Genomic DNA, 109,034 nt, shown 5'->3' on the forward strand with positions numbered 1-109,034 from the left:
GCACCTCGGAGTACGGCCGCCTCTCGGTGAGCACCCAGCACTACGGCGAGGTCGAGGTCTGCGAGCACGTCCCCCGCGAGGCGTTCGACCCCAAGCCGGCGGTCCAGAGCGTCGTCGTCCGCATCACGCCGCGCGACCCGGAGTACGAGGTCGAAGACGAGGCGTTCTTCCTCGACTTCGTGAAGGCGCTGTTTACCCAGCGACGGAAGACCATCAGAAACGGCATCCGAAACACGGCGCACATCTCCGGGCTGTCGGACCCCGAAGCGGTCGTCGAGGCGGCCGACGAGGACGTGCTCCGAAAGCGCGCCGGCAACATGGCTCCCGCGGAGTTCGCCGAACTCGCGGAACTCGCCGCGTCGGTCGGCCGGTAACCTAACTCCATGATACGCCCCGCGCTCGCCGTGACCCTCTCTCGTCTCGCCTCCACCGGCACGCCCCTCCAGAGCGACACGGTTCTCGACATCGCGTCGCTGTTCCCGACGTTCGAGCTTCGCGTCGCCGCGAGCCTCCTCGTGACCGTCGCCGTCGTCGCCGTCTGGCGACTCGGCGCGCGACTCCACGACAAGGAGGTCGACGCCGTCTCGATGCCGGTGTGGCACCTCTCGGTGACGGTGCTCCGACTCGTCGTCGTCGCCGGCGGCGGGGCGTTCGTCTTCGCGGTCTGGTCGCTGTCGGGCGACATCGGCACGATTTCGGCGCAGTACGACCTCAACAGGCAGACGTTCGTCCGCATCGCGCTGTCGGCGGCGTTCGTCGTCGGCGCGTACGTCCTGACGAGCGTCCTCGGTCGGTTCATCGGCGAGATTGCGAGCACGCGACCGGAGATTTCCGACCACCAGCGCGAAATCATCTACCGCATCGCGCAGGTGACGACCTACCTCGCGACGCTCGCGGTCATCCTCGGTATCTGGCGGGCCGACCTCGGCGGCTTCCTCGTCGGCGCTGGCTTCCTCGGCATCGTGGTCGGGATGGCGGCGAGACAGACCCTCGGCGCGCTCATCGCGGGCTTCGTCATCATGTTCTCCCGGCCGTTCGAAATCGGCGACTGGGTCGAAGTCGGCGACCACGAGGGTATCGTCACCGAAATCACGGTCGTGAACACGCGCATCCAGACGTTCGACGGCGAATTCGTGATGATTCCGAACGACGTGGTGAGCTCGGAGAGCCTCGTCAACCGGAGCCGAAAGGGTCGACTCCGCCTCGACGTCGAGGTCGGCGTCGACTACGAGACCGACATCGACCACGCCGCGGACGTGGCGCAGGCGGCTGTCGAAGACCTCGACGAGGTGCTCTCGGTGCCGAAGCCGCAGGTCGTCGCCAAGCGGTTCGACGACTCCGCGGTCGTCCTCGGGGTTCGCCCGTGGATAGACCGCCCGAGCGCCCGCCGGTGGTGGCGCGCCCGCACGGCGACCATCTCGGCCGTCCGCGAGACGTTCGCCGAGGAGGACATCACCATCCCGTTCCCGCAGCGCGCGCTGTCCGAGCGCGACCCCTCGGGGCCGATTCCGCTCACCGATACGAGGCCCGAGGCGAGCCCCGAAGCCGACGGCGGCGTCGAGGGCGGTGAGGCCGATGGCGACGCCTCGACTGGTTCCACGGAGGCCGACGAATGACCGACCTCGCCGAGCGCCGCGGGATGAACACCTCCGTCTACCAGCCCGCGGAGGACTCCGGACTGCTCGCGCAGGCCGCGGTCGGGCGCGTCTCGGGACGCGTCCTCGAAGTCGGCACCGGCTCGGGCTGGGTCGCAGAGCAACTCGCGACGAAGACCGACGCCGACGTGGTCGCGAGCGACCTCAATCCACACGCCTGCCGGCAGGCGGCCGAGCGGGCCGCAGCCATCCGCGCCGAGGGCGGCCGCGGCTTCGAGGTCGTTCGCGGGAGCCTCGTCGAGCCGTTCCGCGACGACGCCTTCGACGCGGTGGCGTTCAATCCGCCGTACCTCCCCGAGGACCTCGAAGCCGCGCGCGACGACTGGATGGAAGTCGCGCTCACCGGCGGCGAGGACGGCCGCGAAATCATCGACCCGTTCCTCGACACGGTCGGCCGCGTCCTCAAGCCCGGCGGGACCGTCTTCCTCCTCGTGAGTAGCTTCACGGGCTACGACGAGGTGCTCGCCCGCGCCGAGGCGAACGGCTTCGGCCACGAGGTCGTCGTCCAGGAGTCGTACCCCTACGAGACCCTCACGGTGCTCGCGTTGGAATAACCAATGCGCATATGTTGATACAGGAAATATTATAGGCCGTCATTTCTTAGCCAGGAGTGATGACTGAACTCGTCTCGACGACACCGGGACTGTATCCCCTCCCGGATTGGGCGAAACAGGAGCTTTCCGACCTCAAGGGTCACCAGAAACACGACCTCATCTCCGGTAACGAGGGCGCGGACATCGTGAGCGCGTACGACCGCGCCCGCGAGGAAGTCGTCTCCGAACAGACTGACGCCGGTCTCGACCGCGTCGTCGAGGCGCAACTCCGCTGGGACGACATGCTCGCGCACCCGCTGACGGTCCACGAGAACGTCGAGACCGGCGGTATCGTCCGCTACTACGACAACAACAACTTCTACCGCGACCCGCAGGTCCGCGGCGAACTCACCTTCTCCGGCGACGTCGCGGCCGAACTCGACGCTACCGCCGACCTCCTCGGCGACGAGTCGCTGCAGGCGGTCCTCCCCGGCCCGTACTCGCTTTCGGACCTCGCGACCGACGAGCACTACGGCGACGAGGCCGACTTCCTCGGCGCAGTCAGCGAGTTCCTCGCCGGCGAGGTCGACGCCTTCCCCGACCACGAGACGCTGTTCCTCCTCGAACCCTCGCTCGTGTTCTCGCCGCCGGGCGAGGACGTCGACGAGCGCGTCGCCGAGGCCATCTCCGCCGTCTCCGACGCGACCGACGCCGACGTGGTCGTCCACACCTACTGGGGCGCGCTCGACGAGAAGGTCTACGCGCACCTCATGGACGCCGACGTCGAGGCCATCGGCTTCGACTTCGTCGCCGGTGACCGCGACCAGACGCTCTACAACATCAACGAGTACGGCACGAAAGACGACATCGCCCTGGGCCTCGTCGACGGCCAGAACACGCTGGTCGAAGACCCCGACACGGTCCGCGAGCGCGTCGAGTGGACCCTCGACAACGTCCAGAGCCAGACGTTCGACACCGCCTACGTGACCTCCAACACCGAACTGTTCTACCTGCCGGAGAACCGCGCGACGGAGAAACTCGCCGCCCTCGCGGCCGCCACCGAGGACGAACTGGAGGTGGAAGCATGAGCCGCGACGCCGAGAACCGCGAGCAGTTCCGCCCTGAAGGCCACGAAAACGAGCACTTCCTGCTCACCACCGTCGTCGGCTCCTACCCGAAGCCCAAGTGGCTCAACCGCGCCAACGACCTCGCGGAGGACCCCGACTCCAAGTTCACCCAGGAGCACCTCCACGAGGCCCACGACGACGCCTGTCGCGTCATCACCCGCGAGCACGAGCGCTCCGGCCTCGACACCGTCGTCGACGGCGAGATGCGCCGCGAGGAGATGGTCGAGTACTTCGCCCACCGCATCCCCGGCTACGAGTTCAACGGCCCGGTGAAGGTGTGGGGCCACAACTACTTCGACAAGCCCTCGGTCGTCGGCGAGGTCGAGTACGACGAGCCGTGGCTGGTCGACGAGTTCGAGTTCACGAGCGACGTGGCCTCCAAGCCCGTCAAGGTCCCCATCACGGGCCCGTACACGCTGGCTAGCTGGTCGTTCAACGAGCACTACGACTCCGAGGCCGACCTCGCGTACGCGCTGGCCGACCTCGTCAACGAGGAAATCGAGAAGCTCGTCGAGGCGGGCGCGACCTACATCCAGATCGACGAGCCCGCGCTGGCGACGACGCCGGACGACCACGCCATCGTCGGCGAGTGTCTCGAACGCATCGTCGCGGGCATCTCCGACGAGGTCCGCATCGGCCTCCACGTCTGTTACGGCGATTACTCCCGCATCTACCCCGAACTCAACGACTACCCAATCGACGAGTTCGACGTGGAACTCTGCAACGGCGGCTACGAGCAGATTGACGTGTTCACCGACCCCGAGTTCGAGCCGGACCTCGCGCTCGGCGTCCTCGACGTGCACACCACCGAAGTCGAGACCGTCGAGGAGATAAAGGAGAACATCAAGCAGGGTCTGAAGGTCGTCCCGCCGGAGAAGCTCACCGTCTCGCCCGACTGCGGCGTGAAGCTCCTCCCCCGCGAAGTCGCCTACCAGAAGACGGAGAACATGGTCAAAGCCGCCCGCGAGGTCGAAGCCGAACTCGACGCCGGCGAAATCGACCTCGACGCGCCCGTCCCGCAGGCCGACTGAGCGGCTGAGTGTCCGAGCGCCCGAACAACTCCCCGTTCGTCTTTCTTGTCCGTATCGAACCCAGAGTCGCAGACTCCCATCGCGTTCTCGCCGCCGCGAGTGTCTCCCCGTCCTGCACGTGAAATAAATGTTAACATACCACATAGCGTATCGCTCGGTATGGGCACCGAATCAGTCGCACCGGAACGGACGAACGTCGAACTGTGCCGCCGATACGTCGAGGAGTTCGTCAACGAGGGGGACGCGGCGGCGGCCGAGGAGTTGGTCCGCGAGGACGTCGTCACTCACCAGTTGGGCGTCGACGTCGACAGAGTGGGGAGAGACGCGCTGGTCGACCAGATACTCGGCTTCCGGGGGGCGGTTCCGGACTGGACCCTCGCTGTCGAAGACGCGGTCGGCGAGGGCGACCGGGTGATGATGCGGCTCACGGCGCGGGGGACGCCGCAGGAGCCGTGGGGGAACCTCGTCCCGACCGGGAAGTCGTTCGAGCAACCGGCGTTCTTCGTCTTCCGACTCGAAGACGGCCGCATCGTCGAGCAGTGGAACCTGGTGAACCTGATGGGAATCGCGCGCCAACTCGGGTTGCTTCCGCCGGGGCCGCGGGTCGTCGCCAAACTGGCGGCCCGGCGCATTCGGTCGCGCCTCGGCGGCGGCCGGTGACGCGGTCGAGCCGACAGACCGAGTTAGACGCGCTCGGTCTCGAACGAGCGTTCTCGGGTCGCGTCGTCTCCGCCGTCGGCACCACCGAGCCCGCGATTGCCCTCACACCCGATTCGCCACCCGCCGTCGGCACCGCGGACTAACGGAAGCTCCGTCCCGACGGCGTCTGAAATCTCTTCGGGTGGCACGTCGCACGCCGCGGCGATGCGTTCGAACCGCGAGCCGCCGGTCAGCGCCTCGGGAACCGGCACCCAGACCGTCGCGGTCCGGTCGTCGGGCGTCGCGAGCGCGAGGTCGAGTCGCACGCCGTCCCGGCGAGAGAACCGGGCGAGGCCGCTCGCACCCCGTCGTCGCTCGGGGACCACGTTCGTGACGACGCCCGAATCGACGTGGTCGAGCGCGCGCAGGCCGGCCACGCGGAGTTCGACGTCGCGGATGTCGGTCGGCCCGAGGACGACCGGACGCACGAGCGTCGAGAGCGTCGCCGCCAGTCGCGCGGTCGTCCACGCCGCCACCGCGGTCGCGCCGAGCATCGCCACCGCGCCGACGACGAACAGCGCCGCGAGCGCGAGGAGTACGAGTTCAACTTCGACCATGTGACACGTTTCGCCGGGCGACGAGAAAACCGTTGTTCGCCGCGCGGTGGACGGTCAGGTCGCGGTGACGGTCGTCGCCGGCAGTCCTGGTGTGACTGATGATAGTCTTTCGCACACTCCATTGTCGACGGGAGCGTCCCCGTCGGCTGGAGCGCGGACGAGAGGGGAGACGTGGCCGCCGCTCCTCTCGGCAGAAAACGTGAGAACCGCGAGACGAGACTTACTCGTAGAGCCAGGTCTCGTCGATGCGCTCGTAGTCGACGAGTTCGTCCTCGTCGAAGAAGAGCGCGATTTCGCGCTCGTTCGCGCCCTCGTCCTCGTGGTCGGAGCCGTGGATGACGTTCCGGCCGAGGTCGAGACCGTAGTCGCCGCGGATGGTGCCGGGAGCGGACTCTGCGGGGTCCGTCTCGCCCATCATGCCGCGGACCTGTCGCGTCGCGTCCTGTCCTTCCCAGACCATCGCGAAGACGGGACCGGACGTGATGAAGTCGACGAGACCCTCGAAGAAGGGCTTGCCCTCGTGCTCACCGTAGTGGTCGTGAGCGAGCTCCTCGTCGATCTGCATGAACTTGCCGCCGACCATCTTCAGACCGCGGTCCTCGAAGCGGGAGACGATGTCTCCGATGAGGCCGCGCTGGACGCCGTCGGGCTTGACCATCACGAAGGTGCGCTCTGCGTCGGACATCAGTTGTCCTCCGACTTGCCGCTCGCGCGGCGGCCGGCCTCCGTCCACTCGAGGTCGCGGGCCTCGCGGCCGAGGAAGTAGTTCTTCTCGGCCTTCGAGTCCTTGAAGTGGAGGATGGTACCGTCGGTCTTGACGTACATCGTGCCCGTGCCGGGCTCGATTTCCTCACCGCTGTAGTCGCACGTGCGCTTTTCGACCATTGTTACTGCCCTCCGATGGAGTCGGCGTCACGCTGAGTCTCGCGGAGCTGGAGGATGTCGCCCTCGCGGACGGGACCCAGCACGTTTCGCGTGATGATACGGCCCTGGTTGGAGCCTTCGCGGATGCGGCACTTGACCTGCATGGCCTCGCCGTGCATCCCAGTCTTTCCAACGACTTCGATGACTTCGGCAGGCGTCGAGTCGCTGGCTTGTTCGTCCGCGCTCATAGTCGGTTATCGAAGGTCCTCGACCTTAGTCGCGATGTCCTCGACATCGTCGGACGCGTCGCCGGCGTCGACGATGGCGGCCGCGGCACTGCCGACTTCGAGGCCGGCGGCGTGGCCGATGTCGTCCTGCGTCTCGACGAAGATGAACGGAATGCCCTTCTCGTCGGCGAGTTCGGGCAGGTGCATGACGATCTCCTCGGGGGAGACGTCTTCCGCGATGAGGACGAGCTGGGCGTTGCCCCGCTCGATGGACTTGGTCGTTTCGTTGGTTCCTTTCTTCACGATACCAGTATCTCGGGCGACCTCGAGCGCCTCGACGGCGCTGTCAGCGAGGTCGGCCGGTACGTCGAAGTCTACGTAGACAGCCATTGTTGTTCACCTATATCCTGCTCGCGGGCTCGACTCCCTCGCCGGTATCACACCGGTCGGTCGGTCGCGACCGGTCAACGATTTCCCTACGGCGAGGAGGTTCATCAACCCCGGACAGGCTGTAACCACTCTTTGCTTCGGCCCCCATAAAAGCGCTTTCAAAATCGTACCGCCGTGCGACGCGTCCGCACGACCCGCGAAACACCCGATTTCTCGCCGACCGAAGCGCCACGGATTCGCGTGTCGATTGCTCACACGAAACGCTCGTGGCGGGGCGTGACACGCCACCGAAACCGCCGGCTGAACCGACTGGGAGACGAGCGCGCTCGCACCCGACCGAAGGATGTGAATAGTCGCGCCGGCGTATCGCCCCCATGACCGAACTCGGCGACGACCCCGACGTCGAGGCGCTCGCCGCCGCCCGTCGCGAGGAGGCGCTGGCGACGAACCAGCGACGCCTCCTCGTCCTCGCCGGCGACCGGGACGCCGGCATCGACGCCGCCTTCGACGCGGTCCGCGGGGCCGACGTGCCCGACGACGAGGTGACGTTCGTCACCGCGCGGGAAGGATTTCGCTTCCACCGCGTCGAACCGAAGCGCGCCTCGTCGCTCCTCGGGACGACCCGGACGCTCGTCGTCCTCGACGCCCACGAGGACTTCTCGGCGAACGCGCTCGGCCGCGTCGCCGGCGCGGTCGACGGCGGCGGCCTGCTCGTCCTGCTCACGCCACCCCTCGACGAGTGGCCGACCCGCTGCGACGCCTTCGACGAGCGATTGGCGGTCCCGCCGTTCTCCGTCGCGGACGTGACCGGCCGCTTCCGCGGCCGACTCGTCTCGACGCTCCGGGACCACCCCGGCGTCGCCCTCGTCGACCTCGATTCGGGGACCGTCGAGCGCGACGGCGCGTACCGACAGGGAATCAGTTTCGACGCCGCCCCGCCGCGGATACCGAGAGAGAAGAACCGAAGGTTCCCGCGGCGCGCCTACGAGGACTGCCTCACCGCCGACCAGTCCGCCGCGCTCGCCGCGCTCGAAGCGCTGGCCGAACCGGACACCGCCGTCGTCGTGGAGGCCGACCGCGGCCGCGGGAAGTCGAGCGCGGCGGGCCTCGCCGCCGGGAGTCTCGCCGCGGAGGGCGCGGACGTGGTCGTGACCGCGCCCGGAAAGCGAAACGCCGCCGAGGTGTTCGCCCGCGCGGAGCGACTCCTCTCCGAACTCGGCGCGCTCCGAGGCGGCGGCGCGGACGATTTCGACCTCGCGGCCGAGAGCGGCGGTCGCGTCCGCTACGTCCCACCGACGGAAGCCGGCGCGGCGGCGGCCGACGCCGACGCGCTCGTCGTGGACGAGGCGGCCGCCCTGCCCGTCAGGCTCCTCGAATCGTTCCTCGCCGCGCCCGCGGTCGCCTTCTGTACGACCGTCCGGGGCTACGAGGGCGCGGGCCGCGGCTTCGCCGTCCGCTTCCGCGACCGCCTCGACGACGCGGACCGCGAGGTGACCGACGCGCGCCTCGACGACCCGATTCGCTACGCCGCCGGCGACCCCGTCGAGTCGTGGACGTTCCGCGCGCTCCTCCTCGACGCCCGGCCGCCGGTCGACCAACTCGTCGCTGACGCGACGCCCGATACCGTCTCCTACCGGGCGTTTTCGCCCGACGACCTGCTGGCCGACGAACACCTGCTCCGCGAGGCGTTCGGCCTGCTCGTCCTCGCGCACTACCGGACCGAACCGGACGACCTCGCGCGACTTCTCGACGCACCGAACCTGACGCTCCGGGCGCTCACCCACGGGGGGCGAGTCGTCTCGGTCGCGCTCCTCGCCCGCGAGGGCGGCCTCGACGCCGACACCCGCCGGCACATGTACGACGGCGGCCGCATCCGCGGGAACATGCTCCCCGACGTGTTCACGAGCCAACTCCGGGACGAAGCGGCGGGCGTCCCCGTCGGCTACCGCGTGATGCGCATCGCCACCCACCACGCGGTCCGGTCGTCCGGCCTCGGCTCGCGGCTCCTCTCGGAGGTACGCGACGAGTTCGCGGGCGACGCGGACTACCTCGGCGTCGGCTTCGGCGCGACGCCCGAACTCCTCTCGTTCTGGCGCGACAACGGCTACGGCACGGTCCACATCTCGACCACCAGAAACGACACCAGCGGCGAGTACTCGGCGCTCATGATGCGCCCCCTGTCGCCCGCCGGCCGCGACCTCCGGGACCGCCACGCCGAGTGGTTCCTCGGCCGCGTCGGCGACGTGCTCGGCGACGCCCTCTCGGACCTCGACGCCGACGTGGCGCGGGCCGCGCTCGCCGCCGTCGACGCCGGTGCCGACCCAAGCGCCGACGCCGCGTTCTCGCCCGGCCTCTCCGAGTACGAGTGGCGCGTCGTCGTGGGCGCGTCCTACGGACCGGGGCTCTACACGACCGCCCCCGGCGCGTTCCGGCGAATCGGCCTCGCGCATCTCACGAACCCGGACCGGGCCTCGTTGACGCCTCGGGAGGAGCGACTGCTGGTCCGCAAGGTCTTCCAGATGCGACCGTGGGACGCCGTCGCGGACGAACTCGACTTCCACTCGACCGCGGGGGCCATGCGCGCGCTCGGCGACGCCTACGAACCGCTCGTGGACGAGTACGGCACCGACGCGGCCCGCGAGGAACGCGAGCGATTCCGGTGAGCGCGCGGTGAGCGCGAGCCGTGCCGCGGGCGAGGGGGCGGCGAGCCGACCGTCTCGCTCGCCGACACACCGATAGTCGTCGGAACCGACGCTCCTCGTATGGCCGAGTGTAGCGAACCCGACTGCGAGAACGTCGCGGCGGTCAGGCTCTACGTTCCGTGGGACGCCGACAGAGACGTCTGTACGGCCCACGCGAGGGCGCTCGTCCAGCAGGACGGCGTCGTCGCCGAACCCCTCGACGGGGCCGAAGACGACTGGTCGTAGCGCCGCCGGTCGCGAGCGGGGGCGGCCGCACCCCGACGCGTCGCTGGCCGGAGAAGACAGTGCGCAGAAATTCAGGGTCGGAGACGGGGCCGGTCAGCGCTCACCGGAGCGTGACGGCCATCATCACTTCGTCGACGTAGTCGCCGTCTATCTTGTAGTGGGCGTCGCGGACGGCTTCGGTCTCCCAGCCGTGGCCTTCGAGGAACGCGATTGCCTCCTCGTTAGTCGCCGGAACGCTGTTGTAGAGCTTCTCGAAGCCGCGCTCCCGAGCCCAGTCGACGCCGCGGTCGAGGAGCTTGCTCCCGATGCCGTGGCCGCGGAACTCCGGTCGAGTGCCGACCGTCAGGACGGCGGTGTGGCTCAGCTTCTCCGCCTCGGGCAGGTCGAGGTGGACCCAGCCGGCGAGTTCGTCGCCGACGGTGGCGACGAACACCATCCGGGAGTTGACGTCGTTGTGCCGGAGGACGACCTCCTCGTGGTCCAGCAGGTCGGCGACCGTCTCGGCCTCGATGTACCGGCCCTCGTCGGCGACCTCGTGGATGGCGTCGACGAGGCTCTCCAAGTCGACGTTCTGGGCCATCCGAATCGTCACGTCGAGGTCGCCGAGTTCGACCGTCTCCTCCTCGCCGGGCGCGTAGGCCACCTCTACGTAGTTGCCGACCTTTCGGATGTAGCCGTCCCGTCGCAGAACGGTCAGGTGCGCCCCCAGCGCCGCTGGCTCGAAGTTGAGCGCCCGCCGCACCTCGTCCTCGCGGACGGTCCCGTGGCGCTCGATGTACTCGTAGATGTCCTTGCGGTCTTTGTGTCCGAAGTTGAGACTGTCAGTTACTTCCATGGTACACAATCACACTCATGATTTATAATTGTTGTTCGTGCCGGACCCGACGACAGTCGGTGGAGCCGACGGGTGAATCGGGGTCCGTGCGCCGCCCTCAGCGCCTCTCGGGGACGCAGGTCAGCAGTTGGGCGGTGTCGAGCACGTCGTGGGTCCGCAGCAGGACCTCGGCTGCCTCGCGGACCGTGAAGTCCGCGTCGAGGTCGACCCCGTAGCACCGGGCGTACATGTCGAGCCAGTCGTTCATCGCCCGGTGGAGGAGTTCGAACTCCTCGCCGGTGAAGGAGACCTGCCGGTCGCCCGTCCGCGCGCTGACGTAGAGCGAGACCGCCGGGCCGACGCCGTCGCGGGCGCATTCGAGCGCGCGCTGGTCCGCGGCGGACGGCGGCGGCGGGTCGAACGACTCCCGCGCCTCTCGCGCCTCGGCGGCGAGGGCTCTGGCGCGCTCCCCGAACCGAACGTCTTCGGGATGTCGCTCCTCGGCACCGCGACCGTCGGCGACGGCGCGGGACTCCGAGTGGGTCGCCTCGCGGCTCATGGTCTCACCTCCGTCACCCCCACTTGAACTCGACGCCCTTGTCGCCGCGCGGGTGGGTCCACTCCGTGTCGGCGACGACGGCGCAGGTGCCGCACTCGACGCAGGGCTGGGTGTCGAGGCTGACGACGCGCTCTTCCGAGCCGTTGGTCCGGACGACTTCCTCGCGGTAACAGCCGCCGCCGAAGTCGACCGCCGAGACGGGACAGGCCGCAACCGCGGCCCCGCTGGCCTCGTAGGACTCGTCGCGGAGCGTGATGTGCGGGTTGCCGATGTCGGTGTCGTAGGTCAACCCGCCGATGCGGGCTTCGAGGTCCGGCGGCGTCACCGAGCTCTGGTCGCGGACCCGCGTCCCCAACTCCTCGGCGATGACCGTCGGGAGCGTGACGTAGGGCGTCCGCGTGTCCGGCATCAGCGCCGACAGCGTCGGGACGTTGTAGAGCCGTTCGAGCCGCCCCGAGAGCGCGCGGATGCCGGCGCGCCCGACCGGCGAGGTGAGCACGGTGTCGACCACGTCGGTCACGCCGTCGTCTTCGGCCACGCCGCGGAGCAGTTCGTAGCCGCGGGGCCGGAGCTTCTTCATCACGCCCTCGCTCCGGAGCTTGCGGGCGTAGCGAGTCCCCGCTTTTTCGGGCTCGTTGCGCGATTTGGCCTGCGCGTACGCCTCCGCCGCGAGTGCGCCCGCCGTGACGGCGTGGTTCATACCCTTGATTATCGGTCCCTGCGCCTGCATCTGACCGGCCGCGTCGCCGACGAGGAGCAGGCGGCCGAAGTGCGGTTCGCGCAGGGCGACCTTCTTCGAGTCGGGCACGAGCTTCGCGCTGTACTCCAGTTCGGTGTAGTCGTCGCCGAGCCACTGCGCGAGAAGCGGGTGGGTCAGGAGAGCGTCGAGGAGCTGGTGTGGTTCGGCCTCCTCCGCGACGAGGCTGTCGAGGTGGAACACCGTCCCGAGCGACAGCGTGTCGCGGTTCGTGTAGAGGAAACCGCCGCCCCGGACGCCCTCGAAGAGGTCGCCAGAGAACAGGTGCGCCGCGCCCTCGTCTTCCGCCACGTCGAACCGGTCGGCGATGGCGTCCTCCGGCATGTCGACGACGGCCTTGACGCCCTGGAACCACTCGTCGGGCTCGTCCCAGTCCATCAGGCCGGCGTCGCGGGCGAGTTCGGAGTTCACCCCGTCGGCCGCGACGATGATGTCGGCGGTTATCGGGTCGAGTTCGTCCAGCGTGACGCCGACGATGCGGCCCTCCTCGCGGAGCAGGCCGTTGACGTGGACGCCCGTCAGGAGGCCGCCGCCGGTCTCGCGGGTCCGTTCGTGGACGCGGTCTTCGAGCCACGAGTCCATCTTTCGCCGGAGGACGGAGTCGGACCACTCGGTGTCGTGTTCGTGGAGGTCCGTGAGGTCGAACGACTCGACCTTGTCGCCGGCGATGTTGTGGATGCGGTACTTCGTGATGGGCCGCTCGGCGGCCGCCTCCCGGAACCCCGGAAAGAGGTCGTCGATGGTGTACGGCGCGGACTCCTCGGCGTAGATGAGCCCGCCCGAGACGTTCTTCGACCCGGCCTCGACGCCGCGTTCGAGGACGAGCGTCTCGATGCCGTAGTTGGCGAACGTCGCGGCCGCCGCCGCGCCGCCGGGTCCGGCCCCGACGACGAGCGCTTCGTAGTGTTCGTAGTCGCTCATCGTGACTCACCTCGGTCGTCTTCGGCCGCGCCATCGTCCGGCGTTCCGGTCGGCGCGGTACCCCCGTCGCTCGCCACCGCCGCCTCGAACCGACCCTCCTTGAGCGCCGTCGTCAGCCGCGGCAGCACCTCGAACAGGTCGCCCTCGATGAAGTAGTCCGAGAAGTCGCGGATGCGGGCGTCGGGGTCGGTGTTGACGGCGACGATGGTGTCGGACTCGTCCATGCCGACCTTGTGTTGGACCGCGCCGGAGATGCCCGCCGCGACGTAGAGCTTCGGCGCGACGACCTGTCCGGTCTCGCCTATCTGTCTGTCCTCGTGGGTGTACTGCTCGACGTGGCCGTCGAAGTTGAACGACCCCGTGACGATGCCGCGGGTGACGCCGACCTCGGCGTCCTCGAACTGACCGGCGAGGTCCAAGGCGAGTTCGATGCCCTTCGTCGGGTCGTCGCCGATGCCGCGGCCGACCGCGACGATGACGTCGTGGCCGGTCAGGTCGATACCCTCGTCGAGCTGGTCGAAGTCGGTGACGGTGACGCGGAACCAGTCGTCGTCGAGCGGGGCGTCGTGTTCGACCACGAGGCCCTCGCGCTCGGCGTCGGGTTCGGGCAGGTCGAAGCTCCCCGGGATGACCGACGCGCCCTGCGGGTGGAACTCCCGCGTCGGGTTGTCGATACAGAGGATGGTCGAGTACTCGAAGCCGGAGAAGTCCGGGCGCTTCATGTGCAGGACGCGCTGGAACTCCTTTTTTTCGCCGGCGACGCCGGTCTTGACGGGGTTCGAGATGACCTCCTCCGTGATGTAGAGCCCCGAGCAGTCGCTGGCGAGACCGGAGTCGAGTTCGGCCTGCACGAGCGCCGAGAGGTCCCGGCCGTTGTTCGTCGCCGGGAACAGCACGTACCGCGGCTTGTCGTAGTCGCGCCACGGCTCGTCGCGGCCGCCTCGGACCTCGAAGTTCTCGTGGGTCGCCCCCGCGCGGGCCATGTCGCAGAATATCTCGGTGTACGGTTTGTGCTGGAAGCGTTCGAGCCGGGCGTCCTCGCGGACGACGACCACGTCCGCGCCGTAGGCGATGACGTCCTCGACGTGCTTCGACACGTCGGAGCCGATGAGGACCGCGACGACCCGCTCGTCGGTCGTGTAGTCGTCGTTGTAGGTGTCCATCAGGTCGCGGGCCTTGCCGAGCATCTCCTTGGACACGTCCACGAGTTCGCCCGCCTGCGTCTCGCAGTAGACCCACATGTCGCGGTAGGTCCCCCCGTGGAGCGACCGGACGTGCCGCTTGTCCCGGGTCGGGTGGTCGAGGTCCGGGTGGCGCTCCTCGGGCGGCCGGTCGTCCACCTCGATTTCCGTGTCCTCCTCGTCGCTTCCCTTCACGGAGTCGATGCGGCTTCTGATGAGCCGCTTCACCGAGTCGCGGTCCTCGCCGGCCTCCTCGCGTTCGAGGAGGGATTCGAGGTCCGAGACCTCCTCGACGCTCTGGAGGGCGTTTCCGACCTCCGCGGTGCTCATCGACGCGAGGTCCATCTCGTCGGCGTCGGCCGGTTCGTCGTCGTCCTCGGAGAACTTCTCGATGCGGCTCTCGATGAGGGCGATGGCCGGCGCGCGGTTCTGTCCGCGGTGTTCCGCCTGTAGAATCTCCTCTAACTCGCCGAGGTCGTCGATGTCCTTGATGGCCGGGCCGAGCTCCGAAATCTCGTAGTCGCCGGGGTCGAAGTCGGTCACGCTCAGTCACCCCCCGCGGCCGCGGCGTCGCCGGCGTCGTCGCCGACCGCCGACTGCATCGCCCCCAGCACGTCCTGCATGGCACCCGTATCCTCCGGGTCGACCATCGTCGCCTCCCGCTCCGCCGGGGCCTTCGGGATCGGGTCGACCGACGAGACGATGGTCGGCGAGCCGTCGAGGCCGATGTAGTCCGGGTCGACGTTGATGTCGGCGTGGTCCCGCACCGTCAGGTGCTCCTCGTAGTTCTCGGCGCGCGCTCGGGTCTCCTCGCGCAGGTCCTTCAGCGTCAGGCGCTCGCCCGCCGTCCGATACGACGGCTCGAACTCGGGGTCCGCGACGACGAACGCCGGAAGCTCCGTCTCGACGGTCTCTATCTCCTCGATGTCGCCTTCGACCAGTCGCTTGGCGCGCAGCGTCCCCTCCGCTTCGTCGATGTCGAGGGAGATGACGTGCGTGACGAGCGGCATGTCGAGACACCAGTTCGTCTGCGGACCGGTGTGGCCCGTCTCCCCGTCCGCGGTCTTGAACCCGGCGAACACCACGTCCGGCTCGCCGAGCGTTTCGATGCCCGCGCTGAGCGTGATGGCCGTCGCCCACGTGTCGGCGGCCGCCATCTCGCGGTCCGAGACGAGGTGGAGGTCGTCGGCGTACACCGTCTCCATCGCCTCGCGTAACACCTCCTTGTACCCCGGCGGCCCCATGCTCATCACGCTCACTCGCCCGCCGTGTCGAACCCGCGTCTGCAGCGCCGCCTCCAGCGCGAAGCGGTCGTTCGGATTCATCACTGTGGGCGTCTTCCCCCGTTCGAGGTGCCCGTCCTCGTCGAACGATACCTGGCCCTCCCGGAAGTCGGGCACGCCTTTGGTAAGTACCACCATGTGCATTGAGAACACTCTCCAGTTAATGCTAGCTCATATTCATAATAATCTTTTGTACTAGGTGGGCGGAATGTCCGCGCCGCTCATCGGCGTCTTCTTCGGCGGTCACGCCCGCAAAAAATCGGGGTTTCTTCCCTCAGATGCGTCCCGCTCGCCCGGGGTCGACGTCGATGGCGTCGACCGGGCAGACGTCGACACAGAGCATGCAGTCGATGCACTGGTCTTCGTGGGTCGGTTCGGCCTTGATGTCGGACTCCGGGTGTCCCGGCGTGTCGACCCACGTGAACACGTCCACGGGGCAGTCCTCCAGACACGCTCCGTCGGCGAGGCAGATGTCGAAATCCACCGCGACGTGCGTGCCGTGGATGCCGTGTTTCTCCGGCGGGTCGACCGGTCCCCAGACGGCCACGCCGTTTTCCTCTCCGACCTTCTCCCTGTTTGTCTCGAACTGCGGGTCGATAGCCATGACTCTTAGTGACATATTTCGGTAGAGGCAATAAACTATCCCCCGAACGGGGGGAAACCGGACGACGCGGCGCGCGAGTGAGAACCCGGTCACACCCGCCGTCCTCCCGCCGCGGCCTCGACGCGCCCACTCGGTGGGGTGAATAGCCCCCGGCCCGAACCACCCCGGTATGGACGTGTTCCTCTGGGTCGCGCTCGCCCTCCTGGTCCTCGGCGTCGTCGGGAGCGTACTTCCGCTGCTCCCCGGCGCGCTCCTCTCCGTGCTCGGCGTGGTCGTCTACTGGGTATCGACCGGCTTTTCGGACCCCGGACCCATCGCGTTCGTCGGTCTCACCCTCGTCGGCCTCGTCGCGCTCGTCACCGACTACGCCGGCGGGATGGTCGCCGCGCGGTTCGGCGGCGCGTCGACCCGAACGTCGATTGTCGCCGGAGTCGCCGGCTTCCTGCTCATGTTCCTCATCGGCCCGCTCGGCATCTTCGTCGGCGTCGCGGGCACGGTCTTCGCCCTCGAATACCTCGAACACCAAGACGCGGAAGAGAGCGGTCGGCGAGCCCTCGTCGCCACGGTCGGCGTCCTCGCCACCGCGGCGGTGCAGGCGCTGTTGACGTTCTCGATGCTCGTCGGCTTCGTCCTCGTCGTGGTGCTCTAACGCCGGCCGACTCCGCTTCGCTCCCGAGTTACCGCTCGTCTCGACGCCGAATCAGCCCCGTCTCCGCGTCGGCGACGACCCGAGCGGGCGCGCCGTCGGCGTCCACGCGCAGCGGCATGACGTACAGGTCGAACGTCCGGTCGGTCGGGAGCGCGTCCAACCCGCGGAGGTTCTCGACGACGAGCAGTCCCGCCCCGAGAATCGCGTGGTGCGCCGGGACGCCGTCGCCGCCGGTCGGGTCCGGGCTGAGCGCGTCGACGCCGACCGAGAGCCCCCGTTCTGCACAGGCCCGTGCCGTCTCGGGCGCGAGCGCCGGGTGGTCGGGCATGTGCTCCGTCCCCCACTCGTCCTCCCAGCCGGTTCGGAACACGAGGAAATCCACGCGGGGTTCGAGGTGTTCGGGAATCGCGTCCGGCCCGATTCGACCGCGGGGGCCCGCGTCTCGGCAGTCGGCGACCCGAGCGGTGAACCGGAGTTCCTCGACCGGGAAGTCGTCGAGCGTCGCGCCGTCCGGTTCGGTGTGTGCGGGCGCATCGACGTGCGTTCCGGCGTGCGTCCCGAGTTCGAGCCGCGAGACGCGGTAGCCGTCGGCCTCGAAGTCGGCGTGCGACTCGACGGCGACGGGCGGGTCGCCGGGGTACGTCGGCATCCCGGTCTCGACGCGTCGGGTGAGGTCGAGGAGGGTCATACCGTCCCTTAGGCGGGGGTGGGTAAAACGAGTGTTCGTGTCGAGAGCGACTGTCCGTCGCTCAGTTCACTTGTGCGCGAAGTAGACGACGGTCTCGTCGTCGCCGCGGTCGTCCACGCGGACGAAGCCGACGCGCTCGAACTGGACGAGTTCGTTCTCGGGCACGTCGCCGAAGTCGGGTTCAGCGACGCCCGTCACGTCGCCGTCCATGGTGCGCATGCGGACCGGGACGCCGTCGGTCGGTGCCCAGTGAATCACGGCCACGTCGCCCTCGCGGACCACGTCGAGGTCGTCGCCGGTGGCGACGAGCGAGTCGCCCTCGCGGCGGACCGCGCCGAAGCCCTTCAGCCAGACGCGCTCGCCCTCGGCGGGCACGTCGCCCGATTCGAGGAGGACGCTGTCGCCGACCGGGATGTCGCGGGTGCCGCGCTCCTCGAAACTCGGGTGGAGCGGCGGGTGGGCGCTGTCGGGGCCGCCCTCGACGGCGAACTCCTCCCCGTCCCGAACGAGGAAGTAGCGGTCCGTCTCGTCGTCGACGAGGTCGCGGTTGTTCGCGTAGACCGTGGACATCGAGAGGTCGACGTTCGACGTGGAGGTGCCGAGGCCGACCATCGCGTCCACGATGGCCTGTCCGCGGATGCCGCGGCGGCGGAGGCTCTTGATGGTCGGCACGCGCGGGTCGTCCCAGCCTTCGACCTCGCCCGCGTCGATGAGCTCCTTGATGCTCGACGTGGACATCTTCACGTCGTAGGCGTCGACCTGCACGTGGCCCCAGTGGACGACCTCGGGGTAGTCCCAGCCGAAGTAGTCGTAGACGAACTGCTGGCGCTTCGCGGAGTCCTGCAGGTCGATGCCGCGGATGATGTGGGTGACGCCCGTGAGGTGGTCGTCGACGCCGGACTGGAAGTCGAGCATCGGCCACGCGCGGTAGTCGGCCGCCTCCTCGCGGGGGTGCGGCGTGTCTATCATGCGGAAGGCGACCCAGTCGCGCAGCGCGGGGTTCTTGTGTTCGATGTCGGTCTTGACGCGGAGGACCATCTCGCCCGAACTGTACTCGCCTTCGACCATGTCCTCGAACTCCTCGCGGGTCGTCTCGGGGTCCTTGTCGCGGTGGGGACACGGCTTCCCGTCGTTCTTCAGGTTCGAGAACGCCTCGCCCGAACACGAGCAGGTGTACGCGCCGCCCATCTCGATGAGTTCGCGGGCGTAGTCGTAGTACGTCTCCACCCGGTCGGAGGCGCGAATCACGTCGTCGGGCTCGAACCCGAGGTAGTCGATGTCGTCGAGGATGGCGTCGTACGCCGTCAGGTCCGGCCGCTTCGTCTCCGGGTCGGTGTCGTCGAACCGGACGATGAAGGAGCCGTCGTACATCTCCTTGTACGTCCCGATGACCGCGGGCATGCGGGCGTGGCCGAGGTGCCACGGGCCGTTGGGGTTCGGCGCGGCGCGCATGCGGACCTCGTCGTACTCCTCGACGTTGGGGAGGTCGGGGAGAAGCGACTCGTCCGCTTCCTCCTCGGCTTCCATCTCGGCGAGTTCCTCGGGCGCGAGGTCTTCGAGTCGGTCGCGCTTTTCACCCGCCGACAGCCGGTTGACCTCGGCGACGACGGGACCGATGAGTCCCGGAATCTCGCCGCCGTGCTGTCGGAAGTCGGGGTTTTCGCCCATCAGCGGGCCCATAATCGCGCCCACGTCGGCGTCGCTGTCGTGTTTGACCGCGTTGAGAAGCGCGTGCTTTTCGGCCTCTCGCTCGATGCGCTCTCGAAGCTCGTCGTCCATTACCGTTGGCTTCCGCGGCGCGCCTAAAAACAGGCCCGGATTGCGGGGAAGGGTCCTCGCGCGGGCAGGGGTACGTGGGATGTTAGCACTTCAGAGCAAATATGCGTTACGGCGGCGGGGCTCGGGAGGCGGACGGACCGAAGAGAAATCCTCGTGGCCGCGGTTCGCGGGCGCGTCGCGCTCTCAGTAGCCGCGGGTGATGAGGTAGTCCGCGATGTCGCAGAGCAGCTCGCGGGCCTCGTTGTCCGGGAGGACGTCGAGCCGCGACTTGGCCTGTTCGGTGAGGTCTTCGGCCATCTCGCGGGCGTAGTCGATGCTGCCCGCCTCGTTCAGTTCGGCGACGGCGGCCTCGACGGCGTCCTCGGTGAGCTCCTCGGCCGTCTCGGCGTCGACGAGGTCGTCCACGTCGATGCCCTGCTGGCGCGCGTGGAGCGAGATGATGGTCTCTTTGTTCTCCACGAGGTCCGAGCCGCGCTGTTTGCCGAGCTGCTCCGACGGCACCGTCAGGTCGAGCACGTCGTCCTGAATCTGGAACGCGCTGCCGGACTCGATGCCGTACTGGTAGAGTGCCTCGACGACGTCGTCGTCCGCGCCCATGACGACCGCCGGAACGGCGGCCGCGGTCCCGTAGAGGACCGCCGTCTTCAGTTCGACCATCTGGAGGTACTCGTCGGGGAGCACCTCGGTGCGGCGCTCGAACTCGATGTCGAGCGCCTGCCCCTCGCAGATCTGCGTGCAGGTGGTCGCGAGTCGGCGGACGGCTTCGAGACCGTCGGCGGGGTCAGCGCCAGTCTTCGTCAGGAGTTCGAACGCCTTGGCGTACAGCGTGTCGCCGGCGAGGATGGCGGTCGAGTTGTCGTACTCCTTGTGGACCGCCGGAACGCCGCGACGGAGGTCGTCGTCGTCCATGATGTCGTCGTGGATGAGCGTGAACGACTGGATGACCTCGATGCTCACGGCCGCGACCATCACGTCGATGGGGTCGCCCGCGAGCGTCGGGAACGCCCGGTAGTCCTCCGACATCGGTTCGACGTCCGCGAGGGACTCCGCGGTCAGGAGTGAGACGGTCGGCCGGAGGCGCTTGCCGCCGGCTTTCAGGAGGTACCGGGAGGCCTCGTAGAGCCGTTCGGGCTCGGCCATCGGCACGTCCTCGTCGAGCGCGTCGTTGACGAGTTCGCGCCGCTCGCGAATCGCCTCGAGCACCCGCTTTTCCGTCGCGTCGGGAGTCATCACTCCACCAGCTGAATCATGTTTCCGTTCCGCGTGACGTGGACGTCGCGACCGAGGGCGTAGCCCTGACTCTCGGCGAGGTCCACGTACGGAGCGAAGCCTTTCAGGTTCTGGTGAGCCGGGATGACGTGCTGGGGCTGGAGCGCCTGCAGCATCTCGTAGTGCCCCTCCTCGCGGAGGTGGCCCGAGACGTGAATCTCGTCGTAGATGCGCGCGCCCTGCATGCGCAGGAGGCGCTCGGACTGGTAGCGCTGGCCCTCGTTCGTCGGCTCCGGGATGACCCGCGCCGAGAAGATGACCTTGTCGCCGTCGTCGATCTCGTACGGCGTCTCGCCGCGGCCCATGCGGGTGAGCATCGCGCGCGGCTCGCCCTGGTGGCCCGTGACGATGGGCAGGTAGTTCTCCTTGCCCTCCTTCATGATTCGCTTGAAGGTGCGGTCGACGGACTTGCGGTGGCCGTACATCCCGAGGTCGTCGGGGAGGTCGACGAAGCCGAGGCGCTCGGCGGTGCCGGAGTACTTCTCCATCGAGCGACCGAGGAGGACCGGCTGGCGGCCGATGTCCTTGGCGAACTCGACGAGCGAGGAGACCCGGGAGATATGCGACGAGAACGTCGTCGCCACGATGCCGCCGTCGTAGTCCTCGACGGAGGTCATCACGTCTTTGAGGTGGCGGCGCGCGACGGACTCGGAGGGCGTGCGGCCCTTCCGGCCGGCGTTCGTACAGTCTTCGATGTACGCGAGCACGCCGTTGCCCTCGCGACCGATTTCGCGGAAGCGCTTCATGTCGATGGGGTCTTCGAGGACCGGCGAGTGGTCCATGCGCTTGTCGAGACCGTAGACGACGGCGCCCTCGGGCGTGTGGACGACCGGGTTGATGGCGTCGATGATGGAGTGGGTGACGTGGACGAATTCGAGTTCCACGTTGCCGGAGTCGCCGATGGACATCGTCTCGCCGGCTTCCATCTTGACGAGGTCGTTGTTGACGTTGAACTTGTTCTCGCCTTCGATCTGCTGTTTCACCAGTTCGATGGTGAAGGGCGTCGCCACGACGGGGGCGTCGTAGCGGTGGGCGAGCTTGGAGATGGCACCGATGTGGTCGAGGTGGCCGTGCGTGGGGACGATGGCCTGCACGTCTCCTTCGAGGTCGCTCATGACCCGGTCGTCCGGGATAGCGCCCATGTCGATGAGGTCGAGGCTGTGCATCTTTTCGGTCTCGACGTTGTCGTGGATGAGGACCTGCGACAGGTTGAGACCCATGTCGAAGACGACGACGTCGTCTCCGGCACGGACGGCCGTCATCTGACGGCCGACTTCTTCGTATCCGCCTATGGTTGCGATTTCGATTTCCATGGTTTGTGTCTCGATATTCCGAGCATCGAAAGCCACGATGTGGCGAAGGTGCTCACGGAAAGACGGGTGTCTGGGGGCCACCGGCCCCGGCGTCTTGCAGCTCGTCGGTCGAATGACCCCGCGTACGAGACGGCCCGAACCGGTCGAACTGGGCGCGCCCGCACTTACCCGCGGGTTTCTGGTACTGAGTTCTACTCACGGGGGTACTAAAAACTACGTGGGTTCACCGCGCCCGCACGCCCGGGCTCGTGAGAGAACGTCTCACGTGACCCGGGTTTTCCTCCGTTCGACGACGATTTCGACCCGGACGGTCGGACTCGACGGCCATCTCGCACTGTCGGTCCGGCACATTTAAGATAACTACGAGACGGGTTTGATGCATGAGCGGCCGACCCCTCGACGTCCTCGAAGCGTCACTCGACGAGCCGGTGACGGTTCTCCTCAAGGACGGAAACGCGTACTTCGGCGTCCTCGCTGGTTACGACCAGCACATGAACGTCGTACTCGAAGAAGCGCTGGACGAAGACACCGTGCCCGGGGATATCGAACTCGAGCAAGTCCAAGACACAACCATTATACGCGGCGATAACGTCGTCACCATCAAAGCATGACGGGTGCAGGAACCCCTAGCCAAGGAAAGAAGAACAAGACGACGCACGTCAAGTGCCGTCGCTGCGGCGAGAAGTCCTACCACGTGAAGAAGAAGGTCTGCTCGTCTTGCGGCTTCGGTAAGTCGAAGAAGCGTCGGAGCTACGCCTGGCAGTCGAAGTCCGGCGACAACTAACGACTCTCGACGGTCTCAGACCGTCTCTGTCTTCTCTCTCGCCGTCTGCGGCGAGAACGAACCCGCGTTCCTGACTCCCGGTTTGTCCCCGCGCCCGTGACACTCGCTAGCACCGAGTACGGCGTCGCTCTCCGCCCGTCACGCCCGAGTTCCTTCCTCGTGTGCTCCGGTTCCCCGAACTGTCACTTCATCTCGTCACCGCCCTCGACTGGTTCGGTTTACCTCCGTTCTCAGCCCTCGCCGTCCGTGCGCCGCATCGTCCGACTCCTCGTCGAATCCCCGCCCCACCGAGCGGTCACCACCGCGCACGAGATATGCACTTATATGCATATTTGACGGTTACTGAACCCGTCGTTACTGCATAAGGACGGGTTTTTTACCCCCTCGACTCTCTATCGTCTTCCATGGTAACTGGGCGGGACGACTCCCACCACCACATCGGCGGACCGACCGAGAAGTGCGGTGTCGTCGGCGTCGCACTCGGCGGTCGAGACGCCGCACGACCCCTGTACTACTCGCTGTACGCCCTCCAGCATCGGGGCCAAGAGTCCGCAGGCATCGTCACCCACGACGGGTTCCAACAGCACAGTCACGTCCAGATGGGTCTCGTCGGCGACGCGTTCGGTGCCGACGACCTCGACGGCCTGAAGGGCGAGGCGGGCATCGGCCACGTCCGCTACCCCACCGCCGGCGACGTGTCGAAGTCGTGCGCCCAGCCGTTCGCCGTCTCGTTCAAGTCGGGGTCGCTCGGGCTCGCGCACAACGGTAACCTCGTCAACGCCAACGAACTCCGCGACGAACTGGAGAACTTCGGTCACGCCTTCACCTCGACGGGCGACACCGAGGTCATCGCCCACGACCTCGCGCGCAATCTCCTCGAAGAGGACCTCGTCCGCGCCGTCAAGCGGACTATGGAGCGCATCCACGGCTCGTACGCGCTCACCATCATGCACGACGAGACGGTCCTCGGCGTGCGTGACCCCGAAGGGAACCGTCCGCTCTGTATCGGCAAACTCGACGACGGCTACGTGCTCGCCTCCGAGTCGGCCGCCATCGACACGCTCGACGGCGAACTCGTCCGCGACGTGAAACCGGGCGAACTCGTCGTCCTCGACCCCGACGGAAGCGGCTTCGACTCGTATCAACTGGTCGAACGCGACAACACGGCCCACTGCTTTTTCGAACACATCTACTTCGCCCGCCCGGACTCCGTGATGAACGACACGCTCGTCTACGAGGTCCGCCGCGGGCTCGGCCGGAAGCTCTGGGAGGAAAACGGCGTCGACACCGACGTGGTCATGCCCGTTCCCGACTCGGGCCGCGCGTTCGCCTCCGGCTACGCGGAGGCCGCCCAAGAGGACGACGCGACCGTCGAGTTCGCCGAGGGACTGATGAAGAACCGCTACGTCGGCCGGACGTTCATCATGCCGACTCAGGACGAGCGCGAGCGCGCCGTCCGCCTCAAGCTCAACCCCATCAAGAGCACCGTCGAGGGCAAGTCCGTGACGCTCATCGACGACAGCATCGTCCGCGGGACGACCTCGAATCAGCTCGTCCAACTGCTGTACGACGCCGGCGCGACCGAGGTCCACATGCGCATCGGCGCGCCGCCCATCGTCGCGCCCTGTTACATGGGCATCAACATGGCCACCCGCGAGGAACTCATCGCCTCGGACAAGTCGGTCGAGGAGGTCCGCGACACCATCGACGCCGACAGTCTCGGCTACCTCTCTATCGACGCCGTCGCCGAAGTGCTCGAAAAGTCCCGCGCCGACCTCTGTCTCGGCTGTGTCACCGGCGAGTACCCGTACGACATCGACGGCGAGGAGACCGACCGCGACGTGAGCCGGCCCGTCGTCGGTGCCGAAGCGCCGCTGAGCGACTGAGTTCCGGTTCCGGACCCCGCCGGTTCCGCTCCCGTTCGTCCCCCCACGCCCAACCTGTCGCTCCGTCTGACAGTCACCGGGAGCCTCGATAGCATAATCAACGCGGTCTTTCTTGTCTCTCGCACCCGTTGTTCGAACCGTACTCCGACTCGCCGAGGACCGGGTTGCGAGCGGAGTACGGAGTGCGAATCGACGGGGTGGTGGAGCGCCGCGGGAGGGCCCGCACATCCCGTCTCTGTGACCTGCCGGTCGCACCACGTACTACCGCCCGTCCGAATCGGCGGCCCTCGGGCCGCGCGCCCCGCCGCGGGCGTCGGACGGGTACTCCCTTTGAACGCCCGAGCGACGGCGCTCTCCGAACGCGCCTCAGTAGACGACGTAGAGGAGGACGTAGACGACGTTTCCGAGGACGAACGAGACGAGCCACAGCGAGGCCGCGACGCGGCCGAACCGGGCGTGTTCCGTCCCGAAGACCTCGGTTATCGGTCGCGTCAGCGCCAACAGCAGCGCGTAGTAGACGACGGGGACACAGACGACGGCCAAGAGGATGTGAACCGCCAGCGTCGGGAGGTAGACGAACTGGTAGACCGCGTCGGGGCCGGGGAACTCCGCGGTTCCCTGGACGACGACCTTGTAGAGATAGAGGACGAGAAACGTCGCAAAGAGGAGGAACGAGGCGAGCATCATGCGCCGGTGGCGCTCGATTTCGCCGCGGCGGACGAACCGGACGCCGGCGAGGATGGTGACGATGGCGACGGTGCTGATGACCGCGTTCACGTGCGGAATCGCGTTCAGCACGGCCTCGGGAGCAGTCGGAATCGCGGCGCGGGGAATCGCGCCGAGCGCCGCGCCGAAGACGAGCGCGAGCGACAGCACCGAGAGAATCGCAGTCAGTCCGCGGACGTGGTCGCGTGCTCGGAACTCCATAGCCGTATCCCGGTGCCGCGAGGCCAAAATCGTTCTGTCGCCCGCCCGCGGCACGGCGCCTGCAAACGCCCGACATTGCCGAGGCGAAAGGAAAGTCATTTAAATTACCGCGGGGTAAACGAGAGTGCAGCAAGACACAGCGAGCGTGGGTAGCCAAGCCAGGCCAACGGCGCAGCGTTGAGGGCGCTGTCCTGTAGAGGTCCGCCGGTTCAAATCCGGTCCCACGCATCGCAAGATGCAGGTGACGTCCCTACACGGACATCACCCACGCACAATCCTTCCACGAAACTACACCCCGGAGAGGTTCGCCTCTCTCGGGTTCTCCGAACTATTCTTCGACAGCAAGGGCGCTGTCCTGTAGAGGTCCGCCGGTGAGAATCCGGCTCGCCGGATTCGAACGTCGAGACGAGCGGAGTGAGTCTCGGAAGTTCAAATCCGGTCCCACGCATCGCATGTGCGGACTCACAGTCCGCAATGAGGCGGCGTAGCCGCCGAATGATGCAGGTGACGTCCCTACACGGACATCACCCACGCACAATCCTTCCACGAAACTACACCCCTGAGAGGTACTCCTCTCTGGGTTTCTCTGCACTGCTCCTCGTTGAGGGACACCTCTCCGAACGTCTCGTTATTCACCGGCCAGCGCCCGTGCCGCCCCCGACTTCGACTACCGACCGCCGTCCCGTGCCGCGAGTTTAAAAGGGTCGAACGAGTAACACGCGGCATGGCCAAGTACTCGACGAACCGGGGCGGTGGCGGCGGCGACGGCGACAGTTGCGAACTCTGCGGTCGCAGCACCGCGAAGCTCCGGCGCGCGAACGTGGCCGGCGCGGACCTGTTGGTCTGTCCGGACTGCGCGCCGCACGGCGAGAACCGCCACGCGGACCGAAAAAACGAGTCGACCGACGCCTCGCGCGACGGCTCCGAGCGGAACCGCAAGAAGCGCGCCGCCCAGCGCACCGCCAAGATGTACGACAGCGCGAAGGGCGACTCCAAACACTGGGAGGAAAAGGGGACGAACTACGAGAAAGACCGGCTCCCCTATCTCGTCTCCGGCTACGGCGGCGTCGTCGAGTCCGCCCGGCAGGACGCCGGCCTCCAGCTCGCCGACCTCGCCGACGAACTCGAACTCGACGAGAAGCAACTGCTCGCCATCGAGCAGGGCCGGGCCACGCGGGCGAACGTCGGCGGCTCGGCCATCCGCGCGCTCGAAGAGCGTCTCGACGTGACCCTCGTCGACGAGTAGCACGATTTTTCTCGGTCGGGCGTCTCGACGCGCATATGTCCGACTCACTCGCACCCGAGTCCCCGACGGTCCGGGCGTTCGACGCGACGGTGGCGCGCGTCGATGGCCGGTCGGTCGTCCTCGACGAGACGTACTTCTACCCCGAAGGCGGCGGTCAGCCCGCCGACCGCGGTGTTCTCGGCGGCGTCGACGTCGAACACGTCCGAAGCGAAGCCGACGGAACGGTCGTCCACGACCTCGCGGCCGACCCCGACTTCGGCGTCGGCGACGAGGTGACCGGCGTCGTCGACGACGACTTCCGGACGTACTGCATGCGGGCGCACACCGCGAGTCACGTGCTCTACGGCGCGGGTCGCCGCATCTTCGACGACCTCGGCTACGGCGGCTTCGACATCTCCGCGGAGAAGGTGCGCGTCGACTTCGAGACCTCGACCGAGGTCGACGACGGCGCGCTCGTCGAACTGGAGCGTCTCGTCAATCGGGCGGTGTGGGACAGCCGCGAGGTGTCGTGGGAGGAGATTCCCGTCTCGGAGGCCCGCGAGCGCGGGGAAATCGCGTTCAACGTCAAGACCGAGGAGGGCGTCTTCTCCGAGTCCGACACCGTTCGGGTCGTCTCCATCGACGGCTGGGACTGGGCGGCCTGCGGCGGGACGCACGTCTCGAACACCGTCGAAATCGGGCCGGTCGAGGTACTCGGCCGGTCGAACCCCGGCGAGGGACTCACCCGCGTCGAGTTCGCGGTCGGCGCCTCGGCCATCGACCGCCGCGCCGCAGTTCGAACGTCCGCCTACGAGGCCGCCCGAGCGCTCGGAACGAACCTCGACGGTCTCGGGGAGTCGGCCGCCACCGTCGCGGCCGCGCGCGAAGAACTGGAATCCGAACTCGCAGACCTGAAGTCCGAGGTGCTGCGCGCTCGCCTCGACGACTTCGAGACGGTCGAGCGCGACGGACTGACGTGGCGGGTCGGTGCGGTCTCCGGCTTCGACGCGAACGAGGTCGGCGACGCGGCCAAGGAGGCCCGCGACGGTGCGGACGTGCTCGTCGCCGTCGGCGAGTCCGACGCACCGTTCGTCGTCGTCGCCAGCGCCGGCGACGCGGCCGCCGGCGACGTCGTCGCCGAGGTGACAGACGAGTTCGGCGGCGGCGGCGGCGGGGGACCGACCTTCGCGCAGGGCGGCGGTCTCGGCGCGCCGGCCGACGAGGTGCTGGCGTACTTACGCGACTGAGTTAGCTCCGGCGACCGAGACTGTGACGTGCTGACGCCCGACGGACGACCGGCGGTTCAATCATCTTTTTCAATGATGGTCCGTACTCATCACCATGGAAACCGTAGGGTCTGCCACGGGTCTGACCGACGAGCAGCGGGCCATCCGAGACGTCGTCCACGAGTTCGCCGTCGAGGAGATTCGCCCGACCGCGCGCGAGGCCGACGAGACGGAGACGTTCCCGGAAGACGTGTGGGACGGCCTCGCCGAACTCGACCTGACCGGCCTGACCGTCCCCGAGGAGTACGGCGGGTTCGGTGCCGACCGCGCCACCTACGCCGTCGTCAACGAGGAGGTCGCCTACGGCCAACTCGCCGTCGCGACCGCGCTCTCCGTGCACTGTCTCGCGACCGAGTGTATCGCGGAGTTCGCCACCGACGAACAGAAAGAGACGTGGCTCCCCGAGATGGCTCGCGGCCGACCGGTCGGCATGTTCGGTCTCTCCGAACCGGACGCCGGGTCGAACCCCGCGGAGATGTCGACAGTCGCCCGACGAGACGGCGACGAGTACGTCATCAACGGCAAAAAGCAGTGGATAACGAACGGCCAGCGCGGCGGCGTCTGCATCCTCTTCGCAAAGACTGACCCCGACGACCCCTCGTCGGTCACGCAGTTCCTCGTCCCGAAGGAGGCCGGCTACGAGGTCGGCAAGAAAGAGGAGAAACTCGGCCTCCGCGCCTCCGACACGACGGCGCTCCTCTTCGACGACGTTCGCATCCCCGCGGAAAACCGACTTACTGAGGAGGGAAAGGGCCTCTCCGCCGCCTTCCGCATCCTGACCGGCGGCCGAATCGGCATCGCCTCGCAGGCCGTGGGACTCGCGCAGGCCGCGCTCGACGACGCCATCGACTACGCCAACGAGCGCGAGCAGTTCGACAAACCCATCTCGAAGATTCAGGCGATTCGCCACAAAATCGCCGACATGGGCACGCAGGTCCACGCCTCGCGGATGCTCGTCCGCGAGGCCGCCCGCGTCGCCGACGCCGGCGACGACCCGCGGACCGCGGCGTCCATCGCGAAGTACTTCGCCAGCGAGGCCGCGGTCGACGTGACGAACGAGGCCGTGCAGGTCCACGGCGGCTACGGCTACACCACCGATTTCGACGTGGAACGCTACTACCGCGACTCGAAGATCACGACCATCTACGAGGGGACCAGCGAGATTCAAAAGGAGATTATCGCGCGGTCGCTCCTCGACTGAGCGGTCGGGCCAGCCCGCTTTTTCACTCGGCCGCGTCGCTCACGGACTACGGGCGAGCGTCGGCAGCCCTCGCTCGCGGACCACGTCAGCGGCGGCGACACCCGCGAGAAGCATACACCCGACGAGCGTCACCCACGCGCCGACAGCCGAGACGAACGTCTCGTCCCACAGTTGGATGAACCGCAGGACTGCGACGGTCCCGACGACGCCGACGACCAGTTCCGCGCGGCGGGACCGCCGTCCGGCGAGCGCGGCGAGAGAGAGCAGGACGACTGTCGGGAAGAGGACGATGCCGTGGACGAGCTCCAGACCGTTTCCCATGCCGCCGTAGTAAACGGAGATAACCGGTCCTTCGTGGGCCGGGTCGACCTGTATCCACGGGAGGAAGACGCCGACCGCGACGACGAGCGACGGGAGGACCGGAGCGAGGCGTTCGCGGAGCGGGGATGCCATACCGGAGGCGACGCCGGTTTTCCGTATAGGCCTTCTCCCGAAGCGCCTTTTCCCCGCGGTTCCCTACTGCGGGCAATGACGCTCCCCGACCTCTCGGCGTTCGACGCCGTCGTCTACGACCTCGACGGTACGCTCGTCAACCTCCGCGTCGACTGGGACGACGCCGCCAGCGACGCCGCGGCCGTCCTGCGCGACGCCGGCGTCGACGCCGACTCGCTGGACCTCTGGAAGATGCTCGACGCGGCCGACGCGGCCGGCGTCCGCGACGAACTGGAGCGAGAGCTCGCGGCGCACGAGCGAGAGGGCGCGTGGGTCTCCGACCGCCTCCCGCTCGCGGACCACCTCGCCGCCGACGGCGTTCCCTCCGGCGTCTGCTCGCTCAACGCCGAGGACGCCTGCCGGGTCGCGCTCGACGTGCACGACCTCGCGGACCACGTCGACGCCGTCGTCGGCCGCGACACCGTGGCGACCCGCAAGCCGGACCCGGAGCCGCTGCTCGCGACGCTCGAACGGATGGCGGTCGACCCCGACTCGGCCGTGTTCGTCGGCGATTCCGCCCGCGACGAGGTGACCGCCGACCGCGCGGGCGTCGCCTTCAGATACGTCGACGGCGGCCCGTCGGGCGTCTGAGACGAGGCTCTGAGGAAGCAGAAATCGAGAGACGCAGGGCGAACAGGCGGCACGTCCGCTTCGCCGGACGGCGTGCCGCGCTCCCGCGTCTCGCCCGGCGGCGATGCTCAACGCACGGGGGCGCTGGCCGCGGAATCGGTGATAAACCTCCGCTCCGGCGCGGCCGTTAAGCCCGCCGAGTCCTACGGTCACGCATGGGATTTCCGGTCTCGTACTACTGTCCGCACTGCGGCGCGGTCGTCGAACTCGAACGCGACGGCTACCTGGCCGACAAGTCGGTGACGCCGTACCCGCTCGAAGGCTGGTCGTACGCCGACCCGACCGACGACTTCGAAGACGCCGAGGGCGTCCGGTTCGCCTGCGGCGAGAGCGACGCCCCCGGCCTGTCGTGGACCGGTGACGTGGTCGACGCCGACGACGTGGAGAACCCCACGCTGGCGTCGCCGTGCGGCCGCGAGTTCTACCTCTCGTTCGTCAGATACGAGGACGGCCGCGAGGTCGAAGCCGTCCCCGAGAGCGACTACGTCGTCATCGGCGGGGGAGGCCCGTCCGGTCCGTCGGGCCCGCGAGGTCCGGACGCGGGGCCGCGCGGTCCCGACGGGTTCTGAGTCTTCGGGGGCCTCCGCGCCCGCGACGGACGTCCGCGTCGTGCGAACGCGCGTCACTCCGTATTCAATAGCTCGCGCGTCGACTATCTATCATGGTTCCCATTCAGTCCACGTTCGGTCTCGGTGACGCGCTGTTCTTCGTCCCGTTCGTCGTCATCGCCGTCGTCATCTTCGCGTTCGCCGGCGCGGTGGTCTACCTCGAACACAGAAAGGAGATGGCGCTCATCGAGAGCGGCCACTACGACGAGGTCGGCCGCGACTCGCGGGCGTGGATTCTCGGCGGCGGCCTGCTCGTCCTCGCGCTCGGCCTCGGAAGCGTCGTCTCGGCGCTCCTCTCCGGCGGCGCGGTCGGCGACGGCGTGACCGCGGTGTTCGTCGGTCTCGCGGCGCTCGCGTACTACTTCTACAAGCGCCGCGCGGTCGGAACGACCGCCGCCTGAGCCGCGAAAAGCGGTCGGGAACTCAGCCCTTGATGTTGCAGACGGGGAACGTCCGCGCGACCTTGTCGCCGATGCCCAGTTCGTCCGAGACGCGGACGACCTCGTCCACGTCCTTGTAGACGCCGGGCGCTTCTTCGGCAACCGTCGCGCCCGACTGGGCCTTCACGTATATCTTCTCCTGCTCGCGGAGTTCGTCCTGCACCGTCTCGCCCCAGTACTCCTGTTTCGCCTTGGTTCGGCTCATGAGTCGGCCCGCGCCGTGGGCCGTCGAGCCGAAGGTGAGGTCGAGCGACTGGTCGCCGCCACGGAGGACGTAGCTCCCCGCGCCCATGCTGCCGGGGATGATGACCGGCTGGCCCACGTCGGCGTAGGCGGGCGGGAGTTCGGGTCGCCCCGCGGGGAACGCCCGCGTCGCCCCCTTCCGGTGGACGTAGAGTTCGCGCTCCTCGCCGTCAACTTCGTGAACCTCTTTCTTGGCGATGTTGTGCGCGACGTCGTACAACAGTCGCATCTCCATGTCGCGCCAGTCGCGGTCGAACACGTCGGCGAACACCTCGCGCGTTCGGTGCATGATGAGCTGTCGGTTCACCCACGCGAAGTTGATGGCGGCGCACATCGCGCCGTAGTACTCTTCTGCGAGCGCGGAGCCGGCGGGCGCGGCCGCGAGCTCCTTGTCCGGCAGCTCGTCGAGCAGGTCCTTGTGTTCCTTCTCGATGCGTCGGAGGTAGTCGGTGCAGGTCTGGTGGCCGAGGCCGCGGGAGCCGCAGTGGATGAGCACGACGATTTGGTCGGCTTCGAGCCCGAACGACTCGGCCACGTCCTCGCGGTAGACGTCCGTGACGCGCTGGACTTCGAGGAAGTGGTTCCCGGAGCCGAGACTGCCGATTTGGTTGCGGCCGCGGTCTTTCGCCTTCTGCGAGACGAACTCCGGTCGGGCGTCGTCGCGGAAGCCCTCGTCCTCGCAGTGGGCGAGGTCGTCGTCCGTGGCGTAGCCGGCGTCGACCGCCCAGCGCATCCCGCGGGCGAGGATGTCCTCGATGGTCTCGGCGTCGCCCTTGACGACGCCGCCGCCGCCGAGGCCCGAGGGAACCGCCTCGAACAGGGCGTCGACGAGTTCCTCCTCGTGTCCCTGGAGGTCCTCGTAGGTGAGGTTCGTCGTCATCATGCGGACGCCGCAGTTGATGTCGTAGCCGACCGCGCCGGGCGAGAGACAGCCGTCCGTGGCGTCGGTCGCGCCGACGCCGCCGACTGGGAACCCGTAGCCCTGGTGGCCGTCGGGCATGCAGATTGCGTGCTTGGTGATTCCCGGCAGGTGCGTCGCGTTCCGTAGCTGTTCGAGCGTCTTGTCGTCGCCGATGTGGTCGAGCAGCGCCTCGGAGGCCAACACCCGCGCGGGGGCGTTCATCTCGCCCTCCCGCGGAATCTCCCAGACGTGCTCGCGAACCCGTCGCAGTTCGATGTCGCCGAACTCGCGCGTTTCCATACCGGGACAATCGACGCGGCGACTCAATAGGATTCCGTCACGCGCCCGCGGACCGCCCGGACGCGTCGCCGCCGCTCTCGGCGTCGCCCGCGCCGCGGTCGGAGAGCGCGCGGTCGACGGACAGCGGCCCGCCGCCGGTCACGAGCAGCGCCGACACGAGACCGAAAAGCGAGATGTGCGCCAGCACGGGGTCGTCCGGCAGGCCGAACAGCGTCGTCGTGAACAGCAGGAAGGCGACGGCGGAGGCCGCTCGGGTGAACGCGCCGGCGACGAGCAGGACGCCGACGAGCGCCTCGGTCAGCCCCGCGCCGACGACCCACAGTTCCGGTGCGACCGGGACGACCGCGGTGAGGTCGTACTTGGCGACGACCGCGAGCGCGTCGCCGGGTTCCATGAGCTTCTGGGCGACGCCGAGGTAGACGAACGTGAGGCCGAGGCCGACCCGGAGAACCGCGGGCACGTAGGCTTCGAGGTGGCGAGTCCGCTCGACGAACGGGAGGGCGACCCGTCGGTAGAACGGGTCGACCCGGGAGTAGAACGTCCGGTCGTCGGCCGCCATCGAGGCGACGGCGTGGTCGGCGCTGGGGCGACCGCCGCCGACGAGTGCGATTGCGAGGAAGCCGGGAACGTACTCGAACGCCAGCACGAGCGCCGGTTCGACCGCGAGTCCGACGAGGTAGCCCGCGAGGCCGACCGCGGCGACGAGGCGCGTCCCGAACCCGAACAGCAGGAGGAACCCGACCGTGATGCCGAACAGTCTGACGAAGACGGGCGACGAGGACTGGACGGCGGGCGAGAAGAAGTAGCCCGAAAAGCCCGCCCCGACGAGCGGGAGCCCAACCGCGAGGCGGAGGAGCCACGGGAGAAGCGACTCGTAGGACGCCATCGTTCGGCGGAACGCCCGAACGTCGTTCGGGAGCGGTCGGAACCGCAGGTAGGCCGCACCGGCGACCGCGACGCCGACGCCGCCCGCGCCGAGGACGGCGAGGTTGAACGGGTCGGTCAGCGCCGCCAACAGAAACGCCGCCACTTCGACGGGGTCGCTCCCCGGCGTCACGTACTTGACGTGCGCGCTCGCGTTCCCCGCTCCCGCCGCGAGGAGCGCGACGAGGCCGGCGAGTCGGGTCGCCCCGCGGACGTGCTGTGTCATGTCTCGGGTTACGACCGACCGACCATAACGGCGCGGGATGAATACAGCCGAAAACGGGCGAGAGAAGGTATGAAACGATTGAATCGGAACGTCACACGTCGAAGACGACGTACGCCTCCCAGCCGGCGTCGGTCTCCGCCAGTCGCATCTCGGAGTAGGTGACGGCCTTCACGTCGCGGGCGTCCACGTCGGCGAAGGGGACGCCGAGCGCGGACGCCTCGACGACCCACTCGTCGCCCTCCCGCCGGACGGTCGCCTCGTGGGCCGCCGGGAGGACGCCACGCACGTCGCGCTCGTAGATGAGTTGGTCGAGGTAGTCGAACAACAGCGCCTCGCGGCCCTCAGCGCGGACGGCGACCGAAAAGCGGTCGCCCGTCTCGGCGGGGTCGTCGCACATCGCGGCGGTGAGCCCGTCGGCGACGGCGGCGAAGACGGCACCGAGGCTCTCGCCGTCGGCCTCGACGGCCACGTCGGCGGTGTGGTCGCGGAGCGTGAATCCCATACCGGAGGGAGGGACGCCGCCGACCCTCGTCCTTTCGGTCGGCGAGGGGTGCGCGTCCCGACTCCCGCGTTGGTGCGCCGCTCGTGTCGGTGAGCTATCCTGTTTGCCGACGGCGGCTTCGGTCGGACCTGCAAACGGACGGTGGAGTTATATTCTCGCTCCGGCTACGACGGGACGTGAGCGTCAACGTGGAGATGCGGGTCGACGCCCCCGGCCAGCGCGAGTACGCCGAGGAGGCGTGGGACCTGAAAGAGCGGATTCGGGTCGATGAGGGGCTCCTGAAACAGCGCCGGGGCTTCTTCATGGACGCCTACCGCCGGTCGAACACGTATCTCCTCTACGAGAACGACGCGCTCGTCGCGTTCGCCTCCACGCGGCGCGACGGCTACATCCTCTTTCTCGCGGTCTCGCCCGACGCCCGCGGCGAGGGCTACGGCAAGCGACTCGTCGCCGAGGTCGCGAGGGAGCATCCGGTCGTGACCTGTCACGCCCGGACGACGAACACGAACGCCCTCGACTTCTACGAGCGGATGGGCTTCGAGGTCCGCCGCCGCATCGACAACTACTACGAGGACGGCGGGGCCGCCTTCTACCTCCGACTCGGGGAGGAAGCCGGCCTCAGAGAGAAGCTCTCGGAGTTCCTCCGCCGGTAATCCACTGACGGAACCGCATTCGACGCAGATTCGGAGAGCCGCCGCGCCGCCGTCGACCCGGTTGCGTGTATCCTTAATTTTTATTCACTTCCTAGTATATGTGGTTGATATGTACATCGGAGTGCTCACCGTCCCGCTCGGAGACGAACCCCTCGACGACGCGCTCGACTACCTGTCCGGTATCGGCGTCGACGGCGTCGAACTCGCCGTCGGCGGCTGGCCCGGCGAGGACCACGTCGACCGAAGCGCCGTCCTCGCGGACGACGACGCGCAGGCCGACCTCCTCGATTCGGTCGAGAGCCGAGACCTACAAATCAGCGCGCTCGCGACGCACAACAACCCGCTTCACCCCGTCGAGGAGACGGCCGCCGAGGCCGACACCGAACTCCGCGAGGCCATCGAACTCGCGGACGCCCTCGACGTGAACACCGTCACCTGTTTCTCGGGACTCCCCGCCGGCGGCCCGAACGACGAGGTCCCGAACTGGATTACCGCGCCGTGGCCGACCGAGCACGCCGACGCCCACGACTACCAGTGGGAGGTCGCCGTCGACTACTGGTCGGACCTCGCCGCGTTCGCCGACGACCACGGCGTCGACATCGCCATCGAGATGCACCCGAACATGCTCGTCTACGAGCCCACGGGCATGCTGAAGCTCCGCGAGGCGACGAACGAGCGCATCGGCGCGAACTTCGACCCCTCGCACCTCTACTGGCAGGACATCTCCATCACCGACGCGATTCGGTTCCTCGGCGAGGAGGACGCCATCCACCACTTCCACGCGAAGGACACGAAGGTCTACGAGTCCGAGGCGCGCATCAAGGGCGTCCTCGACACGACCTCCTACGCGGACACCGCCGACCGCTCGTGGCTCTTCCGCTCTATCGGCTACGGCCACGACGAGGGCCACTGGAAGGACGTGGTCTCGACGCTCCGGATGGTCGGCTACGAGGGCGCGCTCTCCATCGAACACGAGGACGCGCTCACGTCGTCCAAGGAGGGGCTCGAAAAGGCCGTCGACGTGCTCTCGCGGGCCGTCTTCGAGACGCAACCCGGCGAAGCCTACTGGGCGGAGTAATCCATGTCTGAACCGCTCTCAGTCGGCGTCCTCGGCTACCGCTTCAGGCCCACCTTTTTGCGGTTCGGGGCCGCTTCGCGACCCGCTCACCCCAAAAATCTGGACCAAAAAGTGCCGCGAGACTCGGCCTCCGGCCTCGCCCGCGGTACCGCATCGGGCACGGAGGTGGCGCAATGACTGAACCGCTCTCAGTCGGCGTCCTCGGCTACCGCTTCATGGGGAAGGCGCACTCCAACGCGCTCGCCCGCCTGCCGATGTTCTTCCCCGACGCGCCCGACGTGGAGCGCTCCGTCATCGTCGGCCGCAACGAGGAGGCGCTCGCCGACGCCGCCGACCGGTTCGGCTTCGAATCGACCGCGACCGACTGGCGCGACGTGGTCGACGACGTGGACGTGTTCTACAACCTCGGCCCGAACCACCTCCACGCCGAACCCTCCGTCGCCGCGCTCGAAGCCGGTGCCAGCGTCTTCTGCGAGAAGCCGCTCGCGCCGACGCTCGACGAGGCCGAGGCGATGCGCGACGCCGCCCGCGCGGCCGACGGCGTCGCCGGCTGCGCGTTCAACTACCGCTTCGTCCCCGCCATCCAGTACGCGAAAGGACTCATCGAGAACGGCGAACTCGGCGAGATTCGGCACGTCCGCGGGCGCTATCTCCAGGACTGGCTCGTCGACCCCGAAGCGCCGTGGTCGTGGCGAAACGACGCGGAACTCGCCGGCTCCGGCGCGCTCGGCGACCTCGGCGCGCACACGGTCGACCTCGCGCGCTTCCTCGTCCGCGACGCCGCGGGCGACATCGAACGCATCTCCGGCCACCTCCAGACGTTCGTCGACGAGCGGCCCGTGCCCGGCGCGGACGAGTACAAGCCCGTGACCGTCGACGACGCCTACACCGCGCAGGCGGAGTTCGGAAACGGCGCGGTCGGGAACTTCGAGGCCTCGCGGTTCGCCGACGGGCACAAGAACGACCACACCATCGAGGTTCACGGCTCCGAGGGGAGCCTGCAGTTCTCGCTCGAACGCCTCAACGAACTGGAGGTGAAGACCGGCGACGCCCGCGGCTACGAGACGGTGCTCGTCACCGACGAGGACGACCCCTACCTCGACCACTGGTGGCCCCCGGGCCACGTCCTCGGCTGGGAACACACCTTCGTCCACGAGAACTACGAGTTCCTGTCGGCGGTCGCCGAGGGCGGCGAGTTCTCCCCCTCGTTCGAGGACGCCTACGAGGTCCAGACAGTGCTCGACGCCATCGAGCGCTCCGACGAGACCGGCGAGTGGGTCAGCCTCGGGTGACGGCGTCGAACTGAGCGAAAAGGAACGAACCGCGGGCGAGTCGCCGCCCGCTCAGAACTCGATGACGCCCTCGTCGGTGATGACCTCGTCGATGAGGTCGACCGGCGTGGCGTCGTAGGCGGGGTTCTCCAGTTCGATGCCCTCGACGGGTTCGAGCATGACCTCGCTGGGCGAGCGAATCTCGTTTTCGAAGCGGAAGCCGCCGTCGACGACCTTCGCGCTGGAGCCGACGACCGTGACCGGCACGCCGACCTCGTTGGCGGCGGCGACGAGCGGGAACGTCCCGATGCGGTTGTAGAGCGTCTCCTCGACGATGCAGTCCATGCCGATGATGACGCGGTCGCACTTGGGGAGGAACATCCCCGACGCGCCGTCGACCATCAGGTGCGGTTCGACGTCGTCGATGGCGGCGAGTTCGCGCGCGAACTTCCGGCCGAGGAAGCGCGGGCGGGCCTCGGTCACGTAGGCGGTGAGTTCCGCGCCGTCGGCGACGGCGAGTTCGACGGCCTCCATGACCGTCGAGGAGTAGTCGTGAGTGAGGAACGTCTGGCCGTCCTCGATGGTCGCGGCCGCCTGTTGGGCCGCGCGGCGCTTGCCCGTCTCGACGGTCTCAACCACGCGGTCGATTGTCGCCAAGGTGAGTTCCCGCGCTTCGTCGAGGTCGTCGACCTCGCCTTGGATGCTGTGCAGCACGTCCTGTAAGGCGTTGTACAAAGACGCGTGCGACGGGTTCGCCCGCTTGAGCGCGCCGACGTTTCGCTCGAGGTCGCGTTCGAACTCCTCGACGGTCGCGTAGTCGCGCTCCGTCAGCTCCGCGAGCGCCCGCGTAGCCTTGACGGCGACGACCGAGGAGCTGTGCGTCTGCATCTCGCGAATCTCCTCGATGGTCTCGTCTATCATACGAGAACGTCGCCGTATCGTGTGAAAGAGTTTCCGGGAGCGAGCGCCGCCGCGGGCGCGGACGCGGACCTCGGGCGGGGCTCGGTTCGGCTCAGTTCTCCGCGTCGATGTCGGTGTCCAACTCCGCTTCGGGGGGCGTCCCGCCGTCGCCCGCGTTGGTCCGCTTGGCGTAGACGAACAGGGCGACGGCGGTCACGAACCAGATGACCGCGCCGACGCGAATCGCGAACTCGGCGCGCGCGCCCCACGTCTGGAGCCCCGCGTTCACGGAGAGGACCGCGACGATGGGCGACCCGACGAGAATCGTCGTGACGAAGGTCATCTGCATGACCCACCCGTAATCGACGCCGTCCGGATTCGAGCGCTCGACTGGTTGCACGGGTAGCAGTATCACGGCGACGGCTAATGCGTGCCGGTTCGCGTTCGCGACCCGCGTCCCGACGGTCCGGTGTGCCCCTGCCTCAGCAGGCGGCGCTTTTGGAGGTCGGTTCGGTCGGAACCTCGTAGTCGACGAGGATGCTCGACGACCCGTCCTCGTGTTCGATGACGACCCGGTAGCGCTGGCCCGCCTCGCAGACGGGGTTCAGCGCGCCGTCGGAACCGGCACCGTCGATGTGGGCGTACTCGCCCGCGGGGCCGACCGTCTCGCCGCCGGTCCACACGTCTTCCCACGCGATGCGGTTGTTGGCGTCGTCGACGACGAACACCCGGCTGCCGTCTTCGAGACTGCCGAACTCGTGGGTGATGTTGATGTACGCGCCGTTCGCCCCGTTATCCGGGCCGTCGGGGTGGTAGTCCACGTCGAACGACACCTGCGGTTGTGGCTCGGAGAGCACGTCCTCGAACCCCATCACCATCACGCCGACCGTGGCGGCGAGGAGGACGACGATGACGACGAGGAGCGAGACGCCGACGACCGGCGAGAGGCCGCGGGCGGAGCGGTCGTTGGAGGGCGACGAGGCGGGCATGCGTCGTTCGTACAGGCGCGTTCCGCCGAGTAAAGTGTTCCCTCGGCCGCAGGTTCGGGTGAGCGGGCGCAACGAGCGAACCTCGCGCGGCGCGCTGGGGGTGGCTGATAAGGCTGATAACCCGGACGCGCGAACGGCACGCATGGTCACGGTACGGTCCATTCGAGCGAAGGCTGGTAGCGAGCCCATCACGATGCTCACGGCGTACGACGCGCCGACCGCGAGCGTCGTCGACGAGGCGGGAATCGACATCATCCTCGTCGGCGACAGCATGGGCAACACGGCGCTCGGTTACGACTCGACGCTGCCGGTGACCGTCGAGGACGTGGCGAGCCGGACCGCCGCGGTGGCGCGCGCGGCCGACGACGCCCTCGTCGTCGCCGACATGCCATTCCTCTCGTTCGGCGTGGACGAGGCGTCGAGCGTCGAACACTGCGGTCGGATGCTCAAGGAGGCCGACGCCGACGCGGTCAAACTGGAGTGCGGCCCCCACACCGTCGAGCTGACAGAACACCTCGTCCGGCTCGGTATCCCCGTGATGGCCCACCTCGGTTTGACCCCCCAGCGCGTCAAGGAAGTCGGCTACGGCAGGCAGGGGACGGACCGCGACGACGCACAGGTAATTCTCGACCTCGCGAAGGCCCACGCCGACGCGGGCGCGTTCTCGCTCGTCCTCGAACACGTCCCGGCGAACCTCGCGAAACAGGTCACGGCGGCCATCGACATCCCGACTATCGGCATCGGGGCGGGCCCCGACTGCGACGGGCAGGTGCTCGTCGTCGACGACGTGGTCGGGATGAGCGACCGCACGCCGCCGTTTGCGGCCCAGTTCGGCGACGTGAAATCGGAGATGGAGAAGGCGGTCGGCGCGTACAGGGACGCCGTCGAGGCCGGCGAGTTCCCGGCCGACGAACACAGCCACGTCGAAGACGACCTCGACGAACTGTACTGAGGGGGCTCGCGTCCGCGCGGCTTCAACTCACGCGACGCGGCTGTCGAGGAACGCTTTCACGGCCTCGTTGAACGCCGCCGGCTGTTCGAGCATCGCCAGGTGCGCGGCGTCTTCGATTGTCCCGAGTTCGCAGTCGGGCATCGTCTCGGCGAGGTACTCGTGGTACGACGGCGGCGTCAGTCGGTCGTACTCGCCGACGAGCGCGAGCGTCGGAACCGAAATCCCCTCGATTTCGTCGCGCACGTCGAAGGTGTGACACGACCGGAAGTCGCGGCGGGTGACGGCCTGTCCCGCGTCGTACATCGCTTCTTTGGAGCCCTCGACGAGTCGCTCGTCGTCGGTGTGGAACAGTTTGTCCTCGCCGTGGAGAAAGGAGACGGCGCGGTCGAAGTCGTCGTCGAGCCAGTTCAGCAGGTCCGAGAGCACGGCGAGTTTCGCGCCCGTGCCGGCGAGGACCAGCGCGTCGAGGTCGAGGTCGCGTTCGAGCGCGAGCGTCAGGACGACCGCGCCGCCGAGCGAGTTGCCGACGAGGACGCTCGCGTCGGTCTCCTCGGCCACGGCGACCACGTCGTCGACGTAGGCCGAGAGCGTCTCGTAGCCGACGTCGGCGTTCACGTCGTCGCTGTCGCCGTGGCCGCTCAGGTCCAGCGCGGCGACCGGGTAGTCGCTCGCGAGGCGGAACTGACCGCGCCAGACGCCGTGTGCGCCGCCGCTCCCGTGGACACAGAGGACCGTCGGTCCCTCTCCGCCCGCGTCGCGGTATCGATAGGCTGTCTCCCGTCCGTGGTGGTCCGCCGAGGCCGTCTCCATACCTCGAAACTGGTCGCCGCGAACCAATAAACCCCCACGCCGGCACCGAGTTTCGGGGGTGGTCGTCCCCTCTCGACCGTGTGGGCGACTGCCGTGGCCACTAGTTTGACGTTACTCCGCCGCGAATAGCACGGTGAGGCGTGACGACTGTGAACCGCAATTCAACCGAAATGCGGCATATCGGTGTCGTCACCCGATTCGTCGGAGAAAGATTTATATATTCAAAACGCTAACCTTGGGTTAGACTTACCATGAGCATGCAACAGTTCGCCGGCGGGAACGAGCGGTTCATTCGCCGGTACGAATACGAAGACTGCTGGGTCATCGCGGCCGACGTGGGCCTCTCGGAAGACGAGGTCGACGTGGACATCGTCGGGTCGACGGCCATCGTCGTGGCCGACACCGGCGACCGCGTGACCGAGACGGAGTTCGAACTCCCCGCCGGCGGCGACGCCGACGTGGCGGTTCGAAACGGCGTGCTCACCATCACCCTCACCAAGTAAATGAAACTCATCGTCAAACCCCTCAAACAGAAGGACGCCGGTCGCGGACTCGCCGCTATCGACCGAGCCGCGGCCGCGGAACTCGACCTCGAAGGCGGAGATTTCATCCGCATCGACGGTCCGAACGACGGGACCGCCATCGCCCGCGTCTGGCCCGGTTACCCCGAAGACCAGGGAACCGGTATCATCCGCATCGACGGTCGTCTCCGCCAGCAGGCCGGCGTCGGCATCGACGAGCGCGTGGACGTGGAGAAAGCCGACGTGAAGCCCGCAAAGCGCGTCACTATCGCGCTCCCGCAGAACCTCCGCATCGGCGGTAACATCGGGACCTACATCCGCGACAAGCTCTCCGGCCAGCCGGTCGCGCAGGGCCAGAGCGTCCAGCTTCCGCTCGGCTTCGGCTTCATGAGTGCGTCGAACCAGTCGGTCCCCATCAAAATCGCGTCGACCGACCCGGACGGCACCGTCGTCGTCACCGACAACACCGAGTTCCAGGTGAGCCAGAAGCCCGCCGAGCAGATTAAGGACTCCGCGCCGGGCGACGACGGCGGCCCCTCCGTCACCTACGAGGACATCGGCGGCCTCGACAAGGAACTCGAACAGGTCCGGGAGATGATCGAACTCCCGATGCGCCACCCCGAGCTGTTCAAGCGCCTCGGCATCGAGCCGCCGAAGGGCGTTCTCCTGCACGGCCCGCCGGGGACGGGGAAGACCCTCATCGCGAAGGCCGTCGCCAACGAAATCGACGCCTCGTTCCACACCATCTCCGGCCCGGAGATCATGTCGAAGTACTACGGGGAGTCCGAAGAGCAGCTCCGCGAAATCTTCGAGGAGGCCACGGAGAACTCGCCCGCCATCGTCTTCATCGACGAGATAGACTCCATCGCGCCCAAGCGCAGCGAGGCCGGCGGTGACGTGGAACGCCGCGTCGTCGCCCAACTGCTGTCGCTCATGGACGGCCTCGACGAGCGCGGCGAGGTCGTCGTCATCGGCGCGACCAACCGCGTGGACGCCATCGACAACGCGCTCCGCCGCGGCGGGCGCTTCGACCGCGAAATCGAAATCGGCGTGCCGGACCGCGACGGTCGCAAGGAGATCATGCAGGTCCACACGCGGAACATGCCGCTGACCGACGACGTGGACCTCGACGCCTACGCCGACAGCACGCACGGCTTCGTCGGGGCGGACCTCGAATCGCTGGCCAAGGAGTCGGCGATGCACGCCCTGCGGCGCATTCGGCCGCAACTCGACCTCGACGCCGAGGAGATAGACGCCGAGGTGCTCGAAGGCCTCAAAGTCACGGAAGACGACTTCAGACAGGCGCTCAAGAGCATCGAGCCCTCGGCGCTCCGCGAGGTGTTCGTCGAGGTACCCGACGTCACGTGGGAGGACGTGGGCGGACTCGAATCCACCAAGGAACGCCTCCGCGAGACCATCCAGTGGCCCCTCGAATACCCCGAGGTGTTCCAGCAGATGGACATGGACGCCGCCAAGGGCGTTCTGATGTACGGCCCGCCGGGCACCGGGAAGACCCTGCTGGCGAAGGCCGTCGCCAACGAGGCGGAGTCGAACTTCATCTCCATCAAGGGCCCCGAACTCCTGAACAAGTTCGTCGGCGAGTCCGAAAAGGGCGTCCGCGAGGTGTTCAAGAAGGCCCGCGAGAACGCTCCGACGGTGGTGTTCTTCGACGAAATCGACTCCATCGCGACCGAGCGCGGCCGCGACTCGTCGAGTTCGGGCGTCACCGAGCGCGTCGTCTCCCAACTGCTCACCGAACTCGACGGCCTCGAAGCGCTCGAAGACGTGGTCGTCATCGCGACGACCAACCGGCCGGACCTCATCGACTCGGCGCTCCTGCGCCCCGGCCGCCTCGACCGCCACGTCCACGTGCCCGTGCCCGACGAGGACGCCCGCCGCGCCATCCTCGACGTGCACACCCGCGAAAAGCCGCTGGCCGACGACGTCGACCTCGATAAAATCGCGTCGAAGACCGACGGCTACGTCGGTGCCGACCTCGAAGCGCTCGCCCGCGAGGCGTCGATGAACGCCTCCCGCGAGTTCATCCGGAGCGTCGAGAAGGAGGACATCGGCGAGAGCGTCGGTAACGTCCGCGTGACGATGGAACACTTCGAGAACGCCCTCGACGAAATCGGCGCGAGCGTCACCGACGACGTGCGCCGCCGCTACGAGGAGATCGAAGAGCGCTTCCAGAAGAGCGAGGTCGAACGCGACCGCGAGACCGAAGTCGGCCGCACCTTCCAGTAAGCGCCTCGTAACGCCCCTTCAGACGTATTTTTCGAACGCGTCCCAGCCACCGAGCGACGGCGACTGTTCGCCTACCATCCGCCCGACTCAGAGGCGCGACCGTCACGTTCATATCACTCCCGTCTGCTACGTAGTGGTACGCGGTTCTCGGGATACGCAATAATCAACGAGTTCTACGTTTATTTCACCGGAAATGCGGTGTGTCTCCCGTCGTTTGTAAAGAATGTACTCGGTCAGTAGTTGTCGGTTCGGCGCGAGACGGAGACCGGGCGGTCCGGCGGGGCGGGGCAGTCGCCCGGTCGAGGTGGTCTCCCCGTTCAGCCGTCCAGTTCGTCGAGGTCGGCGAGGATTTCGTCGGCGTGGCCGTCGGGCGAGACGCCCTCGTAGACCCGCTCGACGGTCCCGTCGGGGCCGACGAGATACGAGTTGCGGAAGACGCCGTCGAACGTCTTGCCGAACATGTTCTTTTCGCCGTACGAGCCGTACGCCGAGGAGACGCTGCCGTCTTCGTCCGACAGGAGCGTGAAGGGGAGGTCGTACTTCTCGGCGAACGAGTCGAGGTCCGAGACGGGGTCGTCGCTGATGCCGAGAACCGTCGCGTCGCGCTCCTCGAACTCGTCCCACGAGTCGCGGAAGCCGCAGGCCTCGGTGGTACAGCCCGGCGTGTCGGCGCGCGGGTAGAAGTAGACCACGACGTGCTCGCCGCGGAAGTCGGAAAGCGAGACGAGGTCGCCGCGCTGGTCGGGCAGTTCGAAGTCGGGGGCGTCGTCGCCAATGTCGAGCATAGCCACCAGTTCCGGCGGCGGGAAGAAGGGTCTTTCTCAGTCGAGTTTCTCGGCCGCGCCGCGCTCGACCAGCGGGTCGGCGTTGGCCGACGGGAGCGTCACCACGTCCTCGGTGGCGAGGTCGTACTCGCGCTCGTCGACGCCGAGGATGGTCCCCACGTCGGCGGTGATGCGGACCGTCTCGCGCTCGTCGGCGAGGCCGGAAAGCGGGTCGTCGGCGGAGGGTTCCACCGTGTCGGCTTCGCCCGCTGACGGGGCCGCGGTCTCCGGGTTTGGTTCGTCCGGCGGAACCGCGGGACCGGAGTCCGCGGGGGCGGAATCGGTCGACGCCGCGGCGGCCTCGGTGGCCGGTCGGTCGGTCCCCGACTCCGCGTTCGATACGTCGTCGCCGGTCCCGCCGCCCATCGCGTCCGCGAGCACGTCGCCCGCGGCCGAGTCGCCGGTGGGGGCCTCGGAGCCGTCGGTGGCCGTCCCGGAGCCGTCGGCGTCGGTGCCGATGCCGGTCGGCGCGGTCTCTGGGTCGGGTTCGTCCGGCGGAATCGCGGGTCCGGAATCGCCGGGCGCGCCCGGTTCCGCGGTCGTCACGTCGGTCGCCGAAACGGCGTCCTTCGGGGAGTCGGCGGCAGACACGTCTTCGAGCGCGGAGAGCACCGTGCCGCGGTTCTCCTCGATGCGGTCGACGAGGTCGTCGAACAGCCGCTTTTCCTCGTGGGTCAGCCCGTCCGTCTCGGAGGACATCCCCGCGGCCGCGAAGCTCGCGGCCTTGACGACCTTGCCGACGCGGCGCTCGTAGATGGAGGTGACGACCTCCTCCGCGGTCTCGATTTCGTCCGTGAGCCGCCGAATCTCCGGCGAGTAGTGGGTGCCGAGCTGTTCGGCCTTCTCCTCGCGTTTCGCCTTCTGCTCGGCGATGAACTCCGCGACGTCCTCGTAGAACGACTCGCGGAGGTGCTGTAGGCTGTCTTTCTGTCGCTCCGTCCGAAGCACGCTCCTGAGGTCGTCTACGTTCATTCTGTCACCTTCTCGGCTCGACCGCGGGTCATGAGAAACACGCCGAGGCTCTCGTCTACCGACTGCACGCCCGAGTCGAGTGTAAAGCTATCGCCGTCGAACTCGACCTCGCCGGGGTCGGTCACTTTGACGGCGATGTCGCGGCCGCGGAAGCGGTCCGGGACCGCGTCGGAGAGGGGGTCGAAATCGTCGATTTCGTCGCGGTCGAGCGGTTCGACGACGAGTCCCGACCCGCCGTGGAGGCTCTTCGGGAGGCGAATTAGCCGTTTCGTGTCGGTCGTCACGGGTTCGTCTATCGGCGAGGTCTCGTCCTCGACGGTCTCGTGGGCGAGCGCCTCGACCAGGGTCCGGACGCCCGGGCCGCCGGCCTCGACGTTGCCCTCGCGGACGGCGTCGGGGTTGTTCCGGAACGCGCCGAGAATCGTCTTCGCGCGCCCGTCGCCGATGCCGTCGAGTTCCTTCAACCGCGAGAGCGCGGCGTCTTCTTCCATCTCCAACAGCGCGTCCACGAACGCGAGGAGTCGCCGGTGGGTCCGCCGGCCCCACCCGCCCTCGGTTCGGAGGACGCGCTGGGTCGTCGTCCCGTGCTGTCGCGTCTCGACGAGCGCGTCGAAGTCGAGGTCGATGGCGCGGATGTAATCGACCACCTCGCGGCGGGCCTCGCTGTCGAGGCCGCGGACCGACTCGTCGCGCACGTGGACGTGGTAGCCGCGGCCGCCGGAGAACACGGCCTGCATCTCCTCGAACGCGAAGTCGTCTTTGAGGAGGTTCAGCAGGTCCAACAGGGCCTCCTTCCCGGCGTCGAGCATGTCGGCGTACCCCGTCGTCTCGGGGTCGACGCCGGGGAGGTGGTCCGCGTCGATGTCGAAGACGAGGTCGGCCTCGCGCCAGTCCTTGTCGTCCATCGAGGCCGCGCCGGGGTCCGAAAACCGGGCCGACGAGAAGTAGACGTGCCGGGGCGCGCTCCGGGCGAGGTAGTCCGAGAGGTCGCCGAGGTCGAGAAGCGACTGGTGGCGGTGCATCCGCGTGCCGCCGGCCGACCACGGGATGACCCCCCACTCCCGTTCGCCCGGCGCGGGCGGGAGCGGAACGTCGGTGCTCCGGTAGTAGTCACCGAAGCGACCTTCGAGGTACTCGCGAGTGCGCCCGTCCATACACCTCGGGTTCCGGAGGCGCGGGTAAAGCCATTACGTCTCCCCACGGCCGTGGTCGTTTCTCTCACGTCCGTGATGTGCGTATGCTTATCATTGTCGTTCGTGTATGAGGCGGTGTGACCGACATGGAGTACACTTACCTCGGCGACACCGGCCTCGAAGTCTCGCGGCTCTGTCTGGGCTGTATGAACTTCGGTTCCAGCGCGGAGTGGATGATGAACGACAGGCAGGCGAGTCTCGACCTCCTCGAGGGCGCGCTCGACGCCGGCATCAACTTCCTCGACACGGCGAACGCCTACTCCCGCGGGGAGTCGGAGGAGATCGTCGGCGAGGCCATCGCCGAGCGCGACCGCGAGGAACTCGCCATCGCGACGAAGGTCTACTTCCCGATGGGCGACGGGCCGAACAAGTCCGGGCTCTCGCGCAAGCACATCATCGACCAGGCGCACGCGAGCCTCGACCGCCTCGGCACCGACTACATCGACCTCTATCAGATTCACCGCTGGGACGACGGGGTCCCCATCGAGGAGACGCTCTCGGCGCTCGACTACCTCGTCGAGGAGGGGCTCGTCCGCTACGTCGGCGCGAGCACGATGTCTTCGTACCAGTTCACGAGGGCGCTGTACACCGCCGACGTGGAGAACTTCGAACGCTTCGCCTGCATGCAACCGGAGTACAACGCGGTCGACCGCCACGAGGAGGCGAACCTGCTTCCGGTCTGCGAGGGCGAGGGCATCGGCGTCATCCCGTGGTCGCCGCTCGCGGGCGGCTTCCTCACGGGCAAGTACGAGCGCGACGCCGAGGTCCCGGCGGACACGCGCGCGGAGTCGGACGAGTACACGTCGAACCGCTTCACCGACGAGAACTGGGCCGTCATCGACGCGATTCGCTCGCTCGCCGAGGAGAAAGGGGCGACGCCCGCGCAGGTGTCGCTCGCGTGGCTCCTCCACAAACCCGTCGTGGACGCGCCCATCATCGGGCCGCGCCGACTCGACCACCTCGAAGAGAACGTCGGCGCGCTCGACGTGGACCTGAGCGAAAGCGATATCGAGCGAATCGAAGCCCCGAAGACGCCGCGGTGGCCCGCGCCGGGTAAAGACTAAGCGTCAACGGCGATATATTTTATAAACAATCGTTACAAATACTCTATTGATTGAATTTCGGACTGCCGAGACTATTGACAAGTAATTTACTACAACACCGGTAGTGGCCAGCACCAAAACTATAAATAATCACTAATTGTAGAATACAGACTGTAATGGTTGATGCTGACTCACGCAAGGGCAAGCGTACTGGCGTCTCTCGACGCAATTTTGTGAAGGCGGCCGGCGCATCGGGCGTCGCCGTCGGACTGGCCGGGTGCATTAGCACCGGCGGCGGAGACGGGAACGGCGGCGGAAACGGTGGCACCGACACCGACACCGACACGCCGATTAACACCGAAGAGACCACCGACGACATCACGCTTCAGTGGGCCGCCGACACCCGCGTCGCGGAGTCGGAAGAGGAAGTCGTGCAGGCGCTCCGGGACGCCGGCCTCCCGGAGAACATCGATATAGACATCCTCGCCGGGTCGCAGGTGACGGACAACCGGCAGGCGCAGTACCAGCAGTGGCTCTCCGGCGGTCGCTCGGAGCCGACGCTGCTCATGATGGACAGTGGGTGGACGATTCCGTTCATCGCGCGGAACCAACTGCAGAACCTCTCGCAGTCGCTCCCGGAGGAGCTGACAAGCACCATCGAAGAGGAGTACTTCGAGGCCAGCGTCTCGACGGCGAAGGGGTCGAACGGCGACCTCTACGGCCAGCCGCTGTTCCCCGACTTCCCGACGGTCCAGTACCGAAAGGACCTGCTCCGAAACGCGGGTTACACCGACGACGACTTCTCGACGTGGGCAACCGAGTCGATGTCGTGGGAAGACTTCTCGCGCGTCACGAAGGAGGCGCTCGACGCCAACCCCGACATCGAGAACGGGTTTACCTTCCAGGCGAACGTCTACGAGGGGCTGTCGTGCTGTGACTTCAACGAGTTCATGACCTCGTACGGCGGCGCGTACTTCGGCGGCCGAGAGAACCTGTTCGGCCCCATCGGCGACCGACCCATCACGGTCGAAGAAGAGCCGGTTATCAACGCGATTCGGATGGTCCGGACGCTCATCCACGGCGAGGACGACGAGTACGCCCTCGACGGCATCACGGGCGGCATCTCGCCCGAGGCGGTCCTCCAGTGGACCGAGGACCCGTCCCGACAGCCGTTCACGACGGGCAACGCGGTCATGCACCGCAACTGGCCGTACTCCATCGTCATCAACGGCGCGGAGCCGTCGGAGGAGAACGACCAGACCGGCTTCGGCGAGGACCTCGGCGTCATGCCGATTCCGTACGGCGTCACCGCCGACGAGGCCCAGTACGAGGGCACGGGCGGCCCCGTCGCCGCCCTCGGCGGCTGGCACATGACGATGAACCCGAACTCCTCGGACGAACAGAAGCAGGCCGCGGTGCAGGTGCTTCGGACGATGCAAACCGAGCAGTTCCAGCTCGATATGTTCCGCATCATCGGCTGGATTCCGCCGCGCCCGTCGCTGCTCGAATCCGACCAGGCCGCCGAGGTGCCCATCATCGGGCGCTACCTCGACGCCCTGAAGGTCGCCGGCGAGAACGCGATTCCGCGCCCGGTCACCGTCGTCTGGCCGCAGCAGTCCGGTCGCATCTCACAGGAGGTCAACGCCGCGTTCGCCCAGGAGAAATCCCCCGAACAGGCGATGTCCGACCTCGCATCACAGCTCGAACAGATCGAGCAGAACGCGTAGAGCAACGTCTTTACCGAGACGTAACCAACATACACGTTATCATTTGACATGGCTACAGAACAACAATCAGGGGAGGCACTTTCCGACACCCGGCGGAGCGGCCCGTACGCGTCGGCCGTCAACTGGATGGAGTCGCTCTCCGAGACGCAGTTCGCGTACCTGCTTCTGACGCCCGCGCTCGTTCTCTTGGGGGTAATCGCCGTCTACCCGCTGGTCTCGACGTTCAGCATGTCGCTGTTCGCCGACCAGTTGACGGGGAGCGCGCGACTCGGCGAGTTCGTCGGATTGCAGAACTACGTCGACCTGTTCACCGGCGCGCGCAACTACGCGCTCCCGTCGCAGTTCCTCCCGACGTTCAGCTCAGAGTTCCCGTTCGTCACGAACATCTACTCCAGCGCGCTCGCGGTGACGCTCATCTTCACCGTCTTCAGCGTGCTGTTCGAAACGCTCATCGGCTTCGGTCAGGCGCTCATCCTCGACCAGGACTTCCGCGGTCGGCGCTGGGTCCGCGTCGCCATCATCATCCCGTGGGCCGTTCCCATCGTCATCCAGGGGATGATCTGGTACCTGATGTTCCAGCCGAACATCGGATTCCTCGTCGGCACGTCAGAGAACCCGGCGCTGTTGAACCAGCTCGGTCTCATCGGCACGACGCCGCTTCGGAACACCGCGGACGCGCTGTTCCTCATCATCGTGGCCGACGTGTGGAAGACCTCGGCGTTCATGGCGCTTCTCATCCTCGCGGGGATGCAGAGCATCGACCGCTCGCTGTACGACGTGGCGAAGGTCGCCGGCGCGTCGCGCTGGCAGCAGTTCAAGCTCATCACCTTCCCGCTCATCCTGCCGACGGTGCTCGTCGCGATGCTGTTCCGCACCATCGACGCGATGCGCGTCTACGGTATCATCCAGACCATGGCCGGCTGTCAGACGGTCCCGTCGCTGTCGTGTCTCGTCGTCACGACGTTCAACACGCCGCTGTACGGGACCTCGGCGACCGTGGCGTTCGTCACCGCGGGCATCATCGCCGTCGTGGTCTCGGTGTACATCGTGAACTTCGCCAGCGAGGGTCTCTAAGATGTCCAGCGAAACTTCGGGAGCCGGCATCGGCTCCGACGACGCCGACATGGAACAGGGGCCGCTCGGCCGCTGGGTCGACTCGGCCATCAAGAACCCCGACAGGGTCTACCGCGCGATGTTCTACGTCGCGATGCTGTTCTTCCTGGTGACGACCCTGTTCCCGTTCTACTGGCTGCTCGTGCTCGCGCTCACGCCGAACAACCTCATCGCCAACATGGGACTCGTACCGAAGGGATTCAACCCCGAGGTGTTCATCGCGATGTTCGAACGGGTGCCGTTCCACCTCTACATGTTCAACAGCTTCGTGCTGGGCATCACGACCACCGTGCTCGTGTTGCTCATCGCCAGCCTCGCGGGGTACGTCTTCGGCCGCCTCCGGTTCCCCGGCAAGGGCGTGCTGATGCTCGGCATCCTCGCCATCAGCTACTTCCCGCCGGCGGCGTTCCTCATCCCGCTGTTCGAGCTGTTCACGGGGAACACCTCGCTCAGCATCGGGATGGTGACGATATCGACGCCGGACCTGTTCAACACGCCGGCACCGATGGTGTTCCCGTTCAGCGCGCTGTTCCTGCCGCTGTCGATATTCATCCTCACGACCTTCTACGGGCAGATTCCCGACGGGTTGGAGGACGCCGCGCGGGTGGAGGGAACGACCAGACTGGGCGCGCTGTTCCGCGTCATCGTGCCGCTTTCGGCACCCGGCGTGGCGACCGCGGGCGTCCTCACGTTCATCAGCGTCTACAACGAGTTCTTTTTCTCGTTCCTGATGAACAACGGTGAGGCCGACTCGTGGGCGCCCATCGTCGCGGGGATCCTGAAGTATCAGGGACAGTTCGACACCCCGTACAACCTGATGGCCGCCGCCTCCATCGTGGGAGTCTTACCCGTGGCCATCCTTGTCATCATCGCACAGGAACGCATCGTGAGTGGACTGACTGCAGGAGCGCTGAAGGAGTAACCATGGGAGACGTAACACTCGAACACGTAAGCAAGCACTACGACGACGTAACGGCGGTCGACGACATGAACCTCGACATCGAAGACGGAGAATTCATCTGTCTCGTCGGTCCGTCGGGGTGCGGGAAGTCGACGACCATGGAGATGATTGCGGGCCTCACCATCCCCTCCGAGGGGAAGGTGTTCATCGGTGACCGCGAGGTGACGAACCTCCCACCGAAGGACCGCGGGGTCGCGATGGTGTTCCAGAACATCGCGCTGTTCCCCCACATGGACGTCTACGACAACATCTCCTTCGGGCTCCGCCTCCGCAACTACGACAAGGAGGAAATCGAGCGCCGCGTCGAGCGCGCCGCCGAAATCGTCCAGCTGCAGGGCATGCTCGAACGCATGCCCGACGAGATGTCCGGCGGCCAGCGACAACGCGTCGCCATCGCCCGCGCCATCGTCCGCAACCCCGGCGTCTTCCTGATGGACGAGCCGCTGGCGAACCTCGACGCGAAGCTCCGGGTCCACATGCGGACCGAGCTCCAGCGCCTCCACAAGGAACTGGACACGACCATCATCTACGTCACCCACGACCAGGCGGAGGCGATGACGATGTCCGACCGCATCGCGGTCATCGACTCCGGACAACTCCAGCAGATCGACCCGCCGCTCGTCTGTTACAACGAACCCTCGAACCTGTTCGTCGCCGGCTTCATCGGCTCGCCCTCGATGAACTTCCTCGACGGCGAGGTCACGGAAAACGGGTTCGTCTCGACCAACATCGACGTGGAGTTCGACCCCGCGAACCTCGGCATCGAGGTGGGGACCGACGTCACGATGGGTATCCGCCCCGAGGACGTGTACCTCGTCGGCGACGAGGCGCTCGTCTCGAACCCCAGCCACCGCATCGAGGCCGTGACCGACGTGCTCGAACCGATGGGCGACGAGATATTCGTCTACCTGAAGCTCTCGGAGTCGGCCGAGACGGACCTCGAAGACACGAGCGGCGTCGCCAACGACCAACTGCTGATGAGCGTCGCACCCGACACCGACATCGAGGAGGACGAGGACGTGACGGTCGTCCTCGACCGCTCGCGCGTTCACCTCTTCGACACGGAGACGGGCGAGGCCATCAGCCACGGCATCGAGACGCCCGTCCAGACGAGCGGCGCGCCCGGCACAGAAGCGGAAAGCGACGACTGACGCGCCCGTAACACGGCCCGCGTCGGTTCGTCCTCGACCCCGCACGCGACTCGCACAGCCCGCACAACGCTTATCGGAGCCACACCACATCACACATCCATGGTCAACGAACTCGGTCTGTTCTACCTCGGCGGGATGACGGTCCTGTTTTTCTTCTGGGCCTACGGCATCGTCTCGTTCCTCCTCGACCTGAAGAACAAGTTCATCCCGAAGGGCAAGCAGTACCTCCGCGGGCGACGCCGACTCAAGGAGGAAAAGCGTCGCGAGGAAGAGCGCAAAGAGCGCGAAGAACAGCTCTACTGACGCCCAGTCTCGACCCGTGCCAGTCGCCTCGTCCCGCCTCGTCGTTCGCCTCACCTCGCGTCCCGAACGCCGTCTGACCGGGCGCTCGCGGTCGATTCTGGCAATTCAGGCCAAAGAACGTGAAACTTAACACCACCTGTAGTTAATCATCGAATCATGAGTACGGAATCATCGGTCCGAGTCGGTATCGTCGGACTCGGAAACATCGGACACCACCACGCAGACCGCCTCGTCGACCTCGGCGCGACCCTCGTCGGCGGCCTCGACATCCAGGCGGACGCCCGTCGTCGCTTCGCCGAGAAGTACGACGTGAACACCTACGAGGAGAAGTCGGAACTGTTCGGGGAGGTCGACGCGGTCATCATCACCACGCCGAACCGCTTCCACGAGGAGTACGCCGTCGCCGCGCTCGACGCGGGCCTCGACGTGCTGCTCGAAAAGCCGCTCGCGCACTCGCTCGAATCGGCCGAGCGAATCGCCGAGGCGGCCGAGGAGGCCGACGGCTTCTGCATGGTCGGCTTCAACAACCGCTTCGCCAACCCCGTCGAGGTCGTCCGCCACCACTACGAGGAAGGTCGCTTCGGCGACGTCACCCACGTCGAGGCCAACTACGTCCGCCGCCGCGGCATCCCCGGCCGCGGGTCGTGGTTCACCTCCAAGAAAGTCGCCGGCGGTGGCTCGCTCATCGACATCGGCGTCCACGCAATCGACCTCGCGCTCTACTTCCTCGACTTCCCCGAGGTCGTCGAGGTCTCCGGCGTCACCCGCTCGGAGTTCGGCGACCGCGACGACTACACCTTCGTCGAGATGTGGGGCGACGACGTCGGGCCGGAGGCCTTCGACGTGGACGACTCCGCGAGCGCCTTCATCCGCACCGAGGAGGGGACGACCATCTCCCTCGAAGTCGCGTGGGCGACGAACCGCCCGACCAACGACGAGTTCTTCCTCCGCGGCACGGAGGGCGGCGTGCGCTTCGACCGCGCGAGCCACGACCTCCAGTTCTACGAGGACGGCGTCGGCGGCGGCAACCACCTCTCGACGGCCGACGTAGAGACGCAGGACAACGACACCCACAAGACCGAACAGGAGGCGTTCCTCGCGGCCGTCGCCGAGGGCGAACACCCCGGCCGCAACACGGTCGAACAGGGCCTCGCCGTCCAGCGCGTCATCGACGCCATCTACCGCTCGTCGGAGACCGGGAAAGCGGTCCGCCTCGACGCGGTCGAGACCGAGACGCCCCCGGCGAACTGACCACCGCGAACGCGAACACTTCACAGCCCCACTTTTCACACCATGTCCGTCATCGACTCACTCAAGCGCCCGGAACACACCGGCGAGAACCGCTGTCTGCCGTGTACCGCCGTCAACGTCGCGCTGGTCGTCCTCGTCGGCCTCGCGGTCAGCGTGCTCTCGCCGCTGGTCGGCTTCGTCGTCCTCGTCGGCGGCGCGCTCGCCGTGTACCTGCGGGGCTACGTCGTCCCCGGCACGCCCTCGTTCGCGCCCCGGGTCGTCTCTGCGCTCGGCCTCGCCGGCGTCTTCGACCACGGCGACGCGGACTCGTCTCCCGACCGCCGGTCGGAGTCGCTCGACGCCAACGTCGACCCCGACGTGATGCTCTCGACGCTCCTGAACGCCGGGGTGCTCGTCGAGGAGGAAGACGGCCTCTTTCTCGCCGACGACGCCCGCGAGGAGTGGGAGTCGACGATGGCGACGCTCCGGAAGACCACTGACGAGGAACTCGCCGAGGCCGTCGCCAACGCGGTCCCGTTCGACGCGACGGTCGACGCCGAGTTCGGCGGTATCTCGCTGGACGGTCCCTCGATGTCCGTGTGGATTTCCCGGCCGCAGGCCATCGCGGACGTGGCGACGCTCTACACGGTCGTCGAGCGCGGCGTCGACCCGATGGTCGCGCTCGCGGCCACGGAGCCGATGCGGATGTTCACCGAGGTCTGTCCGGACTGCGGCGGCGCGGTCGAGGAGACGACGACGCGCAACTGCTGCGGCGGCACCGCGGGGCTGTACGACTCGCCGGAGCACGAGGTTCTCGGCTGTGCGGACTGCGGCGCGGTCGTCTACGAGTTCCCCGACGAGTAGCCGTTGCTGGCGGGGAATGGCCGAGCAGAAAAGACGCGAGCGGAACCTGACGACGCGGCTTCAGACGATTTCGTCGCGGTTCGGAACCTCGTCGCGGCCGAGCAGAATCTCCTGTCCTTCCACGTCTTCGAGCGCGGCGACCAGCCCGCCGACCTCGACGACGCCCTCTTCGGTCTCGATGTGGAGCGACGCGACCTCCTCCGTGTCCTCGAAGGCCGTCTCGATGACGCGCCCTTCGACCACGATGGGGTCGCCGGTCTCGATGTCGCGGCCGGAGACGGAGGCGTAGAAGTCGCCTTCTATCTCGCGGATGTCTTTGACGGCCCGGCGGATGGAGGCGTAGCGGCGCGGGAACGGCCGGCGCTTGCCGTTGGCGACGATGGTCTCGGCGGTGCTCCAGAGGACGGTCCCGAAGAAGCCGCTCACGAGGAAGCCGAGCGCGGAGCGGTTGAAGATGACGCCGTAGCGGTCGCGGTCGTCGCGGAGGGCGTCTTGGGTCGCGTAGATGGAGTACTCGCCGTCGGCGACCGCGAGGACGGGCGAGGTGATGCCGCGGCGGGCGCGCGCGATAGTCGCCACGTCGAGGTAGTTGAACTCGTCCGGGTCGGGCGCGCGGGAGGCGGGCGTCACGAGCAGGTCGATGCTGACGCCGCTGTCGATGGCCGCCGCGAGGTCGTCGCGGAAGCGACGGAGCAGGTCGGGCGTCAACGAGAGCACGAGTTCGTACTCCGCGGCCTCGATAATCTCCTCGATGTAGCGGAGGATGGTCGACCGCGACTTGACGAGCGAGACGGCCTCGGTGTCGCGTGCCGGGGCGGTGTAGCGCGCCTCAAGCTCCTCGATGAGCTCCTCCAGCGAGGTCTTGACGTTCGCGAAGGCGTCGTCGGGGTCGACCGCGACGATTTTCATCGGCCGCGACTCACGGAGCTCGACGAGGCCGCGGTCCGACAGGCTCCGGACCGTGTCGTACACCCGCGGCTGGGGGATGCTGGTTCGGTCGGCGATTTCGCTCGCCGTCAACTGTCCGTGTTCGAGGACGGCCAGATACGCGTCTATCTCGTACTCGCCGAGGTTGAAGCGCTCACCGACTCGCTCCATGGTGAGCCGCAGTTCGTCAGCCATGGTCGTGACGTGTACGGCATCACCTAAATCATTTACTGAAATCCGAGTAGCACAAAATTCCGAAAACAAGTGGCACAAACGGTAGCAGACCGGCTGTCGGTCGCTGTTTGACGGGGGGCGGGCCGCCGCTCACATGTACATCCGGTCGTCGGGGAGGTCCGCCTCGCTGTCGCGGAGTCGCTCGGCGAGTTCGGCGTAGTACTGCTGGACCTCGGCCGCGAACGACTCCAGCGGCGAGGAGTCGACGCCGAGGTCGTACACGTCGTCTGCGGCCTCGACGAGTCGAATCGCCGCCTCCACGTCGGGCGCTTGGGCGTGGACGGGCGTGACGTAGACGCCGACGCCGAGGGGCGACCCGATGCCGCGCTCGACGAGCGCCGCGTTGGTGCCGTCGAAGAACCCTCGGCCCATCGGGTGGATGCCGCTGTCGGCGAGTCGCGCCTCGCGGTAGTCGTCGGTGGCGATGTAGAACACGCGGTGTTCGTCGGGGCCGTGGGCCATCGGAATCCCCGAGAGGACGGCCAGCTCCTCGACTTGGTTGCGCTCTGTCCACTCGAGGATGGCGTTACCGAACTGGGTGCCGTGGACGGCCGGGACGAACAGCTCGCCGACGAGGACGGTCACGTCGAGGTCCTCGCGGGAGAATAGCCGGGTGTGATGCCGGGGGCGGCCGTTTTCGAAGGGAGTCACCGCCGGGAGACCCTCGACGGTGAGGTGGCCGGTCTGTTCGAGGTCGAGGTGGTCGACGATGAAGTCGACGGCCGTGAGGCCGGCGAGTCCGAACGACGAGAAGCCGCAGAGGAGCGCTCGGCTGGGCGGCGTCTCGTGGGTGATGCGGAAGTCGGGGCGGGCGCTCGTCGCGTTGACCATGCAGATACTGCGACGCCCCGACACTTAGCCGTTCACCGCGACCGAACCCTCGGAGTAACAACCCTTTTTTCACCGCTCTCCGTTGCGGTTTCCATGGACGGAGTCGAGGGGGTTGCCGACGTGTCGGGCGCGGTCGGCGGGACGCTGACGGCGGGGAGCCACGTCGCGGTCGCCCCGCTCCAGTCGACGGCAATCGAGCCGCCGGCGTTCGTGCCGGACTACCTCCTGTTTCCGGGGTGGCGCATCGCCGTCGCTCTCGTTATCGTCGCCCTGGCGGTCGGGCTCTCGAAGTACATCGTCCGCCTGCTCGGACGACCGGTCGCCCGGCAGTTCCGGCGGCAGAGCGTCGCCCAGACGGTCCTCCGAATCGTCCGGCTCGCTATCGTCCTCCTCGGCGTCGGTCTCGGGGCGAACGTCCTCGGCCTCGAACTCGGCGACATCGTCCTCTCGGTGACGGTGTTCTCGGCGGTGCTGGGTATCGTCCTCGCGCCCATCGTCGGGAGCATCATCAACGGGGTGTTCGTCCTCTCGGACCAGCCGTTCGAAATCGGCGACATGATAGAACTCGACGACGGCACGAAGGGCTTCATCGACGAGATAACCCTGAGCTACACGAAGATATTCACCCTCGACAACACGTTTCTGGTGATGTCGAACTCGAACATCCGCGACCGCGACGTCATCAACTACTCCGCGGAGGACGAGCGGACCCGCCTGTCGCTCGACGTGCTCGTCACCTACGAGTCCGACATCGACGCCGCCCGCGACCTCGTCGAGCGCGCCGCCCGCGACTGCGACTCGGTGGTCGAAGGCGGTCCGGACATCCGCATCGGGAGCGCCCGCTACCCGGCGAAGCCGACCGCCTACATCAACTCCTACGCCGACAACGGCGTCCTCCTGCGCCTCCGCTACTGGGCGCTGAAACCGTACAAAATCGGTCGCATCCAGTCGGAGGTCCAGACGCGGCTCTGGACGCTCGTCGAGGAGTCCGAGGCGACCGTGGAGTTCGCCTACCCGCACACCCACCTCGTCTTCGACGAGACCAGCGGGAGCCTCCACGTCACCAGCGACGAGGCCGCGAACCAGCGTCACGCCACCGCGTCGCCGGCGCCGGGAGCGCCCGTCCAGCCGGTCTCTGACGGCGAGGGTGTCGACGCCCCGGAAACCCCAACTGACGCGACCGACGCCACGGAGCCGACGGACGTCGAGTCAGCGGATGCCGAGTCAGCGGACGCCGAGCCGACGGACGCCGAGTCGACGGACACCACCGACGACTGACGAGGAACGGCGGACACAGTCGGAACTGGGAACCGCATCGGAACCGGGAAAACGGGAAATCGAATCTGAACCCGAACCCGAGAGCCGCCGGCTCAGTCGTCCGCGCGGACGGTGATGACCGTGCAGTCGAGCTTTTCGCGGAGGAACACGTCGATGTCGGGGTCGTCGAGGAACCGGCGGAGCATCCGTCGCCAGCGGCTCGCCTGTTTCGACCCGATGACGACGATGTCGGCCTCCTCGGCGGCGACCTCTTCGAGAATCGTCTCCTCGACGAGGAAGCCTCGGCGGACCACGTAGCGCGCGCGGACGAGCGGGCCGAACTCGGCTTCGACCGCCCGCTTGAGTTCGGTCCGCGTGACGCCGCGGTTCGACTGGTAGAGGTCGACGTGGAGGACCGTCAGCTCGGCGTCGCGCTCGCGCGCGACGCGGACGGCCTCTTCGAGCGTCGCCCGGGAGTGTTTCGAGAGGGGGTACCGAACCGGGACCACGACCCGTGTCATACTCCGAAGCCACTCGCCGGGCGTGCGTGAACCTTTCCCTCTCGGTCGGCTTGGCCGGCGGACGCGCGCCCGTTTCCGACCCCTCGACCGCGCTCAGTCGTCGGCGCGGGTGGCCGACCGGCGCTCGATGCGCCCTTCGACCGCGGCGTCGAAGCCGACCTCGCGGGCGTACCGCGCCAGCGCGTCGTGCTGTATCTCGAACTCGCCGACGCGGTGGGCCTGCGTGATGGCCGGGAACTCCTGTGTGCTGTGGAGCAGGTAGTCGCTCGTGGCGACGGTGTAACGCGCCTCGGGGTCGACCGGCTCGCCGCCGACGAACGCCTCGACGACCTCGTCACGGTCGTCGTCCCAGACGATGCGCGCGCCGCTGACGTGGGCGTGCCACCAGTCCGGTTCGCCGAAGCCCATCTCGGTCCCGCGGGCGGCCCCGAACGCCGCCAGTAGCTCCGTACCGGTCACCTCGGCGACGACGAGGTGCTCCTCGAAGGGGACGAGGCTCACGAGGTCGGCGTGGGTCACGTCGGGGCCGACGGGCGGGCCGGAGCGGATGCCGCCGCTGTTCTGCAGCCCCACGTCCGCGCCGGTCGCCCAGCGGTAGGCGTCGGCGATGGCGTTGCCGACGCGGCACTCGCCGGCCGCGACGGTCTCCTCGGCGCGGTCCATCGGGCGGTCGATTCGACAGAGCACCTCGTCGAGGCCGGCGGCGTCGACGCGGCCCGCCAGCGCCGCGACCAGCCCCTCGTCGGCCCGGTACTCGGCGGTCCGGTGGCGGACCGTCTCGATTCTGTCGGCGGCGACGCGGACCTCCCAGACGACGTGGCCGTTCGCCCCGGGGCGGACGATTGGTACGCCGTCGACCACGTCGTCGCGCTCGGCGTGGACGTGGCCCCCGAGGACGAGGTCCACGTCGCACCGGGCGACGAGTTCGTCGTCGCCGCTACCGAGGTGCGAGAGCGCGACGACGAGGTCCGCGCCGTCGTCTCTGAGCGCGGCGGCCGCGTCGGCGGCGGCCGCGTAAGGGTCGGAGAAGCCGACGTCGGCCGCCTCCGGGTTGATAGTGCCGGTCGCGGGGTCGGTGACGCCGAAGAAGCCGAGGGTCAGCCCGTCCACCTCGCGGGTCGTTCGCGGGACGGTTCCCTCGTCGGCGGCGAACCGGCCGCCGTCCTCGCCGTGGACGTTGCTCGTGACCCACGTCGGTCGGCTCGCGGCGACGAGTTCGCGGGTCCGGCTCGGCCCGTAGTCGAAGTCGTGGTTGCCGAACGTTTCGAGGTCGGCGTCCACGGCGTCGTAGAAGTCGAGCGCCTGTCCGCCGCGCTCGACGAGCGAGAGGACGCCCGGCGCGGTGTTGTCGCCGGTGCCGACCACGAGCGTGTCGTCGCCGTCGAGGGCGCTGACGCAACCCGCGAGGCGGCCGGCGCGCTCGGTGTCGTCGAAGACGTTCTCGATGTCGGAGTAGTGGAGGAGCCGAGGCATTCGCTTCTCGAATGTGGCGGTGCGGGCGGATAAGAAGCCGTCGGGACGGCCCGCGCCGTCGACGTGGGCCAACCCGAGTCGGACCGACGCGGGCCGGTCTCGACCGGGTGAGCGTCGTCTCTACTCGCCGTCTTTCCCTTCGAGTTCGAACGCGACTTCGACCTCGGCTTGGTACTCTCGGGTCTCGACGGACGCGAGTTCGACGCCGAGTTCCTTTACTTCGACCCAGTGGACGCCCGCGAGCGTCTCCTCGGCGCGGTTAATCGCGTCGTCGACGGCGGCGTCGAAACTCTCTGCACTCCGACCGACAAGGGTGATTTTCTTGAACACCATCTCGTCGGACCCTTCGTCTTACTATCACAAATAATCGTCCCCGATTCGGCGGCGACGGCGGGACGAGCCGAAGGGGCGGGCGGCGGTACGTGGCGGAAGGGTGCGCGGCTCACTCGTCGGGCCGATACGGACGCGCCGTCTCGGCTCGCGCCGCGACGCGCGTTCGCCCCCACGACACGGCCGCGGAGTCGTAACTCACGACCAGCGCCTCCGGCCCGCCCATGTGGTCGTAGACGACGAGCGTGACCGACGCCGTCGTCGGTCGGTCCACGACCACGACGCCGTACGGCGGGTCGCCTTCGACCGCGGACACGCGGACGCCGGCGTCGACCATGGCGTCGAGCCCGTCGGGGTACCGGTTCGAGAGCCAGTCGAGGGACTCCGCCGAGAGAACGAGCGTGGCGCTGTCACCGAGCCGCGCGAGTTGCTCGTGCGCTTCGGGCCAGATGCTGAACAGGAACGGGCCGTTGAACCCGGAGATACTCGTCGATTCGCCGAGGTCGAACTCGAGCGGGGAGCACTCTTCCATCGCCGCGAGGTCGCCGGTGCAGACGACCGCGTCGCGGAACAGCGAAGGTGGCGGGTTAACCGATTCCGGGAGGCGGTCGAGCACCGGTTTCGCGTCGAGCACGTTCGCCATCGACCGGAGCGCCTCGTCGTGCGTCTCCAAGGCGACGCGACCCGCGCTCGTGGCGACGAAGCCGCCGTTCGACCGCTCGACGAGTCCGAGTTGAACGAGGCGCTCGACGCCGCGGTCGACGGTGGACCGAGAGACCGAGAGCGCGCGGACGAGGTCGGCCTTCGAAAGCGACTCCGACGAGAGCGCCTGGAGAAGCCGACGGCGGCGGCCGACCGCCTCGAACGCGTCGGCCGCGTCCCCGCCCTCGTCTTCGTCCTCGTCACCAATCCAACTCGACATCGGTGTGAACATCTCAGGGCCTACACAAATGTATATCGGGACTCCGGATATTCGCCCGCAATCGGGGGGCTCGGGCGGACCGGCGGCCGCCTCAACGTGTCAACGAGATGTTGATTCGAGCCGTTTCTGCAACGCGCCGACGACGTCGGAGAGGTGTGCGGTCCCCCAGATGGCGACGATGACCCCACCGACGGCGTCGAACACGAGGTCGAGGAGCGTGTCGTCGAGGCCGTACTGCGTCAGCACCGACGCGGTGCCGGCGAGCGAGGCAACCCCCGAGATGGCGAACTCGATGACTTCCCAGAAGACCCCGAACGCGAGCACGAAAAGCAGGATGAAGACGAACATGAACCGCGGCGGCAGGTAGATGTCCGCCGTGTGCTCGTCGACCGCGCGGACGGTCGCGTAGCCGGCGGCCGCCACGACCGACGACGACAGCGCGTGCGTGAGGTGGTCCCACCACCAGACGCCCGCGTAGAAACTGGTCTCCGAACCGGGGAAACCGACCGTACCCAGCGCGTGGAGGAACGCCGCCGTCGATATCCAGAGCGTCAGTCCGGCGTCCATCGGGATGCGGTAGTCGCGTTCGAGTAGCGCCGGGAGGTAGGTCACGCCGAGGCCGACGAGCGCGTTGACGACGATGCCGAGGTTCCCGCGGTCGAGGCCGATGAAGACGAGACCGACGAGGACGACCTGCATCGCCCGCGAGAGCTGGCGCTGGCGTCGCGCGTCGATGTGGAGGTGCGAGCGAATCTTCACGACGACTCACCGCCCTCTCTCGTGGCGTCGTCGTCAGTTCCCGCTGGACTCACGTCCTCGGCGACGTCCGCCACCTCCTCGGGGAGCCGCTCGCGCGAGCCGGCCCGGCGGCGGAAGTAGTACTCGAACAGCAACCCGGCCCCGAGTCCGGCGACGGTGGCGGCGACGAAGTCCCACATCAGCCCCGCCTCGACGACGTGTTCGGGTCGGCCGTTCAACAGCAGGCGCGTCCCGAGATAGAGGTCCGAGAGCCACTGGACGACCGCCCAGACGCCGGCGGCGGCCATCGTGGCGATGACGACGAAGAAGACGGCGAACGAGTGGTTCATCCGGACCGGCGTGAACACGTCGAGTTCGACGGCGACGATGAGCGCGATGGCGGCCACCGCGAGGTACGTCGAGACGCGTCCGGTGAACGTCACGCCGCCGATGGTCTGGCCCCGAACGAGGACGCGAGCGACGAGCGGGAGCGACGCGAGCGCGACGACCTCCCACGGCAGCATCGCTCTCGGTTCGCGGAAGGCGACCGCCGGAACGACGGTGACCGCGGCGACGACGGCCGCGAACCCGCCCCAGACGAGGTCGCCGCCGGTGACGACGCTCCCGACGGCGACGGCGACGAGGAACCCCACGAACAGCCACGCGAGTACCGCGTTGAGCCGTCTACTCCGGACGAATTGCGCCAGCTCCGTCTGTGCGGCCTGCGACATGCTCGTCCGTTAGCGACGGGCTGAGAAAACGTTTGGGCGAAGACGCCCCGTTTCGATTACGTGTTCGTTCCGTGAACGACCTCGTAGTCGTTCCCACCACCGTTCGACACGCCGATGATTGCCCACTCGTATGGAAGGTCGATACCGCGAAGCCGCTCTCGAAGCGCGCTGATGTGGTCGTCCCACGTCACGAAGCAGCGGAACCGATACGGTGTCTCGGTTCCGCCGTCTGCGAGCACCGGACGGCATTCGGTCGCTTCTCGCGAACTCAGTGCGGTCACGTGGACCGTACGCCACTTGCGTTCGGCCAGCATATCGGTTCCGTCGCCCGAGACGGAGTAGCCGAGCCGGCCGAATATCGACCGAGCCTCCTGGACGGGAGGCATCGAAGCCTGGGCCATGCACGTCTACGTACACCCGCACCCCTGATAAAGATTGCCACGGTATGACATACCAATAGTTGACGAACGGTCGCGCCGGGCGCTCGACTACTCGTGAGCGGCGTCCCACTCCTCGGGCTTTCTGACGTTTCCGCAGTTGTTGCACTCGATGCGGGCCATCGTGTCCATCGCGGTGTCGAACGAGTCGCAGTTACCGCAGAGGTACCCCCATCGGCTCTCGGCGTCCTCGGTCGAGTACACCACGTAGAACGGTCCCTTCGAGCCGCGCTCGGCCTCGTCAGTGGCGACGAAGACAGTCTTGCCGCTCGATACGGTCTGGGTCTGGAGTTCGGCCATGCCACCGATTCGCGCGGGGGTGGCTTAAGAAATTGGTCCCTACGTCCGGAACGACTCGCCGCAGCCGCAACTGCTCTCGGCGTTCGGGTTGTTGACGTGGAAGCCCGCACCCTGCAGGCCGCCCTCGAAGTCGAGGGTGGAGCCGCCGATGTAGTTCATGCTCGCGGGGTCGACGAACACACGGAGGCCGTGCTGTTCGACGACCGTGTCGTCGTCTTCCGGTTCGTTGTCGAAGCGCATCCCGTAGGACAGCCCGGCGCAACCGCCCTGCTGAACGAACAGCCGGAGGCCCGCCACGTCGGTGTCCATCGACTCTCCTTCGAGGAGGGAGACGGCTTCGTCCGCGGCCGCGGGCGTGACCGTGACCGCCACATCGCCGCCGCCACTCGCGGATTCCGTGCTCATACGCCCCACTATACTGTGGGAACGGTTAACTGTGGCGCAGGCGGAACCCGGTGCCGGCTCGGTAGGATGTGGCTACCGGCCGCAAGTCAGAGGAAAACGAGTCGAACGAGCCGCGTTCGCCTACTCTTCGAACCGCTCGCGGACGCTCTGAGCGTGGGCGTCGAGTCCTTCGGCCTCGGCGAGCGTCGTAATCGTCTCCGAGAGCTCCGACAGTCCCTCGCGGTCGAGGCGCTGGACCGTCGTCGAGCGGACGAAGTGGTCCACGGAGAGCCCGCCCTGTCGCTTCGCGCCGCCGCCCGTCGGGAGGACGTGGTTCGTCCCGGAGGCGTAGTCGCCGGCCGCGACGGGCGTGTACGGGCCGAGGAAGACGCTCCCCGCGGAGTCGATGCGGTCCAACAGCGCCTCGTCGTCGTCGGCCTGAATCGTCAGGTGCTCGGCGGCGTACTCCTCGGCGAACAGCACCGCCTCGGACATCGACCGCGCGAGGAGGACGCCCGACGCGTCGCCTTCGAGCGCCGCCTCGATGGTCTCGGTCCGCTCGCGCTCGCCCGCCTGTCGTTCGACCTCCGCGACGACTTCCTCGGCGAGGTCGGCGTCGTCCGTGACGGCGACGACCGACGCGTTCGGGTCGTGTTCGGCCTGCGCGACGAGGTCGGCGGCGACGAACCGCGCCTCGGCGGTCTCGTCGGCGACGACGAGCACCTCGGAGGGGCCGGCGAGGAAGTCGATGTCCACGTCGCCGCGGACCTCGGCCTTCGCCGCCGTGACCCACTTGTTGCCCGGCCCGACGACCTTCTGGACGGCCTTCACCGTCTCCGTGCCGTAGGCGAGCGCGGCGATGCCCTGCGCGCCGCCGACCGAGTACACCGCGTCCGCGCCCGCGACGTGCATCGCGGCGAGCGTGACGGGGTTCATCTGGTCCGCGGGCGGCGTGGTGACCGCGACGTGTTCGACCCCCGCGACCTTCGCGGGGATGACGCCCATCAGGACGCTCGACGGGTAGGCGGCGGTGCCGCCGGGTGCGTAGACGCCGACTCGGTCCAGCGGGCGGTAGCGACGCCCGAGCTCGCGGCTGCCGGCGTCGCCGAACTCCTCGCGCCAGTCCGCGGGGACCTGTTTTTCGTGGAACTCGCGGACGTTCGCCGCGGCGGCCTCGATGGCCTCGCGCACGTCGTCGTCGATTTCGTCGTAGGCGCGCTCGGCGGCGTCGGTCACGTCGATGTTACCGACCTGAACGCCGTCGAACTCGCTTGAGAACTCACGGACCGCCGCGTCGCCCTCGCGGCGGACGCGCTCGACGATGTCGCGCACGTCGGAGCGAACCTCGCCGACGCCGGCGTCCCGCTCGAAGAAGGCGCGGCGGGCGTCGGTGCCGAGGTCGGCCAGTTCGCGAACCTCGATGTTCATACCCCGGCTTTGCGGCCGGCGCGAAAAGTCGTTGCGGAAGCGGTGGGCGGCGCTCGCGTCCCGCGCCGCGGCCTCGCGCGACCTACGCCACGTCGCGCTGTTCCGTGTACGTCAGCGTCCGGTCGTCGGTCTCGATGGTCGTCTGGACCGTAATCCAGCCGTCGGCCTGTCGGACCGCGAACGCCTCGGAGTACGAGAGTTTGACGCGCTTCGTCGTCGTGTAGGACTCGCCGGCCGCGAGGTCGCCGACCGCTTGGGACCCGCGCCAGACCTCGTCGTCCGGGTCGGTGCTGTTGCCGACGAAGATGCGGCTGTAGACAGTGACGCCGGAACTGTCGGCGTCCTGTTGGTTGGTTATCGTGCTCGTCACGTCGCGGCACGTCTGGCCGCACTTCTCGATGTTGTCGACGACGACGCCGAACGGCGGCACCGATTCGCTCTCGGACGCGTCGCCGTCTCCGTCGCCGCTACTGCTGTCTCCGCTCTCGCTGTCACTACTTCCGCTGTCGCTGCTACCGCTGTCGCCGCTGTCGCCGTCGTCGGGCGGCGCGGTCGTCTGCGTGGGGAACGGTTCGTCTGAGTCGCCGGCGTCGTCGGAGAACGGTCCGATTCCGGTCACGAACGCGGCCGAGACGCCGGCCGTGAGGAGGACCAGAACTGTCGCGGCGACGAGGAGTGTTCGTCTCATAACTGAATTGAAACTTCGTCTTGGACGGCTGTCGTTCAGCTCAGTTGCCGGCTACCTTCGGGTCGCACTTAGTTACGCACCCGAAAAGTCGGTGGCGAGGTCGCTTAGCGAGTCCCCAAGCGACCCGTCGAGGGCCTCGTTCAGGAAGTCGCTAACGAGGTCGTGGATGTCCGAGACGAACTCCGGGACCGGGCCGGGGAGTTCGCCGGGCGGCCCCTGCTGGCCGGCCTCGGGGCCCGATTGCTGTGCGTTCTCGCTCGGTGCGGCGGCGGCGACGCCCGCGGTCGCGACGAGAGCCGCGAGCGCGACGCCGACGAGGGTGAGTCTGCGTCGGTTCATGGTGAATCGCTTCGGTCGCCACTCGCGGAGCGACGCTCATGAATACGGGACACCGTGGCGGGCGTTTTGCGCCGGTTTCGCCGAGTTTCGCCGCGGTTCGCGTCGAATTGCCGCCGGTTCGGGGGCGCTACTGACCCAACTGCTCGCGCATGGCGGCGAACCCGGCTTCGGGGTCCACGTCCGCGCCCTGCGCCTCCAGCGCCTCGCCGAGGGCGGTCAGGAGGAACGAGACGTTCTCCGGCCGCGCCGAGTGGCCCATACAGCCGACGCGGAAGATGTCGCCCGCGAGCGCGCCGAGGCCGCCGGCGATTTCGAGGTCGTAGTGGTCGAGCACGTAATCGATGGCCGCGCCCGCGTCGACGCCGTCGGGGACGAGCACCGCGTTGAGGCTGGGGAGCCAGTACTCGTCTTCGGGGTTGAGTCCGAGGCCCATCGCCTCGACGCCGGCTTTCAGCGCGCCCGCGACCCGGCGGTGGCGCGCCCACCGCTCCTCGATGCCCTCCTCGGCGACCAGTCGGAGCGCCTCGCGGATGGCGTAGACGTTGGTGATTGGCGCGGTGTGGTGGTACGATCGGTCGTCGCCCCAGTAGCCCTCAAGCAGCGACAGGTCGAGGTACCACGAACGAGGCGGCTCCTCCCGCGAGAGCACCTTGTCCATCGCGCGGTCGTTGAGCGTCAGCGGGCTCGCGCCCGGCGGGCACGACAGGCACTTCTGCGGCCCGGAGTAGGCCACGTCGATGCCCCAGTCGTCGACTTCGAGTTCGACCCCGCCCAGCGAGGTGACGGTGTCGGCGACGACGAGCGCGTCGTGGTCGTGGGCGATGCTCGTCAGTTCGGGGACGCCCGGCTGTTTCACGCCCGTCGAGGTCTCGGCGTGGACGAACCCGAACACGTCCGGCTGGTGCTCGTCGAAGGCGTCCTGCACGTCAGCGGGGTCGAGCGGCTCGCCCCACGGCGCGTCCACGTGGACGACCTCGCCGCCGGCGCGCTCGGCCATCGACTCCATGCGCCCGCCGAAGTAGCCGTTCGTCGGGACGAGCATCGTGTCACCCGGTTCGACGAGGTTGCCGATGGCGGCCTCCATCGACGCCGACCCGGTCCCCGAGACCGGAATCGTCCACTTGTTGTCGGTGCGGAACGTGTAACGCATGAGCTCCTGCACCTCGTTCATGATGTCGATAAACGACGGGTCGAGGTGACCGACGAGCGGCGTGGACATCGCGCGGAGCACGCGCGGGTGGACGTCGCTCGGGCCGGGGCCCATCAGCGTGCGATTCGGCGGGGTGAGTTCGCCGACATCGGGTGCATCGGACATGGTCTGACTGCACGTGCCACGCAAACGGGCAAAAGGGATGTGATTGCGGAACGCTGTGAAAAGGACTCGGCGGGCGACCCCGACCCGTTGGAGGCCAGCCGAGTGCTTCGAGTAGCCCGCTCAGCCCGACAGCGCCTGCGCGACCTTCTCTATCGGGTGCGGCGGTCGCCGCGCCGCGTCGTCCCTGTCTTCCAGTTGCGTCCGGCACGACGCGCCGGGAGCGACCACTTCGTCGCCCCGGCTCTCGTCGACCTGTTCGAACAGGATGTCTCCCATGGCCTTCGAGAGGTCGTAGTGTTCGGCCTCGTAGCCGAAGCTCCCAGCCATGCCGCAACAGCTCGAATCGAGCGGGTCGACCTCGTAGCCGACCCGCCGGAGGACGCCCACCGCGTGGTGGTCCTTGTTCAGCGCCTTCTGGTTGCAGTGGCCGTGGTAGGTGAGGGAGCCGAGCGCGCCGCCGTCGGCGACCGCGGAGGCGACGGGCCCGGCCGCGCCGTCACCGTCGGGCGAGCGCCCGCGAATCGGGAGAGTCTCGTCCAGTCGGTGGGTGTCGAGGAACTCCATGACGCCGTAGGCGGCCGCGGCGACCGGCGCGACCGCGTCGTCCGGCAGGAGGTCGGCGTACTCGTCTTGGAACATCACCGCGTCCGAGGGCTCGACGAAGACGACCGACCAGCCGTCTTCGACCGACGGGCGGAGCGTCTCGACGTTGTGTCCCGCGCGCCGCCGCGCGAGGTCGAGGAAGCCGCCGGAGTAGGCGGCGCGACCGCTCGGCTCGACGCCCTCCGCGAGTCGGACGTGGACGCCGGCGGCCTCCAGCACCCGCACCGCCGCCTTCCCGATTTCGGGCGTGACGTAGTTCGTGTAGGTGTCGGGAAACAGGAGGACGCGGTGGTCGGCCTCCGCCGCCGGCACGCGGGGTCGTCGCGCGTCCATCCACGATTCGAGCGTGTCGCGGGTGAACGAGGGGAGCGACCGGTCCGGGGCGATGCCCGCGAGTCGCTCCATCGCGGCCCGCGCACCCGGAATCTCGGCCGCCCAGTTCGAGACGGGCGCGAGGGCGCTTCCGACGCCCGCCAGCCGGTCGATGTTGGCGAACAGGCGCTCGCGGAGCGACGCGCCCGCCTCGGCGTGGTAGGCGTGTTTCACCTCGGCTTTGAGCTTCGCCAAATCGACGCCGGTCGGGCAGTCGTTCTGACAGCCCTTACAGCCGACGCAGAGCCCGAGGACCTCCTCTTGGAACCGGTCTGAGTGAATCTCGTCCTCCGGGAGGTCGCCGCTGATGGCTGCGCGGAGCATGTTGGCCCGCCCGCGGGTCGTCTCGGCCTCGTCCTTCGAGGCGCGGTAGGTCGGACACATCGTCTCCGACCCGGTCTGCCGACAGGTGCCGCAGCCGTTGCAGAGTTCGACGAGGTGCGAAAAGCCGCTCTCGTCCGAGAAGTCCAGCGTCGTCGCGGGCTCGATGGACTGGTAGGCCGCGCCGTACCGGAGGTTCTCGCGCATGTCCGCGCCGACGCCGCGGTCGCCGTCCGGCCCCGGGTCGGAGGGGCCGTCCCGGTAGACGACGTTCCCGGGGTTCATGCGCCAGTCGGGGTCGAACGCCGTTTTCAGCTCCTTGAACGCGCCCCAGAGTTCGGGGCCGTACATCTTGGGATTCCACTCGGTTCGGGCCATCCCGTCGCCGTGCTCGCCCGAGAACGCCCCGCGATGATCCAACACGAGGTCGGTCACGTCGTCGGTGATGGCGCGCATCGTCTCGATGCCCGCGCCGTCCTTCAGGTTCAGAATCGGGCGGATGTGGAGCGTCCCCGCGCCGGCGTGGGCGAAGTACGCGGCCGAGGTGCCGTGTTCTTCCAGCACCGCCTCGAACGACTGGACGTACTCCGCCAACTCCTCGGGGGGGACGCTCGCGTCCTCGATGAACGGGTAGGGCTTCGGGTCGCCCGGCAGCGACATGAGGAGCGGAATCGCCGCCTTGCGGAGCTTCCAGAGGTCCGCCTGCGCCGCGGGCGTGTACGCCTCGATGGCCTCGAACGCGCCGCCGTCGGCGTCGCCACCGGCGTCGCCGTCTCGCAGGAAGTGCTCGTTCGCCTCGCGAATCACCGCCTCGAAGTCGTCGTGCAGTTCGGAGTCGAACTCCAGCATCAGGGTCGCGGCCGTCCCGTCGGGAATTTCCTCGACGTACTGGGCGTACTCGCTGGACTCGGCGGCCATCCGCAGCACCTCGTCGTCCATGAGTTCGACCGCGCTGGCGTCGAAGTCGAGCGCGTCGGGGACCGCCGCCATCGCCTCCACGAGGTCGTCGTAGGCGTAGAGGACGAGCGCCGTCTCCTCGGGGACCGTCACGAGAGACACGGTGGCCTCGACGACGACGCCGAGGGTGCCCTCCGCGCCGACGAACAGTTTGGAGAGGTTGATAACCGTCTCGCCGCCGTCGGTCTCGGAGACGACCTTGTGGAGGTTGTAGCCCGACACCGACCGCTTGAGGCTCGGATACCGCCGCTCGATTTCGTCTTCGTGTTCCTCGACGAGGCCGAGGACGGTCCGGTAGAGGTGGGCCTCGCGGTCGTCCTTCCCGACGATGCGGTCCCACTCGTCGCTCCCGACGACCACGTCGCGGGTGTGGACGACCGACCCGTCGGCGAGGACGACCCGCAGCTCTTCGGTGTAGGCGTCGGTGATGCCGTAGCGGACCGAGTGCGCGCCCGTGGAGTTGTTGCCGATGCCGCCGCCGACGGTCGCCCGGTTCGAGGAGGCGGGGTCCGGCGCGAACTTCAGTCCGTGGTCGGCGAGGCGGTCGTCGAGGTCGTCCTGCACCACGCCGGGTTGGACCCGCGCCCGCCGCGCGTCGGGGTCCACGCAGACGATTTCGTCCATGTACTTCGAGCAGTCGATGACGACGCAACCGGGGCCGACGGTCTGTCCCGCCAGCGACGACCCCGCCCCGCGCGGGAGGACGGGAACGTCGTGCTCGGCCGCCGTCCGCACCGCGGCGCGCACGTCGTCCTCGTCGCGGGGGACGACCACGCCCGCCGGGCGCGCCCGGTAAATCGAGCCGTCGGTCGCGTACAGCACCTGCGCGTACTCGTCGAAGCGCACCTCGCCGGAGACGACTTCCCGGAGGTCGGCGGCGAGGTCGGCGTGCTCGGCTACGTCGACCACGTCGTAGTCGCGCGACTCCTGAAACCGCCGGAAGTCGCCTCGTTCTTCGCCGTCCGTCTCCGCCGCGATTCGGGTCGCCCGCGAAGGGCCGTCGCCAGACATTATCACGTATAATCGTGCAGGATAGCAAAAACCTGTGTGTGACTCGCCATGTTTGCCAGAAGCGGTAGTCGTTCGCGGCGGACCGGCTTCGTCGCGCGCGGGCCGAGTGTGCCGAGTTGGGTGAGAACCCGTCTACTGCGGCGGGTTCCGGGGGTAGTTCCCGACGCCGGTCCGCAGTTCGCCGTCGGCGACAACCCAGCCCTGGCGGTCCGCCGGGAGGTCGTAGGCGGCGACGTGGTCGACGTACTCGTTGTAGTTCCAGCCGCCGACCCACCACGAGTTCGCGCCGCGGAGTTCGACGCTCACCGAGACGTTCGTCGTCTCGGGGCCGTCGTACCGCACGAACAGCACCGACTCGTAGTCGTAACACCGGGTGTCGTCGCTGTTGCTCGGCCAGTCACACGGGACGAGCCGGGCGTTCTCTCGCGGTTCGAACAGGGGTTCCGTCCCCTCGGGCGCGAGCGTGTCGATGGACTGGTTCACCCGCACGTCGGCGAACAGGTCTATCGCGTCGTGTTCGACGCGGAGCGTGTCGGAGTCGTTCTGACTGTACTCGCTCGCGGGAATCGGCTCCCAGCGGACCAGTCGGTCGTTCTCGACGACCGCCCGGTAGTAGGTCGGGTCGGCGGGAATCTCGTCGGCCCGGAGGCGGAGCATCGGGCCGTACTCCGTTTCGACCACGTCGTACGCCCAGCCCGTCGGAAGCAGGTACTCGCGGGACTCGACGGCGTCGCCGACCGCCGAGGAGCCGTCGCTGACGGGTAACGGCACGAGGACCGTCACGTTCGAAATCGGTTCGTCGGCCGAGACGCGGACGCTGTAGTCGTACTGGCTCCCGTAGGAGTCGAGAAACGAGAGCCGGCCGAACGCCCAGAGGCCGCCGGCCGCGACCGCGACCACGACGAGCGCGGCGACGACGACGATGCCGAGTGTGCGGACGTTCATCGAAATCACCGAGCGGGCTAGTCCGCCCGCTCAGACCGCCGCACCTCCCGCGGCGGTGCCCGCGGTCGACTCCACGAACTCGGCGAAGTCGGCGGCGAACGACTCGACTTCGTCCCAGTCGGTGTACTCGTAGTCGCGGGAGGCGTCCGTGTCGCCGGTCGCGTCCTTGGCGATGCGCTTCATCATCATCCGGGTGAGAAAGCCGTACTCCGAGTACCGAAGCGCCCCGCCGAACGCGGCCATCCGCTCCGGATGCCAGCCGCTCTCTTCGACGAACTCGTCGAGGTACGTCGCGACCTCGGCGCGGGCGTCCTCGTCGTCGAGCGCCGACGACAGCGACACCTGGAAGAAGCCGTTGGGCCGCGCCTCGATGTCGTCGCGGTGCTCGCGGACGAACTCGTAGACCGGCTTCGAGTGCGCGCCAAGATGAATCGACGACCCGACGAGCACCGCGTCGGCGTCGGCGAGCGCCTCGCCAACGTCCGAATCGGCGACCGAGGCGGTCCTCGCGTCGTGCCCGTGCGCCGCCAGCGCCTCGGCGATGCGCCCGGCTATCTTCTCGGTCTGTCCCTCTTTGCTCCCGTACGCGACGAGTATCGTCCCCATACAGCTCACCGCGTACCTGTTGGTTCGCTCACAGCATAACCCCACACACAGCCTCTCACCCCCCGAGAACCGACCGCGTCCCGATTCGACGCGAAGCCGGCCGAGTCGACTCCGACCCGCGAGGAGGAACTATTTTGCCCGTCGCCACATCACCTCAGAATACAACTCATGAATATCTCGATGGGAACCTATCTGGTCACGCAGTTGGACCGCTCCGGCGGGCGGTCGACGCCGGACGTGGTGCAGGCCGCGGTCGACGGCGGCGTCGACGTCGTTCAACTCCGCGAGAAGCACGCGAGCGCCCGCGACCGCTACGAGGTCGGCCGCGAGGTTCGCGCCGTGACGGCCGACGCGGGCGTCACCCTCGTCGTCAACGACCGGGTGGACATCGCGGCCGCCATTGGCGCCGACGGGGTCCACCTCGGCGACGACGACGTGCCCGTCTCGGTCGCGCGCGAACAGCTCGGCGACGACGCCATCGTCGGCCGGTCGGTCTCGACCGTCGCGGGCGCGAGAGCCGCCGAGGAGGCCGGCGCGGACTACCTCGGCGTCGGCGCGGTGTTCGCCACGGACACGAAGGACACGGACCCCGAGCAGTCCGAAATCGGGACCGAGCGGGTGTCGGCCATCGCGGACGCCGTCTCGATTCCGTTCGTCGGCATCGGCGGCGTCACGCCCGGCAACGCCGCCGACGTGGTCGCCGCCGGGGCCGACGGCGTCGCGGTCGTCTCGGCCATCACCGCCGCTGACGACCCCGCCGACGCGACCCGCCACCTCGCCGACTCGGTCGCCGCCGGGAGGGACCGCCGATGAGCGGACGAGACGACGCTGACGGCGCGGGTGGACAGGGCGGTTCGGACGGCGCGACCGGTCCGGGCGGCGTGCCTGACGTGGCGCTGGACGAGGTGCTGGCCGCCGTCGCGGGCGAACAGCCGCTCATCAACTCGGTCACGAACGACGTGACGGTCAACGACGTGGCGAACATCACGCTCTACTGGGGCGGCCTGCCGGTCATGTCCGACGACGAGCGCGAAGTCGGCGACATGGTCGGCATCGCCGACGGCTGTCTGCTCAACATGGGGACCGTGAGCGAGTCCGGCGAGGAGACGATGCTGACTGCCGGTCGCGCCGCGAACGAGGCCGGCGTCCCCCTCGTCGTCGACCCCGTCGGCGTCGGTGCGACCCCGACGCGCGACCGGGTCGCGGACCAACTCGTCACCGACCTCGACGTGGACGTGCTCAACGGCAACTACGGGGAAATCTCCGCGCTCGTCGGCGACGACGCCGAGGTCCGCGGGGTCGAGTCGGTCGGCGAATACGCCGAAATCGCCGCCGCGGCCGTCGAGTGCGCCCGGAAGACCGGCGCGGTCGTCGTCGCCTCCGGCGAGACCGACATCGTCGCCACCGAGGAGGCCGCCTTCGAGGTCGACGCCGGCCACTCGATGATGGGCGCTGTCGTCGGCACCGGCTGTATGCTCGGCGTGACGCTCGCCGTGTTCGGGGCCGCCATCGACGACCCGCTTTCGGCGGCGCTCGCCGGGACCGCGGCCTACGGGCTCGCGGGCGAACTCGCCGCAGAGGGCGCGTTCGGCGACTACCGCGGCCCGGCGAGCTACAAAATCGCCTTCCTCGACGCGGTCGCCGGACTCGCGGACGCCTCGACGCCAGACATCGCCGACCGAATCGACCGCATCGAGGTCCGATAGATGCCGGGGACCGCCCCCGACCCGCGGACGCCGCCGTACGTCCTCACCGTCGCCTCCAGCGACTCCGGCGGCGGCGCGGGCATCCAAGCGGACCTGAAGACGATGACTCGGCTCGGCGTCTACGGCGGGTCGGTCATCGTGGCCGCGACGGCCCAGAACACCCGCGGCGTCGAGGGCTCGCACGTCCTCCCGGCCGAGTCGATTCGCGCCCAGTACGAGGCCGTCGCCGACGACTTCGACGTCGCCGCCGTCAAACTCGGGATGCTGGCGACCGCCGAGGCCGTCGAGACGGTCGCCGACTGCCTCGCCGACTACGACGGCCCGGTCGTTCTCGACCCCGTGATGGTCGCCACCTCCGGCGACCGACTGCTGGACGAGGACGCCGTCGACGCCTACGACGCCCTGTTCGCGCGGGCGACGCTCGCGACCCCGAACGCCGACGAGGCCGAGGCGCTGACGGGCGTGTTCCCCGACTCGCCGGCAGCCGTCTCCGAGGCAGCCGACTGGTTCTTCGACCGGGGTGTCGACGCCGTGCTCCTGAAGGGCGGCCACGTCGCCACCGACGACGACACCGTGGTTGACACGCTCGTCACGCCGACGGAGACGACGACGTTCGTCAATCCGCGCATCGACGCGACGGCGACTCACGGGTCTGGCTGTACGCTTTCGAGCGCCGTCGCCGCCCGACTCGCCCGCGGCGACGACCTCGCCGACGCCGTCCGAAACGGCATCGAGTTCACGCGCGCGACCCTCGCCGAACCGGCCGGCGTGGGCGAGGGCGCGGGGAGCGTGAACCACCTCGTCGGCGTCGGCGACGGCTGGACCCCCGACGCGGACGCGGACGCGCCCGACGGCGACGACTGACCGCCGGGCGCGCCGGCACTCGTCCGAGGCGCTCGCGGCACGCGCCTTTTTCCAGACACGTGTCGTATCACGGACATGGCAGAGAAAGCAGCCGCGAACGCGCTCCGCGCCCGAATCGAGAGTGGCGGCGTCGCGCTCGGCGTCCTCGACAACACCTACAGCCCGACGCTCGTGGAGTTCTACGGCGAACTCGGCGTCGACTTCGTGTGGCTCGACCTCGAACACGGCGGACCGAGTTCGCTCGACTCGGGCGCGATGGAGAACCTCCTCCGCGCGGCGGAACGAACCGGCATCGAGCCGTTAGTCCGACTCCCGACGACGGACCCGGAGTTCGTCCGGAAAGCCCTCGACCTCGGCGTCAGGAACGTCTTCCTCCCGCGCGTGGAGTCGGCCGCGGAGGTCCGCGAGGCGGTTCGGTCAGCCCGATTCACCTACGGCGACGGCCCCGGCGACCGCGGCCTCGCGTCGCCGCGCGCCCGCCGGTGGGGGCTCGCCGACGACTACGTCGCGAGCGAGGACCGCGAGACCCTCGTCGGCGTGACCATCGAGACCGCCGAGTCGCTTTCGGACCTCGACGCGATTCTCGACGTGCCCGAACTGGGCTTCGTCTTCATCGGCCCGTTCGACCTCTCGGTGGCGCTCGGCCACCCCGGCGAGATAGACCACCCGGACGTGCAGGAGGCCGTCGAGCGAGTCCGCTCGGCCGCGGTCGAGGCCGGCGTCCCCGTCGGCGGGCTCGGCTTCGGCATGGACGACGTGAACGAGAAGGCGGAAAACGGCTATCAGCTCATCAACCTCGGCAGCACCACCGGCGCGCTCAAGGGCGTCGTCGACGGCTGGTTCGACGCCGCGACGTTCGACCGCGAAGCGTAGCGCCCGCGCCTACTCTGTCGCGTCCGACCCCGAGTCGGACAGCCGCATCGCCACGCTGTACATCTCGCCCGCGGACTCCGATTCGACCGCGGCGGCGACGCGGTCGGCTTCGGCGGCGAGCCACTTCCCCATCTCGCCGGGGACTTCAGCCGCCAGCGACGTCGCCACCGACGCGTGCGCCTCGACGTGGCTCGCGGACCACGGAACCGGGTCCAGCAGGGTCAGTTCGCGGTCGAAGCGCCAGCCGTGCCCCGAGAACAGCGCCCTGAGCGCGTCGGCCGGGTAGAACGTCAGCGCGGGCCGCCCGCGGGCCAACTGGCTCGCCGCGTTTTCGAGCGCGAACAGCTCCCGAACCGCGGCGTCGTCGGGGAGCGGTTCGTAGTCGTCGACGACGAGGTGACAGCCGGGCGCGGCGACCCGCGTTAGCTCGCTCGCGACGGCGGCGAGCGACTCGGGACCGACGAGGTTGAACAGCCCGTGGGCGGTGACGATATCGACCGCGTCGTCGGCGAGGGGGAGGCTCCGAACGTCGGCCTCCAGCACCGCGGTTCTCGCTCGGTCCGTCGGCGACGGGGCCACGCGGTCGCGGACGAGTTCCGCGTGCTCCGGGTCGTTCGTGACGGCGTAGACGCGCTCCGCGCCCGCGTCGAGGAGTCCGGCGGTGGTGTTGCCGGTCCCCGCGCCGGCCTCCAGACAGACCGCGCCGCGGACCGGACGGTCGTCGAGGGCGGCCGTGACGGTCGTGGGAACGTCCATCGCGGGAATCGAGGGTAGAGCCGTTCGCTCGCTAGTGGTGCAGTTGCTCCGGAACCGGGCTCTCGTCGTGCCGGAGGCGCTCGATGAGAGACCGCTGTGCCGTCTCGTCCATGCCGTTGTACCGCGTCGCGGCGTCGAGGACCATCGCCACGAGCTTCGGGTCGCCCGGCGTGACGACGCTCGTGAGGCCCTGGGCGGCCGCGAAGTCGAACCGCTCCGCGATTTCGCCCGGGGTGTCGACCGGCTCGTACCAGTTGGGGAACGGTCGGTCGGCCTCGGGCAGTTCGTCGGTGTCGGGCCACGGCCCGCGGGCGAACGGCTTGATTCCGAGGGTGCCGATTCCGGCCTCCTCGGCCGCCTCGAAGACGCCCGCGTAGTCGTGTTCGTCGTCGCCTTTGCCGACGACGACGGGGTTCAGCGGGAACATCAGCGTTTCGAGGTCGTCGATGCGGTCGATGGCGTCGCGGATGAGTCCCGGGTTCCCGTGACTCGTCAGGCCGATGTGGCCGATTTTCCCCTCGTCTTTCGCCTCGCGGAAGGCCGCGAGCGCGCCGTCGTCCGCCGTGATTTCGTCCAGTTCGGACTCGTATTCGAGGCCGTGGACCTGATAGAGGTCGATGTAGTCGACGCCGAGGCGGTCGAACGAGCGGTCGAGCTTCCGCTTTGCGCCCTCGTAGCCCCGCTCTTGGGTCTTGCAGCCGAGGAAGATGTCCTCGCGGTGCTGGCGGAGCTTCGGGCCCAGTTTGAGTTCCGCGTCGCCGTAGGTCGGAGCCACGTCGAAGTGGTTGACGCCCTTCGAGAGGACGTGTTCGACCATCTGGTTCGCGCCCTCCTGTTCGAGCCAGTTGAGCGCGATAGCGCCGAACGTCGCGATACTACTCTCGTGGCCGGTGTCGCCGAGTGCGCGGGTTTGCATACGTCGAACGTCACCGTCGACGGACAAAAACGTGCGTCTCCCCCGGGCCGTTTTCCGTGACGCGGGTCACGGGGAGGCCGACGGCGCGACGTTCTGATTCAGCCGGAACAGGTTCGCCGGGTCGTACTCGTCTTTCAGGTCGACGAGGCGCTCGTAGGCGGGACCGAACGTGGTCTGCATCGTCTCGTCTCCGCCTTCGAGGAACCCGGGGAAGTTCAGGTAGACGGTGCCGTCGGAGAACCGCCGCATATCGTCGATGCAGTCGCGGACCCACGCGACGTTCTCCTCGTCGGCGGTGGCGTCTTCCCAGTTACCCTCTACGCCGAGGAGATACGGCGCGCGCCGACCGGCGAAGGAGCTCTCGTCCGCGCCGACGTCGGCTATCGCGCCGCCGAGGTGCCAGATATCGACGGTCGAAAGCGGCGACGGCGCGGCGGCCGTCCAGTGGTCGAGCCGTTCGAGAACGTCGTCGGAGAGGCCGTCGAGGTAGAGCGACTTCCAGTAGTAGCGCATGCCGTCGGGGTAATCCTCGTCGAGGAGGCGCTGGAGTTCGACGTAGGGCATCACGCCGCTGAAGTCGGCGATTGGGTCGGCGAACTCGCGCAGGGGTGCGAGCGCCGCGGTCCCCTCCTCGGGCGGCCCGGCGTAGCAGCCGAGGATACCGAGTTTGGGAACCGACGCCGCGTCGCCGAACAGTTCCTCGTCGGGAAGCACGCCCGAGAAGGTGAGCGCGCTCACCTCGTCGGGGGCGGACCGCGCGTACTCGCGGAAGTCCCGAAGCCGGTCCGGGATGTCCGCCGCGGGATAGAACACCAGACACATCGCCACGTCCGGGCCGACGGGGTGGAGTTCGAACTCGAAGCCGGTGACGACGCCGAAGTTGCCGCCGCCGCCGCGGAGTCCCCAAAAGAGGTCGGCGTTCTCGTCTCGGCTCGCGGTCACCACCTCGCCGGCGGCGGTGACGAGTTCCACCGACCGGAGGTTGTCGCAACTGAGGCCGTGCTTCCGGCGGAGGTGTCCGAGGCCGCCGCCGAGCGTGAGTCCCGCGACGCCGGTGTCGGAGACGACGCCGCCCGGCGCGGCCAGCCCGAACAACTGCGTCTCGTGGTCGACGTCGGCCCACCGCGCGCCCCCTTCGACCCACGCGGTTCGCGCGTCGGGGTCGACCCGAACGCTCGTCATCTCCGAGAGGTCGATGACGATGCCGTCGTCGCAGACGGCCGTCCCCGCGACGTTGTGGCCGCCGCCGCGCACCGCGACGACGAGGTCGTTCTCGCGCGCGTAGTTCACCGACCGAACCACGTCGGCGACGCCCGCACAGCGGACGATGAGCGACGGTCGCCTGTCTATCATCCCGTTCCACACCGCGCGAGCCTCGTCGTACTCGGCGTCCTCCGGTCGGAGGACGGGCCCGCGAAGGTCCGCGTCGAAGGGGTCGCGTTGCTGGTCGTTAGCCATACTGTGCTATTTGTTCGCACGACCGTTAGCCTCAACTCCTGAGCGGTGTGTTCCGGCGTGAGTCGGGTTTCACCCCGTGAGACGGTCGGGTCAAACTGCTCTTGGTCTCTACGGAAGCTATTTTCCAATCCCAGAGTGGTTGTACAGTATGAATGGTCTCGCATTCTTCAGGGATTCGGTGGTCTCAGTCTCTTTCTCGGCTGTATCTCGGTCTGGTACGCATTCCAGCGTCAGATGTGTTCCGGAGGTGGAGAATGCGCTCCGAATATCGTGTATCTCATTCCGGGGGTTCTTGCTGTTCTTCTTGGGGTCTGTTTAGCTGTATTTGTCCATCGACGTAGTCCGGCGAAGAATGCGATTCAAGTCTGATAGACACACCCTCTGTCTGTGTCACGCGGTCCCTATCAGGCGACGAGGACTGCAAAGTCCTTCAACCGAGACGATGTGCCGAGTCGGTGGAACCCAACCGACGGGGAGATAGGTGTCGAAGGAGCGCGCCGATGACTACCGAGCGCCGAGGGATGGAGTTACTACTCGCGCCGACCAATAAGCTAGTGATTCACATGCACAGTTCTGACGGCGGTTCCGGCGGTGGCAACGGTTCGCCGCAGGAGGCGTCGGTTCTGGACGCGGTTCTCGAAAACGCGCGGAATCGCCGGTATCTCGGCCAGCGATTGTCGACCGCGGGCGGGCGCGTCGAGACGGACGACCTCGTGGACATCGTCCGGCACGGTCCGCTACTGGAAGCGCTCCTCGACGAACCGCTCGACAGGCGAGGTATCGAAGAGCGCCTCGACGTCTCGAAGGCGACCAGCCACCGCTTTACGCGCTGGCTGGACGAACGGGGGCTGGGCGAGCGAATCGACCACCGATTCCGGTTGACCGGCCTCGGAGAAGTCGTCGCCGAGGAGGTCCTCCGATTCGAGGCGAACGTCCGAACCGCCCGGCGGTTGACGCCGCTCCTCGACGCCATCTGCGACGACCACGACGAGTTCGTCGTCGAGCCGTTCGCGGACGCGACGGTGACCGTCGCGGCACCCGAAGACCCGTATCGGCCGGTCGAGCGGTTCGTCGAACTCGTCCGCGGGTCGGAGACGTTCCGCGGGTTCAACACGACGCACATGGCGCCGCTCGTCCTCGGCGAGTTCCATCGGCACATCTTCGACGAGACGGAGACGGAGATTATCTACCGCCCCGAAATCGTGGCGCGGCTGTTCGAGACGTACCCGGAACGAGCCCAGAACGCCGTCGAGCGCGGCCACCTGCGGCTTCGAACCCGCGGCGACTTCCCCTACGGACTCGCCATCTACGACGACCGGGTCGGCATCGGCGGCTACGACGGGACGACCGGACTCATGGAGGTCTTCGTCGACACCGACGCGCCAATCGCGCGACAGTGGGCCGAGCGCGTCTACGCGTCGGTCAGGGCGGATTCCGAGTCGCTCGATGCGGAGATGTCGGAGGTATAACGGGTACTCCGTCCGGTCGGTCGGGCTCGCGGTCGGCGCGATGACGCCGCCGCGACCCGGTAACACTCGCGTCAGCGGATACTCAAGTCCTTGCGGCCCGTAGGACCGCCCATGGCAGAACCCACGCCCACACCCGGCATTCACCACGTCACCTGCATCGCGGGCGACCCGCAGCAGAACCTCGACTTCTGGGTCGAGACGCTCGGGCTCCGCCTCGCCAAGCGCTCCATCAACCAGGACGACCCCAGCACGTACCACTTCTTCTTCACGGACGCGGAGGGGACCCCCGGCACGAGCATGACGTTCTTCCCGTGGGAGAACCTCTCGCGGGGGAAGGTCGGCACCGGGCAGGTCTCGCGGACCGCGTTCCGCGTGCCCGAGGGCAGTCTCGACTACTGGGAGGACCGATTCGACGAGTACGGCGTCGACTACGACGACAGAGTCGAGCGGTTCGGCGAGACGGTCCTCCCCTTCAGCGACCCCGACGGCCTCCCGGTCGAACTGGTCGAAGTCGAGATTCCCGACGACGACCCGACGGTCCCGTGGACCGAGTTCGTCCCCGAGGAGGCCGCGATTCGCGGCTTCCACTCCGTGACGCTCTGGCTGGGCGACCCCCAGCCCACCGAAGACCTGCTCGAAACGATGGGCTTCGAGCGCGTCGGGACCGAAGAAGCGCAGGGCGACACCCCCGGCGACGAGCGGACGCGGTTCGCCGCGACCGGGAGCGTCGGGAAGTACGTGGACGTGCTGCCGACCATCGAGAGCAGCCGACAGGGCCACGGCACGGTCCACCACGTCGCCTTCCAGACGCCGACCGACGAGGACCAAGAGGCGATGCGCAAGGCCGTCCAGTCGAAGGGCCTGCGCCCGACCGCACAGATCAACCGCCACTGGTTCCGGTCGGTCTACTTCCGCGAGTTCGGCGGCGTGCTGTTCGAACTCGCCACGAGCGGGCCGGGCTACACCGCCGACGAACCCCTCGACGACCTCGGCGGCCGCCTCGTCCTCCCCGGCGAGTTCGAAGGCCGGCGCGAGCAGATAGAGGCCGGACTGACCGACGTGACGGTCCCGCGGGCCGAGTCCGCCGAGGCCGACGACTGAGCCTCGGAACGACCTCGCCCCGGAGCCGTTTTCCACCCGTCGACGCCGTCCGTTTTGCCCCGTGTTAGCACCCCGTGAGCCACCGCGACGAGTGTCGCAATCACAAGTACCATCATCGCCCGCGACGCAGTGGTCCGTACTTAGGTGGATGACGTGACGGAAAAACGCGAATACACGGACGACTATCAGGACAAGACGCTGTACATCCCCGGTCCGACCGAGGTGCGCGAGGACGTCATCGAGGAGATGTGCCAGCCGATGTTCGGTCACCGGATGGACCGCATGACCGACCTCTATACGACCATCGTCGAGGACACGAAGGAGTTCCTCGGCACGGACAACGACCTGATGATTCTCACGGGGTCGGGCACCGAAATCTGGGAGTCGTCGACGCTCAACCTCGTCGACGAGAACATCCTCGTGCCGACCTGCGGAAGCTTCAGCGAGCGCCACGCGAACGTCGCGGAGCGCCTCGGCAAGAACGTCGACCGCATCGAGTACGAGTGGGGGCAGGCCATCAAGCCCGAGGACATCCGCGAGGCGCTGGAGTCCAGCGACGAGCACTACGACGTGGTCGCCACCGTGATGAACGAGAGTTCGACCGGCGTCCGCAACCCCATCGAGGAGATCGGCGACGTGGTCGCCGAGTACCCCGACACCTACTTCGTCGTCGACGCGGTGTCCGCCCTCGGCGGCGACTACGTCGACATCGACGAGCACAACATCGACGTCATCTTCGCCTCGTCGCAGAAGGCGTTCGCCATGCCGCCGGGACTGGCCATCTGCACCGTCAGCGACGCGGCCTACGAGCGCGAGCTGTCGAAGGACTCCGCGTCGTGGTACGGCGGCTTCCAGCGCGCCCTCGACTACTACGACCGCAAGGGTCAGACCCACTCCACCCCCGCGATTCCCATCATGCTCGCGTACCGCAAGCAGATGAAGTACATGCTCGAAGAGGGCCACGATGGCCGCGACCAGCGCCACCGCGAGATGGCCGAGTACACCCGCGACTGGGCCTACGAGCACTTCGACATGTTCCCCGAGGAGGGCTACGAGTCCCAGACCGTCGCCTGCATCGAGAACACGCAGGGAATCGACGTCGCCGCCACCATCGAGGAGGTCTCCGAGAAGTACGACATGGCCTTCTCGAACGGCTACGGCTCCGCGCTCGGCGAGAAGACGTTCCGCATCGGCCACATGGGCGAACACGACGTGGAGTCGATCAAGGCGCTGACCGACGCCATCGAAGACGTGGCCGGCCTGTAGGGTTCGTAGCGGACCCCGACGCAGGTGCCGCACCCGCAGTTCGACCTCACCCTCGTCGTCGCCGAGCGGTTCGGGGTGCCGGGGTCGAACCAAAAAGTCGTCTTCACCGAACGCGAGGGAGTCAGATGACGGGCTACGACCGCGGCGACGACCGGTCGGAGTCGGCCTGACCGGCGTCGGCCACCCGGAGTTCGACCGCGAAGACGGCCCCTCGCGGGTCGTTGTCCTCGACCCACACGTCGCCGCCGTACTTCTCGACCAGCGACCGCACGAGGTACAGTCCGAGGCCGGTCCCCCGGCTGTCCAGTCCCTTTTCGTCCTTCGCGAAGACGGTCTCTTTTCGCTCGTCGGGTATCCCCCGGCCGTCGTCGGCGACGCGGACGACGACGTGGTCGCCCCCTTCGGACTCCGAGACGGAGACCTCGATAGTCGGCTCGTCCCGGTCGGTGTGCTGGACGGCGTTCGTGAGGAGGTTCCGGAAGACGGACCCGAGCATGTCGTCGGCCAGCACCGCGACCGCCGGCACCTCGGTTTCGACCGTCACGCTCGCCTCCGGAGCCATCTCTCGGAGCGACGCGAGTTCGGCTTCGAGGACGGGCCGGAGCGAGACCGGTTCGTTTTCGACGCCCCGACTGCGCATCATCTCGGCCATGTCCCGCGCCGTCTTCGTCAGTTCGACCGCGTGGTTGGCGCGCTTCCGGACGATGTCGACGTACTCCATCGCCTCGTCGTCGTCGACGCGCTCCCCGAGCAGTTCCGCGTAGGCGGTCACCAGTTGGAGGTCGTTGCGAACGTCGTGGCGGACGACCTGATTCAGCACCGCGAGCTCGTCGCGCTGCGTTTCGAGAAGGCGGTTCTGCTCGCGGAGCTCCGCCTCGTACCGCTTCCGCTTCGTGGTGTCGCGGGCGACGCTCAAAACCGCCGTCTCCCCGTGATAGCTCACGAGGCTCGAACTGATTTCGACGGGTATCTCCCGGCCGTCTTTCGCCCGGTGGACCGTCTCGAACACCTGCGTGCCGTCCGACGGCATCTGGGAGATGAGCGCCGATGCCTCGTCGTCGCTGAGGCCGGCGTCGATGTCGTGGACCGTCATCGAGAGGAGTTCGTCCCGCGAGTAGCCGAGCAGCTCCACCGCGGTCTCGTTCACCGCGAGGATGTGGCTGTCGATGTCGATGACCCAGACCGTGTCGTTCATCCTGTCGATGAGCTCTTGGTACTCCTCGCGGGCGCGCTTCAGTTTCCGCTCTCGCTCCCGTCGGTCGGTGATGTCCCTCGATACGGCGATGACGCCGACGATTTCGCCAGCCACCTGAAACGGCGCGAAGCGGTAGCTCAGCGTCCGCGACTCGCCGTCCGGCGTGACGAGTTCGGTCTCGCCTTCGAGCGAGTCGACCTCCTCGTCCAAGAGCCGCTGGTACGGGTCGCCCGAACGTTCCTCGCGGACCGTCTCGACGAGCAGGCTCCGCTCGCCTTCGAGTTCGGCGGGCGTCATCCCGTAGAAGTCGGCCAGATAGGCGCTCGCGAGGAGGAATCGACCCTCGCGGTCGTACAGGCACGCGCCCTCCAGCATCTGTTCGAAGACGCGCTCGTAGACGAGCGAGGAGTCGACCGGCCGCCGGTCGGTCGCCGCGACCGCCCGCTCGACCCGGACGGCCAACTCCTCGTAGTCACCCGCCCCCCGAACACGGACGTAATCGGTGACGCCCGCGTCGAGCGCCTCCGTCGCGGTCAACTCGCACGTCTCGTCGGCGACGACGAGAAACGGGAGCTTCGGCTCTCGGCTGCGAACCGCCGCGAGGAACTCGAGCGCGTCTGTCCCCTCCCCGCCGACCGACGAGACGACGCAGTCGAAGCCGACGCCCGAGCCGGCGTCTCGCAGTCGCTCTCCCGCCGCGGCCGCGGTCCGAACCGTCTCGACTTCGAACCGCGTCTCTCGTCCCCGAACGCCCTCGGTGACCGCCGTGGCGACGTCCGGGTCGGCGACGACGAGAAGCGATACCGAACCGTCACCATCGCTCATCACCTAGGTCACTCTCGACCATCGGGTAAAAGGTCGTGTGGCGCTGCGCGTCGTTTCGAGGCGACCACTCGGTTGTAACACCCAGTAGCAACACTTTTGTGACGACCGCCGAGACCACGACGGCATGAACGAACCCAAACTCGACGTATCGGCGGTGATGAGCGGTGACTGGCGGGGATATCTCTCGGAGATGGGGCCGTCGTGGGTCGCGGGCGCGGTCGCGGCGGGGCCGGCGACGATGGCGACCGTGCTCACGGCCGGCGCGACGTTCGGCTACGCGATGCTGTGGGTCGTGGTGCTCTCGGCGGTCCTCGGCGCGTCGGCGCAGTACCTGTCGATGCGACTCGGCCTGCTCACGGAGGACGGTATCATCGCCGTGGTCGAACGCGAACTGGGCGACGGCTGGGCGTGGGTGCTCGTCGCCGACGGGGTGCTGGCCGCGGGGCTGGCCCAACTGGTCATCATGAAGGGCCTCGCGGACGTGAGCGCGACGATAACCGGCGTCGACGCCCGGGTCTGGGGCGTCGCGTGGGCGGTCGTCCTCGCCGCCGGACTCGCCGGGCGGGGCTACCGCTTCGTCGAACTTCTCGCCAAGGGGCTCGTCGCGGCCGTCGTCGTCGCGTTCCTCGCGTCGCTGTTTTTCGTCCCCGTCGACCCGGCGGCCGCGGCCGCCGGGCTCGTGCCACGCATTCCGGCGGGGGTCGACGGCGCGCTCGTCGCCGCCGGCATCCTCGGTGGCGCGGTCCACATCACGCTCATCACGATGCACTCGTACACGATGCGCGCCCGCGGCTGGACGACCCGCGACTACGGGCTGGCGACGTTCGACGTGGGCGCGTCGATGCTCGTCGCCTTCGGCATCTACAGCCTCGCCATCTTCGTCGTCGCGGCGGGCGTCCTCCACACCCCCGAGGTGGCCGCGAGCGACCTCTCGGCGGTGGCGGCCGCGCAGGCGCTCGGCCCGCTGGCGGGCGCGAACGCCAAGTGGCTGTTCCTCCTCGGCCTCTTGGGGGCGGCCGTCTCCACGCTCGGCGGCAACACCGTCGTCCCGCCGTACCTCGTCGCCGACAAACTGGGCTGGGGGACGGACCTCTCCGACGGTCGGTACCGCGCGCTCCTCGCGGGCGTGGCGCTGTTCTCCGGCGTCGGCGCGTTCCTCGGCGGCGCGTTCTTCCCGCTTCTCGTGTTGGTGCTGGCGTTCGGGCTCGTCGGCACGCCCTTCGCCATCGCCGTCGTGCTCGTCCTGCTCAACAGCGACGCGGTCGCGGAGCCGAACTCGACGCTCGCGAACCTCGGCGGCGTCGTGCTGCTGGCCATCACGACCGTCCTCGCCGCGAACTTCGTCCGCTCGCGGGCGCTGTCCGACCTCGGTGACCCGCTTTCGGTGTTCGTCGTCGCCTTCGCCGCGGCGATGGGTGCCGCGACGCTCGGACTCCTCGGCAAGTTCGTCCGCGAGACCGTCGGGCGACCGACCGCGGCCTGACCGGCAGGCGCTCACTCGCGGGGGAATCAGGCGACTTATTTTCGACCCCGACAAGCGACAGGGACGCGACAGTGCCCTCCGAAACAGCCGCGGACGATACCCTCGACGGCGTCGTCCCCGACGACGATGTCCCCGATAGCGACGTCCCCGACGACGAACGCGAGGCGCTCTTGACCATCGGCCACGGCGCGGTCGTCGCCTCCGGCGGACAGTCGCTCCAGCGGGCGCTGACGACGGCGACCGAGTACGCGCTCGCACAGGGGTTCGGCCCGGTCGTCTACGGCGTCTACGCGTTCGCGTGGCGAGTCTCCCAGCTCTTGTTCCGTCTCGTGAACTTCGGGTCGGTCCCGACGCTCCAGCGGTACCTCTCCGCACACGACGACGACCCCGCGCGTCAGGGACGAGTGGTGGGGCTGGCGTATCTGACGACGCTCATCGTCGGTCTCGGATTCGCCGGCGGGTTGGTCCTCGCGAGCGGGCGGCTCAACGCCGCGACCGTCTCGCACCCCGACTTCCCGCCGACGATACACCTGTTCGCGGCGCTGGTTATCCTCGTCGGCTTGGTGCAGGTCCACGCGGGAATCCTCAGGGCCGTGCAGTCGGCCCGCGGCGAGGCGCTTTTCAACCGCGTCCTCCGCCCGGCGGTCAGGCTGGTGGGGGCCGTCGGCGCGATGGCGCTCGGGTACTCGCTCGTCGGCGTCGCCGGCGCGTTCGTCGTCGGCATGGCCGTGCTCGTCTTGGTGGGCTTTCCGATGGCCGTCTCGGCGAGCGGTATCCGACCCGGTCTTCGCGGCGTGCGCTCCGAGGCCCGGCGGTTCTACAACCACTCCGCGCCCATCGCGCTGAGCAGCCTCGGGAAGGTGTTCCAGAACCGCGTCGACGTGATGCTCGTGGGGTTCCTCCTGACCGCGAAGGCGGCGGGCATCTACAACGTCGTGCTCGTGTTGGTGACGCTGGCGTGGATTCCGCTCCTCTCGTTCAACATGCTCCTGCCGCCGGTCGCGTCGGCGCTCTACGCCGCCGACGAGATGGAGACGCTCAACGCGGTGTACACGGCGGTGACGCGGCTCATCGTCACCTGCGTCGTTCCGATACTGGTCGTGCTCACGGTGTACGGACGGTCGATTCTCTCCGTGTTCGGCCCGAACTTCACGGCGGGCTACGTCCCCCTCGTGGTCTATCTCGGCGGCGTCTTAGTCGGGAGCGCCGTCGGCGCGACGGGGTGGCTGCTCATGATGACCGACCACCAGTACGCCCGGATGGCGCTCGACTGGCTCTTAGCCGTGCTGAACACGCTCCTCACGCTCGCGTTCGTCCGGGCGTTCGGCTTGTCGGGCGCGGCGCTCGGCACGGCCGTCGCCATCGCCGTCCAGAACTCGATTCAGGTCGTCCTCCTTCGCCGCTTCGAGGGGCTGTGGCCCTTCGACGCGACGTTTCTCAAGCCGCTCGGCGCGGGCGTCGCGGCGGCCGGCGTCATGTTCTTCGTCCGCGAGGCGTTGGGCGGGTCCGGTGCGGTCGTCGTCGCCACCGGCGCGACGCTGGGCGCGGCGACCTACGTGGTCGCGCTCGGCGCGCTCGGCGTCAACGACCGCGACCGACTCGTGGTGACGGCGTTGGCCGCCCGCTACCGCCGGGCGATAGCTGCGGCCCTCGGCGAACGAGGGCTCGGCACGTTCGGGAACCGATAGCGGTCGCTCGCGGGGGTTCGGATTCGCCACACTCGCGAGTCGGGCCGGCGACCGACGAGCGTCGAAGAAGTCTCTCGCCGAGAGAAGGTGTCGCCCAGAACACTAACGGCCGGTCTCATCCCGAGGCGGCGTGCCGCGTCGACCGGGAAACCCTCGTGCCGGGCGGTCCGTCTTTCGGGCGCGGACGTTCCGAAGTACGCCGGCGTCTGCCGGCCAGTAGCTGTCGCGTACCCGGGTTCGCCGTGCTGTCATCGCTCCCGAAGCGGGAACACTCGGACGGGGACTTGAGGTACGCAGTCGACCCTAGCGCGCCGGGGGTAAAACGAGTTCCGACCGGCGGGCGTCGTCGCCGGCGAAGAAGACTGCCCGAAGTCGGACGACTTGCCCGTCGACGCGGACGTAGTAGAGACGGTCTTCGGACCGGTCGAACGCCGGGAGCGCGTCGAGGTCCGCGCGGAGGGCGTCGTAGTCGCTCAGGCAGTCGGAGATACTCGACTCGCGGGGGTGGCCCTCGGCGGCCGCTTCGACCACCTTCAGCACCCACGGGCTGTTCGCGACCCGCGGGTCGGCGGCGTCGACGACGGTCGCCCCGTCCGGGGCGTTCCCGACCAGTTCCGCCCGGAGGACGATTTCGGCCGACGTACACCCACGAAGCGACGAGCAGCCGGCGAGGCCGCCGGTCAGCCCGACGCCGACCGCCGCGGCTCCGTGACGGAGTAGCTGACGGCGAGAGGGTCGACCGGCCATCGACTGACAGAAATTCGGAGAAACTGATAAGTCTTCCGTCGACTACAGCGCGTACTCGTCTTCGCGCAGTTGGACGTACTTGCCCTTGCGGTACTTCACCTTCGTCCGCTGGTACTGCGTGGCGAGTTTGGCGGCGCTGAACCCCGCGCTGAGCTTCGAGGCGCCGAACGCCTTGTAGCCCTCGTCCTTTTCGAGGAGCTTCCGGGCCGCCTTGAACGTCTTGTCCCACTGGCCGGGGCCGTAGTCGTGGACGATTTCGGCCATGGCGACGTTCCGGAGGATTTCGTCGCCGATGGCGTCCTTCCAGCGGTCGTTGTAGTCGCTCAGGTCGCCCTCGGCGGCGAGTTCGCCGGCGATGGCTCCCGTCCGGACGGCGACGTGGTCGCCGCCCTCGTGGAAGGCCGAAGTCGCGCCCATCGCCCCGCCGGTGACGGCGATGCCGGCCGCCGCGGGCGAGTCGATAGGTCGCGTCGAGGAGATGGCGTACGTCTCGGTTCCCTTCGTCTTCCCGCGGTCCTCGACGAGAGGGAAGTCCTCGTCGATGTCGTACTCGTCGCCGTACTCCTGTTCGAGAAGGCGGCGGACGTACTCGCGGCCCTGCGGGATTCGCTCGTCGTCCTCGCGGAGGAGCTTGTACGCCTCGCGGTCTTCGACCTCGTCGATGTCGAGGCCGATGGGCATCGTGAGGCCGACCCGGCAGACGTTGTTGTCGTTCGGGAAAATCCACGGATACGCCGTGTGGCCGGGCATGTAGCCCCACCAGAACTTGATTGCGCCGTCGACCTCGTCGAACAGTTCCGGCGGGAACTCGCGGTGTTCCTGATAGGCGATGTGGTTCGCCTCGGTCGACGACAGGCGGTCCGTGATGGGGAACGGAAGCAGGTCGTCGAGCACCTTGTTCGTGACCGTCCGCTGGGGGCCGTCGGCGAGCACGACGAAGTCGGCGCCCACGTCCTCGCCGTTGGCGAGGCGGACGACGTGCCGGGGGTCGTCGCCGGCGGCGTCGAGGTCGGTCTCTACATCGCGGACGGAGGCCTTCACGCGGTACTCCGCGCCGACGTCTTCGGCGCGACTGCGGAGCCAGTCGTCGAACTTCGCCCGGTGGAAGGTGTAGCCGAACTCGTCGTACGAGGAGTCGATGCCGGTGCTCCGAAGGGTCAGCGACTCGTTCGGCCCGATGAACTCCGCGCGGTCGAGGATGTCGAGCACGACGTCGTCGGGGAACTCGTCGGGGTGGATTCCCATGATGTCCACCCAGTAGTCGAGGATACCGGCCGCGTCCGTCGAGTCGGGCCCGAGGCCCGGTCGGTCTGCTCGGGGGACGCCCTTCTCGAGGACCAGGGCGGAGGCCCCGGCCGAGGCCGCGGCGTGTGCCGCCGACGTGCCGGCCGGACCGCCGCCGATGATGGCGACATCTACGCGTTCCATACCGCTACAGCACTTCGCTCGGGTATTAAACCCCCTGAACCGACGCGGCGTCCGACGGTTTCGAGCCGCGCGTCCGCGCGCTGCACCGACCGCGCACCAGCAACGCCGCGTTCGCCGCTCGACGCGCCGCCGCTCGGCCCTCTCGACGGGAACGGCCCCCCAGTAGATTCCGTAGCGTGGCTCACCGCTCTTTCAAAATACTATTACAGATAATCTAAGGGTCCGATGAATTTCACCGACGTATGTCGGTTCTGTCAACAGAACTCAGCCGAATACCGAGGTTGATAACCGGGTGCGGGGGTTTATAGCGGAGAGCGCGGTAGCTCCGAGTCAATGACCGCAGACGAGCCGGACGAACCGAGAGAGCCCGTCGTGTTTCGCGACGAGACGGGCGACCTCGTCTTCGTCGACGGCGGCCCCGCCCCACAGGGGTATGCGCCCGTTGCGTGGAGACTCGGTGAAGACGGCTCGCGGTTCGTCGTCGACCCGACAGTCGATGCCGTCGCGGTCACCCGTACGATTTCGAAACGTCGCCCGCGACGGCGCGAGCCCATCGAGTGAGCGTCCACCCGGCCGAATCGGACAGATTCATCACCGACTTCGAGAATCATCGAGCATGTCCGACCCAGACATCGCGGTGCTTCGGCAGAAGATTCACGGCCTGTCTGCCGAGGCGTACGCCGAAACGCTCCGCGAGCGGCTCCCCGACCGCGAGGTCGCCCTCGCGACTACCCCCGCCGAGGAGCGCGACCTCCTCTCCCGCGCGCGAGTCGCGACCGGCTTCGACGCGGACGAAGCGGACCTCGAAGCCGCCGAGAACCTCGACCTGTTCGCCTGCGTGTTCGCCGGCACGGGCCACCTCCCCATCGAGGCGTTCGAGGCCCGCGACGTGGCCGTCACAAACGCCTCCGGCGTCCACGGTCCGAACATCGCCGAACAGGTCCTCGGCAGCCTCCTCTACTTCGCTCGCCGCTTCCACGTCGCTGAGCGCCAGCAGGACGCCGGCGTCTGGCAGTCGTACCAGACGGTCGAACTGCAGGACTCGACGGTCACCGTCGTCGGTCTCGGCGCGCTCGGCGAGGCGATCGTGGACCGACTCGAACCGTTCGGCGTCGAGACCGTCGGCGTGCGCTACTCGCCGGAGAAGGGCGGCCCGACCGACGAGGTCGTCGGCTTCGACGACGAACAGGGCCTCCACGACGCCTTCGCCCGCGGGGACTACGTCGTCATCGCGTGCCCGCTGACCGACGCCACTCGCGGCCTCGTCGACGCCGACGCGTTCGCGTCGATGGCCCCCGACACCGTCCTCGTCAACGTCGGCCGCGGCCCGGTCGTCGACACCGACGCGCTCGTCTCGCAACTCCGGAGCAACGGCATCCGCGGGGCGGCACTCGACGTGACCGACCCCGAACCGCTGCCCTCTGACCACCCGCTCTGGGACTTCGAAAACGTCCTCATCACCCCCCACAACGCCGGCCACACCCCGAAGTACTGGGAACGCATGGCCGACATCATCGCCGAGAACCTCGACAAACTGGACGCCGGCGACGGCGACCTGCGGAACCGCGTGGCCTAATCCGAGTCGACTCAGCGACTCCGCGATCCGCGACCCTACAACCCCACAGTCGACGGCACCGCGACCGGATTCCGCACCGAAACTGTCAATCCAGTAGCTACTGTCGGTTGTGCCGTGCAGTTCTCAGCGTGGCGGTGGAACCGAATTCTCGCCTTTTTCGGCGGCGCGGGACTCCTCGTTTTCGTCCCGTGGTCCGGGCTCTCGCCCGCCCTCCCGGAGTGGACGATAGACGTGCTGCTGTCCGTCCCGTTCGGCCTGTGCGTCTACGGGTTCACCGAACAGCCGCGAAAAGTGATTGCGCTGATTCCGGTCGGAACCGCGCTCGGAATCGGGGTGCTCGCCCTGTACCGGGCGTCCGGCGTGCACCTGTTTTGACGACTGTGGTCGCGTCGCGGGAGACGCCGCGGCGACTCGTCGTTACTCGTCGCGCGTGAGCGCGGGGTTCGTCACCGCGCCGTTCGCGGCGGAACCGAAGTCGCGGGCGTACTTCGCCAGCACGCCGGAGGTGTACGCCGGCGGCTTGGGTTCCCAGTCCTCTTTCCGCGTTTCGAGTTCTTCGTCGGTGAGGTCCACGGAGAGTTCGCGGTTCGGGATGTCGACGGTCACCTCGTCGCCGTCTTCGAGGAGGCCGATGGGGCCGCCCTCGGTCGCCTCGGGGGCGACGTGGCCGACCATCGGGCCGCGCGTCGCGCCGGAGAACCGGCCGTCGGTGAGAAGCGCCACGTCGTCCTCGTGGCCCTGTCCGACGACGGCCGCGGTGACGCCGAGCATCTCGCGCATGCCGGGGCCGCCGCGCGGACCCTCGTTGCGGATGGCGATGACGTCGCCCTCCTCGATGTGGCCCTCCTGCACGTAGCGCATCGCGTCCTCCTCGTTCTCGAAGACGCGGGCGGGGCCGGTGTGGTGGAAGGCGTCGTCGCCGGTCACCTTCAGGACCGCGCCGTCGGGCGCGAGGTTGCCGGTGAGAATCTTGATGGCTCCCTCCTCCTGATACGGCTCGTCGACCGTGTAGAGGAAGTCCGCTTCGAGGCCCTCGTCGTCCGGGAGGTCGAGGTGGTCGAGTTCCTCGGCGATGGTGCGACCGGTGACGGTCATCGCGTCGCCGTGGAACAGGTCGGCCTCGACGAGACGGCGGATGACGACCGGGATGCCCCCGATTTCGTGGAGGTCGTTCATGACGCGCGTGCCGCCGGGCTGGAGGTTGGCGATTTTCGGCGTGCGCCGGGAGATTTCGTCGAACTCCTCGATGTCGAGGTCGACGCCCGCCTCGGCGGCGAGCGCGAGCAGGTGGAGCACGGCGTTGGTCGACCCGCCGGTAGCGACCTGCAGGGTGATGGCGTTCTCGAAGGACTTCTTCGTGAGGATGTCGGAGGGGCGGCGGTCGTTTTCGACGCAGTCGAGGACGACCTCGCCGGCGCGGCGGGCGTTCTCGTAGCGCTCGTCGGACTCGGCAGGTGCGGAAGCCGACCCGAGCGGGGCCAGTCCGAGTGCCTCGGAGATGGAGGCCATCGTGTTGGCCGTGAACATCCCGCCGCAGGAGCCCGCGCCGGGGCAGGCGTGGCGTTCGAGGTCGTCGAGTTCGTCGGCGCTCATGTCACCTTCGGCGTAGGTGCCGACGCCCTCGAAGACGTTCTGGACGGTGACCTCGCGGCCCTCGTGCTGGCCGGGCATGATGGAACCGCCGTAGAGGAAGACGGAGGGGAGGTCCGTCCGGATGGCGGCCATCATCATGCCGGGGAGGTTCTTGTCGCAGCCGGCGACGGTGACGAGCGCGTCCATGCGCTCGCCGAAGGAGACGAGTTCGACGGAGTCGGCGATGACCTCGCGGGAGATGAGCGAGGCCTTCATGCCCTCGGTCCCCATGGAGATGGCGTCGGAGATGGTGACGGTCCCGAACTCGATGGGCATCCCGCCCGCGGCGTCGATGCCCTCGATGGCCGCGTCGGCAACGTCGTCGAGGTGGACGTTACACGGCGTGATGTCGGCGGCGGGGTTCGGCACGCCGACCATCGGCGACGAGAAGTCCTCGTCGTCGAAGCCCATGGCGCGGAACATCGCACGGTGCGGGGCCTTGTCGGGACCCTCCGTGACCTCCGTGCTGCGGAGGTTCGGGTCCTTACCGCTGGAGAACACGTCGTCCGGGTCCTCCTCGCGTGGGGACTGCTGGCTCATACCTCTTCGGAGCGTGTGCGCGAACTTAAATGGCCGCGACTGGGCAGACGTTGCAGTCGGATTCGCCCGACGACCCTCGATTCTGTGGGCGCTTACCTACTCCTCGTCGCGCCGAGCCAGGCCGGTGAGGTGCGGCGCTTCGGGGACGATTATCTCCGCGGTCCCGAGCCGGGCGGCGTTTTCGCTCCCCGGCAGACAGAACGTCGGCATCCCGTCGACGACGCCCGCGGTCGCGCGGGTGCCGACGACCTTGGTGCCGATTTCGTCGTACGAGAGCCGCCGGAACAGCTCGCCGAAGCCGGGGAGCGTCTTCCCGAACAACTGCGCCGTCGCCTCGACGGTCCGGTCGTCGGGCGTGACGCCCGTCCCGCCGGTCGTGACCGTCACGTCGACGTCGCCGCGGTCGGCCATCCGCGAGACCGCGGTCTGTATCGCGTCGTAGTCGTCGTCGACGACCCGCCGGACCGACACCGAGTGACCCGCCTCGCGGAACAGTTCCGCTATCGCGTCGCCCGCGGGGTCGTCGTCCACGTCGCGGGTTGAGGAAATCGTCAGCACCGCCGCTTCGAGGTCGTCGATGTCGTGGTGGTGATGGTCGTGGCCGTGATCGCCGTGGTCGTGGTCGCCGTGGTCGTGGTCTCCCTCGCCGTGATGATGGTCGTGGTCGCTCACGGCCGCGCCTTCGTCGGCGGGCGATAAAGTTCCCGCGTCGGCCCGGCGGTCATCGGCTCGGGCGGCCGGACAGTTCACCGCCGAGCGGTGCGGCTCACTCGCCGTCCGGAACCTCGTCGAGCAAGTCGGGCGCCAGGCGTTCCGCGTTCTCGCGGAGCGTCTCGAACTGTCCTCTGGCCCACTCGACCGCCTCCTCGGTGTCGTTGCGGGCGACCCCGCCGAGTCCGGTGTCGGTGTAGACGACGATGCCCGCCTCGTCTTCCGTCACCCAGAGGCCGAACCGGAACGGGACCTCGGCCCGGTAGAGCGTCACCGACTCGTGTCGGAGCTGGTCGGCGATGACCGCGCGAGAGTCCGGAGCGGCGACGAGCCGGTCGAACAGCTCGTCGGCGATTATCATCTCGACGACCGTCCCGCCGGCCGTCGCCGTCTCGTAGAACGGGCGGAGCTGACCGACGAGGGCGACCGGGGCGACGCCCGAGACTCGCTCCGCGCTCTCGACGCTCGAAAACAGCTCCTGAATCGCGCTGTCCGGGATGTTCGGACTCGACGTGTGCACCGTCGCGCCCGTCAAGAACGCGGGGTCGAGCGGCGCGTCGACCGGGAGCATCGAGAGGAGGTCTCGGGCCGCGTGGACGCCGCGGAGCGAGTCGAGACACTCGTCGTACGCGTCGAGCGCGCGCCGGCCGACGCACGTCAGTCGGTACTGGCCGTCGCCGCGCTCGGCGAGCCCGGCGTCGAGCAGTTCGCGGACGACGCGGTCGACCGTCGAACGCGACGTACCGAGGTCGTCTGCGAGCCCGCGCTTGTCTCGCGGTCGCTCCGCGAGCGCTCGGACGAACGCCGACCGCCTCACGAGCAGACGCGAGAGCTGTGCTGAAGTCCCGTCTCTGGTCACGTGCGTGCCTCTCTTCGGAGCAGGGTCCGACGACTGTCGGCCCGGCTGTTCAGCCCGCTGATCCCGTCGGCGAGCGCGACTGCCAAACCCGACTGTGTTGGGTACCCTGCGTCGTATATATCTTCGCCCCGATAGGTTTTGACACCTGTGGAAATACGCTGAATGTCGAAATAGAGGAAAGACGATTGGCGTAAACCCACACTTTAGTTCCTGCCCTTCCTCGGTGGTGTCGAGATGAAAGCGGTCCAATTCACGGAACACGGCGACCGAGACGTCCTCGAATACGGCGACTTCCCGGACCCGGAGGTCGGCCCCGACGAGGTCCTCGTCGACGTGAAGGCGGCGTCGCTCAACCACCTCGACATCTGGACGCGACGCGGCCTCCCGGGCGTCGAGTTGGAGATGCCGCACATTCCCGGCAGCGACATGGCCGGCGTCGTCACCGAGGTCGGCGAGCGCGTGACCCGATTCGAGGCGGGCGACCACGTCGCGCTCATCGCGGGCGTCGCCGGCGGCGGCGACGAGTTCTCCCGGAAGGGCGACCCGACGCTCGCGCCGGACTTCCACATCATCGGCGAGCACGTCCGCGGCGTCCACGCCGAGTTCGCGGCGATTCCCGAGGAGAACCTCGTGCCCGTCCCCGAGAACGTGCCGTGGGAGGTCGCCGGCTCCGCGTCGCTCGTCTTCCAGACCGCGTGGCGGATGCTCGTCGACCGCGGCGAACTGCGCCCGGGCGAGAAGGTGCTCGTCCTCGGCGCGTCCGGCGGCGTCGGCCACGCGGCCGTCCAAATCGCCGACTACGCGGGCGCGGAAGTGTACGCCACCGCCTCCACCGACGAGAAACTGGAGTACGCGAAAGAGTGCGGCGCGGACCACGTCATCAACTACGAGGAGGAGGACTTCTCGAAGGAGATTCGGAAGCTCACGGACGGCCGCGGCGTCGACATGGTCGTCGACCACATCGGCGAGGCGACCTACAAGCAGTCGCTCAAGAGCCTCGTCAAGGGCGGCCGCGTCGTCACCTGCGGGGCGACCACCGGCCCCGACCCGGGCGCGGGCCTCAACTACATCTTCTGGAACCAGCTCTCGGTCATCGGCTCGACGATGGCGACGCCCGGCGAGGCCGACGAGGTGCTCGACCTCGTCTGGGACGGCACCTTCGAGCCCCGCATCCGCGAGACGCTCCCCATGAGCGAAATCGACCGCGCGCACGAGCTCATCGAGGAGCGACAGGGCTTTGGCAAGGTGGTCGTAATCCCAGATAGTGAGCTCTGACACTACGGCTCGGGACGACGCGACCACCGAGTCCGACACCTACGTCCACCGGCCGGACGGCGTCGCCGTCGGCGGCGGTAGCTCGGAGCCGGAGGCGACCGGCTTCGGCGACCGCGGCTGGGTGCTCGTCGGCGTCGTCGCGCTCTGTTTCCTCGTCATCCCCGGCGCGGTGTACCTCGTGCCGTCGCTCCCGGCGATGGCCGGCCTGCCGTACCTCGCGGCCATGCTGGCCCTGCCGATGCTCCCGGCGCTCGCGCTCGGCCTCGTCGCCGTCTGGTCGATGACCGCGGCGACCCGCGGCGGCGACTGAATCGACCCGTTCGACCCGTCGAAACCGCTCTTTCGGGTGGTCGAGACGCGACGCCCGTTTTCGTTTTCACCCCCGATTCTCTCGCACCCGAGCCGCGCTCTCGGCTGCCGGTGTCGAACCCGGCCGCCGATTCTCAGCGGTGGAATTGCGTGCCGATATAAATGGTTCCGACAAGGCTTATCCCGTTCCGTGGGAGACATTCACACGCACAGATGTTCGAACGGTTCTCCAGCAGTTACTTCCTCGGCCGCTTGTACGTCGAACCGTACGACGGAGCCGAGGCGGCGATTCACCGAACGGAACACGAGCGACTCAACGAGTGCGTCTACACGGACGGCCGCGGCGTCGAGCGAGTCGACTACCCGCTCGTGATGAAACTCGACACGGCCCACTTCCCCGTCGTCGGCGACGACGGCGTGCCCTCGGGAACGCTCGCGCTTCCCCGAGACGCCGTGGACGCGGACGCGCTTCCGGACGACAGACCGGTGCTTCTCGCCGACGCCCCGCGGGCCGCCGAGTTACTCCGGTACGCCGGCTACGACCTCGACGACCTCGCGCCCGGCGGTCCCGGCGGGACCGAGGGCTCCGGCCCGGACCGACCCGACGACAGGCTGGCCTGAGGCCCCGCAGCCGCCGCGGCGAGCGGGTTCCCGCGCCGTCCGCCTCGCGTCCGAACGCTCAAGTGGTCGGCCCGCACGCGTCCGTGTATGCTGGACGAGTTGTTGGGTCGAGCCGAACTCAAAGAGCGCATCGCCGAGTTGGAAGACGAACGCGACGCGCTAGCCGGGCGTCTAGAGGGCGAGTCCGAGCGCCGAACGGAGGCGGCCCGCGCGCGACAGGAAGCCGAGAAGGAGGTCAACCGCCTCGAAGACCGCATCACCGAACTCGAAGACCGCGTGGAGCGCCTCTCGGGCGACGACGACTCCCTCGACTACCGCGGCACCGAGGACCTCCGCGGCGACCGCCTCCGCGAGGTGCTGTCCCGGCTGGACTCACTTTCGACCGACGCGGAGGGCGCGCTCACCGCCGCCGTCGCCGACGACCGCTCGCTCCCCTCGGCCGTCGAGTCCGCCTTCGGCGACCGGGCGTCGCTCGTCCGACGGGCCGCGCCCTGCGTCGCGCTCACCGACGACGCCGGACTGGTGAGCGTCGCGCTCTCGCCCCCGCGCCAACCCGACGGCTTCGACGCGTGGAGCGACGGCTTCGACCTCGACCCGGCGTGGTTCCACCCGACCGAGACCACCGTCGTCGCGCTCGTCCGCGGCGACCTGTTCGCTCTCGGCCGCTACGAGGACGCTGACCTCGAATTCGTCGAGGGCTTCGAGAGCGACGTGAAGTCCGCCCACTCGAAAGGCGGGTTCTCGCAGGCTCGCTTCGAGCGCATCCGCGAGGGCCAAATCGACGACCACCTCGACCGCTGTCACGAGGCGCTCGACGAGTTCCTCGGCGGCGGTTCCGGCGCGGATGCGGGTGCCGCCAGCGGCGACGCCGACCTCGTCGTCCTCGGCGAGCGGACCGTCCTCGGCGAGTTCCGCGACCGGGCCGCGCTGACAGCGACCGTGGACGCCAGCGGCGACCCCGAAGCGGCGCTCGCGGAGGCGTCCAGGGAGTTCTGGACGACGCGGCTCTACCGGCTCTGAGCCGGCGGCGACGCCGCGGTGCGGTCCCTGTCGTCCCGAATAGTCGCAGACGACTCGGCGACGCGACCCGACGGTCGCCGCCGAACCGTCCCACCTTTTAGGGTGGCACGTAGTGTCACCCAGTATGAGCGACCCACAGCGAGTCGTCGTCCTCGCACACGAGAAGTTCCCCGACCGCGCGAAGACCGCCACGGGCGTCCTGAAGTACGCCGACTACGACGTGGTGGCCGTCCTCGACCGCGACAACCCCGGCACCTCCGCCGCCGACCACCGCCGCGACCTCCCCGACGTGCCGGTCGTCTCCTCGATGGCCGACGCGCCCGACGCCGACGCCCTCCTCATCGGCATCTCGCCCATCGGCGGCGCGTTCGACGAGACGTGGCGCGACGACGTTCGCACCGCCCTCGAACGCGGCTGCGACCTCATCTCCGGCCTCCACTACTTCCTCACCGAAGACGAGGAGTTCGTCCGACTCGCCGACGAACACGGCTGCGACATCAACGACGTCCGCAAGCCTCACGACGACCTCGGCGTCGCGCAGGGCAAATCCGCCGATGTCGACGCGGAAGTCGTCCTCACGGTCGGCACGGACTGTTCGGTCGGCAAGATGACCGCGACGCTCGAACTCGTCGAGGCCGCCCGCGAGCGGGGCATCGACGCGGGCTTCATCCCGACCGGCCAGACCGGCATCATGATTGCGGGTTGGGGTAACCCCGTCGACCGCGTCGTGAGCGACTTCACCGCCGGCGCGGTCGAGGAGATGATTCTGGAGAAGGGCGACGAACACGACGTGCTCTTTGTCGAGGGCCAAGGGAGCATCGTCCACCCTGCGTACTCCGCGGTCACCTGCGGCATCCTCCACGGCTCGATGGCCGACAAGCTCGTGCTCTGTCACGAGGCCACCCGCGAGGCGATTCACGGCTACGAGGAGTTCGCCCTGCCCGACCTCTCGGAGTACGTCTCGCTGTACGAGAACCTCGCCGACCCGGTCCACGAGGCCGACGTGGTCGCCGGGATGCTCAACACCTCGCACGTCGACGACGACGTGGAGGCGGCCGAGGCCGTCGACGCCTTCGCCGACGAACTCGGCGTCCCCGCGGTCGACCCCGTCCGGTTCGGCTCGGCCGACCTCGTCGACGAGGTGTTCTAGATGCTCGCGACCGAGTTCGAGCGCGTCTCGATGCCGCTGGCCGAGCCGTTCGGCATCGCCCGCGGCGTCCAGACCGAAGCCGAGAACGTCGTCGTCCGCATCGAGGACGAAGGCGGCATGACGGGCGTCGGCGCGGCCGCCCCGTCGTCGCACTACGGCGAGACCGCCGACACCGTCGAGGCCGTGCTTCCGGACCTGCTCTCGGTGGTCGAGGAGGTCGGCGACGCCCACGCCATCGACCGCATCGAGCGCCGACTGGCCGAGACGGTCCGCCGCAACCCGGCCGCGCGAACCGCCGTGAGCATCGCCCTCCACGACCTCGCGGCCAAGCGCCTCGGCGTCCCCTTGTACCGCCTCTGGGGGCTCGACTCGTCGCGGACGCCAACCTCGTCGTACACCGTCGGCCTCGACGACCTCGACACGATGCGCGAGAAGACCAAAGAGGCCTACGAGGCCGGCTACGACGTGCTCAAGGTCAAACTCGGCACCGACCGCGACAGGGCCATCGTCGAGGCCGTCCGCGACGAGGCCCCCGGCGTGACCATCCGAGTCGACGCCAACGAGGCGTGGACGCCCCGCGAGGCCGTCGAGATGACCGAGTTCCTCGCCGACCACGGCGTCGAGTTCGTCGAACAGCCGGTCCCCGCGGAGGACTACGAGGGGCTGAAGTTCGTCTACGACCACGGCGCGCTCCCCATCGCGGCCGACGAGTCCTGTATCACGGCCGACGACATCCCGCGCATCGCCGACCGGGTCGATATCGCGAACCTCAAACTGATGAAGTGCGGCGGCCTCACGGAGGCGAAACGCGCCATCCACGCCGCCCGGGCCCACGGGCTGGAAGTCATGCTCGGCTGCATGATAGAGACGAACGCCGCCATCGCGGCGGGCTGTCACCTCGCGCCGCTGCTCGACTACGCCGACCTCGACGGCTCGCTCCTCCTCGCGGACGACCCCTACGAGGGCGTTCCGATGCCGAACGGCGAAATCGACCTCGACGCGCTCGACCGCCCGGGAACCGGCGCTCAGCGTCGGTGAGGCGGAGAATCGGCGGCGCGGTGACGCCGCGACGCCGACGCTGAACGCCCCTCAGGACTCCCAGTCGAGGTCGTCTTCGCGGGTCTCCGACCGGAGCACGAACGGCCCGATAGAGAGCGTTCGTTTTGCGACCGTGGAGATTCGGAGAACCGCGGCCGCGAGCACGGCGAAGGGCGCGAGCGAGACGGCAACCACGAACGCCACGGTGAGAAGCAGGTTCGACACGCCGAGCGTCGCACCGGTAATCGTCGTCGGGTCGTCGAGAAAGAGAATCGCGCCGATGCTCGCCACGAGCGCGGGGACCGCCGCGTAGAACATCGTCCGCGAGAGGTCGACCAGTTCCCACCGGAAGTAGAGCGTCTTGACGTGTTCGCGGGCGGGGCCGAACAGTTCGAGCGCGTCGCGAAGCTCCGACAGCGCCGTCTTCGTCTCCGCCGAGAGGTCGGCGTCGTGGACGCGCCGGAGCCGCGCCGCCTGATAGATTTTCCACGAGTAGTTCAGGTCCAGCGCCGCCGACAGCACCTCGAACGTCCCGAACTGCCGGCCCTCCAAGCGCCCCGCGACCGCCTCGGCGTTGGACTCGACCTCCTCGGCGAACTCGCGGACGCGGGTCGTCGGGTCGTCGCTCGCGTCGGCGTCGCCGCTCTCGCCCGCGTCACCGTCCGCACCGAGCGTCTCTTCGACCGCCCGCGCCCGCGACGCGATGCCCTCGGCCAGCGCGCGCAGGAACGCCGAGGGCTCCGGCGGCGCGACCGGCGCGTCCAGCAGGTCCGCCACGTCCTCGCGGAAGGTCATCGACCCCTCCATCCGGTCGCGCTGGTCGCCCAGCGGGCCGAGTTCGCGCGAGAGCACGAGCTGATTGATGGTGACGACGAGCGTGACCCCCGTGATAATCGCGGTGAGAAGCCCCTGTGCCAGCGTCTCGATGGGGTCCGAGGCCTCGACGGCGACCCGGAGCGGGGTCGGGTCCAGTTGGCCGAGGACGACGACGCTACAGAAGACGACGACGAGCGGGGCCGCGGCGACGACGCGGCGGTCCGCGTCGAGGAGGGCGCGGAGCTTCGCGCGGCTCGTCGTCCCGCGCTCCCGCATCGTGTCGTCGGGCTCGCCGGCCGACGGGCCGCCGGTGTTCGACATGGACGAAGCTATCGCGGGGGTGGTTGAAGTGCGTACTGGCGATTCGTCGCAGAGACGCGCGAGTCACGGGACGGCGGAGGCGGTAGGGCGGCGGGGCAGTTGAGGCGGTTGAGGCGGTGAGGGACGTTGAGACGGCGGGGTCCGCGGGCGCGCTCAGGAGGAGTCGTCTTCGTTCTTCAACTCTTCGAGCTCGGCTTCGACCTCCTCGTCGGCCACGTCGGTCTCGACGTCCACGTCGGCGTCGGCCGCGCTCTCGCTTTCGGCGTCCGATGACCCGGACGACTTGCCCATCTCGGCTTTGAGCGTCTCGAGTTCGGTGTCGACCTCGGCGCTGGAGCGGCCGGCTTCGAGTTCGCGCTCGATGGAGTCCTTGTCCGACAGGGCGTCGTCGAACGCGCCGGAGTCCATGAGTTCGTCCATCGCGGCCGAGCGGGCCTCCATCTCGTCGGTGCGTTCCTCGGCGCGTTCGAGCGCGCGCCCCACGTCGGCCATCTCGTCGCCGACGCCGGACATCGCCTCGGAGACGCGGCTCGACGCCTCGGCGGCCTCGTAGCGGGCCTTCATGGTCTCCTTTTTCGTGCGGAACTCCTCGATGCGGCTCTGGAGTTCGTCCTTCTTGTTGACGAGCTGGTCCTGCGTCTCCTGCAGGCTGGCGATTTGGGTCTCCAGCTCCTCGATTTGGCTCATCTTCGCCTGCTTCTTTTCGAGCGCCTTGCGCGCGAGGTCCTCGCGGTCCTGCTGGACGGCCTCGCGGGCCTGGTCGTTGTGCTTTTCGACGTTCTCTTCGAGGCGGCGCTTCTGTATCTCCAGTCGCTTCTTCTGGGTCGTCAGGTCGGCGATGCCCTGTTTGACCTGCTGTAGCTCGTCGCGCATCTTCTCGTAGGAGTAGTCGAGCGTCTCGGTCGGGTCCTCCGCACGGTTGAGGAGGGCGTTTATCTTCGACCGGATGACGTACGACGTGCGAGAGAGAATTCCCATACCCAATTACTACGCGACGTTCGGCTTAAAACCTCACCAGCGCAACCTGTCTCTATGACCGAGACGATTCTCGTTCCCGGGGGGCGCGACGTGCGGGCGACCCTCGACCGCGCCCACGGAGACGGCGCGGACGGCACGAACGACCCGGCGACCCGAAGCGACGCCGTCGTCGTCGCCTGTCCGCCCCATCCACAACACCAAGGCCACCGCGGCGACGGCCGCCTCGTCGCCGTCAGCGACGCGCTCACCGCCCGCGGCGTCGACTGCCTCCGCTTCGATTACGGCCCGTGGGACGAGGGCTACGGCGAGCGCGCCGACACCCTCCGGGCGGTCGAGTGGGCCGCGGAGCGCTACGACCGCGTGGGCCTGTTCGGCTTCTCGTTCGGCGGCGCGATGGCGCTCCTCGCGGCCGCCGAGGGCGCGGCCGTGGACGCCGTCTCCGCGCTCGGACCCGCCGGACGACTCGCCGACGACCTCGACGCCGTCGCGGCCTTCGACCGCATCCCCGTGCCCGTGCAGGTCGTCTACGGCACCCGCGACGACGTCGCCGACTGGGAACCCGTCGTCGAGCGCGCCCGCGAGTACCATCAACCGGTCGTCGAGTTCGCCGCCGACCACTTCTTCGTTGGACAGGAGGCGAAGGTCGCGGCCGCCGTCGCCGACTTCCTCATCCCGAACCTCGGCGTCGAGTGAGAGCGGGGGTGAGCGACGGGGTCACTTTCGACGCCATCGACCCGTGACGAAACGACCTACGACAATTCGACCGAACGACATTTTTGGCTCGGCTCCGAAGCCGGGTGCATGGTCCCTCGCAAGCGACTCGCCGCCGTCGTCGCCCTCCTCCTCGTCGGCGTCGCGCTGAGCCAGTCGTTCGCCGTCGCCACCTCCACTTCGGCCATCGAATCGACGTACCAAGCCGAGGAAGTGACAGCCGACTCGCCGCCCGGTCTCGTCGCCTCCCACGACTCGGACGTGGTCAACCTCGACGAGACGGTGAACGAGACGCCGCAACTCCGAGAGCCGGTCGCGACCGCCGCCCGCACCGGCCGGTACGACGGCGACATCGAACCCGAGGCGTACATGACTCTCTCGGACGTGAACGAAGACGCCGAGTTCGCGGTCTACGACGGTCGGTACTATCGCTTCTCGCTGAACGTCTCAGGCGACCCCGTCCGCGCGACCATCGAACTCGACCCGACCGACTGGGAGACCGTTTCCGCCGCGGCGTCGTCGCCCGCCTCAAACGCCAGCGCCGACGTGCGCGAGGCCATCGACGAGGGAACCGTCACCAACAGCACGTTCGTCGTGCCGGGGCTCTACGAGCGCGGCGGCGCGCACTACCTCGTCTCCTCCGCGAACCCGGGTGAAGTCATCGGGAACTTCCTCACCATCGTCGGCGGGTTCCTGTTCAACCCCATCGGCTGGGCGTACACCGTCGCGGGCCTCGGCCTCCTCGGCGCGTTCCGGATTCACGGCCGCGCCCGCCCGCTGGACCGCCGAACTGCCCTACTGGTCGTCCCCGGCACGCTCGTCGCCATGTGGCTGGCGACGACGCTCACCAACACGGGGTCGCTCGGCATGCGCTACGTCCTCGTCCCCGGCATCGGCGCCGTGACCGCCTTCGGCCTGTTCGCCGGCTTCTGCATCCGCCGCGGGTCGTGGAAGTCGCTCGTCGGCTGGAGCGTCGCGCTCGTCGCGCTCGTCATCGCGGCCGACGCCGTCGCCATCGGCGTCGTCGGGACGATTTTCGGCGCTCTGGGGCTCGTCGTCGGCTGGTTCGGGAGCCTGTTGCTCCTTCCCTACGGCTACGCGCTCGCGGCTGACGCCGAAGACGAAGTCGAGGATGGGCCGGGGGCGGTGACGGCCGCGGAGTTGGGAGAGGGGTGACCCGGCTCTCGGGACTTGGTGCGTGAGCGTGGAGAAAGCGGCGTCGTCAGTCTCTCAGTTGTACTCGCGCCATCGGTAGCCGCACTCTTGGCACTTGAAAAAGCGCGTCGGCGGTTCGTCGGCCGACCCGGTCTGCTTGATGGTGTACCACGCTTTCGTGTGGCCGCAGTCGTCGCAGTGAACGTCCTTCGCGGTCGGCTTGCCCTCGAACTCCGCGCCCTCTTCGGTCTCGATGAGTTCGTCGCCCGACTGCGCCTCGGTGGAGACGAACTCCGCCGCGAGTTCCTCGTCGCGCTCGGCGGTCCCCCCGCAGTCGTCGTTCGTGCAGGTCATCGCGCCGTTCTGGCTCACCATCATCGAACCGCACTCGTCGCAGAACTGCATACCCGACGGTAGCGGACCGAGGGCAAAGAAGCTGTCACTCCGCGGCGTCGTCGGGAGAATCCGAACCGACCCGCCGTCCCGCCGCCGTCAGTCGTCCTTCTCGACCATCGGGCAGTTCCGCACCCGGAAGTGGTCGCTGTCTTCGAGTTCGACGATGGTCGTTCCCTCGTGGTGGCACGCGAGTTCCGGCGGCTCGCCGAAGTGCTCGCAGCGCTGGCAGAACTCGGTCTTGGGGACGACGTGGTCCGAGACGCCGTCGCCGTCGTCGACGGGGGTGGCCTCGGCTCCGACGCCGACGCCCGCCGCGCGCTCCTCGTCCCCGCCTTCGACGAGCGCCGTCCACACGTCCTCGCGGTCGAGTTCGCCGACCTCGACCGACTCGAACAGTTCGTCCGTCTCGTCGCGCTGGTCGGTGATGCGCGAGCGTGCGCGGCGCTCGGCCACACGTCCGGCGAGGTCCGAAAGCGGGGCCGAGTCGGCGTCGTCGCTTCGCCCGTCGCGGCCTCCGTCCGGGGCGCGGGCGGCCTCGGCGCTGTCGTCTCCCGGGTCGGCGCGTCCGAATGAGTCGTCGCGGTCGCCGGAGACGGATGGCTCGCCCTCCGCCGCGTCGTCTGTTGAATTGTCGTCGGTCATCGTCCTCGTGAGTCTTCAGTCGTCGCCGTGTTCGCTCCCCGGCGCGGCACCCTGCTGAGCCGACTCCCTCTCCTCCTCCCGGGGGGCGTATCGGTCGTCGTCGCCGTCGGTCGCGTCGTCGACCACGCCGGTAACCGCCTCGTCGAGGAGGTCGGCGACCTCGTCGGTCGCGCGGGCGTCGTCCGCCGATTCCAGCGCAGGGAGCCGGCCGGTGTGGAGCGTCGCCGACCCGAAGAAACCGGGCGAGGACGACAGCTCGCGGAACGGGGACCGACACGACGGACAGCGGGGCTCCGCGAGCAGGTCCAGGTGGACGGTCTCGTCGCACTCCTCGCATCGCGCTTTCTTCTCGCCGGTGGCATTCGCGGTGCGGAGGAGTTCGGCGAGCGCCTTTCGTTCGAGGTCGGCGGCTTCGAGGTCGGCCGCCCGACCGCGGAGGTCGAGCAGCGTCCGCGCGACCGCCCGGAGGTTCTCGTCGAGCGTCGCGGTCGTCTCGTCGAGGTAGGTGAGAATCTCCTCGAAGTTCTCGAAGCCGGCGTCGACCCGCTCGTCTAAGTCGGTCACGCGGTTTCGAGCCGCGCGCACGTCGTCGGCCAGTCGGTCGAGTTCGGCGTCTAACTCCGGATGGGTGTGGTCGCGCGGTGCCTTCTCGTCCGCCTCGCGCTTGACCTGCACGACGCGCATCCGAACGTCAGATATCTTCTCGTCCAGTTCGCCTTCGAGTTCATCGACGCGCGCTTCGACCCCGCCGAGGCGGTCCGAGACCGCGTCCGCGTCGTCGAGCGATTCGCCCGCGTCGCTCACGGCGAGCCGATAGGTCCCGAGGGCCCGTGCGAGCACCGTCTCCGGGTCGACGCCCTCCTCGTCGGCGCGCGCTTCGACCCACGTGCGGAGGTCGTCTGGGAGCGACACCCCGTCTTCCCCTTCCATCTTCGTTTCCAGTTTGTCTACGCAGCCTTAAGAACTATCCCCGAATTCGCGACTGTTCGGTGGTCCGACAGTCGAATCAGCGAATCTTCCGCACGTCGCTCACGTCGAGGCCGCTCTCGTTGATTTCGGTCTCGAACTGCACGATGTTCTCGCTCTCTAGCCGGGCGAGCACGCCGCGGAACTCCTGGACGACCATGGTCCGCGCGCGCTTCGACCCCCCGGACTCCCACTCGAAGAGCAGCGAGCCGCCGGTCGCGCCCTTGAGGACGCCGAGTTCGGTCTTCGAGAGCGCCTCGGTGCTCACGAGCACGAGGATGAGTCCGCCCCACTGGTAGGAGGCCTTCTCCAGTCCCTTGATGACCATCGCGATGTCAGACCACGTCATCTCGTCGGACTGGCTCGCCACGAGGTCGGTCAGGGAGTCGATGACGACGAGGTTGCCGGGCGCGTGCTGACTCAGGGTGGTCCCCAACGCGCCCAGCACGGACTCGCGGTTGTGTCGGTGGCCGAGGTCCTCCAACTTCGTCGGCTGGCCGAGGTACCACTCGCGCGGAATCGGACTGAGTTGGAAGTACTCCGGCGAGAGGTCGTGGAACTCGATGTGTTCGACCGCGGACTCGACGAGTTCGTCGTCCATCGTGTAACCCATCTCCCGGCGCAGGTACTCCTCGCCGGCGGTAAAGGAGACGTAGTGAATCTCCGGCGGCGGCGTCGCGGTGTCCGCGAGCGAGCCGTAGTGGAGGTCGAACAGCTCCTCGTCGGTGTGCGAGAGGGCGTTCATCGTCGCGCTCGTGTAGAGGAACTCCCGAGCGCCCGCGCCGGACTCTCCCGCGAGGAGCACGACGTTCCCCGGGGGTGCGCCGCCGCCGATGATGCTGTCGAGGCGGGGGACGCCGAAGGGGATTTGAGACATATCGAATCCGACTCGGCCGCGTCGGTTAGGCGTTTCGGGGAGCGCGACGCGAGGTTCCGCCGCCGGCGCTCCCGTCCCGTCGTCCCGCGCGCTCACTCCACGCTCGCGCCGCGGTTCCGCCCGCGGGCGACCGAGACGCTCCCGTCGATGTCGGCGTCGGCCAGCGCTGCTCGCCCCGCGTCGACCGCCTCGTCGACGTGGTCGGCGTCGGTCACGCCGTAGACGGTCGGCCCCCACGACGACTGACCCGCGCCGTAGACGACCGGCGACTCGGACAGCGACGAGACGAGCGCGCCGACCGGCGGGCGGTAGACGCCCCCCTGCTCGTCGGCGTACCACGTCCCGTTGAGCCGGCCGACGGACTCGACGGCCTCGCCGAAGCGCTCGGCGGACCCCTCGGCGAGCGCCGGGAGCAGCCGTCTGGTGACGATGCCGGCGATTCGGTCGCCGGTCTGTGCGTCCGCGCGCTCGACGACGGAGCGCATGCTCGACTCCTCGGACGCGCCGTTGCGGCCGGGGTCCGCGTCGGGGACGACGAGCAGGAACCGCCAGCGGTCGGGTATCTCGTGTCGGGTGGCGACCGCCGGCACCGACCACGAACCGTCTTCCGGTCGGTCGGTGGTGAACCGCGCGGTCGGGTGGCCCGCGTCGAGGACGGCCCCGCCGGCTTCGAAGGTGGCGACGCCGACGCCGGAGCGGCCGCCGCGACCCATCTCGGGGGCGAGTCGGCGCACGTCGGCCTCGCGGCCCGTCGCGGCCCCGACCGCCCGCAACACCGCGAGCGCGAGCTGT

At 68.2% G+C, this 109,034-nt stretch carries 114 protein-coding genes and 1 tRNA gene (2 of these 115 cut by a window edge); 54 read left to right on the top strand and 61 right to left on the bottom strand.

Going from position 1 to position 109,034, the window contains the following annotated elements; genetic code table 11:
• The 6 genes from C5C07_RS09975 to C5C07_RS10000 form a co-directional block, all read left to right on the top strand.
• Positions 1-374 carry the final stretch of a 16S ribosomal RNA methyltransferase A gene (locus C5C07_RS09975; protein WP_050459766.1) on the top strand. It extends 490 nt beyond the left edge of the window, so the window shows 374 of its 864 coding nt (coding positions 491-864); the start codon falls outside the window, past its left edge; it ends in the stop codon at positions 372-374.
• A gap of 9 nt (positions 375-383) precedes the next feature.
• Positions 384-1,616, top strand: coding sequence for a mechanosensitive ion channel family protein (locus C5C07_RS09980; protein WP_115805010.1), 1,233 nt, complete (start codon positions 384-386; stop codon positions 1,614-1,616).
• Complete coding sequence (locus C5C07_RS09985; RefSeq protein ID WP_004974586.1) at positions 1,613-2,209, top strand: HemK2/MTQ2 family protein methyltransferase; 597 nt, start codon at positions 1,613-1,615, stop codon at positions 2,207-2,209. The genes C5C07_RS09980 and C5C07_RS09985 overlap by 4 nt, the downstream gene beginning before the upstream one ends.
• Positions 2,210-2,268: 59 nt before the next feature.
• Positions 2,269-3,276 (top strand): vitamin-B12 independent methionine synthase, encoded by a 1,008-nt coding sequence (locus C5C07_RS09990; protein WP_004974587.1) that lies wholly within the window; start codon positions 2,269-2,271, stop codon positions 3,274-3,276.
• On the top strand, positions 3,273-4,346 hold the full coding sequence (locus tag C5C07_RS09995; protein WP_004974588.1) for a methionine synthase: 1,074 nt from the start codon (positions 3,273-3,275) through the stop codon (positions 4,344-4,346). Before C5C07_RS09990 ends, C5C07_RS09995 begins: the two co-directional genes overlap by 4 nt.
• Before the next feature lie 159 nt (positions 4,347-4,505).
• Complete coding sequence (locus tag C5C07_RS10000) at positions 4,506-5,006, top strand: ester cyclase (RefSeq protein ID WP_050459765.1); 501 nt, start codon at positions 4,506-4,508, stop codon at positions 5,004-5,006.
• Between the two features lie 23 nt (positions 5,007-5,029).
• On the opposite strand, the gene C5C07_RS10005 is transcribed toward C5C07_RS10000, so the two are convergent.
• The 5 genes from C5C07_RS10005 to rpl7ae form a co-directional block, all read right to left on the bottom strand.
• The gene (locus C5C07_RS10005; protein WP_115805011.1) at positions 5,030-5,602 is read right to left on the bottom strand and encodes a hypothetical protein; all 573 of its coding nucleotides are present in this window, start codon (positions 5,600-5,602) and stop codon (positions 5,030-5,032) included.
• A 220-nt stretch (positions 5,603-5,822) separates the two neighbouring features.
• Entirely contained in the window at positions 5,823-6,287 is a 465-nt protein-coding gene (gene ndk, locus C5C07_RS10010) for a nucleoside-diphosphate kinase (protein WP_004974592.1), read from the bottom strand.
• A complete protein-coding gene (locus tag C5C07_RS10015) occupies positions 6,287-6,487 on the bottom strand; it encodes a 50S ribosomal protein L24e (protein ID WP_004974594.1) in 201 nt (66 codons plus the stop codon). The genes ndk and C5C07_RS10015 overlap by 1 nt, the downstream gene beginning before the upstream one ends.
• 2 nt (positions 6,488-6,489) lie before the next feature.
• A complete protein-coding gene (locus C5C07_RS10020) occupies positions 6,490-6,714 on the bottom strand; it encodes a 30S ribosomal protein S28e (protein WP_004042966.1) in 225 nt (74 codons plus the stop codon).
• A 6-nt stretch (positions 6,715-6,720) separates the two neighbouring features.
• The gene (gene rpl7ae, locus C5C07_RS10025; RefSeq protein WP_004042964.1) at positions 6,721-7,083 is read right to left on the bottom strand and encodes a 50S ribosomal protein L7Ae; all 363 of its coding nucleotides are present in this window, start codon (positions 7,081-7,083) and stop codon (positions 6,721-6,723) included.
• A gap of 374 nt (positions 7,084-7,457) precedes the next feature.
• Between rpl7ae and tmcA the strand changes: the two genes are divergently transcribed.
• Both tmcA and C5C07_RS21680 read left to right on the top strand, forming a co-directional pair.
• A complete protein-coding gene (gene tmcA / locus C5C07_RS10030; protein WP_115805012.1) occupies positions 7,458-9,746 on the top strand; it encodes a tRNA(Met) cytidine acetyltransferase TmcA in 2,289 nt (762 codons plus the stop codon).
• A 99-nt stretch (positions 9,747-9,845) separates the two neighbouring features.
• Positions 9,846-10,010 carry a hypothetical protein gene (locus C5C07_RS21680; protein WP_004974596.1) on the top strand — a complete coding sequence of 55 codons (165 nt, stop codon included), beginning with the start codon at positions 9,846-9,848 and terminating at the stop codon, positions 10,008-10,010.
• Positions 10,011-10,110: 100 nt separating this feature from the next.
• On the opposite strand, the gene C5C07_RS10035 is transcribed toward C5C07_RS21680, so the two are convergent.
• The 6 genes from C5C07_RS10035 to C5C07_RS10060 all read right to left on the bottom strand — a co-directional run bounded on the left by C5C07_RS10035 (position 10,111) and on the right by C5C07_RS10060 (position 16,129).
• Positions 10,111-10,845 (bottom strand): GNAT family N-acetyltransferase, encoded by a 735-nt coding sequence (locus tag C5C07_RS10035; protein WP_004974597.1) that lies wholly within the window; start codon positions 10,843-10,845, stop codon positions 10,111-10,113.
• A 97-nt stretch (positions 10,846-10,942) separates the two neighbouring features.
• Positions 10,943-11,383 (bottom strand): hypothetical protein, encoded by a 441-nt coding sequence (locus C5C07_RS10040; protein ID WP_115805013.1) that lies wholly within the window; start codon positions 11,381-11,383, stop codon positions 10,943-10,945.
• A 13-nt stretch (positions 11,384-11,396) separates the two neighbouring features.
• Positions 11,397-13,061, bottom strand: coding sequence for an FAD-dependent monooxygenase (locus C5C07_RS10045; protein WP_050459762.1), 1,665 nt, complete (start codon positions 13,059-13,061; stop codon positions 11,397-11,399).
• Positions 13,058-14,785 carry an electron transfer flavoprotein subunit alpha/FixB family protein gene (locus C5C07_RS10050; RefSeq protein ID WP_050459761.1) on the bottom strand — a complete coding sequence of 576 codons (1,728 nt, stop codon included), beginning with the start codon at positions 14,783-14,785 and terminating at the stop codon, positions 13,058-13,060. Before C5C07_RS10050 ends, C5C07_RS10045 begins: the two co-directional genes overlap by 4 nt.
• Before the next feature lie 2 nt (positions 14,786-14,787).
• Positions 14,788-15,669, bottom strand: a complete 882-nt coding sequence (locus C5C07_RS10055) for an electron transfer flavoprotein subunit beta (RefSeq protein ID WP_049905054.1) — start codon at positions 15,667-15,669, stop codon at positions 14,788-14,790.
• 130 nt (positions 15,670-15,799) lie between these two features.
• Positions 15,800-16,129, bottom strand: a complete 330-nt coding sequence (locus C5C07_RS10060; RefSeq protein WP_004974610.1) for a ferredoxin family protein — start codon at positions 16,127-16,129, stop codon at positions 15,800-15,802.
• Between the two features lie 169 nt (positions 16,130-16,298).
• Here C5C07_RS10060 and C5C07_RS10065 point away from each other — a divergent pair, with 169 nt between their 5' ends.
• Positions 16,299-16,778: a DUF456 domain-containing protein gene (locus tag C5C07_RS10065; RefSeq protein ID WP_004974612.1), complete on the top strand. Its 480-nt coding sequence runs from the start codon at positions 16,299-16,301 to the stop codon at positions 16,776-16,778.
• Positions 16,779-16,806: 28 nt separating this feature from the next.
• Here C5C07_RS10065 and C5C07_RS10070 read toward each other — a convergent pair whose 3' ends face one another.
• The 4 genes from C5C07_RS10070 to C5C07_RS10085 all read right to left on the bottom strand — a co-directional run bounded on the left by C5C07_RS10070 (position 16,807) and on the right by C5C07_RS10085 (position 21,827).
• The gene (locus C5C07_RS10070) at positions 16,807-17,466 is read right to left on the bottom strand and encodes a cyclase family protein (protein ID WP_004974614.1); all 660 of its coding nucleotides are present in this window, start codon (positions 17,464-17,466) and stop codon (positions 16,807-16,809) included.
• Positions 17,467-17,532: 66 nt separating this feature from the next.
• Positions 17,533-19,245: a glutamate--tRNA ligase gene (locus C5C07_RS10075; RefSeq protein ID WP_115805014.1), complete on the bottom strand. Its 1,713-nt coding sequence runs from the start codon at positions 19,243-19,245 to the stop codon at positions 17,533-17,535.
• A gap of 183 nt (positions 19,246-19,428) precedes the next feature.
• Positions 19,429-20,475 (bottom strand): geranylfarnesyl diphosphate synthase, encoded by a 1,047-nt coding sequence (gene idsA3, locus C5C07_RS10080; RefSeq protein ID WP_004974617.1) that lies wholly within the window; start codon positions 20,473-20,475, stop codon positions 19,429-19,431.
• Positions 20,475-21,827 carry a ribonuclease J gene (locus C5C07_RS10085; protein WP_004974618.1) on the bottom strand — a complete coding sequence of 451 codons (1,353 nt, stop codon included), beginning with the start codon at positions 21,825-21,827 and terminating at the stop codon, positions 20,475-20,477. The genes idsA3 and C5C07_RS10085 overlap by 1 nt, the downstream gene beginning before the upstream one ends.
• A gap of 380 nt (positions 21,828-22,207) precedes the next feature.
• On the opposite strand from C5C07_RS10085, the gene C5C07_RS10090 reads away from it, so the two are divergent.
• From C5C07_RS10090 to purF, 3 genes are all read left to right on the top strand, one after another.
• Positions 22,208-22,438 carry an LSM domain-containing protein gene (locus tag C5C07_RS10090; protein WP_004042938.1) on the top strand — a complete coding sequence of 77 codons (231 nt, stop codon included), beginning with the start codon at positions 22,208-22,210 and terminating at the stop codon, positions 22,436-22,438.
• Complete coding sequence (locus C5C07_RS10095) at positions 22,435-22,611, top strand: 50S ribosomal protein L37e (protein WP_004042936.1); 177 nt, start codon at positions 22,435-22,437, stop codon at positions 22,609-22,611. Before C5C07_RS10090 ends, C5C07_RS10095 begins: the two co-directional genes overlap by 4 nt.
• A 404-nt stretch (positions 22,612-23,015) precedes the next feature.
• Positions 23,016-24,497 carry an amidophosphoribosyltransferase gene (purF, locus tag C5C07_RS10100; protein WP_115805015.1) on the top strand — a complete coding sequence of 494 codons (1,482 nt, stop codon included), beginning with the start codon at positions 23,016-23,018 and terminating at the stop codon, positions 24,495-24,497.
• A 366-nt stretch (positions 24,498-24,863) separates the two neighbouring features.
• Here the strand turns inward: purF and C5C07_RS10105 are convergent, their stop codons facing one another.
• A complete protein-coding gene (locus C5C07_RS10105) occupies positions 24,864-25,424 on the bottom strand; it encodes a DUF420 domain-containing protein (protein ID WP_050459757.1) in 561 nt (186 codons plus the stop codon).
• Between the two features lie 143 nt (positions 25,425-25,567).
• Here C5C07_RS10105 and C5C07_RS10110 point away from each other — a divergent pair.
• The 4 genes from C5C07_RS10110 to C5C07_RS10125 all read left to right on the top strand — a co-directional run bounded on the left by C5C07_RS10110 (position 25,568) and on the right by C5C07_RS10125 (position 29,136).
• Positions 25,568-25,652: transfer RNA gene (locus tag C5C07_RS10110), tRNA-Leu, on the top strand.
• A gap of 496 nt (positions 25,653-26,148) precedes the next feature.
• Entirely contained in the window at positions 26,149-26,670 is a 522-nt protein-coding gene (locus C5C07_RS10115; protein ID WP_004974624.1) for a multiprotein-bridging factor 1 family protein, read from the top strand.
• 35 nt (positions 26,671-26,705) lie between these two features.
• Complete coding sequence (locus C5C07_RS10120; RefSeq protein WP_050459755.1) at positions 26,706-27,896, top strand: serine-tRNA(Ala) deacylase AlaX; 1,191 nt, start codon at positions 26,706-26,708, stop codon at positions 27,894-27,896.
• Between the two features lie 94 nt (positions 27,897-27,990).
• A complete protein-coding gene (locus C5C07_RS10125; RefSeq protein WP_004974628.1) occupies positions 27,991-29,136 on the top strand; it encodes an acyl-CoA dehydrogenase family protein in 1,146 nt (381 codons plus the stop codon).
• Positions 29,137-29,175: 39 nt separating this feature from the next.
• Here the strand turns inward: C5C07_RS10125 and C5C07_RS10130 are convergent, their stop codons facing one another.
• Complete coding sequence (locus tag C5C07_RS10130) at positions 29,176-29,589, bottom strand: hypothetical protein (RefSeq protein WP_115805016.1); 414 nt, start codon at positions 29,587-29,589, stop codon at positions 29,176-29,178.
• 75 nt (positions 29,590-29,664) lie between these two features.
• Here C5C07_RS10130 and C5C07_RS10135 point away from each other — a divergent pair, with 75 nt between their 5' ends.
• The 3 genes from C5C07_RS10135 (at position 29,665) to C5C07_RS10145 (ending at position 31,267) form a co-directional block, all read left to right on the top strand.
• Positions 29,665-30,219, top strand: coding sequence for an HAD family hydrolase (locus C5C07_RS10135; RefSeq protein WP_004974632.1), 555 nt, complete (start codon positions 29,665-29,667; stop codon positions 30,217-30,219).
• A 194-nt stretch (positions 30,220-30,413) separates the two neighbouring features.
• Positions 30,414-30,827 (top strand): hypothetical protein, encoded by a 414-nt coding sequence (locus C5C07_RS10140; RefSeq protein ID WP_004974634.1) that lies wholly within the window; start codon positions 30,414-30,416, stop codon positions 30,825-30,827.
• A 92-nt stretch (positions 30,828-30,919) separates the two neighbouring features.
• Positions 30,920-31,267: a hypothetical protein gene (locus tag C5C07_RS10145; RefSeq protein ID WP_004974636.1), complete on the top strand. Its 348-nt coding sequence runs from the start codon at positions 30,920-30,922 to the stop codon at positions 31,265-31,267.
• A 22-nt stretch (positions 31,268-31,289) separates the two neighbouring features.
• Here the strand turns inward: C5C07_RS10145 and C5C07_RS10150 are convergent, their stop codons facing one another.
• The 3 genes from C5C07_RS10150 to C5C07_RS10160 all read right to left on the bottom strand — a co-directional run bounded on the left by C5C07_RS10150 (position 31,290) and on the right by C5C07_RS10160 (position 34,402).
• Complete coding sequence (locus C5C07_RS10150; RefSeq protein ID WP_004974639.1) at positions 31,290-32,750, bottom strand: RtcB family protein; 1,461 nt, start codon at positions 32,748-32,750, stop codon at positions 31,290-31,292.
• Between the two features lie 37 nt (positions 32,751-32,787).
• Positions 32,788-33,900: a DoxX family protein gene (locus C5C07_RS10155; protein WP_004974641.1), complete on the bottom strand. Its 1,113-nt coding sequence runs from the start codon at positions 33,898-33,900 to the stop codon at positions 32,788-32,790.
• A gap of 91 nt (positions 33,901-33,991) precedes the next feature.
• Positions 33,992-34,402, bottom strand: coding sequence for an archease (locus C5C07_RS10160; protein WP_115805017.1), 411 nt, complete (start codon positions 34,400-34,402; stop codon positions 33,992-33,994).
• Positions 34,403-34,578: 176 nt separating this feature from the next.
• On the opposite strand from C5C07_RS10160, the gene C5C07_RS10165 reads away from it, so the two are divergent.
• The 3 genes from C5C07_RS10165 (at position 34,579) to C5C07_RS10175 (ending at position 37,425) form a co-directional block, all read left to right on the top strand.
• Entirely contained in the window at positions 34,579-35,055 is a 477-nt protein-coding gene (locus tag C5C07_RS10165; RefSeq protein WP_004974645.1) for an N-acetyltransferase, read from the top strand.
• Positions 35,056-35,164: 109 nt separating this feature from the next.
• On the top strand, positions 35,165-36,133 hold the full coding sequence (locus C5C07_RS10170; protein WP_115805018.1) for a sugar phosphate isomerase/epimerase: 969 nt from the start codon (positions 35,165-35,167) through the stop codon (positions 36,131-36,133).
• 173 nt (positions 36,134-36,306) lie between these two features.
• Entirely contained in the window at positions 36,307-37,425 is a 1,119-nt protein-coding gene (locus C5C07_RS10175; RefSeq protein ID WP_004974652.1) for a Gfo/Idh/MocA family protein, read from the top strand.
• A 51-nt stretch (positions 37,426-37,476) separates the two neighbouring features.
• On the opposite strand, the gene C5C07_RS10180 is transcribed toward C5C07_RS10175, so the two are convergent.
• From C5C07_RS10180 to C5C07_RS10190, 3 genes are all read right to left on the bottom strand, one after another.
• Complete coding sequence (locus C5C07_RS10180) at positions 37,477-38,325, bottom strand: translation initiation factor eIF-2B (protein WP_004974654.1); 849 nt, start codon at positions 38,323-38,325, stop codon at positions 37,477-37,479.
• Between the two features lie 91 nt (positions 38,326-38,416).
• Positions 38,417-38,653 (bottom strand): DUF5822 domain-containing protein, encoded by a 237-nt coding sequence (locus C5C07_RS10185; RefSeq protein ID WP_004974655.1) that lies wholly within the window; start codon positions 38,651-38,653, stop codon positions 38,417-38,419.
• A gap of 133 nt (positions 38,654-38,786) precedes the next feature.
• The gene (locus tag C5C07_RS10190; RefSeq protein WP_004974656.1) at positions 38,787-39,293 is read right to left on the bottom strand and encodes a type IV pilin; all 507 of its coding nucleotides are present in this window, start codon (positions 39,291-39,293) and stop codon (positions 38,787-38,789) included.
• Between the two features lie 142 nt (positions 39,294-39,435).
• On the opposite strand from C5C07_RS10190, the gene panB reads away from it, so the two are divergent.
• Positions 39,436-40,245: a 3-methyl-2-oxobutanoate hydroxymethyltransferase gene (gene panB / locus C5C07_RS10195; protein WP_004974657.1), complete on the top strand. Its 810-nt coding sequence runs from the start codon at positions 39,436-39,438 to the stop codon at positions 40,243-40,245.
• Positions 40,246-40,272: 27 nt separating this feature from the next.
• Here panB and C5C07_RS10200 read toward each other — a convergent pair whose 3' ends face one another.
• Entirely contained in the window at positions 40,273-41,055 is a 783-nt protein-coding gene (locus tag C5C07_RS10200) for an alpha/beta fold hydrolase (protein WP_115805019.1), read from the bottom strand.
• Positions 41,056-41,306: 251 nt separating this feature from the next.
• On the opposite strand from C5C07_RS10200, the gene C5C07_RS10205 reads away from it, so the two are divergent.
• Both C5C07_RS10205 and C5C07_RS10210 read left to right on the top strand, forming a co-directional pair.
• A complete protein-coding gene (locus tag C5C07_RS10205) occupies positions 41,307-41,558 on the top strand; it encodes an Hsp20/alpha crystallin family protein (protein ID WP_049905056.1) in 252 nt (83 codons plus the stop codon).
• A complete protein-coding gene (locus tag C5C07_RS10210; protein ID WP_004974660.1) occupies positions 41,559-43,823 on the top strand; it encodes a CDC48 family AAA ATPase in 2,265 nt (754 codons plus the stop codon).
• Positions 43,824-44,140: 317 nt separating this feature from the next.
• Here the strand turns inward: C5C07_RS10210 and bcp are convergent, their stop codons facing one another.
• From bcp to priS, 3 genes are read right to left on the bottom strand one after another with little or no spacing between them, the layout of a single operon-like run.
• The gene (gene bcp, locus C5C07_RS10215) at positions 44,141-44,608 is read right to left on the bottom strand and encodes a thioredoxin-dependent thiol peroxidase (protein ID WP_004974661.1); all 468 of its coding nucleotides are present in this window, start codon (positions 44,606-44,608) and stop codon (positions 44,141-44,143) included.
• Positions 44,609-44,644: 36 nt separating this feature from the next.
• Positions 44,645-45,619: a DNA replication protein gene (locus tag C5C07_RS10220; RefSeq protein ID WP_115805020.1), complete on the bottom strand. Its 975-nt coding sequence runs from the start codon at positions 45,617-45,619 to the stop codon at positions 44,645-44,647.
• Positions 45,616-46,773 (bottom strand): DNA primase small subunit PriS, encoded by a 1,158-nt coding sequence (priS, locus tag C5C07_RS10225; protein WP_115805021.1) that lies wholly within the window; start codon positions 46,771-46,773, stop codon positions 45,616-45,618. The genes C5C07_RS10220 and priS overlap by 4 nt, the downstream gene beginning before the upstream one ends.
• 125 nt (positions 46,774-46,898) lie before the next feature.
• Here priS and C5C07_RS10230 point away from each other — a divergent pair, with 125 nt between their 5' ends.
• The 8 genes from C5C07_RS10230 to C5C07_RS10265 all read left to right on the top strand — a co-directional run bounded on the left by C5C07_RS10230 (position 46,899) and on the right by C5C07_RS10265 (position 55,204).
• Complete coding sequence (locus C5C07_RS10230) at positions 46,899-47,876, top strand: aldo/keto reductase (protein WP_193363456.1); 978 nt, start codon at positions 46,899-46,901, stop codon at positions 47,874-47,876.
• Positions 47,877-48,031: 155 nt separating this feature from the next.
• Complete coding sequence (locus C5C07_RS10235) at positions 48,032-49,582, top strand: substrate-binding domain-containing protein (protein ID WP_081605194.1); 1,551 nt, start codon at positions 48,032-48,034, stop codon at positions 49,580-49,582.
• A gap of 126 nt (positions 49,583-49,708) precedes the next feature.
• Positions 49,709-50,656: a carbohydrate ABC transporter permease gene (locus C5C07_RS10240; protein WP_050459745.1), complete on the top strand. Its 948-nt coding sequence runs from the start codon at positions 49,709-49,711 to the stop codon at positions 50,654-50,656.
• Between the two features lies 1 nt (position 50,657).
• Positions 50,658-51,617 carry a carbohydrate ABC transporter permease gene (locus tag C5C07_RS10245; protein WP_004974678.1) on the top strand — a complete coding sequence of 320 codons (960 nt, stop codon included), beginning with the start codon at positions 50,658-50,660 and terminating at the stop codon, positions 51,615-51,617.
• 2 nt (positions 51,618-51,619) lie between these two features.
• Positions 51,620-52,807 carry an ABC transporter ATP-binding protein gene (locus C5C07_RS10250; RefSeq protein WP_050459743.1) on the top strand — a complete coding sequence of 396 codons (1,188 nt, stop codon included), beginning with the start codon at positions 51,620-51,622 and terminating at the stop codon, positions 52,805-52,807.
• A gap of 99 nt (positions 52,808-52,906) precedes the next feature.
• Positions 52,907-53,110 carry a hypothetical protein gene (locus C5C07_RS10255; protein WP_004042869.1) on the top strand — a complete coding sequence of 68 codons (204 nt, stop codon included), beginning with the start codon at positions 52,907-52,909 and terminating at the stop codon, positions 53,108-53,110.
• Positions 53,111-53,266: 156 nt separating this feature from the next.
• Positions 53,267-54,361, top strand: coding sequence for a Gfo/Idh/MocA family protein (locus C5C07_RS10260; protein ID WP_050459742.1), 1,095 nt, complete (start codon positions 53,267-53,269; stop codon positions 54,359-54,361).
• A gap of 42 nt (positions 54,362-54,403) precedes the next feature.
• Positions 54,404-55,204 (top strand): hypothetical protein, encoded by an 801-nt coding sequence (locus tag C5C07_RS10265; RefSeq protein ID WP_004974688.1) that lies wholly within the window; start codon positions 54,404-54,406, stop codon positions 55,202-55,204.
• 60 nt (positions 55,205-55,264) lie between these two features.
• Here C5C07_RS10265 and trmB read toward each other — a convergent pair whose 3' ends face one another.
• Positions 55,265-56,326, bottom strand: a complete 1,062-nt coding sequence (gene trmB, locus C5C07_RS10270) for an HTH-type sugar sensing transcriptional regulator TrmB (protein WP_004974690.1) — start codon at positions 56,324-56,326, stop codon at positions 55,265-55,267.
• A gap of 129 nt (positions 56,327-56,455) precedes the next feature.
• Positions 56,456-57,196: a proteasome assembly chaperone family protein gene (locus tag C5C07_RS10275; RefSeq protein ID WP_115805022.1), complete on the bottom strand. Its 741-nt coding sequence runs from the start codon at positions 57,194-57,196 to the stop codon at positions 56,456-56,458.
• Positions 57,197-57,289: 93 nt separating this feature from the next.
• Between C5C07_RS10275 and C5C07_RS10280 the strand changes: the two genes are divergently transcribed.
• Positions 57,290-58,474 (top strand): mechanosensitive ion channel family protein, encoded by a 1,185-nt coding sequence (locus C5C07_RS10280; RefSeq protein WP_115805023.1) that lies wholly within the window; start codon positions 57,290-57,292, stop codon positions 58,472-58,474.
• 92 nt (positions 58,475-58,566) lie between these two features.
• Here C5C07_RS10280 and C5C07_RS10285 read toward each other — a convergent pair whose 3' ends face one another.
• From C5C07_RS10285 to C5C07_RS10360, 16 genes are all read right to left on the bottom strand, one after another.
• Positions 58,567-58,974 carry a universal stress protein gene (locus tag C5C07_RS10285; protein WP_004974696.1) on the bottom strand — a complete coding sequence of 136 codons (408 nt, stop codon included), beginning with the start codon at positions 58,972-58,974 and terminating at the stop codon, positions 58,567-58,569.
• Between the two features lie 93 nt (positions 58,975-59,067).
• Positions 59,068-60,447, bottom strand: a complete 1,380-nt coding sequence (locus tag C5C07_RS10290) for a bifunctional UDP-sugar hydrolase/5'-nucleotidase (protein WP_049905057.1) — start codon at positions 60,445-60,447, stop codon at positions 59,068-59,070.
• A gap of 120 nt (positions 60,448-60,567) precedes the next feature.
• On the bottom strand, positions 60,568-60,780 hold the full coding sequence (locus C5C07_RS10295) for a dodecin (protein ID WP_004969446.1): 213 nt from the start codon (positions 60,778-60,780) through the stop codon (positions 60,568-60,570).
• 109 nt (positions 60,781-60,889) lie between these two features.
• A complete protein-coding gene (locus C5C07_RS10300; RefSeq protein WP_004974701.1) occupies positions 60,890-61,699 on the bottom strand; it encodes a winged helix-turn-helix domain-containing protein in 810 nt (269 codons plus the stop codon).
• Between the two features lie 99 nt (positions 61,700-61,798).
• Complete coding sequence (locus C5C07_RS10305) at positions 61,799-62,458, bottom strand: hypothetical protein (protein ID WP_004974704.1); 660 nt, start codon at positions 62,456-62,458, stop codon at positions 61,799-61,801.
• Positions 62,455-63,168 carry a hypothetical protein gene (locus C5C07_RS10310; RefSeq protein ID WP_004974705.1) on the bottom strand — a complete coding sequence of 238 codons (714 nt, stop codon included), beginning with the start codon at positions 63,166-63,168 and terminating at the stop codon, positions 62,455-62,457. The genes C5C07_RS10305 and C5C07_RS10310 overlap by 4 nt, the downstream gene beginning before the upstream one ends.
• A 56-nt stretch (positions 63,169-63,224) precedes the next feature.
• Positions 63,225-63,569 carry a hypothetical protein gene (locus C5C07_RS10315; protein WP_004974708.1) on the bottom strand — a complete coding sequence of 115 codons (345 nt, stop codon included), beginning with the start codon at positions 63,567-63,569 and terminating at the stop codon, positions 63,225-63,227.
• Positions 63,570-63,656: 87 nt separating this feature from the next.
• The gene (locus C5C07_RS10320; protein WP_004974710.1) at positions 63,657-63,905 is read right to left on the bottom strand and encodes a DUF5816 domain-containing protein; all 249 of its coding nucleotides are present in this window, start codon (positions 63,903-63,905) and stop codon (positions 63,657-63,659) included.
• A 39-nt stretch (positions 63,906-63,944) separates the two neighbouring features.
• Positions 63,945-64,310 carry an iron-sulfur cluster assembly accessory protein gene (locus C5C07_RS10325; RefSeq protein ID WP_004062279.1) on the bottom strand — a complete coding sequence of 122 codons (366 nt, stop codon included), beginning with the start codon at positions 64,308-64,310 and terminating at the stop codon, positions 63,945-63,947.
• A 120-nt stretch (positions 64,311-64,430) separates the two neighbouring features.
• Positions 64,431-65,711: a histidinol dehydrogenase gene (hisD, locus tag C5C07_RS10330; protein ID WP_369333276.1), complete on the bottom strand. Its 1,281-nt coding sequence runs from the start codon at positions 65,709-65,711 to the stop codon at positions 64,431-64,433.
• Positions 65,712-65,799: 88 nt separating this feature from the next.
• Positions 65,800-66,405 (bottom strand): hypothetical protein, encoded by a 606-nt coding sequence (locus C5C07_RS10335; protein ID WP_115805025.1) that lies wholly within the window; start codon positions 66,403-66,405, stop codon positions 65,800-65,802.
• 72 nt (positions 66,406-66,477) lie between these two features.
• Complete coding sequence (locus C5C07_RS10340) at positions 66,478-66,744, bottom strand: hypothetical protein (protein WP_115805026.1); 267 nt, start codon at positions 66,742-66,744, stop codon at positions 66,478-66,480.
• A 127-nt stretch (positions 66,745-66,871) separates the two neighbouring features.
• Positions 66,872-68,008, bottom strand: coding sequence for an alanine--glyoxylate aminotransferase family protein (locus C5C07_RS10345; RefSeq protein ID WP_004974718.1), 1,137 nt, complete (start codon positions 68,006-68,008; stop codon positions 66,872-66,874).
• Positions 68,009-68,179: 171 nt separating this feature from the next.
• A complete protein-coding gene (locus tag C5C07_RS10350) occupies positions 68,180-71,323 on the bottom strand; it encodes an FAD-binding and (Fe-S)-binding domain-containing protein (protein WP_115805027.1) in 3,144 nt (1,047 codons plus the stop codon).
• Between the two features lie 132 nt (positions 71,324-71,455).
• Entirely contained in the window at positions 71,456-72,268 is an 813-nt protein-coding gene (locus C5C07_RS10355; RefSeq protein WP_050459735.1) for a hypothetical protein, read from the bottom strand.
• Between the two features lie 30 nt (positions 72,269-72,298).
• Positions 72,299-72,874 (bottom strand): flavodoxin domain-containing protein, encoded by a 576-nt coding sequence (locus C5C07_RS10360; protein ID WP_004974726.1) that lies wholly within the window; start codon positions 72,872-72,874, stop codon positions 72,299-72,301.
• Positions 72,875-73,054: 180 nt separating this feature from the next.
• On the opposite strand from C5C07_RS10360, the gene thiE reads away from it, so the two are divergent.
• From thiE to C5C07_RS10380, 4 genes are all read left to right on the top strand, one after another.
• Entirely contained in the window at positions 73,055-73,687 is a 633-nt protein-coding gene (gene thiE / locus C5C07_RS10365; protein ID WP_199522744.1) for a thiamine phosphate synthase, read from the top strand.
• Positions 73,684-74,580 (top strand): hydroxyethylthiazole kinase, encoded by an 897-nt coding sequence (gene thiM / locus C5C07_RS10370; protein ID WP_004974729.1) that lies wholly within the window; start codon positions 73,684-73,686, stop codon positions 74,578-74,580. The genes thiE and thiM overlap by 4 nt, the downstream gene beginning before the upstream one ends.
• The gene (gene thiD / locus C5C07_RS10375; protein WP_115805029.1) at positions 74,581-75,444 is read left to right on the top strand and encodes a bifunctional hydroxymethylpyrimidine kinase/phosphomethylpyrimidine kinase; all 864 of its coding nucleotides are present in this window, start codon (positions 74,581-74,583) and stop codon (positions 75,442-75,444) included.
• Between the two features lie 75 nt (positions 75,445-75,519).
• Complete coding sequence (locus tag C5C07_RS10380; protein WP_004974733.1) at positions 75,520-76,317, top strand: HpcH/HpaI aldolase/citrate lyase family protein; 798 nt, start codon at positions 75,520-75,522, stop codon at positions 76,315-76,317.
• A gap of 9 nt (positions 76,318-76,326) precedes the next feature.
• Here the strand turns inward: C5C07_RS10380 and C5C07_RS10385 are convergent, their stop codons facing one another.
• The 3 genes from C5C07_RS10385 to C5C07_RS10395 form a co-directional block, all read right to left on the bottom strand.
• Positions 76,327-77,073 carry a class I SAM-dependent methyltransferase gene (locus tag C5C07_RS10385; protein ID WP_004974735.1) on the bottom strand — a complete coding sequence of 249 codons (747 nt, stop codon included), beginning with the start codon at positions 77,071-77,073 and terminating at the stop codon, positions 76,327-76,329.
• Positions 77,074-77,104: 31 nt separating this feature from the next.
• Complete coding sequence (locus C5C07_RS10390) at positions 77,105-77,989, bottom strand: aldo/keto reductase (protein ID WP_115805030.1); 885 nt, start codon at positions 77,987-77,989, stop codon at positions 77,105-77,107.
• Positions 77,990-78,055: 66 nt separating this feature from the next.
• Positions 78,056-79,447: an FAD-binding oxidoreductase gene (locus C5C07_RS10395; protein WP_115805031.1), complete on the bottom strand. Its 1,392-nt coding sequence runs from the start codon at positions 79,445-79,447 to the stop codon at positions 78,056-78,058.
• A gap of 563 nt (positions 79,448-80,010) precedes the next feature.
• On the opposite strand from C5C07_RS10395, the gene C5C07_RS10400 reads away from it, so the two are divergent.
• From C5C07_RS10400 to C5C07_RS10410, 3 genes are all read left to right on the top strand, one after another.
• Positions 80,011-80,916, top strand: a complete 906-nt coding sequence (locus C5C07_RS10400) for a winged helix-turn-helix domain-containing protein (RefSeq protein ID WP_115805032.1) — start codon at positions 80,011-80,013, stop codon at positions 80,914-80,916.
• Between the two features lie 111 nt (positions 80,917-81,027).
• Positions 81,028-82,017 (top strand): VOC family protein, encoded by a 990-nt coding sequence (locus tag C5C07_RS10405; protein WP_004974739.1) that lies wholly within the window; start codon positions 81,028-81,030, stop codon positions 82,015-82,017.
• Positions 82,018-82,170: 153 nt separating this feature from the next.
• A complete protein-coding gene (locus C5C07_RS10410) occupies positions 82,171-83,283 on the top strand; it encodes an alanine--glyoxylate aminotransferase family protein (protein ID WP_004974740.1) in 1,113 nt (370 codons plus the stop codon).
• A 133-nt stretch (positions 83,284-83,416) separates the two neighbouring features.
• On the opposite strand, the gene C5C07_RS10420 is transcribed toward C5C07_RS10410, so the two are convergent.
• Positions 83,417-85,303 carry a PAS domain-containing sensor histidine kinase gene (locus tag C5C07_RS10420; protein ID WP_115805033.1) on the bottom strand — a complete coding sequence of 629 codons (1,887 nt, stop codon included), beginning with the start codon at positions 85,301-85,303 and terminating at the stop codon, positions 83,417-83,419.
• A 124-nt stretch (positions 85,304-85,427) separates the two neighbouring features.
• On the opposite strand from C5C07_RS10420, the gene C5C07_RS10425 reads away from it, so the two are divergent.
• Together C5C07_RS10425 and C5C07_RS10430 are read left to right on the top strand one after the other, a co-directional pair.
• Positions 85,428-86,786: an NRAMP family divalent metal transporter gene (locus C5C07_RS10425; protein ID WP_050459725.1), complete on the top strand. Its 1,359-nt coding sequence runs from the start codon at positions 85,428-85,430 to the stop codon at positions 86,784-86,786.
• A gap of 71 nt (positions 86,787-86,857) precedes the next feature.
• Positions 86,858-88,474: a lipopolysaccharide biosynthesis protein gene (locus C5C07_RS10430; RefSeq protein WP_199522732.1), complete on the top strand. Its 1,617-nt coding sequence runs from the start codon at positions 86,858-86,860 to the stop codon at positions 88,472-88,474.
• 303 nt (positions 88,475-88,777) lie between these two features.
• Here the strand turns inward: C5C07_RS10430 and C5C07_RS10435 are convergent, their stop codons facing one another.
• Both C5C07_RS10435 and C5C07_RS10440 read right to left on the bottom strand, forming a co-directional pair.
• Positions 88,778-89,221: a hypothetical protein gene (locus C5C07_RS10435; protein ID WP_004974747.1), complete on the bottom strand. Its 444-nt coding sequence runs from the start codon at positions 89,219-89,221 to the stop codon at positions 88,778-88,780.
• 42 nt (positions 89,222-89,263) lie between these two features.
• Positions 89,264-90,649 (bottom strand): NAD(P)/FAD-dependent oxidoreductase, encoded by a 1,386-nt coding sequence (locus C5C07_RS10440; RefSeq protein ID WP_004974749.1) that lies wholly within the window; start codon positions 90,647-90,649, stop codon positions 89,264-89,266.
• A gap of 333 nt (positions 90,650-90,982) precedes the next feature.
• Here C5C07_RS10440 and C5C07_RS10445 point away from each other — a divergent pair, with 333 nt between their 5' ends.
• The 3 genes from C5C07_RS10445 to C5C07_RS10455 all read left to right on the top strand — a co-directional run bounded on the left by C5C07_RS10445 (position 90,983) and on the right by C5C07_RS10455 (position 92,600).
• A complete protein-coding gene (locus C5C07_RS10445; protein ID WP_004974750.1) occupies positions 90,983-91,210 on the top strand; it encodes a hypothetical protein in 228 nt (75 codons plus the stop codon).
• A gap of 55 nt (positions 91,211-91,265) precedes the next feature.
• Positions 91,266-92,225 carry a D-2-hydroxyacid dehydrogenase gene (locus tag C5C07_RS10450; protein WP_004974753.1) on the top strand — a complete coding sequence of 320 codons (960 nt, stop codon included), beginning with the start codon at positions 91,266-91,268 and terminating at the stop codon, positions 92,223-92,225.
• A gap of 114 nt (positions 92,226-92,339) precedes the next feature.
• Positions 92,340-92,600 (top strand): hypothetical protein, encoded by a 261-nt coding sequence (locus C5C07_RS10455; protein ID WP_004974755.1) that lies wholly within the window; start codon positions 92,340-92,342, stop codon positions 92,598-92,600.
• Between the two features lie 42 nt (positions 92,601-92,642).
• Here C5C07_RS10455 and ilvD read toward each other — a convergent pair whose 3' ends face one another.
• From ilvD to C5C07_RS10470, 3 genes are all read right to left on the bottom strand, one after another.
• A complete protein-coding gene (ilvD, locus tag C5C07_RS10460; RefSeq protein ID WP_004974756.1) occupies positions 92,643-94,397 on the bottom strand; it encodes a dihydroxy-acid dehydratase in 1,755 nt (584 codons plus the stop codon).
• Positions 94,398-94,493: 96 nt separating this feature from the next.
• On the bottom strand, positions 94,494-95,069 hold the full coding sequence (locus C5C07_RS10465; protein ID WP_004974757.1) for a molybdenum cofactor biosynthesis protein B: 576 nt from the start codon (positions 95,067-95,069) through the stop codon (positions 94,494-94,496).
• Between the two features lie 94 nt (positions 95,070-95,163).
• Positions 95,164-95,967, bottom strand: coding sequence for a winged helix-turn-helix domain-containing protein (locus C5C07_RS10470; RefSeq protein WP_049905059.1), 804 nt, complete (start codon positions 95,965-95,967; stop codon positions 95,164-95,166).
• A gap of 234 nt (positions 95,968-96,201) precedes the next feature.
• On the opposite strand from C5C07_RS10470, the gene C5C07_RS10475 reads away from it, so the two are divergent.
• From C5C07_RS10475 to C5C07_RS10500, 6 genes are all read left to right on the top strand, one after another.
• Positions 96,202-97,242 (top strand): zinc-binding dehydrogenase, encoded by a 1,041-nt coding sequence (locus C5C07_RS10475; protein ID WP_115805034.1) that lies wholly within the window; start codon positions 96,202-96,204, stop codon positions 97,240-97,242.
• Complete coding sequence (locus C5C07_RS10480) at positions 97,232-97,552, top strand: hypothetical protein (protein WP_004974762.1); 321 nt, start codon at positions 97,232-97,234, stop codon at positions 97,550-97,552. Before C5C07_RS10475 ends, C5C07_RS10480 begins: the two co-directional genes overlap by 11 nt.
• Before the next feature lie 212 nt (positions 97,553-97,764).
• A complete protein-coding gene (locus C5C07_RS10485) occupies positions 97,765-98,172 on the top strand; it encodes a DUF5802 family protein (RefSeq protein ID WP_004974763.1) in 408 nt (135 codons plus the stop codon).
• An 87-nt stretch (positions 98,173-98,259) separates the two neighbouring features.
• Positions 98,260-99,192 (top strand): Vms1/Ankzf1 family peptidyl-tRNA hydrolase, encoded by a 933-nt coding sequence (locus C5C07_RS10490; protein WP_115805035.1) that lies wholly within the window; start codon positions 98,260-98,262, stop codon positions 99,190-99,192.
• Positions 99,193-99,316: 124 nt separating this feature from the next.
• Positions 99,317-100,342 carry a DUF1611 domain-containing protein gene (locus C5C07_RS10495; protein WP_004974769.1) on the top strand — a complete coding sequence of 342 codons (1,026 nt, stop codon included), beginning with the start codon at positions 99,317-99,319 and terminating at the stop codon, positions 100,340-100,342.
• Positions 100,343-101,380 carry a dipeptide epimerase gene (locus C5C07_RS10500; protein WP_004974771.1) on the top strand — a complete coding sequence of 346 codons (1,038 nt, stop codon included), beginning with the start codon at positions 100,343-100,345 and terminating at the stop codon, positions 101,378-101,380.
• 51 nt (positions 101,381-101,431) lie between these two features.
• Here the strand turns inward: C5C07_RS10500 and C5C07_RS10505 are convergent, their stop codons facing one another.
• Positions 101,432-102,517: a hypothetical protein gene (locus C5C07_RS10505; protein WP_004974774.1), complete on the bottom strand. Its 1,086-nt coding sequence runs from the start codon at positions 102,515-102,517 to the stop codon at positions 101,432-101,434.
• Between the two features lie 153 nt (positions 102,518-102,670).
• Positions 102,671-103,495, bottom strand: coding sequence for a PspA/IM30 family protein (locus tag C5C07_RS10510; protein ID WP_004974776.1), 825 nt, complete (start codon positions 103,493-103,495; stop codon positions 102,671-102,673).
• 54 nt (positions 103,496-103,549) lie between these two features.
• Here C5C07_RS10510 and C5C07_RS10515 point away from each other — a divergent pair, with 54 nt between their 5' ends.
• A complete protein-coding gene (locus C5C07_RS10515) occupies positions 103,550-104,188 on the top strand; it encodes a dienelactone hydrolase family protein (protein ID WP_115805036.1) in 639 nt (212 codons plus the stop codon).
• A gap of 108 nt (positions 104,189-104,296) precedes the next feature.
• Positions 104,297-105,382 carry a hypothetical protein gene (locus C5C07_RS10520; RefSeq protein WP_115805037.1) on the top strand — a complete coding sequence of 362 codons (1,086 nt, stop codon included), beginning with the start codon at positions 104,297-104,299 and terminating at the stop codon, positions 105,380-105,382.
• A 54-nt stretch (positions 105,383-105,436) separates the two neighbouring features.
• Here the strand turns inward: C5C07_RS10520 and C5C07_RS10525 are convergent, their stop codons facing one another.
• The 5 genes from C5C07_RS10525 to C5C07_RS10545 all read right to left on the bottom strand — a co-directional run.
• Complete coding sequence (locus C5C07_RS10525) at positions 105,437-105,766, bottom strand: transcription factor S (RefSeq protein WP_004042747.1); 330 nt, start codon at positions 105,764-105,766, stop codon at positions 105,437-105,439.
• An 87-nt stretch (positions 105,767-105,853) separates the two neighbouring features.
• A complete protein-coding gene (locus C5C07_RS10530; RefSeq protein ID WP_115805038.1) occupies positions 105,854-106,399 on the bottom strand; it encodes a hypothetical protein in 546 nt (181 codons plus the stop codon).
• A 15-nt stretch (positions 106,400-106,414) separates the two neighbouring features.
• On the bottom strand, positions 106,415-107,329 hold the full coding sequence (locus C5C07_RS10535) for a hypothetical protein (RefSeq protein ID WP_004974788.1): 915 nt from the start codon (positions 107,327-107,329) through the stop codon (positions 106,415-106,417).
• A 76-nt stretch (positions 107,330-107,405) separates the two neighbouring features.
• Positions 107,406-108,242, bottom strand: coding sequence for an HTR-like protein (locus C5C07_RS10540; protein ID WP_004974790.1), 837 nt, complete (start codon positions 108,240-108,242; stop codon positions 107,406-107,408).
• A 92-nt stretch (positions 108,243-108,334) separates the two neighbouring features.
• Positions 108,335-109,034 carry the 3' portion of a beta-ribofuranosylaminobenzene 5'-phosphate synthase family protein gene (locus C5C07_RS10545; protein ID WP_115805039.1) on the bottom strand. 263 nt of this gene lie beyond the right edge of the window, so only the last 700 of its 963 coding nucleotides appear in the window; its start codon lies beyond the right edge, outside the window; its stop codon occupies positions 108,335-108,337.

Source organism: Haloferax sp. Atlit-4N (assembly GCF_003383025.1).
GTDB classification, from domain to species: Archaea; Halobacteriota; Halobacteria; order Halobacteriales; family Haloferacaceae; genus Haloferax; species Haloferax gibbonsii.

What these genes read in the sequence shown, in the direction of transcription:
- C5C07_RS09980 (WP_115805010.1), top strand. Translation starts at nt 384, where the DNA reads ATGATACGCCCCGCGCTCGCCGTGACCCTCTCTCGTCTCGCCTCCACC.
- C5C07_RS09985 (WP_004974586.1), top strand. Translation starts at nt 1,613, where the DNA reads ATGACCGACCTCGCCGAGCGCCGCGGGATGAACACCTCCGTCTACCAG.
- C5C07_RS09990 (WP_004974587.1), top strand. Translation starts at nt 2,269, where the DNA reads ATGACTGAACTCGTCTCGACGACACCGGGACTGTATCCCCTCCCGGAT.
- C5C07_RS09995 (WP_004974588.1), top strand. Translation starts at nt 3,273, where the DNA reads ATGAGCCGCGACGCCGAGAACCGCGAGCAGTTCCGCCCTGAAGGCCAC.
- C5C07_RS10000 (WP_050459765.1), top strand. Translation starts at nt 4,506, where the DNA reads ATGGGCACCGAATCAGTCGCACCGGAACGGACGAACGTCGAACTGTGC.
- C5C07_RS10005 (WP_115805011.1), bottom strand. Translation starts at nt 5,602, where the DNA reads ATGGTCGAAGTTGAACTCGTACTCCTCGCGCTCGCGGCGCTGTTCGTC.
- ndk (WP_004974592.1), bottom strand. Translation starts at nt 6,287, where the DNA reads ATGTCCGACGCAGAGCGCACCTTCGTGATGGTCAAGCCCGACGGCGTC.
- C5C07_RS10015 (WP_004974594.1), bottom strand. Translation starts at nt 6,487, where the DNA reads ATGGTCGAAAAGCGCACGTGCGACTACAGCGGTGAGGAAATCGAGCCC.
- C5C07_RS10020 (WP_004042966.1), bottom strand. Translation starts at nt 6,714, where the DNA reads ATGAGCGCGGACGAACAAGCCAGCGACTCGACGCCTGCCGAAGTCATC.
- rpl7ae (WP_004042964.1), bottom strand. Translation starts at nt 7,083, where the DNA reads ATGGCTGTCTACGTAGACTTCGACGTACCGGCCGACCTCGCTGACAGC.
- tmcA (WP_115805012.1), top strand. Translation starts at nt 7,458, where the DNA reads ATGACCGAACTCGGCGACGACCCCGACGTCGAGGCGCTCGCCGCCGCC.
- C5C07_RS21680 (WP_004974596.1), top strand. Translation starts at nt 9,846, where the DNA reads ATGGCCGAGTGTAGCGAACCCGACTGCGAGAACGTCGCGGCGGTCAGG.
- C5C07_RS10035 (WP_004974597.1), bottom strand. Translation starts at nt 10,845, where the DNA reads ATGGAAGTAACTGACAGTCTCAACTTCGGACACAAAGACCGCAAGGAC.
- C5C07_RS10040 (WP_115805013.1), bottom strand. Translation starts at nt 11,383, where the DNA reads ATGAGCCGCGAGGCGACCCACTCGGAGTCCCGCGCCGTCGCCGACGGT.
- C5C07_RS10045 (WP_050459762.1), bottom strand. Translation starts at nt 13,061, where the DNA reads ATGAGCGACTACGAACACTACGAAGCGCTCGTCGTCGGGGCCGGACCC.
- C5C07_RS10055 (WP_049905054.1), bottom strand. Translation starts at nt 15,669, where the DNA reads ATGCACATGGTGGTACTTACCAAAGGCGTGCCCGACTTCCGGGAGGGC.
- C5C07_RS10060 (WP_004974610.1), bottom strand. Translation starts at nt 16,129, where the DNA reads ATGGCTATCGACCCGCAGTTCGAGACAAACAGGGAGAAGGTCGGAGAG.
- C5C07_RS10065 (WP_004974612.1), top strand. Translation starts at nt 16,299, where the DNA reads ATGGACGTGTTCCTCTGGGTCGCGCTCGCCCTCCTGGTCCTCGGCGTC.
- C5C07_RS10070 (WP_004974614.1), bottom strand. Translation starts at nt 17,466, where the DNA reads ATGACCCTCCTCGACCTCACCCGACGCGTCGAGACCGGGATGCCGACG.
- C5C07_RS10075 (WP_115805014.1), bottom strand. Translation starts at nt 19,245, where the DNA reads ATGGACGACGAGCTTCGAGAGCGCATCGAGCGAGAGGCCGAAAAGCAC.
- idsA3 (WP_004974617.1), bottom strand. Translation starts at nt 20,475, where the DNA reads ATGACTCCCGACGCGACGGAAAAGCGGGTGCTCGAGGCGATTCGCGAG.
- C5C07_RS10085 (WP_004974618.1), bottom strand. Translation starts at nt 21,827, where the DNA reads ATGGAAATCGAAATCGCAACCATAGGCGGATACGAAGAAGTCGGCCGT.
- C5C07_RS10090 (WP_004042938.1), top strand. Translation starts at nt 22,208, where the DNA reads ATGAGCGGCCGACCCCTCGACGTCCTCGAAGCGTCACTCGACGAGCCG.
- C5C07_RS10095 (WP_004042936.1), top strand. Translation starts at nt 22,435, where the DNA reads ATGACGGGTGCAGGAACCCCTAGCCAAGGAAAGAAGAACAAGACGACG.
- purF (WP_115805015.1), top strand. Translation starts at nt 23,016, where the DNA reads ATGGTAACTGGGCGGGACGACTCCCACCACCACATCGGCGGACCGACC.
- C5C07_RS10105 (WP_050459757.1), bottom strand. Translation starts at nt 25,424, where the DNA reads ATGGAGTTCCGAGCACGCGACCACGTCCGCGGACTGACTGCGATTCTC.
- C5C07_RS10115 (WP_004974624.1), top strand. Translation starts at nt 26,149, where the DNA reads ATGGCCAAGTACTCGACGAACCGGGGCGGTGGCGGCGGCGACGGCGAC.
- C5C07_RS10120 (WP_050459755.1), top strand. Translation starts at nt 26,706, where the DNA reads ATGTCCGACTCACTCGCACCCGAGTCCCCGACGGTCCGGGCGTTCGAC.
- C5C07_RS10125 (WP_004974628.1), top strand. Translation starts at nt 27,991, where the DNA reads ATGGAAACCGTAGGGTCTGCCACGGGTCTGACCGACGAGCAGCGGGCC.
- C5C07_RS10130 (WP_115805016.1), bottom strand. Translation starts at nt 29,589, where the DNA reads ATGGCATCCCCGCTCCGCGAACGCCTCGCTCCGGTCCTCCCGTCGCTC.
- C5C07_RS10135 (WP_004974632.1), top strand. Translation starts at nt 29,665, where the DNA reads ATGACGCTCCCCGACCTCTCGGCGTTCGACGCCGTCGTCTACGACCTC.
- C5C07_RS10140 (WP_004974634.1), top strand. Translation starts at nt 30,414, where the DNA reads ATGGGATTTCCGGTCTCGTACTACTGTCCGCACTGCGGCGCGGTCGTC.
- C5C07_RS10145 (WP_004974636.1), top strand. Translation starts at nt 30,920, where the DNA reads ATGGTTCCCATTCAGTCCACGTTCGGTCTCGGTGACGCGCTGTTCTTC.
- C5C07_RS10150 (WP_004974639.1), bottom strand. Translation starts at nt 32,750, where the DNA reads ATGGAAACGCGCGAGTTCGGCGACATCGAACTGCGACGGGTTCGCGAG.
- C5C07_RS10155 (WP_004974641.1), bottom strand. Translation starts at nt 33,900, where the DNA reads ATGACACAGCACGTCCGCGGGGCGACCCGACTCGCCGGCCTCGTCGCG.
- C5C07_RS10160 (WP_115805017.1), bottom strand. Translation starts at nt 34,402, where the DNA reads ATGGGATTCACGCTCCGCGACCACACCGCCGACGTGGCCGTCGAGGCC.
- C5C07_RS10170 (WP_115805018.1), top strand. Translation starts at nt 35,165, where the DNA reads ATGTACATCGGAGTGCTCACCGTCCCGCTCGGAGACGAACCCCTCGAC.
- C5C07_RS10175 (WP_004974652.1), top strand. Translation starts at nt 36,307, where the DNA reads ATGACTGAACCGCTCTCAGTCGGCGTCCTCGGCTACCGCTTCATGGGG.
- C5C07_RS10180 (WP_004974654.1), bottom strand. Translation starts at nt 38,325, where the DNA reads ATGATAGACGAGACCATCGAGGAGATTCGCGAGATGCAGACGCACAGC.
- C5C07_RS10185 (WP_004974655.1), bottom strand. Translation starts at nt 38,653, where the DNA reads ATGCAGATGACCTTCGTCACGACGATTCTCGTCGGGTCGCCCATCGTC.
- C5C07_RS10190 (WP_004974656.1), bottom strand. Translation starts at nt 39,293, where the DNA reads ATGCCCGCCTCGTCGCCCTCCAACGACCGCTCCGCCCGCGGCCTCTCG.
- panB (WP_004974657.1), top strand. Translation starts at nt 39,436, where the DNA reads ATGGTCACGGTACGGTCCATTCGAGCGAAGGCTGGTAGCGAGCCCATC.
- C5C07_RS10200 (WP_115805019.1), bottom strand. Translation starts at nt 41,055, where the DNA reads ATGGAGACGGCCTCGGCGGACCACCACGGACGGGAGACAGCCTATCGA.
- C5C07_RS10205 (WP_049905056.1), top strand. Translation starts at nt 41,307, where the DNA reads ATGAGCATGCAACAGTTCGCCGGCGGGAACGAGCGGTTCATTCGCCGG.
- C5C07_RS10210 (WP_004974660.1), top strand. Translation starts at nt 41,559, where the DNA reads ATGAAACTCATCGTCAAACCCCTCAAACAGAAGGACGCCGGTCGCGGA.
- bcp (WP_004974661.1), bottom strand. Translation starts at nt 44,608, where the DNA reads ATGCTCGACATTGGCGACGACGCCCCCGACTTCGAACTGCCCGACCAG.
- C5C07_RS10220 (WP_115805020.1), bottom strand. Translation starts at nt 45,619, where the DNA reads ATGAACGTAGACGACCTCAGGAGCGTGCTTCGGACGGAGCGACAGAAA.
- priS (WP_115805021.1), bottom strand. Translation starts at nt 46,773, where the DNA reads ATGGACGGGCGCACTCGCGAGTACCTCGAAGGTCGCTTCGGTGACTAC.
- C5C07_RS10230 (WP_193363456.1), top strand. Translation starts at nt 46,899, where the DNA reads ATGGAGTACACTTACCTCGGCGACACCGGCCTCGAAGTCTCGCGGCTC.
- C5C07_RS10235 (WP_081605194.1), top strand. Translation starts at nt 48,032, where the DNA reads ATGGTTGATGCTGACTCACGCAAGGGCAAGCGTACTGGCGTCTCTCGA.
- C5C07_RS10240 (WP_050459745.1), top strand. Translation starts at nt 49,709, where the DNA reads ATGGAGTCGCTCTCCGAGACGCAGTTCGCGTACCTGCTTCTGACGCCC.
- C5C07_RS10245 (WP_004974678.1), top strand. Translation starts at nt 50,658, where the DNA reads ATGTCCAGCGAAACTTCGGGAGCCGGCATCGGCTCCGACGACGCCGAC.
- C5C07_RS10250 (WP_050459743.1), top strand. Translation starts at nt 51,620, where the DNA reads ATGGGAGACGTAACACTCGAACACGTAAGCAAGCACTACGACGACGTA.
- C5C07_RS10255 (WP_004042869.1), top strand. Translation starts at nt 52,907, where the DNA reads ATGGTCAACGAACTCGGTCTGTTCTACCTCGGCGGGATGACGGTCCTG.
- C5C07_RS10260 (WP_050459742.1), top strand. Translation starts at nt 53,267, where the DNA reads ATGAGTACGGAATCATCGGTCCGAGTCGGTATCGTCGGACTCGGAAAC.
- C5C07_RS10265 (WP_004974688.1), top strand. Translation starts at nt 54,404, where the DNA reads ATGTCCGTCATCGACTCACTCAAGCGCCCGGAACACACCGGCGAGAAC.
- trmB (WP_004974690.1), bottom strand. Translation starts at nt 56,326, where the DNA reads ATGGCTGACGAACTGCGGCTCACCATGGAGCGAGTCGGTGAGCGCTTC.
- C5C07_RS10275 (WP_115805022.1), bottom strand. Translation starts at nt 57,196, where the DNA reads ATGGTCAACGCGACGAGCGCCCGCCCCGACTTCCGCATCACCCACGAG.
- C5C07_RS10280 (WP_115805023.1), top strand. Translation starts at nt 57,290, where the DNA reads ATGGACGGAGTCGAGGGGGTTGCCGACGTGTCGGGCGCGGTCGGCGGG.
- C5C07_RS10285 (WP_004974696.1), bottom strand. Translation starts at nt 58,974, where the DNA reads ATGACACGGGTCGTGGTCCCGGTTCGGTACCCCCTCTCGAAACACTCC.
- C5C07_RS10290 (WP_049905057.1), bottom strand. Translation starts at nt 60,447, where the DNA reads ATGCCTCGGCTCCTCCACTACTCCGACATCGAGAACGTCTTCGACGAC.
- C5C07_RS10295 (WP_004969446.1), bottom strand. Translation starts at nt 60,780, where the DNA reads ATGGTGTTCAAGAAAATCACCCTTGTCGGTCGGAGTGCAGAGAGTTTC.
- C5C07_RS10300 (WP_004974701.1), bottom strand. Translation starts at nt 61,699, where the DNA reads ATGTCGAGTTGGATTGGTGACGAGGACGAAGACGAGGGCGGGGACGCG.
- C5C07_RS10310 (WP_004974705.1), bottom strand. Translation starts at nt 63,168, where the DNA reads ATGTCGCAGGCCGCACAGACGGAGCTGGCGCAATTCGTCCGGAGTAGA.
- C5C07_RS10315 (WP_004974708.1), bottom strand. Translation starts at nt 63,569, where the DNA reads ATGGCCCAGGCTTCGATGCCTCCCGTCCAGGAGGCTCGGTCGATATTC.
- C5C07_RS10320 (WP_004974710.1), bottom strand. Translation starts at nt 63,905, where the DNA reads ATGGCCGAACTCCAGACCCAGACCGTATCGAGCGGCAAGACTGTCTTC.
- C5C07_RS10325 (WP_004062279.1), bottom strand. Translation starts at nt 64,310, where the DNA reads ATGAGCACGGAATCCGCGAGTGGCGGCGGCGATGTGGCGGTCACGGTC.
- C5C07_RS10335 (WP_115805025.1), bottom strand. Translation starts at nt 66,405, where the DNA reads ATGAGACGAACACTCCTCGTCGCCGCGACAGTTCTGGTCCTCCTCACG.
- C5C07_RS10340 (WP_115805026.1), bottom strand. Translation starts at nt 66,744, where the DNA reads ATGAACCGACGCAGACTCACCCTCGTCGGCGTCGCGCTCGCGGCTCTC.
- C5C07_RS10345 (WP_004974718.1), bottom strand. Translation starts at nt 68,008, where the DNA reads ATGGGCCCCGGCCCGAGCGACGTCCACCCGCGCGTGCTCCGCGCGATG.
- C5C07_RS10350 (WP_115805027.1), bottom strand. Translation starts at nt 71,323, where the DNA reads ATGTCTGGCGACGGCCCTTCGCGGGCGACCCGAATCGCGGCGGAGACG.
- C5C07_RS10355 (WP_050459735.1), bottom strand. Translation starts at nt 72,268, where the DNA reads ATGAACGTCCGCACACTCGGCATCGTCGTCGTCGCCGCGCTCGTCGTG.
- C5C07_RS10360 (WP_004974726.1), bottom strand. Translation starts at nt 72,874, where the DNA reads ATGGGGACGATACTCGTCGCGTACGGGAGCAAAGAGGGACAGACCGAG.
- thiE (WP_199522744.1), top strand. Translation starts at nt 73,055, where the DNA reads ATGGGAACCTATCTGGTCACGCAGTTGGACCGCTCCGGCGGGCGGTCG.
- thiM (WP_004974729.1), top strand. Translation starts at nt 73,684, where the DNA reads ATGAGCGGACGAGACGACGCTGACGGCGCGGGTGGACAGGGCGGTTCG.
- thiD (WP_115805029.1), top strand. Translation starts at nt 74,581, where the DNA reads ATGCCGGGGACCGCCCCCGACCCGCGGACGCCGCCGTACGTCCTCACC.
- C5C07_RS10380 (WP_004974733.1), top strand. Translation starts at nt 75,520, where the DNA reads ATGGCAGAGAAAGCAGCCGCGAACGCGCTCCGCGCCCGAATCGAGAGT.
- C5C07_RS10385 (WP_004974735.1), bottom strand. Translation starts at nt 77,073, where the DNA reads ATGGACGTTCCCACGACCGTCACGGCCGCCCTCGACGACCGTCCGGTC.
- C5C07_RS10390 (WP_115805030.1), bottom strand. Translation starts at nt 77,989, where the DNA reads ATGCAAACCCGCGCACTCGGCGACACCGGCCACGAGAGTAGTATCGCG.
- C5C07_RS10395 (WP_115805031.1), bottom strand. Translation starts at nt 79,447, where the DNA reads ATGGCTAACGACCAGCAACGCGACCCCTTCGACGCGGACCTTCGCGGG.
- C5C07_RS10400 (WP_115805032.1), top strand. Translation starts at nt 80,011, where the DNA reads ATGCACAGTTCTGACGGCGGTTCCGGCGGTGGCAACGGTTCGCCGCAG.
- C5C07_RS10405 (WP_004974739.1), top strand. Translation starts at nt 81,028, where the DNA reads ATGGCAGAACCCACGCCCACACCCGGCATTCACCACGTCACCTGCATC.
- C5C07_RS10420 (WP_115805033.1), bottom strand. Translation starts at nt 85,303, where the DNA reads ATGAGCGATGGTGACGGTTCGGTATCGCTTCTCGTCGTCGCCGACCCG.
- C5C07_RS10425 (WP_050459725.1), top strand. Translation starts at nt 85,428, where the DNA reads ATGAACGAACCCAAACTCGACGTATCGGCGGTGATGAGCGGTGACTGG.
- C5C07_RS10435 (WP_004974747.1), bottom strand. Translation starts at nt 89,221, where the DNA reads ATGGCCGGTCGACCCTCTCGCCGTCAGCTACTCCGTCACGGAGCCGCG.
- C5C07_RS10440 (WP_004974749.1), bottom strand. Translation starts at nt 90,649, where the DNA reads ATGGAACGCGTAGATGTCGCCATCATCGGCGGCGGTCCGGCCGGCACG.
- C5C07_RS10445 (WP_004974750.1), top strand. Translation starts at nt 90,983, where the DNA reads ATGACCGCAGACGAGCCGGACGAACCGAGAGAGCCCGTCGTGTTTCGC.
- C5C07_RS10450 (WP_004974753.1), top strand. Translation starts at nt 91,266, where the DNA reads ATGTCCGACCCAGACATCGCGGTGCTTCGGCAGAAGATTCACGGCCTG.
- ilvD (WP_004974756.1), bottom strand. Translation starts at nt 94,397, where the DNA reads ATGAGCCAGCAGTCCCCACGCGAGGAGGACCCGGACGACGTGTTCTCC.
- C5C07_RS10475 (WP_115805034.1), top strand. Translation starts at nt 96,202, where the DNA reads ATGAAAGCGGTCCAATTCACGGAACACGGCGACCGAGACGTCCTCGAA.
- C5C07_RS10485 (WP_004974763.1), top strand. Translation starts at nt 97,765, where the DNA reads ATGTTCGAACGGTTCTCCAGCAGTTACTTCCTCGGCCGCTTGTACGTC.
- C5C07_RS10490 (WP_115805035.1), top strand. Translation starts at nt 98,260, where the DNA reads ATGCTGGACGAGTTGTTGGGTCGAGCCGAACTCAAAGAGCGCATCGCC.
- C5C07_RS10495 (WP_004974769.1), top strand. Translation starts at nt 99,317, where the DNA reads ATGAGCGACCCACAGCGAGTCGTCGTCCTCGCACACGAGAAGTTCCCC.
- C5C07_RS10500 (WP_004974771.1), top strand. Translation starts at nt 100,343, where the DNA reads ATGCTCGCGACCGAGTTCGAGCGCGTCTCGATGCCGCTGGCCGAGCCG.
- C5C07_RS10505 (WP_004974774.1), bottom strand. Translation starts at nt 102,517, where the DNA reads ATGTCGAACACCGGCGGCCCGTCGGCCGGCGAGCCCGACGACACGATG.
- C5C07_RS10510 (WP_004974776.1), bottom strand. Translation starts at nt 103,495, where the DNA reads ATGGGAATTCTCTCTCGCACGTCGTACGTCATCCGGTCGAAGATAAAC.
- C5C07_RS10515 (WP_115805036.1), top strand. Translation starts at nt 103,550, where the DNA reads ATGACCGAGACGATTCTCGTTCCCGGGGGGCGCGACGTGCGGGCGACC.
- C5C07_RS10520 (WP_115805037.1), top strand. Translation starts at nt 104,297, where the DNA reads ATGGTCCCTCGCAAGCGACTCGCCGCCGTCGTCGCCCTCCTCCTCGTC.
- C5C07_RS10525 (WP_004042747.1), bottom strand. Translation starts at nt 105,766, where the DNA reads ATGCAGTTCTGCGACGAGTGCGGTTCGATGATGGTGAGCCAGAACGGC.
- C5C07_RS10530 (WP_115805038.1), bottom strand. Translation starts at nt 106,399, where the DNA reads ATGACCGACGACAATTCAACAGACGACGCGGCGGAGGGCGAGCCATCC.
- C5C07_RS10535 (WP_004974788.1), bottom strand. Translation starts at nt 107,329, where the DNA reads ATGGAAGGGGAAGACGGGGTGTCGCTCCCAGACGACCTCCGCACGTGG.
- C5C07_RS10540 (WP_004974790.1), bottom strand. Translation starts at nt 108,242, where the DNA reads ATGTCTCAAATCCCCTTCGGCGTCCCCCGCCTCGACAGCATCATCGGC.